Genomic DNA, 115343 nt, shown 5'->3' on the forward strand with positions numbered 1-115343 from the left:
CGCATCTCGATCCCGATGCGAAATTTCTCGAGACGATTGCCGATATCACACCCGAAATCGAAGCCATGGCGGGTGGCGCGGCATCCGAGCTTTCACGCGGCGGCATGCGCACCAAGATCGACGCGGGCAAGATCGCGACAGCTGCCGGGTGCGGCATGATCATCGCTTCGGGCAAGACGCTCAATCCGCTGAAGGCCATTGAAAATGGCGCGCGCTCCTCATGGTTTGCGCCTTCGGGCACGCCGGTGACGGCGCGCAAGACCTGGATTGCCGGGCAATTGCAGCCGGCCGGTGAAATCCATGTGGATGCCGGCGCGGAAAAGGCGCTTTATGCCGGTAAAAGCCTGCTTCCTGCCGGCGTGCGGCAGGTGAAGGGTAATTTCGGACGCGGCGATGCCATTGCCATCATGGGCGCGGAAGGCCGTGAAGTCGCTCGTGGTCTTGCGGGTTACGATGCAGAGGAAGCGCGCCTCATCATCGGCCACAAGTCCAACGAAATCGAGGCGATCCTCGGTTATGTCGGGCGAGCGGCCATGATTCATCGTGACGATCTGGTCATGACGGGTGCTGCCGTCAAAGTTAAAAATGCAGAGAAGGATGAGGTCCATGCCTGAACAGGCCGTGAAGCAAAGCCATGATGTTGACGCGCTGATGATTACCATCGGCGCTCAGGCGAAAGCTGCTTCGCGACCGTTGTCCATTGCCGGCGCAGACCAGAAGAACCGCGCGCTGCTTGCCATGGCCTCCGCCATCGAGGCATCCAGAGATGCGATCCTTGCCGCCAACAGGAAAGATTTGGCTGCGGCGGAAAGCGCAGGCCTTGCCGCTTCCTTCGTGGACAGGTTGACCCTCAACGATGCAAGGATCGCCGGTATTGCCGAAGGCATCCGTTCGGTTGCGGCGCTGCCCGATCCAGTCGGTGAAGTCATCGCCGCCTGGGATCGTCCCAATGGGCTGAAGATCGAGCGCGTGCGCACGCCGCTCGGCGTCATCGGCGTGATCTACGAAAGCCGTCCGAATGTGACGGCGGATGCCGGCGCATTGTGCCTTAAGGCGGGTAATGCTGTCATCCTGCGCGGCGGCTCGGATTCGCAGCATTCATCGCGTGCTATCCATGCCTGCCTCGTGGAAGGGCTGAAGATCGCCGGTCTTCCCGAGCATGCCATTCAGCTGGTGCCGGTGACCGACCGCGCCGCTGTCGGCGCGCTTCTTAGCGGATTGAACGGCACGGTTGACGTTATCGTGCCGCGCGGCGGCAAAAGTCTCGTGGCGCGGGTACAGTCGGAAGCCCGTGTGCCGGTCTTTGCCCATCTGGAAGGTATTTGTCATGTCTACATCGACAAATCCGCCGATCTCGACATGGCAAAACGTATCGTCGTCAATGCCAAGATGCGCCGCACCGGCATTTGCGGCGCGGCAGAGACATTGCTGGTGGACGCCGCTGCCATTTCCACGCATCTTACGCCGCTCGTCAAAGCCCTCATCGAAGCTGGCTGCGAAGTGCGCGGTTCGCAGGCCGTTCGCGATGTGGTGGCGGGTCTCACACCGGCAACGGAAGAGGACTGGCGCACCGAATATCTCGATGCGATCATTTCGGTCGCCGTGGTGGAGGGTATTTCGGGCGCGATCGAGCATATAGGCACCTATTCGTCCAACCACACCGAGGCTGTGATCGCCGAGGACCCTGAGGTGGTCGCGCGGTTCTTCAACGAACTCGATTCGGCCATTCTGCTGCATAATGCCTCCACGCAGTTTGCCGATGGCGGCGAATTCGGCATGGGTGCGGAAATTGGTATCGCCACCGGCAAGATGCATGCACGCGGTCCTGTCGGCGTCGAGCAGCTCACCTCGTTCAAATACCGTGTGCATGGCACCGGCCAGACACGGACGTGATATTTGCCGGCCGATAAGCGCCTCGACAGACGTTATCTCACCATGCCGTATGTGGAGCGCGGCATGGTCGTTGGGCTTTTCGGCGGTTCCTTCAATCCGCCGCATGCCGGTCATGCGCTGGTGGCGGAAATTGCATTGCGCAGGCTGGGTCTTGATCAGCTCTGGTGGATCGTCACTCCGGGTAATCCTCTGAAAAGCCGCTCCGAACTGGCATCCCTCCAAGACCGCATTGCCGCCTGTGAAAAGCTGGTCCATGATCCACGCATCAAGGTGACGGCTTTCGAAAAATCACTGGGCATGAGCTATACGGCCAATACGCTTGCCAAGGTGAAGGCGAAAAATCCGCATGTCCGTTTTGTCTGGATCATGGGAGCAGACAATCTGAAAAGCTTCCATCGCTGGCAGAAATGGCGGCGGATCGCCGAGACATTTCCGATTGCCGTGATCGATCGGCCGGGTTCCACGCTCTCTTATCTCTCCTCCACCATGGCGCAGGCCTTCAGCCATGCACGGGTGGATGAGGACGATGCCGGCGTTTTGTGGAAAAAAGCGGCGCCTGCCTGGGTTTTCATTCATGGGCCGCGCTCCACGCTCAGCTCCACGGCGTTGCGTAACGGTCGTAAATGACGACTTCGATCACAAATGATGTATGTGCCGGGTGTGGATGGGTCCATATCTTGAAAAGTTAATGCTTTGATGCCACCTTTATTGTGTGACGCAGAGAATCGCGTCGCCAGTACCTGTTTTGTCATTCTTGGAAAGGAAAACCTCTGACAACAGTACACGCCAAGGGAAGAGCATTTGTTGCTATCCCGAAGGGCCAGGACAGTGGCGCCGATGCCGCCGGCCATGCCCTCGAAACCGTCCTCGCGAGCCTCGAGGACTCCAAGGCTGAAGATATCGTCTCTCTCAACATTGCCGGAAAATCGGCGCTTGCGGACTACATGGTCGTGGTCTCCGGGCGGTCGAACAGGCATGTTTCGGCGATTTGCGAGCATCTTCTCAAGGACATGAAGGATGAAGGGTTCGGAAACGCCCGCGTCGAAGGTCTCGAGACTGGAGACTGGGTGCTGATCGATACCGGCGACATCATCGTTCACGTGTTCCGCCCGGAAATCCGCGCCTTCTACAACATTGAAAAAATGTGGGCGACGCCGGACATGCCGGAAGAGACGCTGCATTGATGCGGTGAGCCTTTGAGCGAGTGCATCGCTTTTGCCGAAGATCATATCTGACTTCGGAAACGGCGCCTCTGGCCGGAAATCAGACCGGCCACATAGGAATCCGCAGGCTATGCTGTTAAGAGCGTGACCCTGTTGGGTCACGACGAATGCAGGTTTGCGATGCGGATTTCAATTTTTGCGGTGGGACGGCTGAAATCCGGCCCCGAAAAGGATCTTGCGGCCCGTTATATCGAGCGTCTGGCAAAGACCGGCCCGGCGATCGGGCTGGAGTTTTCGCGGGTGATCGAGGTTGCGGAAAGCAGGGCATCGAATGCGGAGACCCGCAAGCGCGAAGAAGCCGCGATGCTGGAAAAACATCTGGCCGACGGTGCCGCCCTCGTCTTGCTAGACGAGCGCGGAAAGGCGCTGGACAGTCCCGCCTTTGCTTCGTTTTTTGGCGATTTGCGCGATAGCGGCAAGCGTGACCTCGTGATCGCCATCGGCGGGGCAGACGGGCTCGATCCTGCGCTTTACGACAAGGCGACGGTCGTTCTCAATCTCGGCAAGCTGACATGGCCGCATCAGATCGTTCGTATCCTGATTGCCGAACAGCTTTACCGCGCCGTCACGATTCTCTCCGGTCATCCTTATCATCGCGTTTGATCGGATTTCGATTCGGATAAATGTCTCAATTTCAACATGAAGCTCCCCGACACCGCTGATAGCGCACGGCTTTGCCGGCGGCCTTTCCAGGGCCTCTTGGAAGATCGCGGCAAAATCCCTAATATCGGCGCTTCTGCTTCGGCATCAAAGAAAGTTCACATGGACAACAGGCCTCAACGAAAACGGCACGCTGCCCTTGCGGGCGCGGTTATTGCTGCTTTCGTGATGGGGATCGGTCCGACCTATTCGCGGGACGATGCGGGCGCGGTTCCGGCCGCAGGCGACGATACGTCGCCGGATGCGCTACAGACGTTGGAGAAGCGCCGCGACCAGAACCGGCAGGATCTGGAGGAACTGGTCGACAGCATCGGTCTTTCGGAAGACAAGACAAGGAAGCTTGAGGAAAGTATCGCTTCCCTCAATCAGGACAGCGCACGCATCCGGGAAGAGTTGATCGCATCGGCCGCCCGGCGCAAGACGCTGGAAGCCAAGATCAGCGACGGCGAAGATCGTCTGGCCAAGCTTTCGGTGCGCGAGGACGGCGTCAAGGCGTCGCTTCGGGAAAGACGCGGCGTGCTGGCGGAGGTTCTGGCGGCCCTGCAGCGCATGGGCCGAAACCCGCCCCCCGCCCTTCTTGTCTCGCCGGAGGATGCGTTGGCGTCCGTGCGAAGCGCCATTCTTCTTGGCGCCGTCGTGCCCGGCATTCGCGGTGAAACCGACAAGCTGGTCGCCGCTCTCAAAGAATTGACCGATGTCCGGCAGGCAATCGCTCGCGAAAAGGACGATCTTACGGGTATGATGACGGCAAGTCTGGAAGAGGAAAAACGCCTCGACCTGCTGATTGCCGAAAACGATCGCAAGAACACCCAGACGGCGGCGGAGCTGGAGGCGGAACGCAAGCGATCTGAGGAGCTTGCAAGCAAGGCGACGAGTCTTGAGGGGCTGGTCAGTTCGCTTGAAGGCGAGATTACCTCGGTGCGTGAGGCGATGGAAAAGGCGCGGGCGGAAGAGCAGCGCCTGGCCCGTCTTTCGGAGGCGGAACGCGAAAAGGAACGGGCCGCGGCCGAGGCTGGAATGCCCGATAAAAACCGTATTGCGCCCGCATATCCCTTCGCGAGTTTGAAGGGAAAGCTGGAGCTGCCGGTTACCGGCGATGTGCTGCGGCGCTTCGGCGATGCGGATGGAACGGGCCACTTTTCCAAGGGAATTGTTGTCGCGAGCGGACCGGAAGCGATCGTGACGGCGCCTGCAGACGGCTTCGTGGTGTTTGCCGGAGATTTTCGCAGTTATGGCCGGATGATCATCCTCAATACGGGTGACGGATATCATGTGGTGATGACGGGCATGGACAATGTGAGGACGCGGCAGGGAATGTTCGTGTTCTCCGGAGAGCCCATCGCTTCCATGGGTGCAAAAAGAGTAGCAAGTGCAGCAGCATTGGCGCTGGAAACCGACAGGCCAACGCTCTACATTGAGTTCAGGAAAGATGGTGTGCCGGTTGATTCTCAGCCGTGGTGGACCTCAAAAAAGACCGGAAGGGCGCACAATGATTCGTAAGGTTTCGCTTCTCCTTATCGGTGGGCTTATGGGCGCCACGGCGATGAGCGTGATTTATTCGGCGAGCATGCCGGCACAGGCGGCCGGGCCTTCGACCTATAAGGAACTGTCGATTTTTGGCGACGTGTTCGAGCGCGTCCGCGCACAATATGTGACGCCGCCGGATGACGAGAAGCTGGTTGAAAACGCAATCAACGGCATGTTGAGCTCGCTCGATCCGCATTCTAGCTTCATGAATGCCAAGGATGCCAACGACATGCGCACCCAGACCAAGGGTGAATTCGGCGGCCTCGGCATCGAAGTGACCATGGAGAACGAGCTCGTCAAGGTCATCACGCCGATCGACGATACGCCGGCTTCCCGCGCAGGCATCCTGGCCGGCGACTTCATTTCGGAAATCGACGGTACGCCGGTTCGTGGCCTGAAGCTGGAACAGGCGGTCGAAAAGATGCGCGGCGCGGTCAAGACGCCAATCAAGCTGACGATCATCCGTCAAGGCGCCGACAAGCCGCTCGAATTCACCGTCATGCGCGATGTCATTGCCGTTCGGGCCGTCAAGTCCCGTGTAGAGGGCGACAATGTCGGTTATCTGCGCGTCATCTCCTTTACCGAGAAGACCTATGACGACCTCGAAAAGGCGATCAAGAAGATCAAGGCTGAAGTGCCGGCCGACAAGCTGAAGGGCTATGTTCTCGACCTGCGCCTCAACCCGGGTGGTCTGCTCGATCAGGCGATCAATGTTTCCGATGCGTTCCTCGAGCGCGGCGAAGTCGTTTCGACCCGTGGCCGTAATCCCGATGAGACGCGTCGCTTCAATGCGACAGCAGGCGATCTGACCGATGGCAAGCCGGTAATCGTGCTCGTCAACGGCGGTTCGGCTTCGGCTTCGGAAATCGTCGCGGGTGCGCTGCAGGATTTGCGTCGCGCAACCGTGGTCGGTACGCGCTCCTTCGGTAAGGGCTCGGTTCAGACGATCATTCCGCTCGGCGAGGCAGGTGCGCTGCGCCTGACCACGGCGCTTTATTACACGCCGTCGGGTAAATCGATCCAGGGTACGGGCATTGAGCCTGACATCAAGGTGGAGCAGCCATTGCCGCCTGAGCTGCAGGGCAAGGTGACCACCGAAGGTGAATCCGGTCTTTCAGGCCACATCAAGGGACAGAGCGAAACCGATGAAGGTTCGGGTTCCTCCGCTTACGTGCCGCCGGAAGCCAAGGACGACATCCAGCTCAACTATGCTCTGGACCTGTTGCGCGGCACGAAGACGGATCCGTCTTTCCCGCCAAATCCGGAAAAGGCTGTGGTCAACAAGCAGTAAGATAGTTCGCCGGTCAGCCGGCGCATTGTCTTGCCCAACCGTTTGGACGGATCGTTCATTGCCTTCGGACCTGCGAAAACCGCTTCTGGGCCGTCAGAAAAAAAGCGTCGGTATCAACCGGCGCTTTTCCGTCATTGTGGCTTTGTCGGTGCTTGCGGTTTCCTCAGTCGGCGGCTTGTCCGTCTATACGGCGCTTTCGCCCGGCAATTTGCAGAAGACGGCGAGCGGCCCGGAGGCACAGCGTCAGCTTGCCGAAAAAAAACCTGAAATCGCACCGGCCGATGTAATGGCTCCCGGCGATGCCGCCGGTCTCCAGCCGCAAGGCGGTCGCTCGGGCGCCAAGATCAGTCGCGAGACGATGCCTGATGGCAATGTCGTATCGGTTTACTCTCCCCGCTCGCGTGAGGGGGAAGGGCCGGTGCTGATGAGCGGCCAAACCTATGGCCAGGATCCGCGCATGGCGATGCGACCCAATGAGGAACTGCTGGAAGAAACCGCATTCGGAAAATTACCGGTCATCGGCGCGGACGGTTTGCGGCCGATGGAGCAATATGCACGGCCTTGGTCTGGCGCACGCGGCACCCGGGTGGCGATTGTGGTCGGCGGGCTCGGTCTCAGCCAGACGGGGTCGCAAAAAGCGATCCGCGAGCTGCCGCCGGAGGTGACGCTCGGCTTTGCCGCCAGCGGCAACAGCTTGCAGCGTTGGATGCAGGAAGCGCGCCGACAGGGGCATGAAATCCTTCTGCAGATACCGCTTGAGCCTTTCGGTTATCCAGGCACCAATCCCGGCCCTGACACGCTGCTGGCGGGTGATCCCGCCAAGGTCAACATCGACCGGCTGCATCGCTCCATGGCGAAGATCACCAATTACACCGGCGTCATGAATTATCTCGGCGGGCGTTTCCTTGCCGAGCAGGCGGCGCTGGAGCCTGTCATGCGCGACATTGGCAAGCGTGGCCTGCTGTTTCTGGATGATGGCTCTTCAGCGCAATCGCTGAGTGGCGGTATTGCCAAGGCGATTTCCGCCCCACAGGGTTTTGCCGATATTCTGCTTGATGGCGAAGTCACCGAAGCTGCCATTCTACGCAAGCTGGATGAACTGGAGCGAATTGCACGGCGTAACGGCCAGGCGATCGGCGTAGCTTCGGCTTTTGATGAAAGCGTTGCGGCGATCTCCAAATGGTCGCGTGAGGCTGGCGGGCGCGGCATCGAGATTGTCGGTGTTTCTGCGCTTGTTTCCGGGCAGGCAGGACAGTAAACCTTGCGTGCGGCCATTTCTGGCGCTCAGACAGTGCGGGTTTCCCATGACAATCAAAGCAGAAGATTTGCCTTACCGTCCCTGTGCGGGAATTATGGTTCTGAACGCCGAGGGCCTTGTCTGGGCCGGCAGGCGCATCAAGGAAGGCAATTCTGAATATGACGGCTCACCGCATCTGTGGCAAATGCCGCAGGGCGGCATCGATGATGGTGAGCGGCCGTTGACGGCCGCGATTCGTGAACTCTACGAAGAAACAGGCATGAAAACGGTGAGCCTGCTTGCGGAGGCGAGCGACTGGATTCACTATGACCTGCCACCCGAACTGATCGGTATCGGTCTCAGGGGCAAATATCGCGGGCAAGCGCAGCGCTGGTTTGCGTTCCGTTTCGAAGGCGACGAAAGCGAGATCCAGATCGATCCGCCGCCGACCGGACATACGGCTGAATTCGACGCATGGGCCTGGAAGCCGATGGAAAGCCTGCCGGAACTCATCGTACCGTTCAAGCGTGCGGTATACGAACAGGTTGTGGCGGAGTTCCAGCACCTTTCGGGCAAATAAAAAAGGCGGCCTTGGCCGCCTTTTCTGTTTTGTCGCCAGTGCTTATTCTGCTTCGTTGGCGGAATCGGCGTTGAGCTGGCCGTATTTTTCCTCGCCGATCTTGCCGAGCAGTTCGAGCTGGGTTTCGAGAAAGTCGATATGGCCTTCCTCGTCGATCAGCAGGGCCTCAAACAGCTTCATGGAGACATAGTCTCCGGCCTCGGAACAGATGTCACGCGATTTCTTGTAGGAGGTCCGGGCGTCGTATTCGCCAGCCAGATCGGCTTCAAGCACTTCCTTCACATTCTGGCCAATCCGCAGCGGCGCCAGCGTCTGAAGGTTGGGATGACCTTCGAGGAAGATGATACGATCAATGATCTTGTCAGCGTGCTGCATCTCTTCGATGGATTCGGCACGCTCCTTCTTTGCGAGCTTGGTGTAGCCCCAGTCGTTCAGCAGCCGGTAGTGCAGCCAATATTGGTTCACCGCACCGAGTTCGAGGAAAAGGGCCTCGTTAAGCCGCTCGATGACTTTTTTGTCGCCTTTCAATGTCCGCTCTCCTGTTGTCTTCATGGAATCTCTTCAGGCGGGACATAAAATCAAAAACATCGGCCTCAGTCGAGTGGCGGCGGGCGTGATATTCTTCAGTGGTCTTGATGATCAGGTCAACAACGGTTGGAAAACAGCCGCAGCAGCGACCGCGTTTTTCCATGGCGTGATACACTTTTGCAGGAACGATCAATTGCCAACAGTCCTCATCGAGGAGCTCGTTGATGACGTCCCGGATATCGTGATCGGTAATGTAATTGCAGCTGCAAACCAGCATGATGGACTGCCTGTATGACGCAACACGTTGTTTTCGTTCTTAAACCAAAACAGGAAACCCACTGTCAAGAAAAACCTATTTTTGAATCGATGCTACATTTCTAGACTCATTCTAAACTAAACGAAAACTATCGTATTTTCATTAGTTTAGCGATTTATACTTTCCAGTATTTCCTGGTCAAGTTTTTGTGCGTGGCAGATCGAGCAGCATTATTATCACGAAAAGTTTACTGACTGAACTGCCATTAGAGGGAAGGGCAGCTGATCTCAGGCGAAATATTGCCCGCCATTGGCGGTCATGGTGGAGCCGGTGATGAAGCCCGCTTCGTCCGACACCAGAAACAGAACGCAGCGCGCGATTTCTTCCGGTTCACCCAACCGTCCAACGGGAATTTGCGGCACGATCCGCTCAGCCAGAACCTTTTCCGGTATCGCTCTTACCATCTCCGTGCCGATATAGCCGGGGCAGATGGCGTTGACGGTGATGTTACGGCTGGCGCCTTCCTGGGCGAGCGCCTTGGTGAAGCCGATGTCGCCCGCTTTGGAGGCGGAATAATTGGCCTGTCCCGCCTGACCTTTCTGGCCATTGATGGAGGAGATGTTGACGATGCGGCCGAAGCCGCGGTCGCGCATGCCCGGCCATACGGGGTGGGTCATGTTGAACACACCGGTGAGGTTGGTGTCGATCACCTCGCGCCATTGCTGCGGCGACATTTTATGGAACATCGCATCGCGGGTGATGCCGGCATTGTTGACGAGCACCTCGACGGGACCGAAGGTTTCCTCCACCTTCGTTATGCCATCGACGCAAGCGTCGTAATCGCGAACGTCCCACTGAAATGCAGGAATGCCGGTTTCTTTCTGGAATGCTTCGGCCCTGTCCGTTGTGAAGGCATAGTTGACCGCCACGCGGTAACCGGCTGCCTGCAGGGCGCGGGCGATTGCAGCACCTATGCCGCTCGTCCCGCCGGAAATCAAAGCAACCCGGCTCATATCGGCCTCCATGACCTGTCACTGAAGCGCCTGCATATGCGAGGATGCTTCCATATCTTGCAGAACTTGTCGTCGTGCTCACCGGCCACAGAAATGCGGCCAATGGGAGGCCGCTTCTACCCTATTGCGCGCTGAACCGGAATTGCTTTTTGGCAAGCCGTGCAAGGGTTTTCAGAGTGCCTCGATGCACATGGCGACACCCATGCCGCCGCCGATGCAGAGCGTTGCGAGACCCTTCGACACGTTGCGGCGGCGCATTTCGAAAATCAGGGTGTTCAGGACGCGCGCGCCCGAAGCGCCGATCGGATGGCCGATGGCAATCGCTCCGCCATTGACGTTGACGATGTCAGGGTTAAGGCCCAGTTCGCGCACGACCGCGCAGGATTGGGCGGCAAAGGCCTCGTTGGCTTCGACAAGGCCGATATCGTTGATCGACCAACCGGCCTTGGCCAGCGCTTTGCGCGACGCAGGGATGGGGCCGGTGCCCATGATCTGCGGATCGACACCGGCCGTCGCCCAGGAGGCAATACGCGCCAGCGGCTTGATGCCACGCTTTGCCGCTTCCTGTTCCGACATCAGAAGTGTAGCGGCTGCGCCATCGTTCAGACCGGAGGCGTTGCCGGCCGTGACCGTACCTTCCTTGTCGAAGGCGGGGCGCAGCTTGGCCATGGTTTCCAGCGAAGCTCCAGCGCGGATATGCTCATCCGTATCGATGACGATATCGGCTTTACGGCCCTTCACCGTGAAAGCCACGATCTCCTCTGCAAAACGGCCGGCGCTTTGCGCGGCTTCGGCCTTGTTTTGCGATGCGACTGCGAACTGGTCCTGCTCATCACGGGAAAGCTGCCATTGGCGGGCGATGTTTTCGGCGGTGATGCCCATGTGATAACCGTAAAAGGCGTCGGTGAGGCCATCTTTCAGCATGGTGTCGATCATCTTGAAATCGCCCATCTTCACGCCGCCGCGCAAGTGCGCGCAATGGGGCGCCATGGACATGGATTCCTGGCCGCCGGCAATGACGATGTTCGCGTCGCCGGTGACGATCTGCTGCATGCCGAGGGCCACGGCGCGCAGACCGGAGCCGCAAAGCTGATTGAGGCCGAAGGCGGTCGCTTCCTGTGGTATGCCGGCCTTCATGGCAGCCTGCCGCGCCGGGTTCTGCCCCTCGCCCGCCGTCAGGACCTGACCGAGAATGACTTCATCGATTTCGTTTGCCGCGACACCGGCGCGCTCCAGCACGGCGCTGATGACGGACGCCCCGAGCTCATGGGCTGGCGTATTGGCGAAGTGGCCATTGAAGGAGCCGACGGCTGTGCGCGCGGCGCTGGCAATCACGATTGAAGGCAGGGTCATCAGTTTTCTCCTCACTTGCGGGCGGAGACTGGCAAAGCTTTCAATACAAGTCAAATGGCGAAAGTTGCTTTAAAAGATGTTGCTAAATCACGCCGAAATCTTGCGGAAAATTGCTGCGCAAAAAACAAACTGTTGCGATGCACAAAACATTTGTCAGAGGGCTCGTTTTGCGCATACACTTTGCGCTGGGAAGAGCAATAACACCAAAAAACAAGAAAATACCATCATCGCGAGGAGGCGGGCATGGCGAAACACGACGGCGAAACAATCATTAAAAAATACGCCAACCGGCGGCTCTACAATACCGGCACCAGCACCTATGTGACGCTCGATGATCTGGCGCAGATGGTCAAGCGCGGCGAGGACTTCAAGGTTCAGGATGCCAAGTCGTCCGAAGACATCACGCATGCGGTGCTGACGCAGATCATCGTCGAACAGGAAGCCAAAACCGGCAATACCTTGCTGCCGACGGCGTTTCTGCGGCAATTGATCTCCTATTACGGCGACCAGATGCAGATGGTCGTGCCGACATTTCTCGAACATTCTATGAAGACCTTCTCCGATCAGCAGAGCCAGATGCAGGAGCATATGGCCAAGGCTTTCGGCGATGGTTCGCTTGCCCGCAATTTTCAGGCGCCGCTGCAAATGATGGAAGAGCAGATCCGCCGCAATACGGAACTGTTCCGGCAGGCGATGCAGGGTTTCACACCTTTCGCAATGCCGCAGGCGCCCAAGGAAACCCGCAAGCCGAATGCATCCGAAATCGATGAGTTGAAGGCGCAGTTGCGCGCATTGCAGCAAAAGCTCGATCAGCTTTGATCCTGTCGGGCCGATGACCGGTTTCAGCAAACCGCATCGGCTTTTGCTTCTGGCTCTTAGCCTGCCGTTCTTTCCGGTACGCGCAACAGGAGCAGGAAACCTGCCCCCAGAAATACGATGAGCGTGGCCATGCCGATATGGGCGGAGCCGCTTATGTAGGTTGCTATGGAAAATGACAGTGTCGCCATGAAACTGGTGGCGCGTCCGGAAAGCGCGTAGATGCCGAAATAACGGCCCGCTTCTGCCACGGTGATATTTCGGGCGAGATAAGAGCGGGACGATGCCTGGACGGGGCCGAAGGCGAGGCCGATCAAAACGCCATAGAGCAGATAGGCCTTTTCCGCGCCTGTCGCGAAGATGCCGCCATTGTCCGCCGAGGATAATTGTATCCAGCCAAACAGCGTCGAGCCCTTTTCCGTCGAGACGATTCCGAGCGTGGCCAGCAACAGGAGCACGAGGCTGATGAGGATGGTGATGCGCGACCCGAGTTTCTGGTCGACACGTCCGGCGGCAAAGCAGCCGGCGATGGCGACGACATTGAGCAGGATGCCGAAGAGGCCGATTTCCATCGTCGCCCAGCCGAACATGCCGGCGGCGAAGGCCCCGCCCAGAATAAGAACGCCATTTACGCCATCCTGATAGAGCATGCGCGCAATCAAAAACCGCAACAGCATCGGGCGGTATCGCAGTTCGCGCAGCGTGATCTTCAGTTCCCCCAATCCCGAGCGGATTGCGGCGGCAAAGGGCAGACCTTTTTCAGCATCGGGAGTGAGAAGAAACATCGGTAGAATGAAAATGAGATACCAGAGTGCGGCGAGCGGGCCGGTTATTCTGGCGTCCTCGCCGGTTGCAGGATCGAGGCCGAAAAGGGGCTTGATACCGGCGATTGTCACGCCGGTCTGTGGATTGGCGGCGAGAAGCGTCACCACGGCAATCAGCACCACCATACCGCCGAGATAACCAAGTCCCCAGGCGAGATTGGAAATGCGCCCGACATTTTGCGGGTTGGTCAGGCGCGGCATCATGGAATCGTTGAAGACGATGGAAAATTCCGCTGCGATGGAAGCGAGGATCATGCAGACGATTGGAAGGATGAGCGGCGAACCGGGCGCGGCAAACCAGAGGAAAAAGAGACTGACAATCTTGATGACGGCAAAAAAGGCGATCCAGGGCTTGCGTGCGCCGGACTGGTCGGCGATGGAGCCGAGAATGGGGGAGAAGAGGGCGATGATGATCGACGACACCGTCGCCATGTTGCTCCATGTCGCCTGCGCCGAAATCGGATCGTCGGTGAGCCGCGCGACGAAATAAGGCCCGAAAACGAAGGTCGTGACGACCGTGAAAAACGGCTGCGCCGCCCAGTCAAACATCACCCAGCCCCAGATGCCGCGTTTGGCAACCGCTGTTTCCGCATTTGGGGAAGGGACAGTCATTCATCGTCCTATCGGAAAATCAGGAATAAAATGTGTGATGCAGGCGCATCCGCCTTGTCTGGGGCCACCCGGGGGGACCCGGATGGCGTTTTTGAGGCTGCCGATCAGCGTGCCTGAACGATATCGCCAAGCAGCCCGGCCGCGACCGTCAGACGGGCAAGGTTGGTATCACCGCTGTCGCTGAGTGCGCCGAGTTCGGAGACGATGCGGTTGACCCGCACGCGGTCCGCCGCATACCAGGCCTGGACCGGATCCTTCTCCTTGGCATATTCTGTTAGTGCGGAGATAACAATCCGGCGTCGCGACGAGGAAATCTGGTCCTGGCTGCGCAGGAGAGCCAGGCTCTCATAATGATCCGCCGGGGTGATGCGCTGACTTGCATCCAAGAGGCGCGCGACACGGAAGGTCGAGGAGACGGTGGCATAGCTTTCGGCAGCGCGGGCGAGCGTTGTGCCAGCGCTTTCGGCGATGCGCATGATCTCTGGCACATAGACGAGCAGGGAAAGCGTATCGAGTTCCTCCAGAAGACCGGAAGGAACGCCATCGATTTCCGTCACGCCAAGTTCGCGGCGATACTTCGCCGCTGCCGGCGACAACGTCTTGATTGCGGTTTTCAGTCGCTCGATTTCGGTCGCCATGTCACCCGCGGCCGCACCTGCGCTCCCGGTTTGCAGGTAAAGCCTGCTTGCGTCGGAGAAAATGCGCGTGATCATGGCATAAAGCCCGTTCTGGACTTCCCCTCCGACCTTGCCGTCCAGCGCGTCCACTTCGCTCCACAGGCGTTTGAGACCGAAACCATCCTCGACGATCACTGCCGCCTTGACGACGTCGGCCGCCAGAAGGCCGCTCGCATCGGCAAGTTTCTGCACAAAGCCCGGGCCGCCGCGATTGACGACGGCATTGGCGAGCGCGGTCGCAACGATTTCGCGGTGCAGACGATGCGCCTTGATGTCGTCCGCATAATTCTTCTGCATCTTGGCCGGGAAATAATCGACCAGCAGATGCTGGAGATAGGGTTCGTCCGGAAGCGGGCTTGCCACCAATGCATCGAACAAAGTGAGCTTGGCATAGGAGAGGAGCACGCCAATTTCCGGCCGGGTCAGCGGTTTGCCGGTGGCGTATCTTTCGCTGAATTCGGCATTGTCCGGCAGGGTCTCGACCTTGCGGTTCAGTTGTCCGGTCGCCTCCAGCGCGCTCATCAGGCGGCCGAGTTCTTCGCGGTTGGCGAGCCCCAGCCGCTCCGTCAGCGAAATCGCGAGCGATTGCAGGTAGTTGTTGCGCAGCACCAGCTGCGCCACCTCCGGCGTCATGGAAGCGAGAAGCTGGTTGCGTTTCGGCATCGTCAGGCGACCGCTGTTAACGGCGGAGGCAAGCGCGATCTTGATGTTGACCTCGACGTCTGAGGAGTTCACGCCGGCCGAATTGTCGATCGCGTCGGAATTGCATCGCCCGCCCGAAAGCGCATAGGCGATGCGCCCCTTCTGGGTGATGCCGAGATTGGCGCCTTCTCCTATGACCTTGGCGCGCAGCTCAGTTGCGTTGACGCGGATGGGGTCGTTCGCCCTGTCACCCACCTCGGCATTGGTTTCCACCGCCGCCTTGATGTAGGTGCCGATGCCGCCAAACCACAGAAGATCGGTTGGCGCTTTCAGAATGGCGGTCATGATCTCGAAGGGTGTGGCGACTGATTTGTCGAGGCCGATGGCGGCCACGGCTTCCGGCGTCAGTGTCACCGATTTTTCGGCTCGCGAGATGATCATCGCGCCGGCCGAGAGGGCCGAACGGTCATAATCCTGCCAGCTGGAACGCGGCAGTTCGAAAAGCCGCTTGCGCTCAGTAAAGGATCTGTCGGTATCCGGGTCGGGATCGATGAAGATATCGCGGTGATCGAAGGCCGCGATCAGCCTGATCTTTTCCGACAGAAGCATGCCGTTGCCGAAAACGTCGCCGGACATGTCGCCCACACCGGCCACGGTGAATGGTGTGGTCTGGATATCGGTATCCATTTCACGGAAATGGCGTTTTACCGTTTCCCATGCGCCGCGGGCGGTGATGCCCATCTTCTTGTGGTCATAACCGGCGGAACCACCCGATGCGAAGGCATCGTCCAGCCAGAAACCGGCTTCATGGGCAAGACCGTTCGCCGTATCGGAGAAGGTCGCCGTTCCCTTGTCGGCGGCAACGACGAAATAGGGGTCGTCACCGTCGAGCCGCAACGTGTCGGCTGGCGGCACGATGGCGTCGTCGACGATATTGTCGGTGATGGACAGCAGGGTGCGGATATAGGTCTTGTAGGCCTCGCGGCCGGCATTGAAGACTTCGTCGCGGGAGCCGCCGGCCGGCAGGTTCTTCGGGAAGAAGCCGCCCTTGGCGCCGACCGGAACGATCACCGCATTCTTGACCTGTTGCGCCTTGACGAGGCCGAGCACTTCCGTGCGGTAATCCTGACCGCGATCCGACCAGCGCAGACCGCCGCGCGCGACCTTGCCGAAACGCAGATGCACGCCTTCGACTTCTGTTCCGTAGACGAAGATTTCGCGGAAAGGCCGTGGGTCGGGCAGGCCGTCCAGATGCTTGGGATCGAACTTGAATGCCAACAGGTCACGCGGCGTGCCATCGGCATTTTTCTGGAAGTAATTGGTGCGCAGCGTCGCATCGATGGCGTTGACGTAACGCCTGAGCGTGCGGTCCTCATCGAGATTGGGAACGCCGCTCAACGCCGCTTCGATTGCCTTGTGTATTTCGGCGAGTTTCTTCAGCCGCTTCTTTTCGTCGACGGACGGATCGAAGCCGGCCTTGAACAGCGCGAAAATATTGCGGGAAATCGCCGGATACTTATAGAGCGTTTCGGAAATATGCTCCTGTGAATAGACGATGCCGGTCTGGCGGAGATAGCGCGCATAGGCGCGCAGCACGGAGACTTCGCGCACGGTCAGGCCGCAGGCGAGGATCAGGCGGTTGAAGTTGTCATTGTCGACCTTGCCGGAGAAGGCGGCTAGGAACGCTTCTTCGAGTTTCTCTCCATAATGCACCAGATCGAGCGTCGTCCCCTTGGCGACGGACAGTTCCATGTCGTGCAGCACGATGTCACGCTTTTTGCCGTCCGAAACAACGCCGATATCGAAGGTGCGCTCACTGATGACGTTGAAACCGAGATTTTCGAGCAAAGGCACGCGGCGCGAAAGCGGCAGATGGCCGTCGCGGTGGAAAATCTTCAGCGACAGCGTTTCCGCCGATTGACCTTCTTGCTGGTAAAATTCGATGCGGACCGGTTCGCCCTTTGCGGCGCCCAGAATATCCGGCATGTCACCGATCGCTTCTTCCGGCGTGTAGGCTTCCTGATAGGCCTGATCGACCTCCAGCACCGGTGCGCCCGGCTCGGAGAGGGCGACGAAATGGTCTATCCAGCGCGCCGCAATGTCGCTGACGGCGTCTTCGAGCTTGTCCTGGGCGATGCGCGGCGTCTTGCCTTCCGTGCGGCCTACGATGAAGTGGACGCGGGCGACGGCGCCTTCAGGGAAGGCGGGGTAATAGGCGGAAATATGCCCGTCATAGACCCTGCTCAGATAGTCCCCGATCTTCTCGCGTACATAGGAATTATACTCCTCGCGCGGAACGAAGATGATGGCGGAAACGAAACGGTCGAAACGGTCGATACGCGCAAGCACGCGCACGCGCGGCCGGTCGCTCAGTTCCATGATCTGCTCGACGAAGCGGATCAGAAGATCGGTCTCGATCTGGAAGAGATCGTCACGCGGATAGGCCTCGAGCGTATTCTGCAGGATGCGGCCGGAGTGGCTGTTCGGGTCGAAGCCGAAATGCCGCTCGACTTCCGCGACCTTGGCGCGCAGCAGCGGTATCTGCTTGACCGAGCGCGTATAGGCGGTGGCGGTGAAGAGGCCGACGATGCGCAGTTCGCCGATGACATTGCCGTCCTCGTCGAAGCGCTTGATGCCGATATAGTCCATATAGGCGCGACGATGCACGATGGACTTCACGTTGGCCTTGGTGACGATGAGGAAATCCGGGCCGTCGAGGAAGGCGAGGATTTCTGGCGTCGTCGTCACGGCGTTCTTGCCGAGGCGCAGCACGCGTACATCCGGATCGCTGAGGCTGCCGAGACCGATGCCGTCACCGCGCTCGATCTTCGCGTTCTTTCCCTTGCCGGAATAAGTGTAGTCACGCATGCCGAGAAAGGTGAAATTGTCGTTGCGAAGCCAGTTGAGGAACTCGACGGCTTCCGCACGCTCGGTCTTGCGCCGTGACGAACCGCGCTTGGACAATTCATCCAGCGCCTCATCGAGTTTCGCCAGCATCGGCCGCCAGTCGCGATAGGCAAACTGGACTTGCGTCAGCACGAAACGCAGCCTTTCTTCCAGCGCCGCTACGGCCTGCGGTGTGAGTGGGGCGATATGCAGCTGGATGAGGCTGACGTTTTCAGCGGGATCATCCTCGGGTTCCGCAAGACGATAGCCGGCCTGCGCGCTTTCGTCGCGCACCAGGATCGGGTGCACCGCGAGGTAAAGACCGCGATAGGTGCTGGTGACCTCGCCCATGACAGAATCGTACAGGAAAGGCATATTGCGGCCGATAATGGTCAGGACCGTTACCGGAATATCCCGCGGTGAAACGCCCTCCACCTGGGAAATGCTGATATGAGGAGCGTCTCCGGTCCAGTGTGAAAGCGCCTCGAAACTGTGAGCGGCGCTCGCAGCCAGCATCTCTGCGGAATAATATTCTATATCGTCGGTACTTGCCCTTCCATAAAGAATACCCGGATCAAGAAATTGGACATTTTCGGCAATTGCCTGCTGGCGCGCTTTTTCGATCTGTTTTTCGCGTTTTGGATTGTTTCTGTAGCCCATTTGACGTGGATTCCTCCAAAAATCACACTTTAATATAAAAAAGCATCGCCAATTTGCGGATTTTGCCTTTTCAGTCGAATCGGATATTGGCGTGGAATTACGAAGAGTTTAAGAGGCTATCGTGTTTCTTCACCCGGTAAGTGAAATTTTTTTGCTTCTTTTGTCGTAAGGCTCGGTTTAGAAGCAGACGACAGTATTTTGCGGCTAATTTTTAGGCGGTTCTCGGGCCGCCATGTGATGTTGCGGCCACGGTTGAAGCAAATTATTGATTTGCACCTATTTTTGTGGTACACCAACGACACTGATCCACAGCGTGGCATTTGTGTGCCCAAAAACACCACGAAAGCAACACCTCTTTTGCACGCGGTTTCCGTGACATATCGAGCGTTTACGTTATCGAACCCCGCAAGACGGGAAGGTGTGTTTTTGCGTGCACGGCTGGACCAGTGCGGAGTCACCTGACGGTTCCCCCGTCTCATCAGGGCCTGACCGACCCAACCCCGGCATCCCCGGGTATGTAACAGGGAGTTTTTAGAACGAATGACGACCCAGCAGAAGAAATCTCCAGCACATCACGGTTTCAAGACCGGTGAAGCGATTGTGTATCCCGCTCATGGTGTCGGTACCATTTCTGCCATCGAGGAACAAGAAGTCGCCGGCATGAAGCTTGAGCTTTTTGTCATTGATTTCGAAAAAGACAAGATGCGTCTTAAAGTTCCTGTCGCCAAAGCCGTCAGCATCGGCATGCGCAAGCTTTCCGAAGGCGATTTTGTCGAGCGGGCGCTGAAAGTGGTGCAGGGCAAGGCGCGTGTGAAGCGTACCATGTGGTCGCGCCGCGCGCAGGAATATGATGCAAAGATCAATTCCGGCGATCTCATCGCGATTGCGGAAGTCGTGCGCGATCTCTACCGTGCGGAAAACCAGCCGGAGCAGTCCTATTCCGAGCGTCAGCTTTATGAAGCTGCTCTCGACCGCATGGCGCGCGAAATCGCCGCCGTCAACAAGATGTCTGAAACCGAGGCTGTTCGCCTGGTGGAAGTCAACCTTGCCAAGGGCCCCAAGCGCGGCAAGACCGTAGAAGAGGACGATTCTCAGGACGAAGCCGCTTAATAACCGGCTTTTTCCCTCTAAAAAAACCCGCCTTGATGGCGGGTTTTTTGTTGCCCGGTTGTGGTCTGAAATTCACAGGATACGGATTTTCGTGCCTTTGCGCAGATGCGGCAGGATGCGCCGCATATCACGGGGATGGAGGGCGACACAGCCCGCGGTCGGCTCATATCCCGGTCTGATAAGATGCATGAAGATTGCCGAGCCGCGGTTGCGGCTTCTCGAGGTGATGTTCCAGTCGAGTACCAGGCAGACGTCGTAGAGGCTGTCGTTTCGCATCATCTCTTCATGGCTCGGGGCGAAGGGCGCCTTAACCAGCCGGTTGTAATTCGGGCTGCGGGGCTCGTCGCACCACAGCATGGACTTGCGTGTTCGCTGCATCGGCAATGCCGTGGCGATGCCGGGAAGGCGGTCGCCGCGGTAAAACCCGTGCATCAGGCCGATGGTGGCGATGGGAGACTTTCCATCTCCTTCACGTTTCAATGCGGTGCGGCCGTTGCGGCCGATCGCTGCGGGAAAGTTGAGGTGCCCGAGTTGGACTATGGCGCGACTGATTTTCGAGGGAGCTGGCCGAACCATGAGCGTCGATGCGCGTTTACGTTGTCTTACGGGCTGTGTGCTCATGTTTTTCACGAGATTTTGCTTTGCAGGTTATTTAACGTGAAGTCATAGCACTTCGTTATATCATGGCAATGGGTTGACCTTTCATCGGCAAACCGCTGAATTGGCTGATAATTAGAGTGCCGGGCCTCTTTTGGGATGCGTAAGCGACGCTCTAACTCTTTTAAACTACGTATCGTGCTTCTCGAAAATCGAGCCTGATTTTTGGGCCGATGCGCTAAAGTAAGAAAGGCTGAGAATCCGAATGACGGCTCGCACTATCCTTCTGGTGGACGATGACGACGATCTTCGGGAGACGCTGACCGAGCAATTGTCTCCCTATGAGGAATTCTCGCTGCTCAACGGCGCCAATGCCGCACAGGCCATTCAGACCGCCAAGACCGCCCAGGTCGATCTTTTGATCATGGATGTCGGCCTTCCGGACATGGACGGCCGCGAGGCGGTAAAGCTGTTGCGCAAGGGCGGCTTCAAGGCACCGATCATCATGCTCACCGGGCATGATACAGATTCCGATACTATTCTTGGATTGGAAGCCGGGGCGAATGACTATGTGACGAAACCCTTCCGCTTCGCCGTGCTGCTTGCGCGCATCCGGGCCCAACTGCGCCAGTATGAACAGAGCGAGGACGCGGTTTTCACCGTCGGTCCCTATCAGTTCAAGCCTAGCCAGAAGCTGCTGACGACTGAAGACGGCAAGAAAATCCGCCTGACGGAAAAGGAAGCGGCCATCATCCGTTATCTCTACCGCGCCGGCAGCACGGTGGTAACGCGCGATGTGCTGCTGGAAGAAGTCTGGGGTTACAATTCCGGTGTGACGACGCATACACTCGAAACGCATGTCTATCGTCTGCGCCAGAAGATCGAACGGGATCCCTCCAACGCCGAAATCCTGGTGACCGAGAACGGTGGTTACAAGATCGTTCCCTGAGACGAGGCTCTGTCACCGCTGCAAAACTCGCGCCGCGCCTCCTGAAAAGATGCGCGGCGTTTCAACGTCTTGTATTTTGAGGACCGATATTGGAAAACCGCTATAGTGATGCAGGCGGCTTTCCGGAGTAGTGATCGACATGGCCTTGACGGACGATATTATTCTGCTGGGGCAAGTGCCGTTATTTGCTGGGTTCAGTGACGATCAGTTGCGGCTCATCGCCTTCGGTGCGGAACGCCGCCGGGTGTCGGCAGGGCAGACATTGTTCCGGGAACATTCGCCGGCAGAATGCGCCTTTGCCGTGACATCGGGTCATTTCGAACTTTTCACGGCTGGAAGAGATGGCAAACCCCTGTTGCAGGCGACGCCTGGCAAGGGTGCGCTGCTTTCGGAGTTGGCGCTTTTCACGCTCTGCGAACGGAAGTTCACTGCCGTGGCAGTGCAAGATTCGGAAGTCATCCGGATAACGCGCATCCTCTTTCACCGGCTGGTGGAGGAGTTTCCGGAGGTTGCCGATATCGTGTCGGCGCGCATTCGCGACAATATCGCGGCGCTGGCGGCGGGTGCGGCCCGTTTGCAGAACCGCTTCGTGTGACGCAAACTCTATCGTTCAGAAGCGGAAATGGGCCGTGACGGGGACGTGGTCCGATGGTCGGTTCCAGCCACGGGCTTCGCGCAATATCTCGATTTTTTCAAGCGAGGAACCGAGATCCTGTGAGGACCAGATATGGTCGAGACGGCGACCGCGGTCGGCAGCTTCCCAATCCTTGGCGCGGTAGCTCCACCACGTATAGATCTTTTCCGTCTCCGGCACATTCAGGCGCATCAGATCGAGCCAGTTGCCCTTCCTCATGATATCCAGCATGCCTTCGGTTTCGACGGGTGTATGGCTGACGATCTTCAAAAGCTGCTTGTGCGACCAGACGTCATTTTCGAGCGGCGCGATGTTGAGGTCGCCGACGAGAATGGAGGAGGTGCCGGGCACGCCATCGGCGCGCAGTGCCTTCATTTCCTCGATGAAATCGAGCTTGTGGCCGAATTTCGGGTTGATCGACCGATCCGGCTCGTCGCCGCCAGCCGGAACGTAGAAATTATGCAGCCGCACGCGACGCGATCCGACCTCAAAAATTGCGGAAATGTGGCGTGCGTCGCCGATACCGCAATAGTCCTGTCGGTGATCTTCGGTCAGCGGGATCCTCGAGGCGATGGCGACACCGTGATAGCCCTTCTGGCCATGGATGATGACATGCTCATAACCGAGCGCCTTCAGCGGCTTCATCGGAAACTCGCCATTCGGGCATTTCGTTTCCTGCAGGCAGAGAATGTCCGGTTTGTAGCGTACCAGAAACTGCTCAACGATCGGCATTCTGAGCCTGACCGAGTTGATGTTCCAGGTGGTTATCGAAAACGACATGCATCCGCTCCGCTTTTATTGCCGCAAACCGTACGGTTCGGGACAAGTTTCCGGGGCGCAGGCTTATAACATCGCGACGAAAACGGGAATGTATTTTAGCGGTAAAATGAAAAAGGCGACCGCAGGGCCGCCTCTCGAAAAATTTCCACCGGCTTTTATGTGTCAGCCGCCTCTGCGGACTTCCTCGTAATTGATGCTGAAGACACGCTCATCAAGGTTCACGCCGGTCTGGACGTTGAAGATCATGACGGTCGTGTCCTTGTTCTGGGCATCGGTCGTGGTCCATTGCCTCAGATCGAAGGTCTTCGGATCGAACATCAGGGTAATAGTGGAATCGCCGAAGACGCTCCTGTCGCCCAGTACGATGGTGGTCAGGTCGGATTCTTCCTTCACGTTCCGGACCTTCTGGTTGCTGAGATCGATCTTGTCGGAAAGAAGCAGGCTGAGGGGCGTTTTGGAAAGCGGATAAAGGTCCCACGTCTTCAGCTTCATATTGCCGATGACGACATTCTTGCCGTCGGAGATGACACGCATGGGCGAGGGGTCTTCATAATTGAAGCGGAGTTTGCCGGGGCGTTCGATGTAGAATTTTCCGCCGGTCTGTTCCCCGCGCGGGCCGAACTGGACGAATTCCCCCATCATGGTTTTGACCGACGAGAAGTGATTGGCGATTTTCTGCGCTGTCGCGGTATTGCCGGCCGCCTGGGCGAAAGCGTCAAGCGGAGAAAGGCTGGCCATGATTGCGGCCATGGAAAATGCCGTCAGCACGCCACGACGCGTCACGCCGTTTTGCGGTGTGTTTGCGTTGGCCGTTTCGCCGGTGGTGAGGTCGTTCATTCTATTCTCCTTCATCGCAGCGATTGTCCCCATAAAAGGCGGCGGCTTCATGACGTTGAAAGCGTGTAATAACGCTTCTTCGCCCCGCTTGGTTGCGGACGTTACCGCTCGATGATGTCTGCTTCCGTCGGCACGAGGATCTCGCGTTTTCCGGCGTGGTTGGCGGGGCCGATGATGCCTTCCTGCTCCATGCGCTCAATCAGCGAGGCGGCGCGGTTGTAACCGATGCCGAGGCGCCGCTGCACGTAGGAGGTGGAGGCTTTGCCATCTCGAAGCACGACGGCCACGGCCTGATCGTATGGGTCTTCGGAATCGGAGAAATTGCCGGCACCGGCCGGGCCGCCGCCATTGCCTTCCTCGTCATCCTCCTCGGTAATCGCTTCCAGATATTCCGGTGCGCCTTGCGTCTTCAGATAGGCGACGATCTCTTCCACCTCGTTGTCGGAAACGAAGGGACCGTGTACGCGCTGGATGCGCCCGCCGCCTGCCATATAGAGCATGTCGCCCATGCCGAGCAGCTGTTCGGCGCCCTGCTCTCCAAGGATTGTGCGGCTGTCGATCTTCGACGTGACCTGGAAGGAGATTCGGGTCGGGAAGTTGGCCTTGATCGTGCCGGTGATGACGTCGACGGAGGGGCGCTGGGTTGCCATAATGACATGAATGCCGGCGGCGCGCGCCATTTGCGCCAGGCGCTGCACCGCGCCTTCGATGTCCTTGCCGGCGACCATCATAAGGTCGGCCATTTCGTCGATGATGACGACGATGTAAGGCAGGGGCTTCAGATCGAATTCTTCCGTCTCGTATATCGCCTCGCCGGTCTGGCGGTCGAAGCCGGTCTGCACCGTGCGAGTGAGGATTTCGCCCTTGTCGAGCGCCTGCTGCACGCGGCTGTTGAAGCCGTCGATATTGCGCACGCCGATCTTCGACATCTTCTTGTAGCGCTCTTCCATCTCGCGCACTGTCCATTTCAGCGCCACGACGGCCTTTTTCGGATCGGTAACGACGGGAGAGAGCAGATGCGGAATGCCGTCATAGATCGACAGTTCGAGCATTTTCGGGTCGATCATGATCAGGCGGCACTGTTCCGGCGACATGCGGTAAAGCAGCGACAGGATCATGGTGTTGATGGCGACCGACTTGCCCGAGCCGGTGGTGCCGGCGACGAGCAGATGCGGCATCTTGGCAAGATCGGCGATGACGGGTTCACCGCCGATGGTCTTGCCGAGCGCCATGGCGAGTTTGGCCTTGCTGTTTTCGAAATCGCGGCTGCCGATCAGTTCCCGCAGGAAGACGGTTTCGCGTGTCTGGTTCGGCAGTTCGATGCCGATGGCGTTGCGGCCGGGAACGACGGCGACACGGGCGGCAATCGCGCTCATGGAGCGGGCGATGTCATCGGCAAGGCCGATGACGCGCGAGGACTTGATGCCGGGTGCCGGTTCCAGTTCGTAGAGCGTGACGACCGGACCGGGGCGGACATGAATGATTTCTCCCTTGACGCCGAAATCCTCGAGAACGCCTTCCAGAAGGCGGGCGTTCTGTTCCAGCACTTCCTCGCTCAACATATTGTCGCGAACGACGTTCTTAGGCTCTGCCAGAAGATGGACGGTGGGGAGCTGGAAGCCGTCGGCGGCGATGAAGGAGGCTTGGGCTTCGCGCGCCACGCGTTCGCTGGGTTTCGGGCGTGCGGAAGGGGCGGTTATTCTGGTCTGCCCGCGACCAGGCGCCTGTCTGGCGGTGAATTTCTGGTCGGTTTCGTCGTCGGAGAGAATGCCGTCCGGCAGCCGGCGTCCATCCGCGTCGAAGCGTGATTCGTCATCCATGTCCTCGTCATGATCGAGCGCGATGGAGGGAGGTGACATCTGGCGACGCGATGCGGCGCGTTCTTCGAAAGACGGTTCCGCGCGCTGGTCGAGGCGGTTGATCGCGGTCTTGAGGCGTGAGGGTTCGTTCAGCGTGCCGAATTCATATTCGTTGAAGTCATAAGGATGTTCGAATTCATCGTGCAGGGATTTAGACTTCAAACCGAACAGGCGGCGGAAGCGCGCCTGGGTGATATACCAGTAATGTGCCAGCGCGCCGAAGGCGAGCATATTGGCAAAGAACCCCTCGCCGTCGTCTTCATCCTCCTCCTCGGCCTCACGGGCTGCGCGGGCCTTGCTGGTGGCGACGGGAGCCGCTTCTTCGCGTTCCAGCTCGTCATCCAGACCGCCAACGACACCGGCGGCAAAAAGCATCAGCCATGCGGCAGGCGCCGCAAATATGACACCCAGTACCGTGGCGATCGTGCCGGTGGGGTAAGCACCGATGAAAAGGGCGGGAAAACGCAGGATCATGTCTCCGATGACGCCGCCGATGCCGTTCGGCAGCGGCCATGTCACGGGGGCCGGAAAACAGCCGAGCGAGGCGGCGCAGACGATGGCGCCTGCGACCCAGGCTACGAGGCGAGCGGGTATGCGGTGGAATTTGTGGCCGGCGATCAGCGCGATCGCCCAGGCGATGACGGGCAGGAGGGAGATGATTGCAGAAAGCCCGAGGAACTGCATCACGATATCGGCGAAAATCGCACCGCCATAGCCCAGAAGATTGGTGGGCTGGTTTCCTGTCGCATAGGAAAGGCTCGGATCCGCGACATTCCATGTCGCGAGCGCTGCGATGCCCAGTGCAATCGTGGCCAGCAGAGCGAAACCGGTGAGAGCCATGATCTGACGTACGAAAAACGCCGTCAACACGAAGCGCGTGTGACGACCATCGAATGTCGGAGAATGCATTCTGCCCATGTCCCTGAACCCGTTGTTTTGTGGTTTCGGCAAGATCCGGCAAGAGACCTGATCCCGGATTGACAGGGAAAACTAACCGCTTGCTGGTTAATGTCGTGTTAACCATGCGGTTTTTTGAAGCGCTTCGGATTTATGGCAAAGAAAAAGGCCCGCCGGAGCGGGCCTTCTTTTGGGAGAGGGGATGGAGAACCCCTTTTCCCGGATATCAGGAATGATAGGCGGCTTCGCCGTGGGTTGCGAGGTCGAGACCTTCGCGTTCGGCTTCGACCGGAACCCGCAGACCGACGATCACGTCGACGATTTTGTAGAGGATCGCGGAGACGATGGCGCACCAGACGATGGTGATGGCGACGGCGACGAACTGCGTCCAGACCTGCGAGGCGATGGAGAAATCTTCCTTGCCCGTGCCGCCAAGCAGCGGTGAGGTGAAGATGCCGGTGCCGAGAGCGCCGATGATGCCGCCAATGCCGTGGACGCCGAAGACGTCGGCGGTGTCGTCATAACCGAACTTGTTCTTCACCACGGAGACGAAGAAGTAGCAGATCGGTGAGACGATGAGGCCGAGAACGATGGCGCCCATCGGGCCGACGGAGCCGGCGGCGGGGGTGACGGCGACGAGGCCGGCGATCATGCCCGAGGCGGCGCCAAGCATGGAGGCCTTGCCGCGGGTGAAGCTTTCAACCAGCGACCAGGAAACGATGGCGGCCGCAGTTGCGAGGAAGGTGTTCATGGTTGCGAGAACCGCACCGCCCGATGCTTCGAGGTTGGAACCGGCGTTGAAGCCGAACCAGCCGAACCACAGCATGGCTGCACCGACGAGAGTGAGCGTCATGGAGTGAGGGGCCATCATGTCCTTGCCGAAGCCGGTGCGCTTGCCGACCATGATCGCGCCGATCAGGCCTGCGATACCGGCATTGATGTGAACGACGGTGCCGCCGGCGAAGTCGAGAGCACCCATGCCGAAGATCAGGCCGTTTGCGTCCCAGACCATGTGAGCGATCGGGAAATAAACGAAGGTGGCCCACAGGATGGTGAACAGAATGACGGCGGAGAACTTCACGCGCTCTGCAAAGGCGCCGACGATCAGCGCTGGCGTGATGGCCGCAAAGGTCATCTGGAAGGCGATGAAGGTGTATTCGTAGATCACCACGCCTTCGGAAAAGGTCGCAGACGTGCTGTCAAGCGAAACGCCCGACAGGAACAGCTTGCCGAAGCCGCCGAAATAGGGGCCGGTGCCGCCGCCAAAGGCGAAGGAGTAACCGTAGATGACCCAGACGAGCATCATGACTGCGCCGACAACCGTGCACTGCATGAGAACGGAGAGCATGTTCTTGGTGCGGACGAGACCGCCGTAAAACAGGGCCAGACCCGGAATGATCATGAAAAGCACGAGGATCGTCGCGACATACATGAATGCGGTGTCGGCTTTTTCCGGAACGGGCGCTGCGGCTGCTGCCGGCGCGGCGTCCTGGGCGAAGGCGATGGCCGGAGCCATCAGGGCCGCCGCTGCGGCGCCCAGCTTGCCGAGCGTTGAAAACTTGTTGAGTTGCATAGCTAGAAAACTCCCCTGTCAGCCGTGCTTCAAAGCGCTTCTGTGTTGGTTTCGCCGGTACGGATGCGCACGGCCTGTTCGATAGAGTAAACGAAGATCTTGCCGTCACCGATCTGCCCGGTCTTTGCCGCAGATGCGATCGCCTCAACGGCCTTGTCGACGACGTCGGATGGAACTGCGATCTCGATCTTCAGCTTGGGAAGGAAGCTCACCGCATATTCCGTGCCGCGATAAATCTCGGTATGCCCCTTCTGGCGTCCGTAACCCTTTACCTCGGTCACGGTCAGGCCCTGGATGCCGACGCCGGTGAGCGCTTCGCGCACTTCATCCAGCTTGAACGGCTTGATAATGGCCATCACAATTTTCATCTGGTTTCCCATCCTTTGTTTTGTCCTCGGCACGGAGCCGACTCTCCTGCCGCTGGCAGATCAGTAACAGCGACTGCGGACATACATTCAAAGGGCGTGCCAGTTTTGAGTGTGTATCTAACCTATTGAAATATAAAACTTATATGAAAGACGTCTGAAAAAGGAGCATTTGTCGCCAAAATTTGCGTCTATTAAATGTGCGATTTTAGAAAAAAGCACATTATTTAATCATTTGCCCTTTTGCGGATCAAACCCTCCTGCGCCACCGAGGCGACCAGTTCACCCTGTCTGGTGAAAATATTGCCACGGGTCAAACCGCGTGCGCCGGAAGCGCTGGGGCTATCCTGTGTGTAGAGCAGCCAGTCGTCCAGACGGCAGGGGCGATGGAACCACATGGCGTGATCGAGGCTAGCCACCTGAATGGAGGGGTCGAAGATCGTTGTTCCATGGGCGTAGAGCGAGGTGTCGAGTAGGGTCATATCTGAGAGATAGGCGAGAATGGCCGACTGCAGACGCGGATCGTCGGGCACATCACCGACGGCGCGAACCCAGATATCCTGTTGCGGCTCGAGTTTTTCCTTGGAAATATAGTGGGTCAGGGAAACCGGCCGTATCTCTATCGGCCGCTTGTTGCTCCAGTATTTGCGGATAGAAGCGGGTGCCTTGGCAAGAAAGGCCGCCTGCATCTGCTCTTCGCTCATCAGTTTTTCGGGCGGCGTCACGTCAGGCATTTTGATCTGATGGTCGAAACCATCCTCGAAAATCTGAAACGAGGCTGACATGGAAAAAATGGCTTTACCATGCTGAATGGCGACCACGCGGCGTGTGCAGAAGCTCGCGCCGTCGCGGATGCGTTCCACTTGGTAGACGATAGGCACCAGCGGATCGCCGGGACGCATGAAATAGGCATGCAGCGAATGCACGAAACGGTCGTCATCCACGGTCCTTTGCGCGGCAATCAGTGCCTGCGCGATGACCTGGCCGCCGAAAACCCGCTGCCAGCCGATCTGCGGGCTTTCGCCCCGGAACAGGTTCTCTTCCAGCTTCTCAAGATCGAGTGTGGCGATGAGATTGGCCATCGGATCTGACGTTTGCGAGGGATGCGACATTTTTTCGGCCTGCTCCGGCTGTAGGAATACGTCACATGGTCTATAGTGCCCGGATGATGCGTGCACAAGATTTGAGGAGAAGCGCGATGCTGGACGTAGTGGTGGCAGGCGGCGGATATGTCGGTCTTTCCGTTGCTGTCGCAATCAAGCAGGCGGCCCGGCATCTCGATGTGCAGGTGGTTGAGGCCGCTCCCGAGGATGTCTGGGCAAAGGACGTTCGTGCATCCGCCATCATCGCAGCGGCCACCCGGATGCTCGATGTTTTCGGCATATGGAACGAGATCGAGCCGGAAGCCCAGCCAATACACAAGATGATCGTCACCGATTCGAAGACCGCCGATCCGGTGCGTCCCGTGTTCCTGACTTTCGACGGCGCCGTGGAAGAAGGCAGGCCGTTTGCCCATATGGTTCCGAACGTTGCTCTTGTGGGCGCATTGCGAGGCCTGTGCGAGCGTCTTGACATAAAAATCCGTCACAGTGTCAGTGTTTCCGATTTTACCGCGGGTCCGCAATCGACGGCCATTCGCCTCTCCGACGGATCGACGCTCGAAGCGCGATTGCTGATTGCCTGTGACGGCGTTCGCTCCGCGCTCAGGGACATGGCCGGAATCAAGACCGTGCACTGGGCTTACGATCAGTCCGGTATCGTGACGACCGTTGAGCATGAGCGGCCGCATGAGGGCTGCGCCGAGGAGCATTTCCTGCCATCGGGCCCCTTCGCCATCCTGCCGCTGAAGGGAAACCGCTCTTCGCTCGTCTGGACCGAACGCACGGCCGATGCCGACAGGCTGGTGGCTTCCGACGACCTGGTGTTCGAGGAAGAGCTGGAACGCCGGTTCGGTCACAAGCTCGGTCCTCTTCGTCCGGTCGGCCCCCGCCGCGCTTTCCCATTGGGGCTGACGCTGGCGCGTTCTTTCGTTGCGCCGCGTTTCGCGCTTGCGGGCGATGCGGCGCACGGCATTCACCCGATTTCCGGGCAGGGCCTCAATCTCGGCTTCAAGGACGTGGCGGCTCTCGCCGAAACCGTGGTCGAGGCCGACCGGCTCGGCCTCGATATCGGCTCACTCAACGTTTTGGAGCGCTATCAGTCCTGGCGGCGCTTCGACACGTTGCGGATGGGCGTGACGACGGATGTGCTGAACCGGCTTTTCTCCAACGATATTGGCCCTATCCGTATCATGCGCGATTTCGGTCTCGGGGTCGTGGATCGTTTGCCGGGTCTCAAATCCTATTTCATCGGTCAGGCGGCCGGCACGACGGATGCGAATGCGCCGCGTCTGCTTGCCGGCGAGGCGCTCTGATCCAGTCCCTCATGCATGTTTCGGACCGGTTTTTCCAGGATTGCCGCTTGACAGCCGATTCCGGGATTTTCTGCCCGGTGGCTTTGCCGTAAAGCCGAATCCGGCCAAGGACTTATCCGGATTCACAATCTGGTATGGTCTGCGCCCTGACCAACCAGATATTGCGGAGAACAAAAGCTGAATCCCATCGAGTCAGCGATTCGTATTCGATTCGTTCGCAGACTGTTCCGCAGCCGAATCGATTTCATTTTTGCCGGATTCTTTTTGTTTGTTCAACTGGCTGAATCTGAAAGGAAAATTCCGTCGACTGGTCGCCCCGCGCCACTTTGCGGGTGAGGCCTATTGCCTTTGGCTGCGGGCGTTGCCATGTGTGAGGCCTGCGGCCCATTAGCAATGTCGGGCGGCAAAGCAAGCAGATGAAGTCGATTCGCGGATAGTACGTTGAATTTTCGCCCCATGATCCTGAGCGGCCGCGGTGTCACGGCCGTTCTCGGCCCCACCAATACCGGCAAGACCCATTACGCGATCGAGCGGATGGTCGCGCATGGAAGCGGTGTCATTGGCCTGCCGCTGCGTCTTCTGGCGCGGGAGGTCTATACCCGCCTAGTTGAAAAAGTGGGTGCGCCGAATGTGGCGCTGATTACCGGCGAAGAAAAAATCGCGCCTCCCAAAGCCAAATACTCCGTCTGCACGGTGGAAGCCATGCCGCGTGAGACGACGGCCGCCTTCGTTGCGATAGACGAGGTGCAGTTGGCGGGCGATCTCGAACGCGGGCATATCTTCACCGACCGGGTGCTGCATCTGCGCGGGCGGGAGGAAACGCTGCTGCTCGGCGCGGGCACGATGCGCCCTATCCTTGAAAAACTGCTACCGGGAATAACCGTGGTCGAGCGGCCGCGCCTGTCTCAACTCTTTTATGCGGGTCAGAAGAAGATCACCCGCCTGCCGCAACGCACGGCGATCGTCGCCTTTTCCGCCGATGAGGTTTATGCCATCGCTGAACTGGTGCGCCGCCAGCGCGGCGGCGCGGCTGTGGTGCTGGGCGCGCTTTCGCCGCGCACGCGCAATGCGCAGGTAGGCCTCTACCAGTCGGGCGACGTCGAATATCTTGTCGCTACGGACGCCATCGGTATGGGACTCAACCTCGATGTCGACCATGTCGCCTTTGCGCAGGACCGCAAATTCGACGGTTATCAGTTCCGTAATCTCAATCCCGGCGAGATCGGTCAGATCGCCGGCCGCGCTGGCCGCCATCTTCGCGACGGTACGTTTGGCGTGACGGGGCGTGTCGATCCGTTCGATGACGAATTGGTCGAGCGGATCGAAACCCATCAGTTCGATGCGGTGAAGGTGCTGCAGTGGCGGACGAAAAATTTCGATTTTTCCTCCATCGCCAATCTGCGCGCGAGCCTTGACGCCGCGCCGACGATCCAGGGGCTTTCGCGCGCCCTGCCGGCCATCGACCAGCAGGCGCTGGAATATCTGTCGCGTTACCCTGAAATCATCGACGTGACCACGACGGATGTGCGGGTGGAAAAACTCTGGGAGGCCTGCGCGCTGCCCGATTATCGCCGCATCGCCCCCGCACAGCATGCCGACCTCATCTCCACGCTCTATTTCGATCTCGTCAAGCGCGGGGCGGTGAACGAGGATTTCATGGCCGAGCAGGTGCGTCGCGCCGATCGCACGGATGGGGAGATCGATACCTTGTCTGCGAGGATTGCGCAGATCAGAACATGGACTTATGTATCGAACCGCCCAGGATGGCTTGCCGATCCGACACACTGGCAAGAAAAGACTCGGGAAATCGAGGATCGATTGTCCGATGCGCTACATGAAAGGTTGACGAAACGCTTTGTTGATCGCAGGACATCTGTGCTCATGAGGCGCCTGAGAGAGAATGCGATGCTTGAAGCTGAAATCAGTGTAAATGGTGATGTCTTCGTAGAAGGACATCACGTCGGCCAATTGGCCGGGTTCCGGTTCACCCCGGTGCCGGGAATGGAAGGGCCGGATCAGAAGGCCGTGCAGGCTGCGGCGCAAAAAGCGCTCGCGCTCGAATACGAGGCGCGCGCCGCGCGTCTGCATGCCAGTGGAAACGGCGATCTCGCTTTGAGCTCCGATGGTCTGGTTCGCTGGTTGGGCGAGCCGGTTGCCCGGCTTTCGGCCGGCGACAACATCATGAAGCCGCGGGTGATCCTGCTTGCCGACGAACAGCTGAACGGCAATGCCCGTGATCACGCGCTGGCGCGCGTCGAGCGTTTCGTCAATCACCAGATTGCGACCGTGCTGAAGCCGCTGGACGATATTTCCCGCGCAGAAGATCTTCAGGGCCTGGCGAAGGGTCTGGCGTTCCAGCTCGTGGAAAATCTGGGCGTGCTGTTCCGCCGCGACGTCGCCGAGGACGTGAAGTCGCTCGATCAGGACGCGCGCGCCTCCATGCGCCGTTATGGCGTGCGTTTCGGCGCCTATCACGTTTTCCTGCCCGCACTTCTCAAGCCCGCTCCGGCGGAGCTTGTGACGCTGCTTTGGGCTTTGAAAAATGATGGCCTTGGAAAGCCGGGTTACGGCGATCTCATTCCGGTGCTGGCCGCAGGCCGTACCTCGGTCGTCACCGATGCCAGCTTCGAGCGTATGTTCTACAAGCTCGCCGGTTTCCGCTTCCTCGGAAAGCGTGCCGTGCGTATCGACATTCTCGAGCGTCTGGCCGATCTCATCCGCCCGCTGCTGCAGTGGAAACCCGGTCAGCAGCCGCGCCCGGAAGGCGCTTATGACGGTCGCCGTTTCACGACGACGACCGCCATGCTTTCCATTCTCGGCGCGACGCTTGATGACATGGAAGAAATTCTCAAGGGCCTCGGTTACCGCGCCGATCAGGTGACGGCGGAAGAGGCGCAGGCCTTCCTCGCCAGCCACGCCGGTGCCTCTGCTCCGGCTGCCGCGGAAGCGGCGACGGCTGAAGAGGAAAGCGTCGAGACCGAGGAACACGAGCCGGCTTCCGAAGAACAGGTGTCCGAGACGGCGGCTGCTGTCGAAGGCGAAGCTGTCGAGGCGCCGGTGGCTGCCAGCGAAGAGGTTGTCGCAGCCGAGGCTGCGCCGGAAAGCGCTGAGGCCGCCGAGCCCAAGCCCGTTCTTCTGTGGCGTCCGGGTGGCCGCAACGAAAATCAGCGTGGCGAAAACCGTCGTCCCGGCAATCGCGGTCAGGGCCGTGGTGATGGAGCGCGCGAACAGGGCGAGCGTCGCGGTGAAGGCCGTCGCGACAATCGTGACGGTGCAAGTGCCAATCGCAGCGGCGACGGCGAGCGCAAGCGCGATGGTGGCCGTCCGGACCGTGGCAACAACCGCAATAACGATCGTCACGATCGCGGGGAGCGCAAGGACCGGCCGGAACGCAATGACCGTGGTGGTAAGCCGCAGGGTCAGCAGCGGTTCGAAGCCAAGCCGCCGCGCAAGGAAAAGCCGCTCGATCCGGATTCGCCTTTCGCAAAGCTCGCTGCTCTCAAGGAGCAGCTGAAGAAGTAAGCCCATGGGAAGCAGCGAACAGCCACTCGAAAGCACGCGTCAGCGTCTGGACAAGTGGCTGTTCTTTGCCCGCATGGCCAAATCCCGTTCGCTGGCCCAGAGCTACATTCAGTCGGGCCACGTAAGGGTCAATGGCGTTGCCATCCGCCAGCCCAGCCACATGCTGAAGGCGGGGGACAGGCTGGAGATCGGCTTTGAGCGGATGGACAAGGTACTCGTCGTCAAGTCCAGCGGAACACGGCGCGGACCCTATGAGGAAGCCAGACTTCTCTATGAGGACGAGACGCCGCCACGGGAACCTTCCGACAGTATGACGCGTCTTGAGCAGGCGTTGCGCCAGCCGGGCAGCGGGCGTCCCACCAAAAAAGAGCGCAGGGCGCTCGACAGGTTTCTGTCTGACAGCGACGGAAGCAAAGATTAGAATAAACCTCCGGGTCACACCCCTTTTTCAGAATTGTTTATCCTTGCTATCTGTAAGCAAAGGCATTACGTCACTTGCGAAATTGCCCTGTCTGAATTCCGGGCGACGGCTTGTGTTCCGAAGCCCAAAGACCCGGCCTGCATATTCTGGAGTTCATCATGACATATGTCGTGACCGACAATTGCATCCGCTGCAAATATACCGATTGCGTTGAGGTCTGCCCCGTCGACTGCTTTTACGAGGGTGAAAATTTCCTCGCGATCAATCCCGATGAATGCATCGATTGCGGTGTGTGCGAACCGGAATGTCCCGCCGAAGCCATCAAGCCCGATACGGAGCCGGGCCTCGACAAATGGCTGAAGCTCAATGCCGAATATGCGGCGATCTGGCCTAATATCACCATCAAGCGTGACCCGATGCCGGAAGCCAAGGAGATGGACGGCGTCGAAGGTAAGCTCGATCTCTATTTCTCCGCCGAACCCGGCCAGGGCGACTGATTTTTACGGCCCGACAGCGAAACCATGATTTAAAAAGCCCTCGAGTTGTTGCTGCGAGGGCTTTTTGCTGAGCGTCATCCGCTGCGGCCGGATTGCAGCGTGGTCGACAGCAATGTCAGAAGGGCCACGCTTTCCTCCAGGCTTTGCCGCTGACGGCTTTGCAGGATAGCGGCCTGCAGACGGTTCATCTCGCGGGCGATCGCCGCTGGCTGCCATGTTCGCAGCGCTCTTTCGATGATGGGTTTTCTGCGGAAATGAATGTGGCGCCCAAGTGTCTGCATGACCTGACCGGCCTGCAGTTTTTTCTCATCCATTTCGGCCCTCATCTGGTCGAGCAACTGGAATTGCCTGAGGCATCCCTGGAGGACGAGGAAGATCGGGGTCTTCGAAGAGACGATCTTCTGCGTTGCGTGGAAGAAGGCGTTTCTGTCGCCTTTCAGAATGGCGTCGACAGCATCGTCGGCGGAAACCGTGCTGGCGTCTCCGATGATCGCCAGTACATCGTCCTCCTCGACCACGTCGGCTCCACGGCAATAGAGCGCCAGTTTGCGGATTTCGTTGCGCGAGGCGATACGGTCGCCGCCAAGGGATTCGATCAGCCTCTGCCGTGCGGCCGGCGCAATACGCAGATTATCGGCTGAGAGTTCCTGATCGATCAATGCGTTCAACGAGCGCGCATCGTCGGCATAGCAGGGGATGGCTGCGATGGAGCGCGCCGGTTCTGCGATCTTGCGCAGTCCCGTACCCTTCTTGATGTCGCCTGCTTCGATGATGAGGAAGCTCGCTTCCGGTGGCGTTTCCGCCAGAATCTGGAGGGCGTCCACCAGCGCCTTTTCGGACGAAGCACCTTTAACCCAGACGAGTTTTTCGCCGCCGAAAAGGCCGATGGCATTCACCTCGTCGAGTAGACGGCCGGGGTCGCCCTGCAGATCGGATGCGGTCAGTTTCAGCGATGCGAAAGCGTCATCGGGATCGATACCGGTCTTTTTGGCGATGACGCCTGCGCGTTCCGACACGAGACCGCGATCCGGGCCGTAAAGCACGAAAACACGAAAGCGCTCCGCCGGGTTTTCGGCGAAGCGCTCAAATTCATGGGACTTTATCTCCGTCACGGCCGCCGCTCTCAGCGGCCGAGGGTGGCGGCGATATCGGTGCGGATGATTTCGGCAAGTTCCCGGGCCGCACGGTTTTCGGCGTCGCGAGTTGCCCGGATCTTGGCGAATTCCTGCTGCGGCAGATCCACCTGCGCCGTTACGCTGCGGCGTGCGGAGCGCAGGATCTGACCGTCGGAAACCCGCGTCAGCACATATTGACCACTCATCACGACACGACCAGGGTAAGGACCATCGTAATTATTGTTCGAGCGGGTCGTCAGGTCATAATTCTGCACTTCCGTCGAGGTAGCGCTCGAGCTTACGGAAACCTTGACGTTATATTGAGCCGTGGCCGGTTGGCCTGCGCCGCCAGCCATTAGAAAGATCAGTTGATTGCGGACTTCCTGCCCGGCCCTGCCGCCGATATCGGAGACGCTGACGGCCGCCAGCCTTTCCTTGGTGCCGGAAGCTTCCCCATAAAGCGGGCGCACCTGGCAGCCCGCCAGAAGACCAGCCATCGTCACGACGGAAATCGCTGCCGCGGCGCGGCTCCATCTTGAAAAAACGTCAGACAACAATGTTTACAATCCTCTGCGGAACCACGATTACTTTCTTGGGCTCGCCACCGGCAAGAATGGATTTGACGGCATCCAGCGCAAGGGCGGCCGTGCGGACCGCATCTTGATCCGCATCGCGCGCGATTGTCAATTCGCCACGCTTCTTGCCGTTGACCTGCACGGGCATGACGACTTCGTTTTCCTCGACCAGCGAAGCGACGAAGGCAGGCCACGGCGTCTGGGCCACGAGGCCCGTGTTACCCAGTGCGGACCAGCATTCTTCCGCCAGATGTGGCGTCATCGGGGCGATGATGCGGATGAGGATTTCGACGGCGTCACGCGCTGCCGCCTTGACGTCATTAGACTTGCCGCCCGCAGCGACATCCGCAAGGGGACCGGCGAGTGCATTGACCAGTTCATAGATGCGGGCAATGGCCTTGTTGAAGGCGAGCTTGTCCAGATCCTCCTGCACAGCTTTCAGCGTTTTGTGGGCCGCCTTGGAGGCCGCCAGCCCTTCGCCTTCGGTCGCAGGCTTCGGCTGGACGGTTCTCAGCTCTTCCGCCGCTTCGCCGATGATGCGCCAGACGCGCTGGACGAACCGGTTTGCGCCTTCCACACCGGCTTCGGACCAGATGACGTCACGATCGGGCGGAGAGTCCGACAGGACGAAGAAGCGTGCGGTATCGGCGCCGTAGGATGCGATGATGTCATCCGGGTCAACCACGTTCTTCTTCGACTTCGACATCTTCTCGATGGAGCCGATCTTCACCTCTTCGCCGGACGAGAGCAGGAATGCGCGGCGAGCCCCGTCGCTTTCCTCGATCCGCAGTTCCGCAGGCGGCACCCATTCGCGCGCCGTGCCTTCGCCGCGGCTATAGGTCTCGTGCACCACCATGCCCTGCGTGAACAGGCCCTTGAAGGGTTCCTTGACGCCGACATGGCCGGTTTCGCGCATGGCGCGGGTGAAGAAGCGCGAATAGAGCAGATGGAGGATCGCATGCTCGATGCCGCCGATATATTGATCTACCGGCAGCCAGTGATTGGCGACCTTCGGGTCCGTCGGTGCGTCTTCCCAGGGCGCGGTGAAGCGCGTGTAATACCAGCTGGAATCGACGAATGTATCCATCGTGTCGGTCTCGCGGCGCGCGTCATGACCGCATTGCGGGCAGGAGACATGGCGCCAGATGGGGTGCCGGTCCAGCGGGTTGCCGGGCACGTCGAACGTCACGTCATCGGGCAGTTTGACCGGCAGGTCCTTTTTCGGAACCGGGACCACACCGCAGACTTCGCAATGGATGACCGGGATCGGGCAACCCCAATAACGCTGGCGGGAAATGCCCCAGTCGCGCAGGCGGAAATTGACCTTGCGCTCTGCCTGCGGCGTATTGCCGAGCGTCTGCGTGGAAAGCTTCTGCACGACGGCCTCGAAGGCGTCAGCCGTCTTCATGCCGTTCAGGAAGCCCGAATTGATCATCACGCCGTCATCGGTGAAGGCGGTATCATCGATGGTGAAGTTTGCGGCATCGGGGCCTTCAGGGGCGACGACGGCCACGACCGGCAGGCCGTATTTGCGGGCGAAATCCAGATCGCGCTGGTCACCCGATGGGCAACCGAAGATCGCACCGGTGCCGTAATCCATCAGCACGAAGTTGGCGACATAGACCGGCAGTTCCCAGCTGGGGTCCAGCGGGTGCACGACCTTAACACCGGTATCGATACCCTTCTTTTCAGCCGTCTCGAGCGCTGCGAGCGAGGTGCCATGGCGGCGGCATTCGTCGCAGAACTCGGCAATCGCCGGATTGTTCGCGGACAGTTCTCTGGCCAGCGGGTGGTCGGCGGCGATGGCCAGGAAGGATGCACCGAACAGCGTGTCAGGGCGCGTCGTGTAAACGGTGATGTCGGAAAAACCTTCCGGAGCCGTCTCAGTGACGGTCTGCCAGCGCAGCGACAGGCCCTCGGAACGGCCGATCCAGTTCTTCTGCATCAGGCGCACTTTTTCCGGCCACTGGTCCAGCGTGTCCAGCTCGTCCAGCAGATCCTGGCTAAAATCGGTGATGCGGAAGAACCATTGCGTCAGTTCGCGCTGTTCGACCAACGCACCGGAGCGCCAGCCGCGGCCATCGATGACCTGTTCATTGGCCAGAACCGTGTGATCGACTGGGTCCCAGTTGACCTTGGACTGCTTGCGATAGACCAGACCCTTTTCCATGAAGTCGACGAACAGCGCCTGCTGGCGATGGTAATATTCCACATCGCAGGTGGCGAACTCACGGGTCCAGTCTAGCGACAGGCCCATGGATTTCAGCTGGCCGCGCATGGTGGCGATGTTCTGGTAGGTCCAGTCCTTGGGATGAACCTTGTTCTGCATGGCCGCATTTTCGGCAGGCATCCCGAAGGCGTCCCAGCCCATCGGGTGCAGGACGTTGAAACCGCGGGCGCGCTTGTAACGGGCGACGACGTCGCCCATCGCGTAGTTGCGGACATGGCCCATATGGATGCGTCCCGACGGATAGGGAAACATCTCTAGAACGTAATATTTCTCGCGCGGATCGCTGTTGTCGGTGACGAAAACCTTGTCCTCGTTCCATTTTTGCTGCCAGCGCGGCTCGGCGTCGCGAGGATTGTAACGTTCGATGGCCATTGTCTAAAATTCCGGGTATCGAGGGGAAAAATGTGCGCTGACCTTCACCATGAAACGACCGGGCCGTCAAGTTTGGCGGGACGTTCGGACGTTCAATCTTGGCCAGCGTGCCTCAAATGGTGCTAAAGGCGCTTGGCATCAAGGCAATCGGTGGCTAGTTAGCGTTGCGAATGGTTCAAATGAAGGTCTTGTGATGGAAATCGAAGCACGTCTCGAGGATGTCAGGCAGCGCATTGCCGATGTTGCGGAAAAATCCGGACGCAAGGCGGCGGATGTTGCCCTCGTCACGGTCTCGAAGACCTTCGACGCGGAGGCGATCCAGCCGGTCATCGATGCCGGTGAGCGCGTGTTCGGCGAGAACCGCGTGCAGGAAGCGCAGGGCAAGTGGCCGGCGCTTAAGCAGAAGACGCCTGATATCGAGTTGCATCTGATTGGCCCGCTACAGTCCAACAAGGCGGCGGACGCCGTGGCGCTGTTTGATGTGGTGCAAAGTGTTGATCGGGAGAAGATCGCCCGCGCGCTTGCCGAAGAATGCAGTAAACAGGGTCGCAGCCTTCGTTTTTATGTGCAGGTCAATACTGGCCTTGAGCCGCAAAAGGCGGGTATCGACCCGCGTGAGACCGTAGCTTTCGTGGATTTTTGTCGGGATGAGCTGAAATTGCAGGTCGAAGGACTGATGTGCATTCCGCCGGCGGATGAAAATCCGGGCCCGCATTTTGCGCTTCTGGCGAAGCTTGCCAAACAATGTGGGCTTGAGAAGCTTTCCATGGGCATGTCGGGCGATTTCGAAACTGCCGTGGAATTCGGCGCGACGAGTGTTCGTGTGGGTTCGGCGATCTTCGGTGCGCGATAAGGCTGCAAATTAAAAACCCGGCGCTGAGGCCGGGTTTTTAAACTCTAAAAGACGTCCGATCAGTAGTGATCGTCCTCGTCTTCGTCCTTCTGCGTGGATTTCAGCGAGCTGAGCTTCTTGAAGACCGCATCGGCGTCGATCTGCTCGTCTTCCTCGCGCTGGAAGCTGTAGTCCAGACCTTCCGTCGCCGTTGCCGGCTGCAGCGTGTTATCCAGTTCTTCGGCAGTCGGCAGCGGACGGCCGCGCGAGGCGCGTTCGACCTCGAGGTCGAGATCGATCTGGCTGCAGAGGCCGAGCGTCACAGGATCCATCGGCGTCAGGTTGGCCGAGTTCCAGTGGGTGCGGTCGCGAATCTGTTCGATCGTCGATTTTGTGGTGCCGACGAGACGCGAAATCTGCGCATCCTTCAGTTCCGGGTGGTTGCGAACGAGCCAGAGAATAGCGTTCGGACGATCCTGACGCTTGGAAACCGGGGTGTAGCGCGGGCCGCGGCGCTTGGATTCCGGCACGCGAACCTTAGGCTCGGAAAGCTTGAGCTTGTGGTTCGGATTGCCTTCCGCGCGGGCGATTTCGTCACGGGAGAGCTGTCCGGTCGCGATCGGATCGAGACCCTTGATGCCCTGCGCGGCTTCACCGTCGGCAATGGCCTTGACTTCGAGCGGATGCAGTTTGCAGAACGTGGCGATCTGATCGAACGACAGCGCGGTGTTGTCAACCAGCCATACAGCCGTTGCCTTTGGCATGAGCAATTGTTGAGCCATAGATACAGTCCTTCTGTCCGTCCGCGCCGGTGTCGCGGGCGTGGTATCAACCACTGATTTCCGGGATATTGCCGCTCTATAACCGGATTGCATCATAATTGCAATTCTTTGCGAAACAAATGACCTTTGTCTAATTGCCGTGCGCAATTGACCTGCTATGAATTCAACACATGCCTGAGGTGGGAGTCTCGGGCCGCGTCAGAAGCCATACCCGGTTCCAGGAGGAGTTCATGTCTGCCAAAATCTACCCGGTGCTCAAGTCGGCGAAAGCCCGCACGCTCATCGATAATGAGCGTTACCAGAAATGGTACCAGGAGAGCGTCGAGGATCCTGAAAAGTTCTGGGACAAGCACGGCCGTCGGATCGACTGGTTCAAGCCTTATACCAAGGTCAAGAACACGTCGTTCAAGGGGCGCGTGCCGATCAAGTGGTTCGAGGATGGCCTGACCAACGTTTCCTATAACTGTATCGACCGGCATCTGAAGACGCATGGCGAGCGCACGGCGATCATCTGGGAAGGCGACAACCCCTATATCGACAAGAAGATCACCTATAATCAGCTCTACGACTATGTCTGCCGTCTGGCCAACGTGCTGAAGAAGCACGGCGTCAAGAAGGGTGACCGCGTCACGATCTATATGCCGATGATTCCGGAAGCGGCCTATGCGATGCTCGCCTGCGCGCGCATCGGTGCGGTGCACTCCGTCGTCTTTGGCGGCTTCTCGCCAGAAGCGCTGGCCGGCCGTATCGTCGACTGCGAATCGACCTTCGTCATCACTTGCGATGAAGGCGTGCGCGGCGGCAAGCCGATCCCGCTCAAGGAAAACACCGACAAGGCGATCGATATTGCCGCCAAGCAATATGTCATCGTTAACAAGGTTCTGGTGGTACGCCGCACCGGCGGCAAGACCGGCTGGGCGCCGGGCCGTGACATCTGGTACCATCAGGAAATCGCTACCGTGAAACCGGATTGCCCGCCGGTGAAGATGCGCGCGGAAGATCCGCTGTTCATCCTCTATACGTCCGGCTCCACCGGCAAGCCGAAGGGCGTGCTGCACACCACGGGCGGCTATCTCGTCTATACGTCGATGACGCATGAATATGTCTTCGACTACAAGGACGGCGAGGTGTACTGGTGCACGGCCGATGTCGGCTGGGTCACCGGCCATTCCTATATCGTCTACGGGCCGCTTGCGAATTGCGCGACGACGCTGATGTTCGAAGGCGTTCCGAACTTCCCGGATCAGGGCCGCTTCTGGGAAGTCATCGACAAGCACAAGGTCAATATCTTCTATACGGCGCCGACAGCGCTCAGATCGCTGATGGGGGCGGGCGACCAGTTCGTGAAGCGCTCCTCGCGCAGCAGCCTGCGGCTTCTCGGCACGGTCGGCGAGCCGATCAATCCGGAAGCCTGGGAGTGGTATTACCATGTGGTCGGCGAGGACAAGAGCCCGATCGTCGATACCTGGTGGCAGACGGAAACCGGCGGCATTCTCATTTCGCCGCTGCCGGGCGCGACCGATCTGAAACCCGGCTCGGCCACAAGGCCGTTCTTCGGCGTGCAGCCGCAGCTGGTCGATGCCGAAGGTAATGTGCTGGAAGGACCGGCGGACGGCAATCTGTGCATCATCGACAGCTGGCCGGGCCAGTCGCGCTCCGTCTATGGCGATCACCAGCGCTTTGTCGATACATACTTCTCCACCTACAAGGGCAAATATTTCACCGGTGACGGCTGCCGTCGTGACGAGGATGGATATTACTGGATCACTGGCCGCGTGGATGACGTTCTGAACGTGTCGGGCCACCGTCTCGGCACCGCTGAAGTGGAATCGGCGCTGGTGTCGCATCACCTTGTTTCGGAGGCAGCCGTTGTCGGTTATCCGCATCCCATCAAGGGGCAGGGCATTTATTGTTATGTCACGCTGATGGCGGGCCAGAACGGCGATTATTCATTGCGCGAGGAGCTGGTGAAGCACGTCCGCAACGAAATCGGACCGGTTGCGACACCGGATAAAATCCAGTTCGCGCCGGGCCTGCCGAAAACCCGTTCCGGCAAGATCATGCGGCGTATCCTGCGCAAGATCGCCGAGGATGACTTTGGTGCGCTGGGAGATACGTCGACGCTCGCCGATCCGGCCGTTGTCGACGACCTCATCGCCAACCGGCAGAACCGTACGGCGTGATCCGTTGAAAGGCTGCTCCGGCAGCCTTTTTTCTATTGGCGATTTTCACAAACAAAAACACCCGGAGGCGGAACCTCCGGGTGTTTTTAGTTGTATGCAGTCAGGATTACTGGCCGCGGATCTTCTTCAGGTCCGCCAGAACGGCGTCGACGATGTCGGCGCCGATTTCAGCCTTGTGCTTTTCGTAGACAACCATCGACTTTTCGCGAATGCGCGCCTGTTCTTCAGGAGACAGCGTGTTCACTTCGAGGCCAGCCGCCTTGATCTTTTCCAGCGACTTCTGGTTCAGCTCGCGGATGACCTTGCGCTCTTCGTCGCGGCCGACGACCGCGCATTCACGCAGGGCGGCCTGTTCTTCGGGCGTGTAGCTGTCGAAGATCGGCTTGGAGAAGAGGAAGAGGAACGGCGTATAGGCGTGGTTCGTCTCGGTGACGTATTTCTGCACCTCGTAGAACTTGGAGGTGTCGATCGTCACATAGGGGTTTTCCTGCGCGTCGATCGCGTTGGTTTCCAGCGCCGAGAAGACTTCGCCGAAGGCCATCGGCGTTGCATTGGCGCCGAGGTTCTGGAAGGTGTCGAGGAAGATGTTGTTCTGCATCACGCGGACCTTGAGGCCCGAGAAATCTTCCCACTTGTTCACGGCACGCTTGGAGTTCGACAGGTTGCGGAAACCGTTTTCCCAGTAGGCCAGGTTTACGAGGCCCTGTTCTTCCAGCTTCTTGTTCATCATGTCGCCGAAGGCGCCGTCCATGACGGCATCGGCTTCCTTGGCGTTGGAGAACAGGAACGGCAGGTCGAAGACGCCGAGCGACGGGATCAGGCCGACGAGCGGCGACGAGGACGTTACGACCGCTTCCTGAACGCCGGAGCGCAGGGCCTGGGTCGCCTGGAGGTCGCCGCCGAGCGCGCCGCCCCAGAATGCGGTCAGCTTCAGCTTGCCGCCCGACTTGTCGTCGAGGCAGGCCTGCATGGCCTTGATGCCGTTGCCGACCGGATGGTCCTGGTTGATGCCGTTGGAAACACGGATGTTGCGGCTGTTGAATTCGGCCATTGCCGGGGCAGCAGTGCCAACTGCGAAAGCGATTGCCGTGGTGGTCAGAAGAAGCTTTCTCATAATATCCTCCCTTGGATTGTTTGCGAGAAGCGGGTTGCGGGTTAACGGAGATACTGCAGTGGTACGAGGACGATGTCCGGGAAAATCACCAGAAGGAACAGCACGGCGACCTGTGTCAGCAGGAAAGGCAGTACGCCCGCCGTGACGCGGCCCAACGGAACCCTACCGACGCCGCTGACGACGTTCAGCACGACGCCAACAGGGGGCGTGATGAGACCGATACAGGTATTCATGATGAAGAGGACGCCGAAATAGACTGGGTCGATGCCCGCCTGCTTGATGATCGGCATCAGAACGGGCGTCAGGATCAGGATGGTGGGTGTCAGGTCGAGCGCAGTACCGACGACCAGGATCAGGACCATGATCGCAAACATCAAGAACATCGGACGGTCGATCAGCGGTTCGATGTAACCGACAACCTCGTTCGGAATGTTTGCAGCCGTGATAAGCCATGCGGAGACGAGTGCGGCGCAGACCAGGAACATGATGATCGAGGTGCTCTTGGCTGCGCGCAGGAGCACGTGCGGAAGCTCACTCGGCTTTAGTTCGCGGTAGACCACCATGCCGACAAACAGGGCGTAGGCAGCGGCCACGACAGCGGCTTCTGTCGGGGTCATGATGCCGGCCTTGATCCCTCCGAGAATGATAACCGGCATACCGAGCGCCCACCCGGCACGTGCTGTTGCCCGCATGCGTTGCTTGGCCGTGGTCTTCGGAAGCGGCGTTATGTTGTCCTTACGGACGACGAACAACCAGGTTGCGACCAATGAAAGGCCCATCAGCAGGCCCGGTACGATCCCCGCCATGAAGAGCTGGGTGATCGAGACGTTGGCGGCAACGCCGAAAACAATGAAGGCCATGGAGGGGGGGATGACCGGAGCGATGATACCGCCGGAAGCAATGAGACCTGCCGAGCGCGGCACGTTGTAACCGGCCTTCGCCATCATCGGGATGAGGATTGCGGCAAGCGCCGCGGTATCGGCTGCGGCCGAGCCGGAGATGCTGGCCATGATGATGGCCGCCATGATGGCGACGATCCCGAGACCGCCCCTGATATGACCGACGCAGGCGATCGCAAAATCGATGATGCGGCGGGAGAGGCCGCCAGAGTTCATCAGTTCACCGGCCAGAATGAAGAAAGGGATGGCGAGCAGCGTGAATGTATCCGCGCCGGCGATCATGTTCTGAGCGATGATCTGGGTATTGAACATGCCCATATACCACATGAGCACAACGCCGCAAAACATCAGCGAGAAAGCGACGGGAACGCCAATCGCCATAGCGCCGAGCAGAGAGCCGACAAAAACGAGGAGTGTCATGGTATCAGCGCTCCGAAAGCTGTTCGATCGTCATGTTTTCGCCCGCGAACTGGGCGATTTCGTCTTCCGTCACGCGGCCCGTAACGAGCCGGTACAGACGTTCCAGCGCAATGATGAACATCAGGGCGCCGGTGAACATGCCGATGCCGTAGACCCAGATCATCGATAGCTTGGTGACTGGCGCATGCATGCTGGCATTGATGCCAGACTGCTTCCACGTCCCCCAGAAGAAGATGGCGGAACAGGTGAGGATGACAATGTTTGATAAGATCATGCAGAGGATGCGGCCGCGGCGCGACAGGAACATCACCATGGTTTCGATACCCATGTGACCATGTTCCCTGAAGGCGACGACGGCGCCGGTGAAGGTGAGCCACACGAAAAAGAAGCGTGACAATTCTTCTGAGACGTTTATGCCCGAATTCATCGTGTAACGCATGACGACGTTGACGAAGACCATGATCGCCATGCCGGCAAGCAGCAGGACGAGAATGATTTCGAGAATCCGGTAAAAGAGATTGATGATCTTCTGCATTTTCCCCTCCCGAAGAAATATCTAGAGCAGCCCTCGTTTCGCCAGGTTGCGCATCAGGGCCACGGTGCCGAACGTCCATTCCGGGCATTCGTCCGTCGTCGTGACCCAGTTGATCAGCTTACCGAGCTTGGGCGTGGAGATTTCGACACGGTCACCCTTCGAATGGGTGAAGCCGAGGCCTGGGCCATGGCGGTCCTTGACCGGCGCAAACATCGTGCCGAGGAAGAAGACGGCGCCGTCAGGATATTGGTGGTTACGGTTCAAGAGCTGGGAGCTAAGGTTTTCCGGCGTGCGGCTGATCGCCTCCATCGGGCTGACGCCCGTCATGGTGAAACCGTCTTCGCCCTCGACCAAAAGCGAGATTTGCGACCTCTTCACATCTTCAATGGTGAAGTTTCCGTCGAACAGGCGGATGAAGGGACCGATCGCGCAGGATGCGTTATTGTCCTTCGCCTTGCTGAGCAGCAGGGCGGAACGACCTTCGAAGTCGCGCAGGTTGACGTCGTTGCCGAGCGTTGCGCCGACGATGCGGCCGTCTGAGGTGATGGCGAGCACCACTTCCGGCTCCGGGTTGTTCCACTGCGACTTCGGGTGAACGCCGATCAGCGCTCCGCAGCCGACAGAAGCCATGGCCTGCGCCTTGGAGAATATCTCCGCATCCGGGCCGATGCCCACTTCCAGATATTGCGACCAGAGGCCCATTTCCTGGAGCAGTTTCTTCACTTCGGCAGCTTTTTCGGAGCCGGCCTCAAGTCCCTTGAGATTGTCGCCGAGAACCGGCGCCAGTCGTCCGCGAATTTCCTGCGCGCGCAGCGGATCGCCCTTGGCCTGCTCCTCGATCACGCGTTCCAGCATGCTGTCGGCGAAAGTGACACCGGCGGCCTTGACAGCCTGAATATCGTTGGGGGCAAGGAGTTCGCCGGCGGAACCGTCCAGAAACGCTTCCAGCGCGCCGAGTGCGACAAGAGAGCCGGTGTCGGCGAGCCTCTGCACCAGATCCGTCTTTTCCAGAAGTTCGGACATGGTTGGGGAAATCGAAGTGAGGTCATAAAGCACGCCGCCCTTCAGCAGGACAGGGCAGGGGCCGTCTTCGCTTTTCGACCAGACGCGGCCGACGAGCAGCGCGTTTTCGAAATCTTCAGGCAAAATTGCGGCAGCGTCGATGGACCTTTTTCCGGTCATGTAGTTCTCCCCTTCAGCACCCCACAGGCCGCCTCCTGCGGTCTTATTGTCTGGATGTCTGACAACCTAATCCTATTCTTCTTAGTATGACTTTTGCTGCGAGTCTAGCGGCTACGCCGACAAAATTATCGTGTTCCGTGCCTCAATTACCGGAAAATCGTAAACCTGTCCTATAGCTTTTTCGGCCTGCTCATTTGCGGCTCAGAAGATGTCGAGTTCGAGATTGACCCGACTTGCAGCACCGATCAGATGCTTGCGCATGGCGTTCTTGGCGGCTGTGGCATCGGCCTTCTCGACGGCCTCGTAGATTGCCACATGCTCGGCGATCGTCACCTCGAGAATTTCACCAAAAACTGCACGCGAAAAAGCAATATTGATGGCGGAGCTGATGCGTTCCGCGATGAAGCCGAGGAACATCAGGAAATATTCGTTCTCAGTCGCTTCCGCCAGAATGCGGTGAAAGTCAAGATCGGCCGCGACGCCTTCCGTCGACCAATCGTCGGCGGTTTTCATCTTTTCCAAAGCTGCCGCTAGCCGCGTCAACTGCTGCGGGCTGCGGTGCAGTGCGGCCAGCCCGGCTGCTTCTATTTCCAGTGGCATGCGAAGCTGGAAAAGATCGCGGAAATTTTCCGGATCGTTCAGCCGCGATCGCTCGATTCGGATGGACAGTCTTTGCCGAGGATCGGTGACGAATGCGCCAACGCCCTGCCGGGTTTCAACAAAACCTTCGTTGCGCAATTGCGCGATCGCCTCGCGGATGACCGAGCGGCTGACCCCGAAAGTTTTTGCCAAAACATGTTCGGTTGGCAACCTGTCGCCCGGTCCGAGCTTCGAATCATTGATTTCGCGCGCAATCTCCGCAGCGATCCGGCCGGGCAGATGGTCGTTGCGATGAATCTGACTGAACTCCAGCGTCATGGTTGCTCCCGTTCCACAGAAACGATTGGTTCGTTTTCCCGCGGTAGGCGACTTCCTCCTTCGCCGTCCGCGGGGTTTTCAAAGGCCGCGCTTTCAGCCGCCTTCGCCGTCCTCGATTAGCTATCCGGTTGCAGGGTTATCTGGCAACCGGGATTCATCCGCAAATCAGGGTCGAAGGCGTTTTTCAGACCCGTGATCATCCGGCGCTGTACATCAGATAGCCGGCTTTCGAAATCAGAGCGTTTCAGGCGGCCGATGCCGTGTTCGGCGCTGATGCTGCCGATGTAGCGGTCGAGGACCTCGTTAACGAGTGTCTTGGACTTGTAGATAAATGCTTCGCGCTCTTCCGGCGTCGAACCGTTCGGCGGAAGCACGTTGAGGTGGACGTTGCCGTCTCCGACATGGCCGTAGGAAACCGCCAGGCACTCCGGCAGTTTTTCCGCCAGTTCCGCCTCGGCTTCTGCCACGAAAGCGGCGAGTTTCGACAAGGGCACGGAAATGTCGGTGCGCATATGGGCGCCGCGCAGCGCCTGCCCTTCGTTCATGCCTTCGCGGAACAGCCACAGCGATTGCGCCTGTGCCCGTGAAGAAGCGATCACGCCGTCCAGCACCAAGCCGTCTTCCATCACACCCTCAAGGAAGCGGCCCATCAGGTCGGCCGTGTCCACCAGACCGGAGCCTGAAATTTCCATCAGCACGTAAGCGGGGTAATCGCCGGCAATCGGCATTTTCAGGTCGGGTATAGCTTCGATCGCCAGCGTGAAGGCGACAGGCGGCATGAATTCGAAGGCGGACATCAGGTCGCAGCATTCGCGGCGGGCGCGGCGGTAAAGCTTGATGGCATCATCAAGCGAATTGAGGCCGAGAAGCGCCGTCTCGACATGTTCAGGATTAGGGTAAAGCTTGACGGCAACGGCTGTGACGATGCCGAGCGTTCCTTCCGCGCCGATGAAGAGTTGCTTCAGATCGATGCCGCGATTATCCTTGCGCAGCGTGGAAAGCCCGTTCCAGATGGTGCCATCTGGAAGGACCACTTCCAGACCCAGCACCAGTTCGCGGGTCATGCCGTAGCGCAGGACATTGATGCCGCCCGCATTGGTGGAGACGTTGCCGCCGATGCGGCAGCTGCCCTGTGCGCCGAGCGACAGCGGGAAGAACATACCCTTTTCCTCAACCGCATCCTTGAATTCCGAGAGAATGCAGCCGGCCTCCACGACGGCGGAAAAATCGTCGCTATCGATGGTGCGGATGGCGTTCATGCGCTCGAGGCTCAATACGACCTGACGCTTGGGGGCATCGGGAATGCCGCCGAGCACCAGACCAGTATTCCCGCCCTGGGGGATGATGGCGAGGCCGAGTTCGGCGCAGGCGCTGACCGTGTCGGAAACTTCCTTCGTCGAACGGGGGCGGATAACGGCCACGGCCGAGCTGGTGACGTCGCCATGCCAGTCGCGGCAATAGCGCAGCATGTCCTCTTGCGATGTCAGCAGCAAAGCTTCGCCCAGCCTGTTCTTCAGCGAGAACCGCAGTTCCTCGATGTCGTGTTCGCTCACGATCGTCATTTCACCCTCTCCGTCCAATCCGCCCTAAAGTGCCCTGGCAAGGGACGTGCCTTGATTTTGCCGGCGCCCTTGCTTTTTCCAGTTTGTAAAAAAATACTATTTTCAACTCGATCATATAAGGTTATCAGACAACCTTACAAGCTAATTTATCGGTCGGTTGGCCGATGATGTTTTTTCGGTCTCGGGAGAATGGTCGGGACAAAGAGGAGGAAGACATGCATATCGCAATCATCGGCGCCGCAGGCATGGTTGGCCGCAAGCTGACGCAGCGTCTCGTCAAGGATGGATCGCTGGGCGGCAGGCCGGTCGAGAAATTCACGCTTATCGACGTGTTCCAGCCTGAAGCGCCTACCGGTTTTTCTGGTGCTGTCGATGCACGCGCGGCCGACCTCTCCGCACCGGGTGAGGCTGAAAAGCTGGTCGAAGTCCGGCCGGACGTCATCTTCCACCTTGCCGCCATCGTCTCCGGCGAAGCTGAACTCGATTTCGACAAGGGCTACCGCATCAACCTCGACGGCACGCGTTATCTCTTCGACGCCATCCGCATCGCCAACGGCATGGATGGTTACAAGCCGCGCGTGGTTTTCACCTCGTCTATCGCCGTCTTCGGCGCGCCGCTGCCCTATCCGATCCCGGACGAGTTCCACTCCACGCCATTGACCAGCTACGGCACGCAGAAAGCGATCTGCGAGCTGCTGCTTTCCGACTACAGCCGTCGCGGTTTCTTCGATGGTATCGGCATTCGCCTGCCGACCATCTGCATCCGCCCCGGCAAGCCGAATGCGGCCGCCTCCGGCTTCTTCTCCAATATTCTGCGCGAGCCGCTGGTCGGCCAGGAAGCGGTGCTGCCGGTGCCTGAGAGCATTCGCCACTGGCACGCTTCGCCGCGTTCCGCCGTCGGCTTCCTCATCCATGGCGCAACGATTGACGTGGAAAAGGTCGGCCCGCGTCGCAACCTGTCGATGCCAGGCCTCAGCGCCACCGTCGGCGAGCAGATCGAAGCGCTGCGCAAGGTCGCCGGCGAAAAGGCCGTTGCCCTCATCCGCCGCGAGCCGAATGAGATGATCATGCGCATGTGTGAAGGCTGGGCCCCCGGTTTCGAAGCCAAGCGCGCCCGCGAACTCGGCTTTACGGCTGAAAGCTCGTTCGAAGAAATCATTCAGGTTCATATCGAGGACGAACTGGGAGGTTCACTAAAATGAGTGCTGGCGGGGAGGAGAAGAAGCGGTCTGTCGCCTTTATCGGCACGGGCCTGATGGGCGGGCCGATGGCCCGGCGTCTGCTGGGCGCCGGCTTTTCGGTCACCGTCTGGAACCGTAGCGCCGATAAGGCCGAGGCGCTTGTTGCCGATGGCGCGGTCGTCGCTGCATCGCCGGCGGAGGCAGCCAGGGGCGCCGATATCGTCATCACCATGCTGAGCGACGGCAAGGCCGTGGGCGAGGTGCTTTTCGAGGCCGGCATGGCCGAAGCGCTGAAAAAGGGTGCTGTCGTGATCGACAGCAGCTCGATTGCGCCGCCGATTGCGCGAGAACATTCCTCCCGGCTTCAGTCGTTGGGCATCCATCACGTCGATGCGCCGGTTTCCGGCGGTGTGCCGGGCGCGACGGCCGGTACGCTCGCCATCATGGCCGGTGGGGACGAGACGCTGATCTCGGGTCTTGCCGATGTTTTCGCGCCGATGGGCCGGCTCACCTATGTCGGTCCCTCGGGTGCCGGCCAACTGTGCAAGCTCGCCAACCAGCAGATCGTCGCCATCACCATCGGCGCGGTTGCCGAGGCGATGATGCTGGTGGAAGCGGGCGGCGCATCGCGTGAAGGGTTCCGTAACGCCATTCGCGGCGGTTTTGCCGAAAGCCGGATCCTGGAACTGCATGGCGACCGCATGGTGAAGCGCAATTTTGTGCCGGGCGGTCCGTCCAAGTTCCAGCTCAAGGATCTGAACGGCGTGCTGGCGACGGCCAAGGATCTCGCTCTCACCCTGCCGCTCACCCAGCAGGTCACGCGGGAATTTGATGATTTCGTCGGTGACGGCGGGGCCGATATCGATCATAGCGGCATCCTGCTTTACCTCGAAAAACTGAACAACCGGGAACAGGGCTGAAGCGATCTCATGAGCGACGACAAGACACCGATGCGCCGTTTGCGGTCGCAAGACTGGTTCGATAATCCCGAACATCTCGACATGACGGCGCTCTATCTGGAGCGTTTCATGAATTACGGCGTGACGCCGGAAGAACTGCGCTCCGGCAAGCCGGTCATCGGCATCGCCCAGAGCGGCAGCGACCTGACGCCCTGTAACCGCGTCCACGTGGAGCTGGTCAAGCGGGTGCGGGACGGTATTCGTGACGCGGGCGGCATTCCCATCGAGTTTCCGACCCATCCGATGTTCGAAAACTGCAAGCGCCCGACAGCGGCGCTCGACCGCAATCTTGCCTATCTGAGCCTCGTGGAGGTGCTTTACGGTTATCCGCTCGACGGCGTCGTTTTGACCACGGGCTGCGACAAGACTACGCCTTCGGCGCTGATGGCGGCAAGCACGGTGGATATTCCAGCCATCGTTCTATCCGGCGGGCCGATGCTCGACGGTTATCATGACGGCGATCTGGTCGGTTCTGGCACCGTCATCTGGCGCATGCGCCGTAAATACGGTGCTGGCGAAATCACCCGCGAGGAATTCTTGCAGGCGGCGCTCGAATCCGCGCCTTCGGTCGGCCATTGCAACACCATGGGCACCGCGTCCACCATGAATGCCATGGCGGAGGCGCTCGGCATGTCGCTCACCGGCTGCGGCGCGATCCCTGCAGCTTACCGTGAACGCGGCCAGATGGCCTATCGCACCGGCCGCCGTGCCGTCGAGCTGGTTGTCGAGAACATCAAGCCCTCCGACATCATGACGCGCGAGGCGTTTTTGAACGCGATCCGCGTCAATTCGGCGATTGGCGGCTCTACCAATGCCCAGCCACATCTGGCGGCCATGGCGAAACATGCGGGCGTGGAGCTTCGCGAGGAGGACTGGCAGGTTCACGGCTACGACATTCCGCTCCTTGCCAATGTCCAGCCGGCCGGTAAATGGCTGGGGGAGAAATATCACCGCGCCGGCGGCACGCCCGCCATCATGTGGGAGCTTCTCAACGCGGGCAAGCTCGATGGAAGCTGTCCGACCGTAACCGGCAAAACCATGGCGGAAAATCTTGAAGGCCGGGAATCCACCGACCGTGACGTGATCCTGCCTTACGATAAGCCGCTCAAGGAAAGGGCCGGTTTCCTCGTTCTCAAGGGCAATCTGTTCGATTTCGCCATCATGAAGACGAGCGTTATCTCGGCGGAATTCCGCCAGCGCTATCTGAGCGAGCCGGGCCGCGAGGGAATTTTCGAGGGCAAATGTGTGGTGTTCGACGGTTCGGAAGACTATCACGCCCGTATCAACGATCCGTCCCTTGATATCGATGAGCGCACTATCCTCGTCATTCGCGGTGCGGGGCCGCTCGGCTGGCCGGGTTCGGCTGAGGTCGTCAACATGCAGCCGCCGGATGCGTTGTTGAAAAAGGGTATCACCAGCCTGCCGACGATCGGCGACGGCCGCCAGTCGGGAACGGCGGACAGCCCGTCCATCCTCAACGCCTCGCCGGAAAGCGCGGCGGGTGGCGGACTGGCATGGCTGCGCACCGGCGATGTGATCCGCATCGATTTCAATGAAGGCGAGTGCAATGCGCTGGTGGCGGAGGCGGAGCTGGAAGCGCGCAAGGCTGACGGCATTCCCGCTGTTCCCGCGGATGCGACACCATGGCAGCGCATCTATCGTAAATCCGTAACCCAGCTTTCGGATGGCGCGGTTCTGGAAGGTGCCGCAGATTTCCGCCGGATTGCCGAGAAGATGCCCCGGCACAATCATTGATCGCATAGGACAAAATCCCCGGCCATGCCCGGGGATTTTTCTTTTCCAGGCGGTTTCGCAATTGAGTGCGACCTCTTAATGTACCCGCAAATCCGCATCACAGGGGCATGACATGACAGATATTTCGATGATAGAAGCCGCGCGTGGGCGCATCGGCAACCATGCGGTTCGCACACCGCTTCTTTCATCCTCTTTTCTGGACGAAATTGCCGGGCGAAAGCTGTTCGTGAAGGCTGAATGCCTGCAACGAACCGGTTCTTTCAAGTTTCGCGGCGGCTGGTCGGCCGTCTCCGGCCTTCCGGCGGAGGTGCGCGCCAAGGGCGTGATCGCCTTTTCCTCCGGCAACCATGCGCAGGGTGTGGCGCTTGCCGCGAAGCTGCACAATGTTCCTGCCATTATCATCATGCCGTCGGATGCGCCGAAGATCAAAATCGAAAATACCCGCGCTTATGGCGCAGAGGTCGTGCTTTATGACCGGGCGAACGAAGATCGCGATGCCATTGGAGATCGCCTTTCGAACGAGCGTGGGCTGACGCTTATAAGGCCCTATGACGAACCGCTGGTCATTGCCGGGCAGGGAACAGTGGGACTGGAGATTGCTGAACAGGGCGCGGAACTGGGCATCGATGCGGCGGAGGTTCTGGTGCCTTGCGGTGGCGGTGGCCTCACATCCGGCGTCTCCCTTGCGCTTTCGGCGAAAGCGCCGAACTACAAGGTCAGAACTTCAGAACCGGAACGGTTCGACGATGTGGCCCGCTCCCTTACCTCGGGCAGGATCGAGCGTAACGCCACGACCTCGGGTTCGATCTGCGACGCGATCGTCACGCCGCAGCCCGGCAATATCACCTTCCCGATCATGGCGGGGCTTTGCGGAAAAGGCGTCGTCGTGACCGAAGATGAGGCGCTGCGTGCGACGGTTCTCGCTTTCAACCGGCTGAAGATTGTTGTTGAACCCGGCGGCGCGGTGGCCCTGGCGGCGGCGCTATTTCATGGCGATGAACTGGAAAGCGAAACGGTGATCGCAGTTGCTTCCGGCGGCAATATCGATCCGCAGATCATGGCCGGCGCGCTGTCCCGTTTCGGGTGAGGTTGAGATCAGGCCTCGAAGCGTGCTGCGACCTCCCCGGCAATTGCCAGCGAGGCGGTAAGTCCGGGGCTTTCTATGCCGAAAAGATTGACGAGGCCGGCAAGACCGTGTGTTTCCGCCCCATCGATGCGGAAGTCCATGGCCGGTTCGTCCGGACCGGAAATCTTTGGCCGGATACCGGAATAGGCCGGGATCAGCGCGTGATCGGGAAGACCTGGCCAATAGCGCCTTATAGCGTCTCCAAAACCCTCCATGCGGCGGGGATCGACGGCATAGTCGACTGTGTCCACCCACTCCACATCCGGCCCGAAACGGGTCTGGCCAGCGAGATCGAGCGTGAGATGCACGCCGAGACCATGGGTGTGCGGCGCGGGGTAGATCAGCCGTGAAAAGGGCGACTTGCCAGCCAGCGAAAAATAGCTGCCCTTGGCGAAACGCGCCTGCGGGATCACTTCGTCCGGCACTCCTTCGATCTTCCTCGCCACCATCGGTGCGACAAGGCCGGCAGAATTGACGAGCAGCCGGCATGTCAGGCTGGTGGGCTCTGCGCCTCCGACGTGAATCCGGAAACCATCGCGGATCACTTCTGCCTTTTCGAAGGGTGCGTTCAGGGCAAGGGCAGCGCCGTGATCCTGCGCGTCTCCAAGGAGCGCCAGCATATAACCATGGCTGTCGATGATACCGGTCGAGGGCGATATCAGGGCTGCGACGCAGGCGAGTGCGGGTTCGAGCAGGAGCGCCTGTCGCGCATCGACTAGCTCAAGGTCGTCGCAGCCGTTAGCTATGCCTTTTTCGCGCAGGGCGGCGAGCATGGCCACCTCTTCATCGCGCGTGGCGACGATGAGCTTGCCACAGCGGCGATGTGAAACGCCGTGGCTTTGGCAGAAGGCGTAAAGCCGCTCCTTGCCCTCCACGCAAAGTCGGGCCTTGAGGCTTCCGGTTGGATAATAGAGCCCGGCGTGAATGACTTCGCTGTTGCGGGAGGAGGTGGCCGAGCCGAATTCCTTCCCGCTTTCGAGGATAATGGCGGAAAGGCCACGTATCGCCAGTTCGCGCGCTGTCGCTAGCCCTATTACCCCGGCTCCGATGATGATGGCGTCGATATCCGTCATGGTGTTTTCCGTGCCCGCCAGTGGTTTTGAGAGGAGATGCCCTCCGCCGCGCTGATCCTGCGCCATGGGTAGATTGATGCTTGCAGGTGGGCAAGTCGCAATCGGTATTTTTCCCGATGCGCCAATCTTATGGAATTTTATCTCTACGGAAACAGTGGGGAATAAAGCTATTTTACAAGCGAGATAAGCAATGCCCGCTTTGAAGGGCCGAGCAGGCAAGGAGTATACAATGTCTTATTCCAAGGCAGGAAAAGTAAAAGACTTTGTCTCGCAGCCCCAGTCGCCGCGCAACTGGAAAGATTCGGTACATGCGGCTCTTGTCGGCGTCTGTGTGGCTTTTGTCGCCGCCGTCATCTTCGGTCTCGTTCCCTGATCCTCCCGATTTTCTCATCAGGTAATTTGAGAATAAAGGCCGGTCGCTCCTCCGACCGGCCTTTTTCATGCCCATTCACGCCTTCAGGTAATCTTCCGCCAGATCGACCCAGAATGCGGTTCCGATCGGCAGGATATCGTCGTTGAAATCGAATTTCGGATGATGCAGCGGCGGGTCGTTATCGGTGCGGGCGGTGCCGAGGAAGAAATAACAGCCGGGCCGTTTCTCCAGCATATAGGCGAAGTCTTCCGCACCCATCGACGGCCGCTGCATCTGCGCCACCTTGTCAGCCCCGGCAAAACGCCGGGCGAGATCGGCGACATAGTCCGTTTCCGTCTTGTGGTTGATCGTTGCGTTATATCCGCGCTCATAGTCGATGGTGACGCTCATGCCGTAGCTGGCGGCCTGGCCTTCGGCTATCGCCCGGATGCGTTTTTCCAGCTCGTCGCGCACGCCCGGATCGAAGGAGCGGATGGTCAGCAGCATTTCCGCCGTTTCGGGAATGACATTGCTGGCAGCACCGGCATGGAACGCGCCAACCGTGACGACCGCCGATAATTGTGGATGGATGTTGCGTGACACCACGGTTTGCAGCGCCATGATGATGCTTGCGCCGGCAACGATGGGGTCGGCTGCATCCTGGGGTTCGGCGCCGTGGCCGCCGTAGCCGTTGACGGTAATCTTGCACTCGTCGACGGCGGCAAGGATCGGCCCGTCACGCAGCACGAATTGCCCGAAGGGCACACCGGGATCGTTATGCAGGGCAAAAACCGCATCGCAGGGAAAACGTTCGAACAGCCCGTCCTCGATCATGATGCGGGCGCCGCCGAAATTCTCTTCCGCGGGCTGGAAAATCAGATGCAGGGTTCCGTTGAAATTTTTACGCTCCGCGATGATCTTCGCCGCGCCGAGCAGCATGGCGGTGTGGCCGTCATGGCCGCAGGCGTGCATTACGCCCTGATTGGCGCTCGCATAATCCACCCCGGTTTCCTCGTGGATCGGCAGGGCGTCGATATCGGCGCGGATGCCGAGCGTGCGGGTGCTGTCGCCATTGCGCAGGGTAGCAACGACACCCGTTCCGGCCAGCCCCCGCGTAACCTCATAGCCCAGCGCGGCCAACTGTTCGGCAATAAAATCCGACGTCTTGAACTCCGAAAGGCCGATTTCGGGATTGCAGTGCAGGTGGCGGCGAATGGCCACCACATCCGCCATATGGTTGGCAAAGGATGCGAGATTTGCGGTCTGTCTGGTCATTTTTTAAAGTCCCGGGTTCGGCCGTTTTTCCGGCGCCTTTTGCAAATGACATAGCAGCATATGCAGCCATGCGTAAGGGGCGTGGCCTGCCCTGAAACGCGCTGAAATTCAGCGCTTGCATCGTGCCGCGACAGGTGGCATGGAACTATTGACGTCCTGGGGCATTAGCTTCTTTCGGATGTGGCGCGGACCTTCTCGGTTCGTGTTGCCTTTCAGGTTGTCAACGGGGGATTATCGGACGTTGCGCGAACAATTTTCGCCATCGGGGAGGGTGCGAAATCCGGTCGGAACGGCAAAGCCGGGCCGAACGACGACGCTTTCTTCTCTTCATCGAAAGCGCCCCGTCCGCGTCGATCTCCAGCTTCGCACACATCCCGGAATAATGACGCTGCAGCATGATGTGCCTGCGGATGTTATGCGCTTGACGATCCGTTCCGCACAGCGTCTGGTCCGGTTCACCGAAGGTTCAGGATAAGTCATAAATATAGCGTGGCCCGATTTTCGTGTGTGTTCCCGCCACGGACGAATTGCAGGTCAAGTTGAACCAGTTTCCATAAAGTTCAGAATACGAGCCCGATGTCATTTCATATTACCCCGACCGCCGCCGCCCGTGATTCAGAGACGAAGCAGATCGATCACAACGATTCGATCCGCGCGTCCTATATGACGGTCGAGGAACTGCATGATGCGGGCGCCGCGCTTTCGCGCGATGGCGCCGACAGCCTTCCCGGCTTCATGGAGTTCGATTTCTTCGAGCGTCACCGCGAGAACGAGAAGGAAATCCTCAGGGTCTATCGTACGACTGCCGTCGATGCGGAAAATGGCGCGACGATAACGCCGGCGGCGGAATGGCTGCTCGACAACCATTACGTCATCGAAGAGGCGATCCAGGAAGTCCGTCGCGATTTTCCGCGCAAGTTCTATCGCCAGCTGCCGACGATGACGGTTGGCGGGGTGACTGTCCCGCGGGTTGTGGCACTCGGCTGGCTTTATGTCGCCCATACCCACAGCACGGTTTCGCGCGAGAACATGACGGCGCTGGTGGATGGCTACCAGACGTCAAAGACGCTGCAGATCGGCGAATTGTGGGCTCTGCCGTCGATCATCCGTTTTGTGCTCATCGAAAATCTTCGCCGCATCTCCATCCGTGTGGAACGTTCGCGTCGCATGCGCCAGAAGGCGAATGAAGTCGTCGATGAAATCATTCGCCTCAACGATGCGGAAGCCTCGGCAGCGCTTCTCAAGCAGGTCGATTCGCTGGTCGACGACCCGACTTTCGCGACGCAGTTCCTTTATCGTCTGAGGAACGGCTCGCAAACCTCAGGTTTTGCCGTTGCCTGGCTTGAAGAGCGTCTTCATGCTGCCGGTACCGACGCCGAAAACATCATGATGTCGGAACATAATCGCTTAGCATCCGGCAATGTGACGATGGGCAACATCGTTAAGAGCCTGCGTGAAATCGACGACACCGAATGGTCGGTGTGGTTCGAGGAAGTCAGCCACATCGACAAGGTCCTGCGCGAAGAGACCGACTACGAGGTTCTGGATTTCGGTTCACGCAACACCTACCGCAATACAATCGAGCTTCTGGCGCGCCGCTCACCCAAGACCGAAGTCGAGGTTGCGCGCGCCGCTGTCGAAATGGCGCGTTCGGAGACGCCGGCCGGTGCCGATGAAACCCATCGCGTCAATGTCGGCTCCGTGCTTGTGGGCCAGCGCCGCTTCGAACTCGAAAAGGCTTTGGGGTACCGGCCCCTGGTGTCGCAGCATATTGTCCGGGCCATGCGCAAGTTCAACTGGCTCGCGATTGCGGCGCCGGTGCTGCTGATCACCGCGCTCGCCATGCTCGCCGTCGGCTGGTTCCTGGCGCAAGCCGGTATGCCCTGGTATGTTGTGACCGCCTTCCTGCTGATGTTCGCATTGCCCGCATCCGAAGGCGCAACCGGCCTCTTCAACACGCTCGTCACTTTCTTCGTGAAACCGTTCCGGCTTGTCGGATACGAGTTCAAGAATGGCATCCCGCAGGATGCCCGCACATTGGTTGCCGTGCCCTGCATGCTGACCAGCCGCGATAGCGTCGACGAGATGATGCGCAATATCGAGGTGCATTATCTCGCCAATCCGCATGGCGAGATCTACTTCTCGCTGGTGGGCGACTGGCGTGATGCGCAATATGAACAGTCCGACGACGATCTCGAAATTCTCGATTATGCCAAGCGCGAGCTTGCGGCGCTGAACAGCCGTTATGCCTTTGACGGCAAGACGCGCTTCTACCTGCTGCACCGCCGCCGCCTCTACAATCCGGCCGAAGGCTGCTGGATGGGCTGGGAGCGAAAGCGCGGCAAGCTGCATGAGCTGAACATGCTGCTGCGCGGCGACAAGGATACGACTTTCCTTGGCGGTGCGAACATCGTGCCGACCGATGTCAAATATGTCATGACGCTGGATGCCGACACGCGCCTGATGCGCGATGCGGTGACCAAGCTCGTCGGCAAGATGCACCATCCGATCAACCGCCCGAGGATCGATCCGGAATCCGGACGAGTTGTCGAAGGCTACGGTCTGCTGCAGCCGCGTGTGACGCCCTCGCTGACGACGGGCAAGGACGCCTCCGTCTTCCAGCGCGTCTTCTCGATCAATCGCGGTATCGACCCTTATGTCTTCACCGTTTCCGACGTCTATCAAGACCTGACTTCCGAAGGCACTTTCACCGGCAAGGGTCTTTACGATGTGGATGCCTTCGAGGCGGCGCTGAAGGGCCGTATCGAGGAAAACTCCATCCTCAGCCACGACCTACTCGAAGGCTCGTTTGCGCGCTGCGCGCTCGTCACCGATGTGGAGCTGGTGGAAGACTTCCCGACCCGATATGAGGTGGAAGTGTCGCGCCAGCATCGCTGGGCGCGCGGCGACTGGCAGCTTCTGCCCTTTATCCTCGATCGTGCCCGCGGCGTTACCGCCATCGGCCGCTGGAAGATGGTCGACAATCTGCGTCGCTCGCTGACGCCGATCGCCTGGTTCTTCGCCTCGATCCTCGGCTGGTATTTCATGGATCCGCTCGGTGCGCTGATCTGGCAGATTCTGCTGATCTTCTCGCTGTTCGTCGCGCCCACGCTTTCCTTGCTGTCCGGACTCGTGCCGCGCTCCACCGATATCGTGCCACAGGCGCATTTCCACACCATCTGGTCCGAAATCCGCGCCACCAACGCACAGGTTGCGCTGCGCATCGTCTTCATCGCCGATGCCGCCTGCATGATGACGGATGCGATTGCACGTTCGCTGTACCGCCTGCTCGTCAGCCACAAGCTGATGCTGGAATGGCGCACCGCCGCCAGCATGCAGTCGAGCGCACAGGGCGGCATCGTCGATTATTACCGCCAGATGTGGCATGCGCCTGTCGTGGCCATGCTGGGGCTGTTGTTTGCGTCGCTGCCGGGCGACAACGCCTTCCTGATCGGTATCCCTTTTACGCTTCTTTGGGTTCTGTCCCCGGCCGTCGCCTGGTATGTCAGCCAGTCTGCTGAAACCGAAGACCGATTGTTCGTTTCGGAGCATGTCTCCTTCGAACTTCGCAAGATCGCGCGTCGCACCTGGCGTTATTACGAGACCTTCGTGACAGCGCAGGAAAATCACCTGCCGCCGGACAACTTCCAGGAAACGCCGGAGCCGATTGTCGCTTCGCGTACCTCTCCCACCAATATCGGCGTCTATCTGCTTTCCATCATTTCGGCGCGCCAGTTCGGCTGGATCAGCTTTGCCGATACGCTGGAGCGGATCGAGAACACGATCCAGACCGTCGAGAAGATGGAGAAGTATCGCGGTCATCTCTACAACTGGTATCATACCGACACCTTGCAGACGCTTGGGCCGCGTTATGTTTCGGCAGTGGATAGCGGCAACCTCGCCGGCCATCTGATTGCGGTTTCGTCCGCCTGCCGCGATTGGGCGGAGGCACCGTCCGCGCATCTTCAGGGTAATCTGGACGGTATTGGTGATCTTGCCGGCATTCTGCGCGAAACGCTGAAGGCATTGCCGGACGATCGCAAGAACCTGCGACCGCTGCATCGCCGGCTTGAAGAGCGCATCATCGGCTTCTCGAACGCCCTTGCGTCCGTCAAGCGCGAGCATGAATTCGCCTCGATCCGTGTCATCAATCTCGCGGTTCTTGCGCGCGATATCCAGAAACTCGCCACCAACGTCGATCACGAGGTGAAATCCGCGCAGAGCGCGGAAGTGACGCGCTGGGCGCAATTGCTCGTCGATTGCTGCGAGGCGCATATTTCAGACAGCGCCATCGACCTCACCAACATGGAGCCGCTGCGACAGCGTCTCGCATCGCTGCGCGACCGCAGCCGCAACCTCGCCTTCTCGATGGATTTCACGTTCCTTTACCGCAAGGATCGCCGTCTTCTGTCGATCGGTTACCGCGTCGAAAGCAAGGAGCTCGACGAGGCCTGCTACGACCTTCTGGCTTCCGAATGCCGCCTGACCAGCCTGTTTGCCATCGCCAAGGGCGATCTGCCGACCGAACACTGGTATCGTCTTGGCCGTCAGGTCGTGCCAATCGGTGCGCAGGGCGCGTTGGTGTCGTGGTCGGGTTCGATGTTCGAATATTTGATGCCTCCGCTCGTCATGCAGGAGCGTCAGGGCGGCATTCTCAACCAGACCAACAATCTGATCGTCAAGGAACAGATGAACCACGGCCGCCGTCTCGGCACGCCATGGGGCATTTCCGAAGCGGCGTTCAACGCCCGCGATCACAACATGAACTATCAGTACACCAACTTCGGTGTACCGACCCTTGGCCTCAAGCGTGGTCTCGGCCAGAATGCGGTGATCGCGCCTTATGCGTCGATCCTCGCCAGCCAGTACGATCCCGACGGTGCACTCGAAAACCTCGACAAGCTGCGCAAGCTGGGCGCGCTTGGACAATATGGTTTCCATGATGCGGTGGATTTCACGCCGACGCGCGTACCGGACGGCAAGGTCTGTGCGGTGGTCTATAACTATTATGCTCACCACCACGGCATGTCGATTGCGGCCGTCGCCAACGTCGCTTTCGACGGCGTGCTGCGCGAACTCTTCCATTCCGATCCGGTGATCGAGGCGGCCGAACTGCTGTTGCAGGAAAAGGCGCCACGCGAAGTGCCCGTCATGAGCGCCAAATACGAGCCGGAAACCCCCGGCAAGGAACAGGCCGACCTGTTGCGTGCGGAAGTGCGCTCCATTGCCGATCCGGCGGTGCGCGACCGCGAAGTGGTGTTCCTCTCGAACGGCCATTATTCGACGATGCTCACCTCGACGGGTGCGGGTTATTCGAAGTGGAACGGACAGGCGATTTCCCGCTGGAAAGCCGATCCGACAGACGATCGATGGGGCACCTTCATCTTCCTGCGCGATACCACCAATGGACAATGGTGGAGTGCGACGGCGGAGCCGCGTGTCATCGAGGGTGAAAAGACCAAGACGATCTTTACCGATGACAAGGCCGAGTTCCACAAGACAACAGGCGATCTGCAGAGTGTTGTCGAATGCATCGTCGCCACTGAGCATGATGCCGAAGGCCGCCGTATCACCCTGCTGAACGTCGGTTCCGAGGATCGCTACATCGAAGTGACCTCCTATATGGAGCCGGTCATCGCGTCTGAGGATGATGACAACGCCCATCCGCTCTTCTCGCGCATGTTTGTGCAGACGGAAATCGGCCGCCGCGGCGACGTCATCCGCGCCTGGCGCAACCGTCGCAGCCCGAACGAGCCTGGCACCGTCATCGCGCATCTGGCCGCCGACAATGCCGGCCCGTCGCGCCCGACGGAATTCGAAACGGATCGCGCCAAGTTCATCGGTCGCGGACGGTCGCTGCGCGAAGCCGCGGCTTTCGATGCCGGTGCAACGCTCTCCAGCACCGACGGTTTCACGCTCGATCCGATCCTCTCCCTTCGGCGCACCGTGCGCGTGCCGGCCGGCAAGAAGGTGAGCGTGATCTTCTGGACGATTGCCGCGCCAAGCCGCGAGGAAGTCGACAAGGCGATCGATCGCTATCGTCATCCGGACGCTTTCGCCCATGAACTCGTGCATGCCTGGACACGCACGCAGGTGCAGATGCGCCATGTGGGTGTCACCTCGCAGCAGGCGGCCGCCTTCCAGCATCTCGGCCGTTATCTGACCTATCCCGACATGCATCTGCGTGCGGATTCGGAAACGCTGAAAACAGGCCTCGCCTCGCAGCGCTCTCTGTGGCCGCTTGCCATTTCGGGCGATTTCCCGATCTTCAGCTTGCGCATCAATGACGACATGGACATGGATATCGCCCGTGAGGCGCTGAGCGCCCACGAATATCTGCGTTCACGCGGCGTGATCTTCGATCTCGTCATCGTCAACGAACGCGCTGCGTCCTATGCCCAGGACATGCAGCATGCGCTCGATCATATCTCCGAGGCGCAGCGCCGTATCAATCCTGCCGATGGCGGACGCCCACATGTCTTCTCGGTACGCCGCGACCTGATGGACGAGGAAACATGGAATGCGCTTCTCGCCGCGTCGCGTGTCGTGCTGCATGTTCGCAACGGCAAGATCGTTGACCAGATCAACCGCGCAGTCTCGCTGTTTGCGGCCCATCGCGGCCCGGATGGCACGAGTGACGCGGCACAGGCCCGTCTGCCGGTCCCGGCCTTCCCGGTTGCGGAACCGGTCGAGGACGCCGGCGATCTCGATTTCTGGAATGGTTTCGGCGGCTTTGCCAAGAACGGTCAGGAATATGTGGTGCGTCTGAATGGCGGGCAGTCCACGCCGCATCCATGGATCAACGTTATCTCGAACGAGAATTTCGGCTTCCATATTTCAGCCGAAGGCGCCGGTTTCAGCTGGAGCCGCAATTCGCGTGACTACCAGTTGACGCCCTGGACCAATGACCCTGTTATCAACCGGCCGGGCGAGGCCTTCTATGTCGCCGATGTGGAAACAGGAAAGCTCTATACGCCCTGTGCCGCCTTGTCGCGCGATCCTGAAGCCATGTTCGAAACTCGCCATGGTCTCGGTTATTCGATCCTGACCGGCGTGGCGGATACGCTCGAAGTCGAGCTGACGCAGACCGCTGACCGTGAAAAACCGGTCAAGTTCTCGCAGGTCATTGTGCGCAACAAGGGTTCGAAAAGCCGCCGTCTGAAGGTATATGCCTATGTGGAGTGGGTGCTTGGCAATAACGCCCAGAAATCCGCGCCGTTCATCCTGAGCAGGCATGATGCGGGCAGCAACGCGATCTTTGCATCGAACCCCTACAGCATCGACTATAGTGCCTGCACTTCGTTCCTGACACTCGATAGCGAGGCCAGCGGCTTTACCACCAGCCGCCGGGAATTCATCGGCCGCTTCGGTTCTGCACAGGCGCCGCAGGGCATCGTGTCCGGTGCGGCGCTGAGTGGCACCACCGAGGTAGATGGCGATCCCTGCGCGGCACTGATGCAGGAAATCCACCTGAAGCCCGGCGAAGAAAGGCACATGACCTTCATTCTCGGCGATGCCGACAATGCGGAAGAGGCCGAAGCACTGGTGAAGGATGCCCGCCAGGCGGACTTCCAGACGGTATTGGATGCGAGCAAGGCATTCTGGACGGGCTTTACCGGCCAGTTGCAGGTCTCTACGCCCGATGCCGGCTTCAACCACATGGTCAATAACTGGCTGCCTTATCAGGCGCTCGCCTGCCGCATTCTGGCGCGCACCGCCTTTTACCAGTCGAGCGGCGCCTTCGGCTTCCGTGACCAGTTGCAGGATACGCTGGCCTTCCTGCTCTACCAGCCGGATCTCGCCCGCACGCAGATCCTGCGCGCGGCAGGCCGCCAGTTCCCGGAAGGCGACGTGCAGCATTGGTGGCTGCCGCTGACGGGTGCCGGTGTCCGCACGACCATCTCGGACGATGTGGTCTGGCTCGCTTATGCCATCAACCAGTATGTCTCAGCCACGGACGATGTCGCCATCCTCGATGAGAGCATTCCCTTCCTTAAGGGCCCGGCATTGATGCCCGGCCAGCACGATGCTTTCTTCCAGCCGGAGACGAGCGACAGGTCCGTCACGCTTTACGAACATGCGGCGCTAGCGCTTGATCTCGCCATTCACCGTACCGGGGAGAACGGCCTGCCGCTGATCCTCGGCGGAGACTGGAACGACGGCATGAACCGTGTCGGCGTTGGCGGCAAGGGCACGAGCGTCTGGCTCGGCTGGTTCCTGTCAGGCGCATTGCGAGACTTCGTCGAGATCGCCGAGAAGCGCGGCGATACTGACCGCGTCGCCAAATGGTCGTCGCATCGGGAAAGGCTGCGCAATGCGCTGGAAACAGCGGGTTGGGATGGCAGCTATTACCGGCGCGGCTATTTCGATGACGGCACACCGCTAGGCTCGTCCGAAAGCGAGGAATGCCGGATCGATTCGCTCGGCCAGAGCTGGAGCGTTCTCTCCGGCGAAGGCGAAGAGGCTCGGTCGCAGCAGGCGATGGATGCGGTCATGTCGCATCTGGTCGATGAAAAGACCGGCATCATCCGGCTGTTCACGCCGCCCTTCTCGCGTGCGCCGCATGATCCGGGCTACATCAAGGGATATCCGCCGGGTGTGCGCGAAAACGGCGGACAATATACCCATGCGGCGACTTGGGTGGTTCTTGCGCTTGCCAAGCAAGGTCGTGCGCAGGAGGCATGGAACTGCTTCCAGCTGCTCAACCCCGTCAATCATGCGCTCGATGCGGCGGCGTCGGAAACCTATCGGGTCGAACCCTATGTGGTGACTGCGGATGTCTACGGTGAAGGCGCCTACGCCGGCCGTGGCGGGTGGAGCTGGTACACGGGTTCTGCCGGCTGGCTCTATCGTGCGGCCGTCGAGGGTATTCTCGGCATCACCCGCACCAACGGAAAGCTGCATATTTCGCCATCGCTGCCAGAGGACTGGAGCGGTTTCTCGGTGAAGATCACGCTCGACGGGAAGGCAAAGGACATTGTCGTCAGCCGCAAGGCAGATACGGCGGCAGTTTCCGTTTCCGTCGATGGCAAGGTCCTGTCGGCAGATGATCGGGTGATTCCCTTCGACTAAGACGATCAGGTCTCCGTTCGCCTATAAACTCAGGCTCCCGTGGTAACGCGGGGGCCTGAATCTTTATGGGGCTACCCTGACCTCCGACTCAGCCTATGGGTCGGATCATGGCATGGCACCGGGCTTCCTTCGCAGCACTGGCTGGAAGGTGCTGCAGCGCCGAGATAGGCTCATATTGGCGAAGGCTTCGATGGCGCGGTGCCGGATCGTCCGGTACGGACTGTCTCGTCAATCCTTTCGAGAAAGCAGCAGTCACAAATAGTCGGTCGATCGGAGGGGAATTATCCAGGAATTCAGCGCATCTTTCACAGAACTTGCGCTGTTGGCGTTGCTCACCATTCTTTCGTTAACGTTGTCGTGTTGGCTGGCGTGCTGCCCACGGAAGACGAGCGTCGGAATGACGCTTGGCGTGGTGCTTGGAGTTTTCCTGATCAAACTCGCAGCTATCGTTGCCTTTCTGGGAACTGTCCTCCCATGCGCGCAGCTTGATTTCTGGCTGGCAAGTTCCTTGACCGGAATTCTTTGATAGGCGACCTGTGATCTGGCGGGGTCGCCGGGAAGCGCACAAAGAAAAAGGGCGGACAACATGCTGTCCGCCCTGTCTTCATTCCGTCAGCCAGACCCTTAGGAGGCAATAGCCTTTGGCCGGGGTTGCTGGTTTTCGTCTTCCGTTAGCAGGCCGCTGGTGCGCAGTAGCGAGGTGAAGCGACCGCCGCGCTGGGTCAGTTCATCGAAGGTGCCCTTCTCGATGATCCGGCCCTGATCGAGGAAAAGAACGAGATCGGCATCGCGGACCGTGGAAAGGCGGTGCGCGATGATGAAGGTCGTGCGATTCTTTCGCAGCGCATCCACGGCGGCCTTCACACGGGCCTCGGTTTCCACGTCCAGCGCACTGGTTGCCTCATCGAGAACCAGAATGGGGGCGTTTTTCAGGATGGCGCGTGCAATGGCGATGCGCTGGCGCTCGCCGCCGGACAGGCGGTTGCCGCGTTCACCCACCTGGGTCAGATAGCCGTTGATGCGGCTGTCGATGAAATCCGTCGCCGCTGCTGCCGCCGCTGCTTCCACCACTTCCGCATCGGTGGCCGATTCACGGCCGAGGCGGATGTTTTCGCGAATGGAGCGGTTCAGCAGGCCCGCATCCTGAAACACCGTGGCGATGGAGTTGCGGAGCGAATTTTTCGTCACCGTCGAAATATCGGTTCCATCGATGAGTATCTGGCCGGAATCGGGGTCGTAGACCCGCTGCAGGAGATTGATGAGCGTGGTCTTGCCGGCGCCCGTCGGCCCGACGATCGCGACTGTCTCGCCGGCCTTGGCCGTGAACGAAACGTCGTGAACGCCCTGCTTGGTGTTGGCGAAACCGAAATTGATGTTGCGGAACTCCACGGTGCCGGAGACATTCGACAATTCGCGCGCATCGCCCGGTTCTTCCCGTTCCTTGACGGAATCTTCCAGCACGAAGAAATCCACGAGCTTGGCGCGGGCTTCGAAAATCTGCGTCACGAATTGGCGCATCTGGTCCAGACGGCCGATCAGGAGATTCGCGAAACCGATGAAGGCAATGACATCGCCAACGCGCAACTCACCGTTCTTCACCAGCATGGTACCGATGACGAGGATGATCATCATCGAAACGGTGGAGGCCGTGCGGTTAAGTGCACTGGCGAAGGCCCACCAGTCCAGCACCGGATATTGCGCGCTCAGCAGCTTTTCGGTGAAAGATTTCAGCGCTTTCGTTTCGGCCTCGATGCGGTTGTAGCTGTGCAGCACCGACACGTTGCTGATGGAGTCGCTGACATGGGCAAAAACGCTGTGATAATGCTCTTCGACCGAAGCCTGACCGTCTTTGGTGCGGCTCATCACCCACTTGCCGATGTACCAATAAACGATACCGAGGCCGATCAGCACGAAGCTGAGGCGCAGGTCCATGGACATGGCTGTCGGCACAAGCAGCACCAGTGCGACGAAGGTGGCCAGATGCGTGCGCATGAATTCGAGCCACAGGCCAAACAGCGTTTCGCTGGCGCGCAAAAGCGTGTGCAGGGCGTTGGAGGTGCCGCGCTGATGGTGCCAGGAGAGCGGCATTGAGATGATGCGCCCGAAGGCTTCCGTCAGAAGCGACGCGCGCCGGCCATGGGCCAGCCTGTCGGCCTCGCGGGCAACAGCCACATAAGCGACAGTGTTGAAGACACCGAAACCCGCCCACAAAATGAGGATGGGCGCGACATTTGTGCCGGAAGAGATGGCGTCGATGATCCGGCCGAACAGCACCGGTTCGGCGATGGTGATCGCTGCAAGAATGACGTTGGCGATGACGACCACCGTCACCCGCCATTTATGAACGGTCAGATAGCGCAGCGCGCGTGTGTAAACCTGAAACAAGGTCAAATTTTCAATCCAGTCCGAGCGTCTTTTTCGAGCGGTTGTTTGTTCGGCCTCAAGGCAAGTTATTTTAGCAAGGTTGCATGAGACGGCGAAATTTGTGTAATTATCGCTCTTTCTGTCTGAATGGCGGCTTAACAGATCGACCGCGCGTGCGAACCGAAAAAAACCGAACCTGATGTTTCCGGAGGCCTGCCGTCACAAGATTTCGCATCTTCGTTTCAGGGATTGCTAACGACGATATGTTCAATCTCAACCGACCGGCGCCCGAGTAACATGACGTCATCGCGGGACCATGTCCTTCGTGTCATTCCCTTCAAGCCAAGCTCCGGACCCCGTGTCTTTATGCATGATATTCTTCACTTCATCTCTGCGTGTTACCAAGCGGGAAGCGCCGACCGCGTTCGTTCTGAATTTGTAACGCTCATTCGCGAATACGGTTTCGAATATTTTCTCGTCAGCAGGCGGATGACCGGTGAGCTCGCCTCCACCGGACACATCCTCGCGCAACACCTGCCCGAAGGCTGGCTGGAGGTCTACAGGGCAAAAAAATACAATCTTGTCGATCCCGTCCGCAAGGTGATCGGCATGGTGCACAAGCCATTTCAGTGGAAGGAAGCGCTGGAGGGGCTGCCGCGTGCGATGCATCGCAAAAGGGCGAGCGTGTTTTTCCACGATGCCGGCCGGTACGGTCTGCAGGGTGGTTACGCCTTTCCCGTGCACGGCCGTGCAGGCTTCATCGGTGCGGTGTTCATTGGCGGCCAGGATCGGCAATTGCCCTCTTTGCAGGTGGAGTTACTGGATGCGGCCACGCGTGCCGTGTTCTGGCGCCTTCTCGATCTTTCCGGGCAGGCCCATGGTTTCAGCAATGCCCCTGACGTTTCCGCTCTCGAGCTTACGAGGCGCGAAATGGAGGTGTTGACGCTGATGGCGGATGGTATGACTTCCACCGAAATTGGACGCCAACTATCGATCTCCAACCACACGGTCGACTGGTACATCAACGGGATCCAGCGCCGTTTCAGCGCCAAGAACCGACAGCACACCGTAGCGCTTGCTTTTCGCCATGGTTTGCTGAGCTAGCGCAAACAGGACAGTTCTCGCCGGAATTGCTCTTTCCAAGACAGGGTTTTGCTGCTTAATTCCGCAGTGCAGCAGAAATTTTGTTTTGGCGTGTGGGGAGACCGTCTTGAAAATATCGAAAATACTTGTTGCCAACCGATCCGAAATTGCGATCCGCGTTTTCCGGGCAGCGAACGAGCTTGGGATTAAAACCGTTGCGATTTGGGCGGAAGAGGACAAGCTGTCTTTGCACCGCTTCAAGGCGGACGAATCCTATCAGGTCGGCAGGGGGCCGCATCTCGCCAAGGATATGGGGCCGATCGAGAGCTATCTTTCGATCGAGGAGGTTATTCGCGTTGCCAAGCTTTCCGGAGCGGACGCGATCCATCCCGGTTACGGTCTTCTGTCTGAAAGCCCCGAATTCGTGGAGGCCTGCAACAAGGCCGGCATCACCTTCATCGGGCCGACGGCGGATACGATGCGCCAGCTCGGCAACAAGGTGGCTGCCCGTAATCTGGCGATCTCGGTCAACGTCCCCGTTGTTCCCGCTACCGATCCACTGCCCGACGATATGGCGGAAGTGGAGCGCATGGCTGCGGAAATCGGCTATCCGGTCATGCTGAAAGCCTCCTGGGGCGGCGGCGGACGCGGTATGCGCGCCATCCGCAGACGAGAGGATCTTGCCCGAGAGGTGACGGAAGCCAAGCGCGAGGCGAAGGCCGCCTTCGGAAAGGACGAAGTCTATCTCGAAAAGCTGGTCGAGCGTGCGCGTCACGTCGAAAGCCAGATTCTCGGCGATACGCATGGCAATGTCGTGCATCTGTTCGAGCGCGATTGTTCGATCCAGCGCCGCAATCAAAAGGTGGTCGAGCGTGCGCCCGCGCCCTATCTCACCGAAGCGCAGCGTCAGGAACTTGCTGCCTACTCCCTGAAGATCGCCGCCGCGACCAGCTATATCGGCGCCGGCACGGTCGAATATCTGATGGATGCCGATACCGGCAAATTCTACTTCATTGAGGTCAATCCACGCATCCAGGTGGAGCATACCGTCACTGAAGTCGTGACCGGTATCGATATCGTCAAGGCGCAGATCCATATTCTCGAAGGCGCTGCCATCGGCACCGCGGAATCCGGCGTGCCGCGCCAGGAGGATATCCGTCTCAACGGCCATGCGCTGCAGTGCCGTATCACCACTGAAGACCCGGAACATAACTTCATTCCGGATTACGGCCGTATCACCGCCTACCGTTCCGCCTCTGGCTTCGGCATCCGTCTGGATGGCGGCACTTCCTATACCGGCGCTGTCATCACCCGCTATTACGATCCGCTGCTCGTCAAGGTAACGGCCTGGGCGCCGCAACCGGATGAAGCGATCAACCGCATGGACCGCGCGCTGCGCGAATTCCGTATTCGCGGCGTGGCAACGAACCTCACCTTCCTCGAAGCCATCATCGGTCACGATAGTTTCCGCAACAATACCTATACGACCCGCTTCATCGATTCGACGCCGGAACTGTTTGCGCAGGTCAAGCGTCAGGACCGCGCCACCAAGCTCCTGACCTATCTTGCCGACGTGACCGTCAACGGCCACCCGGAAACCAAGGGTCGCGCCAGGCCGTCCGAAAAGGCGGCAAAGCCCGTCGTGCCTTATATCGATGCGCCGACGCCCGATGGCACCAAGCAGTTGCTGGACAAGCTTGGCCCGAAGGGCTTTTCGGACTGGATGCGCAATGAAAAACGCGTTCTGGTTACCGATACGACCATGCGTGACGGGCACCAGTCGCTTTTGGCCACCCGCGTTCGTACCCATGATATCGCCCGTGTCGCCAGCGTTTATGCCAAGGCACTGCCGCAGCTTCTCTCGCTGGAATGCTGGGGTGGTGCGACGTTCGACGTTTCCATGCGCTTCCTGACGGAAGACCCATGGGAGCGTCTTGCGCTGATCCGCGAAGGCGCGCCAAACCTGCTGCTGCAGATGCTTCTGCGCGGCGCGAACGGCGTTGGATACAAGAACTATCCCGACAACGTCGTGAAATACTTCGTCCGTCAGGCCGCAAAGGGTGGGGTCGATCTCTTCCGCGTCTTCGACTGCCTGAACTGGGTGGAGAATATGCGCGTCTCGATGGATGCAATTGCCGAGGAGAACAAGCTCTGCGAGGCGACCATCTGCTACACCGGCGACCTGTTGAATTCGGCGCGTCCGAAATATGATCTCAAATATTATACCAACCTCGCCGTTGAGCTGGAAAAGGCCGGCGCCCATATCATCGCCGTCAAGGATATGGCGGGCCTGCTGAAACCGGCTGCCGCCAAGGTTCTGTTCAAGGCGCTGCGCGAAGCGACCGGTCTGCCGATTCATTTCCACACCCATGATACTTCGGGCATTTCTGCCGCGACCGTTCTCGCGGCCGTGGATGCCGGTGTCGACGCCGTGGATGCCGCAATGGACGCCTTCTCCGGCAATACGTCGCAGCCTTGCCTTGGCTCGATTGTGGAGGCGCTGGCGGGCTCGGAGCGCGACACGGGTCTCGATACCGAATGGATCCGCCGCATTTCCTTCTATTGGGAGGCCGTGCGCAACCAGTATGCCGCCTTCGAGAGCGATCTCAAGGGACCAGCCTCGGAAGTCTATCTGCATGAAATGCCGGGTGGACAGTTCACCAACCTCAAGGAACAGGCCCGTTCGCTGGGTCTTGAGAGCCGCTGGCACGAGGTGGCGCAGGCCTATGCCGACGCCAACCGGATGTTCGGCGATATCGTCAAGGTGACGCCGTCTTCCAAGGTCGTCGGTGATATGGCGTTGATGATGGTCAGTCAGGATCTGACGGTGGCCGATGTTGAAAACCCTGATCGTGAAGTGTCTTTCCCGGAATCGGTGGTGTCGATGCTGAAGGGCGATCTTGGGCAGTCGCCGGGCGGCTGGCCGGCAGCCCTGCAGAAAAAGGCGCTGAAGGGCGAAGCGCCCTATACCGTCCGTCCGGGTTCGCTGCTGGAAGATGCCGATCTCGATGCCGAACGGAAGGTGATCGAGACCAAGCTGGAGCGCAAGGTCGATGACTTCGAGTTCGCATCCTATTTGATGTATCCGAAGGTATTCACCGATTTCGCGCTGACTGCTGAGACATATGGTCCGGTCTCCGTGCTGCCGACCCATGCCTATTTCTACGGCATGGAGGATGGTGAAGAGCTGTTTGCCGATATCGAACGCGGCAAGACGCTCGTCATCGTCAATCAGGCTTCGTCCGGTACGGATGATAAGGGCATGGTGACGGTGTTCTTCGAGATCAACGGTCAGCCGCGCCGCATCAAGGTGCCGGATCGCGCCCATGGTGCCTCCGGCTCCGCGGTGCGCCGCAAGGCGGAACCCGGCAATGCGTCCCATATCGGCGCGCCGATGCCTGGCGTCATCAGTCGCGTCTTCGTCAACCAGGGTCAGGATGTCAAGGCCGGCGACGTGCTGCTTTCCATCGAGGCCATGAAGATGGAAACTGCGCTGCATGCCGAACGCGACGGCAAGATCGCCGAAGTTCTGGTGCGCCCCGGCGATCAGATCGATGCGAAGGATTTGTTGATCGCTTACGGGGAATAAAGCCGTATCTGATCATTGATGCAATGTCAGACGCCCGCCTCTTCGGCGGGCGTTTTTTATTGCGTAACCGAAAAAACTCAAATATGCATGTTATTGCACGTTTATTCTTGTTTATGCATGAGTTCCGATGAGCGATCATTTTGTTAGCGAGCGGCAGGCGCTCATCCTTGCGCAGTTGCGGCAAAGCGGTCGGGTGCTGGCGCAGGATCTCGCGCAGAATTTCGGCGTTTCCGAAGACACCGTGCGCCGCGACCTGCGTGAGATGGCGGCCCGTGGCGAATGTTTACGGGTTTATGGCGGGGCGTTGCTTTCCGACAGCAAGACGGTGCCGCTGAAAACGCGTATTGCCGAGGATGCGGACCGCAAGGCCCTGCTGGCGCGCGCCGTTGTCCGGCTTCTCGAGCCGGGCATGGTCGTCTTCATTGATGCCGGGTCCACCAATCTCGCCATTGCAAGGGCGCTTCCCGCCGGGCTCAGCCTGACGGTGGTGACGAATACGCCCGCCATCGCAGCTGAACTGACGGGGCGGGCCGATATCGATCTGGTGCTGATCGGCGGCAAAGTCGATCCGGCCGTAGGTGCTGCGATCGACGCCATGGCGCTTCGGCAGCTCGAACTGATGCGGCCCGATCTCTGCATTCTCGGTGTCTGCGGCGTTGCGGCCGAGACGGGTCTGTCGGCGGATGTTTTCGAAGATGCGGTATTCAAGCGACTTGCCTGCAGCGCCAGCCAGCGGATTGTCGCCGCCATCACCACGGAAAAGCTCGGCCACAGGGCAGCTTTCCATGTGCATGATTTTTCTCCACCTCTTTCCCTGGTGCTGGAACAGGATGCCGACCGCGCATTGGTCGAGGCCCTGTCGGCAAAGGGCGTACAGGTTCATTGCGGCGATGATGACGTCGCTCAGTTTTCTCATGGTCAAGTCTGAAGGATATTGCCGATGAATGGCCCCACGACGTTTTCGCCGACAGGCACACGCTCATCCTATCTGACGCGGCACAGGCTTGGCGTTTCGCTGCTGTTTTTGATGAACGGCTTCATGATGGGCTCATGGGCGCCGAAGATTCCGGAATTTGCCGCACGTCTGTCCCTCAGCGAAAGTGCGCTCGGCCTGATCATTCTGGTTTTCGGTATCGGTTCGCTGGTTTTCATGCCGATTGCAGGATCGCAGATCGCCCGTTTCGGCTCGCGTACGGTCAGCCTTGTCACCGCCGCCATCTTTCTGCCGACGCTGCTTTTCATCTCCTGGGCCGGCACCGTCTGGGCGGGGGTGATCGCGGTTTTCCTGTTCGGCGGGCTGACGGGGGCGATGGATGTCGCCATGAACGCCAATGCGGTAGCGGTGGAGCGCGATATGCGCCGCGCCATCATGTCGTCGTGCCACGCCTTCTGGAGCCTCGGCGGCCTGATCGGCGCCGGTCTTGGCGGGTATCTCATCACGGCCATCGGTGTGCAGGGACACGCCATTGCGCTAACCGTCATCGCGCTCGTGCTGCTGGTCATTGCGTGGCCGCGCGTCCTTGCGGATCGTCCGCATCCGGAGGAGGAGCGCCCGAAAGGTGGCCTGCCGCTCACGCCGCTGCCGTGGATCATCGGCCTGATGGCTCTGTTCTCGATGATTCCTGAAGGCGCTATCCTCGACTGGGGCGCGCTTTATCTGCGCAATGAACTCGGCGCTTCCGTATCGCAGTCCGGTTTTGCCTTTGCGGCCTTTTCCATGACCATGGCGGCGATGCGGTTTGCCGGCGATCTGGTGCGTGACCGCTTCGGCGCCGTGACGACCCTGCGCTTCTGTTCGGCCATGTCGATTATCGGTCTTATGATTGCCGGTCTTGCGGGAAATTCCACTATTGCGATCATCGGCTTCGCGATTGCCGGCATCGGCATTTCCAACATGGTGCCCATTGCCTTTTCCGCCGCCGGCAACATGCCGGGACTGGCGCCTGGCATTGGTCTCTCGGTGGTCACCACCATGGGCTATTCCGGCATTCTGGTGGCGCCATCGGCCATCGGCTTCATTGCCGAACATACCGGCCTTGCCAGCGTTTTCATCGCCTTGCCGCTCTTGCATGTGGTGGTTCTGCTGCTTTCGCGGCTCGCGCGCCATGCGGATGGCGCGGGCAAGGAATAGGCGTCTCGAATTTTGCCATGATTGCGGTAAAGTAGAAGCTCTCATGCGTTGGGTGTTGACAAGCCGGCCCCCTTGTTTCACCTCAATTGCCAGACCTTGCCGCAAGCTCCAGAGACCGCCATGACGTCACATGCCGATTACGATCCCAAGCCCCGCCGCGCATCCGTCGCCGTAGACGTGGGCGGTGTCATCGTCGGTGGCGGCGCGCCCGTCGTCGTGCAGTCGATGACCAATACCGATACGGCGGATATCGACGCCACGGTCAGCCAAGTGGCGGCGTTGTTCCGCGCCGGTTCGGAAATCGTGCGCATCACCGTCGACCGCGACGAGAGTGCGGCCGCGGTGCCGAAAATCCGCGAGCGGTTGCTGCGTCTTGGGCTTGATGTGCCGCTTGTTGGCGATTTCCATTATATCGGCCACAAGCTTCTCGCCGATCACCCTGCCTGTGCCGAGGCGCTGGCCAAATACCGCATCAATCCGGGCAATGTCGGCTTCAAGGACAAGAAGGACAAGCAGTTCGGCGAGATCGTGGAAATGGCGATCCGTTACGACAAGCCGGTGCGAATCGGCGTCAACTGGGGCTCGCTCGATCAGGAATTGCTGACGACCCTGATGGACAGGAACAAGGAGCAAGGCTTCCCTCTCTCCGCCCGTCAGGTAACGCGAGAAGCGATCGTTCAGTCGGCGCTGATTTCCGCCGAGCTTGCCGAAGAAATCGGCCTGCCGCGCAACCGCATCATCCTGTCGGCCAAGGTCAGCCAGGTGCAGGACCTGATCGCCGTTTATTCCATGCTGTCGGAACGCTCCGACCACGCCCTGCATCTCGGCCTGACCGAAGCGGGCATGGGTTCGAAAGGCATCGTCGCCTCGTCCGCCGCCATGGGTTACGTGCTTCAGCATGGCATCGGCGATACGATCCGCGTTTCGCTGACGCCGGAGCCGAATGGCGACCGCACCCGCGAGGTCCAGGTGGCGCAGGAACTGCTGCAGGTCATGGGCTTTCGCCAGTTCATTCCGGTCGTTGCGGCATGTCCCGGCTGCGGGCGCACCACGTCTACCGTGTTTCAGGAACTGGCCCAGAACATCCAGAACGACATTCGCAAGAACATGCCGATATGGCGGGAAAAATATCCCGGGGTCGAGGCGCTCAACGTTGCCGTCATGGGCTGCATCGTCAATGGGCCCGGCGAAAGCAAACATGCCGATATTGGCATTTCGCTGCCCGGAACCGGCGAAAGCCCGGCAGCGCCCGTCTTTATTGATGGCGAAAAGGCGCTGACCCTGCGTGGTCCCAACATCGCCGCCGATTTTGAAGCGCTTGTGATCGATTACATCGAAAAGCGTTTTGGCCGGAAAGATGCGGCGGAGTAAAGAGTAGCGTGAAAAGGCCGGAATTCCATTGTCATACCTCCTGAACCTCTCGGAGCATCAAAACACATGATCAAAAAAATCGCGATCGTCGCCCTTTGCGGGACCTATCTTTCCGCCTGCACCACCACCGATCCCTATACGGGTGAGCAGAAGATTTCGAACACGGCGGGCGGCGCCGGCATCGGCGCCGTGGTTGGTGCTCTGGGTGGTCTGGCTGTCGGCGGTTCGCCGACCGGTCGCCGCAATGCAGCGCTCATCGGTGCGGGCATCGGCGCGCTCGCCGGCGGTGCCATCGGCAATTACATGGATGGCCAGGAAGCAGAGCTTCGCGCCCAGCTTCAGGGAACCGGTGTTTCGGTTACCCGCCGTGGCGACAGCATCGTTCTCAACATGCCGTCGAACATCACCTTCGCGACGGACCAGGATCAGGTCATCCCGCCATTCTATCAGACGCTCGATTCTGTCGCCATCGTGCTGAACAAGTTCAACCGCACGCTCATCGACATCAACGGCCATACCGATTCTACCGGCAGCGCCGGTTACAATCAGGGCCTTTCGGAACGTCGTGCCGCGTCGGTCGCCAATTATCTCGGCGCGCGCGGCGTCGACCAGCGCCGTATTTCGACGCTCGGCTTCGGCCCGTCGCAGCCGATCGCCTCGAACGCAACGCCGGATGGCCGCGCCCAGAACCGTCGCGTCGAAGTGCTGATTTCGCCGCTCAAGGGCTGATTGGGTGATGAAAAGCTGAGCGGAAGCCGCTCAGCTTTTTCGTTCAGCGATGAATCTGGCGGCCGCGATGAGAATTGCGGCCTTTTCGCCATAAGGGGCCAAGAGTTCGCTGGCTTCCGCCACCTGCTCCTGCAGTTTGCGACGTGCCCAGTCTTCGCCGCGCAACGCCACAAGCGTTCCCTTGCCGCGAGCGGCATCCTTTCCGGTGGCCTTGCCCATGGTGGCGGCGTCGGCCGTCAAATCCAGAAGGTCGTCGGCAAGCTGGAAGGCGAGGCCGATCTTTTCGCCGAAGAGACGCAGCCTTTGCCTTTCGGAAATGTCGCTGCCAGCAACAATTGCGCCCGCTTCACAGGCAAAACGTAACAATGCGCCGGTTTTCATAGCCTGCAATGTAATGACGCCGGCTTCATCGGGTGCCTTCTTTTCCGCAGCGAGATCGAGCGCCTGGCCGCCAGCCATACCGCCTATGCCCGCTGCGCGGGCAAGCGAAAGCACGAGTGCGGTCTTGCGTTCCGCGGCTAGCGGATTTTCGTCCGAGGCGATGATATCGAAGGCAAGCGTCAGCAGGCTGTCACCCGCGAGAATAGCGGTTGCCTCATCGAATTTGCGATGCACCGTCGGCTGGCCGCGGCGCAGGTCGTCATCGTCCATGGCCGGCAGATCGTCATGAACCAACGAATAACAATGGAGGCATTCCAGTGCCGCGCCGACATAAAGGGCGGCTTCGGCATTCCCGCCCGCAAGGGCAGCACTTTCGATGACGAGGAAGGGCCGCAGGCGTTTGCCGCCGTTCAGCACGCCATGGCGCATGGCGTCGAGCAGGTTTTGCGGGCGCGTGATCTCATCCGCGCGGGCGTCGCCGGAAAGCAGGCGGCCAAGCAGGGCTTCGGTTTTTGCCGCGTTTTCGCGCAGTCTCGTTTCGAAATTCGTCATCTGAGCGTCCATGCGCGCTCTTTGGCATGCCGGACGAATGCAGGCAAACCTTTTCGTGATTCCGGGGTCGCAACGGTGTCACCGGACTCGCCTTCAAGGCGGCAATGGACTATGAAAGGCTTCAATTGGCGTGGGGCGCGGGGACGGATATTGAGCAGTACGCCTGAAAGCGACGCAGAATATGCCGTGCTGGCGGAAGACCGAAGCAGGCAGAAGGTGGATTTTCGCACGTTGGCAAAGCGTATCGTCATGACCATGCTGGTTTTGCTGATTCTGCCCTATCTGTTGATTCCGGTTTATGCGTTGCCATTCATCCGGCCTGTTTCGACGCTGATGCTGACCGATATGGTCACTCTGCAGGGTTATGATAGACGCTGGGTGCCGCTTGAGGATATTTCGCCGCGCCTCGTGCAATCCGTGATGATGTCCGAGGACGGGCAATTCTGTTTCCATGGCGGCGTGGACTGGAACCAGATGCAATCCGTGGTCAGCGATGCGCTTGAGGGGGCTTCCACCCGCGGCGCCAGCACTATTCCGATGCAGACGGCGAAGAATCTGTTCTTATGGAACGGCCGCTCGTTTTTGCGCAAGGGGCTGGAATTGCCGCTGGCGATTGCCGCCGATTTCGTGTGGTCGAAAAAGCGGATGATGGAGATTTATCTCAACGTTGCGGAATGGGGGCCGGGAATTTACGGTATCGAGGCTGCCGCCCAGCACCATTTCAAGGTGCCGGCCGCAAAACTCAGCTCCCGTCAGGCGGCGCTGCTGGCGGTTTCGCTGCCTAATCCCATAGACCGCGTCGCGAGCAAGCCGGGACGCGGGCTGCAACGGCTTGCTGGCCTTATCGAACGGCGCGCACGTGCCTCCGGCGGCTATGTCGGCTGCGTGCTGGATTGACACCGGCGCGCCGCGTCAGCCTTTCTTGAAAATATAATCGGTTTCCTGTCGCAGGGTTTCACCCGGCCGCAGGATGGCGTGCGGGAAATCCGCGTGGTTGACGGCGTCCGGCCATATCTGCGTTTCCAGGCAGAAACCGGCAAAGGGGCCATAGTGACGGCCATCGAGGCCGGGAACCGGAACATCCAGTTTAAAGGCCGAATAAAACTGCACACCGGGTTCGGTGGTGTGAACCTCAAGGGCGATATCGGAGGCCGACGAATAGGCGCGGGCGACCTTGCGCTTGGCGCGGCGCTCTGGCGAGAGGCAGAAATTATGGTCGTAGAGAACCTGCTCGCCATTCTCCTTGCGCCGCATCGGTGTCGGGTGGCGCAGGTCGAAGACGGTGCCTTCGACGGAGCGGATTTCGCCCGTCGGTATCTGCTTGTCATTGGTGGGCAGGTAAAAATCAGCCGCGATGCTGATCTCATGCCCAAGTGCGGTGTCTGCGCCATCGAGATTGAAGTAGGAATGCTGGCAGACATTGGCGATGGTCGGCTGGTCGGTCACCGTTTCATAGACCACCGAAAGCACGCCGCCGTCGAGGATCGTATAGGTGGCGGTGACGGTGCAATTGCCGGGATAACCGGCGCGGCCATCGGGGTCGATAATCTGCAGAACCACATGGCTTTCGCCATGTTCCATCAGCATCCAGTTGCGTTTGCCCATGCCGTCGCTACCGCCATGCAGGTGGCTTACGCCCTTTTCATTGAGCTCCAGCTGGTATTCGTGCCCGTCTATCGAGAACCGGCCGTCGCCAATACGGTTGGCGTTGCGGCCGGGGGTGGCGCCGAAATAGGAGGAATATTTATAGTCCTCGAACTTGTCGAAGCCGAGCACGAGGGGCGGCTGGTGGCCTTCAAGACGCAGATCCTGAATAACGGCGCCCCAGGTGATGATCTTGGCCGTCAGCCCGCCTTTCGAGATGGTGACGCGTTCGACTTTTTCGCCGGTCGCCGTGAAACCGAAATTCTCCCGCACCGCCGCGTCGCTCATAACGTCATTCTCCCGATTGCCATGAATTGCCGGCGGACGTTGCGTCATTTTCCGGCAATTCGCAATCCGCAATTTACGCAGCGAGTTTGCCGATGGATTCGAGATCGTAGGGCGTCGTCTGGTATATTTCGTTGATCCAGTTGCCGAAAAACAGATGGGCATGGCTGCGCCAACGGTTGAGCGGGGCGAGTTCTGGATCATTGTGCGGAAAATAATCATGCGGCAGCTTGATGGGAACGCCGGAATTCACGTCACGGAAATATTCGTCGGACAATGAGGTCGAATCATATTCGACATGATTGAACATATAGAGACGGTTGCCTGCCTTTTCATGCACCAGACACACGCCCATTTCCTCAGATTCCATCAGGATTTCGAGGTCGGGGTGTTTTTCGATATCGGCGCGCCTAACTTCCGTCCAGCGTGATACCGGAACCTGAAAATCGTCCGAAAAGCCGTTGAGGTAGATCGAGGAAGGGCAAAGGTTGCGGTGGCGATAGACCCCGAAAGCTTTTTCCTTCAGCTCGTATTTCGGCACCCCATGGAAATGATAGATGGCGGCCATCGCGCCCCAGCAGACGTTGAGGGTCGAATGAACATTGGTGCGGGTCCATTCGAATATCTTCTGCATTTCATTCCAATAGGTGACGTCCTCATATTCCAGCAGCTCAATCGGCGCGCCGGTGATGATGAAACCGTCGAACTTGCGGTGACGCACTTCTTCCCACGTCTCGTAGAAGGAGAGGAGATGTTCTTCCGGCGTGTTCTTGGCGCGATGGCCGCCGATGCGGATGAGCGACAATTCTACCTGCAGCGGCGAGGCGCCGACGAGGCGCGCCATCTGGATTTCGGTCTTGATCTTGTTCGGCATGAGGTTGAGAAGCCCGATCTGGAGCGGGCGGATATCCTGCCGGATGGCCGCCGTTTCGGTCATGACCCGCACGCCCTCATGAACGAGGGTCTCAAAGGCGGGAAGCGTATCGGGAATCTTGATCGGCATGTCGAACTCTCTTTTCCGGGGCGCGTAAAGAACGTTGCGAAAACAAAAAAACCGGCAGCGAAATCGCGACCGGTCCCAGGAAATTGCCCTTTTCCTCGACCCTTTAGCGACTTCTTTAAAGTGGCTGCAAGCCGGTCGGCAAATCACCACTGAGGGGTTTCATAATCCCGAAGCCGGCGAAAATCAATATAGGCTGATTTCATCGGGTTTCTGCTTTCCATTTTCGGCCGAGGTGCGGTAAGGCAGGGCATGGATAAAGAGCGCTTCACCATTCTGCTTGGCGGCGATGTCACGGTGACCGGTCGTCTGAAAGAGGCGGTCGCGGACAGCCGTGTGATTGCGGCCGATGGCGGCATGCGCCATGCCGGGCCGCTTGGCCTTGTGCCCGAGCTGTGGGTTGGGGATTTCGATTCCGCCAATGAAGAGCTGCTCAACGCCTGGCCCGATGTGACGCGGCAACCCTATCCGGCGGCAAAGGCAGTGACAGATGGTGAGATCGCGGTCTCCGAGGCACTGTCGCGCGGCGCGCATTCGCTGCTGCTGGTGGGCGCGCTTGGCGGCGCACGAAGCGACCATGCTCTGCAACACCTTCTTTATGCCGTAGCGCTTGCGGAGCGCGGTTTCGAGGTGACGCTGACCTCTGGTGAGGAAGAGGCGAGGCCGCTGCTTGCCGGTTCGCTCGCCATTGATCTGCCGCCCGCTTCGCTGTTTTCGGTTGCCGGATTTACCGCCCTTGAGGGGCTCGATATTGGCAATGTGCGTTATCCGTTGAAGGATTTCGCGCTTGCTTTTGGTTCCTCCCGCACTATTTCCAATGTCGCGAATGGCGGGCTCGTGCATTTCTCGCTGAAAAGCGGCAAAGCCATCGTGCTCGCCCGCCCTTATGACCTGACCGGAGCCTGACGCCTTGGCACCCCCAATTTTGAAACTCGATGACATCAAGCTGACCTTCGGCGTGACCCCGCTGCTCGACGGCGCCAATCTCCAGGTGGAACCGGGCGATCGTATCTGCCTTGTCGGGCGCAATGGTTCGGGCAAATCCACGCTGATGAAGATCGCCGCGGGTCTCGTCGAGGCGCAGTCGGGCGAGGTCTTCCGGCATCCGGCGGCCACCATCCGTTATCTGGAGCAGGCCCCGGATTTTGCCGGTTACGACACGGTTCAGGCCTATGCCGAAGCGGGGCTCGGCCCCGGTGACGATCACTATCGCGTCACCTATCTTCTCGAACATCTGGGCCTTACCGGACAGGAAAATCCGGAGAGCCTCTCAGGCGGCGAGGCGCGCCGCGCGGCACTTGCCCGCGTCATGGCGCCTGAGCCGGATATTTTGATGCTGGACGAGCCGACCAACCATCTCGATCTTCCCACCATCGAATGGCTTGAAAGCGAGCTGCAGCAGACGCGCAGTGCGCTGGTGCTGATCTCGCACGACCGGCGCTTTCTGGAGAAGGTCTCGACCTCGACCGTGTGGCTCGATCGTGGCCAGTCCCGCCGTCTCAATCGTGGCTTTGCCCATTTCGAGGAATGGCGCGACAAGGTTCTGGAAGAGGAAGAGCTGGAGCAGCACAAGCTCGGCAAGGCCATCGAGCGCGAAGAACACTGGATGCGTTATGGCGTGACCGCAAGGCGCAAGCGCAACATGCGCCGCGTCGGCGAGCTTCAGGCGATGCGTGCGGAATATCGCGGCCACAAGGGGCCGCAGGGCACGGTGCAGGCGACCGTTACCGAAGGGCGTGAATCCGGCAAACTGGTCATCGAGGCCGAGGCCATCACCAAGGCTTACGGCGAGCGCGTGATCGTCGCGCCCTTTTCGCTGCGCGTCCATCGCGGCGATTGCATCGGCTTCGTCGGCCCGAACGGCGCCGGTAAAACCACGCTTCTGAAGATGCTCACCGGCCAGCTGGAGCCCGATAGCGGCACGGTGAAGCTTGGCACCAATCTGGAGATTGCGACGCTCGACCAGAAGCGCGAGGATCTCAATCCCAACGATACGCTCGCGCATTATCTGACCGATGGCCGCGGCGAAAATCTGCTGGTTAACGGCGAATTGAAGCATGTGACGGGCTATATGAAGGACTTTCTGTTCCAGCCGGAACAGGCCCGCACGCCGATCCGCAACCTGTCCGGTGGCGAGCGCGCGCGCCTTATTCTGGCGCGCATTCTGGCACGGCCGACCAATCTTCTGATCCTCGACGAGCCGACCAACGATCTCGATATCGAAACACTCGATCTGCTGCAGGAAATCGTCGCCGGCTTCTCCGGCACGGTCATTCTCGTCAGCCACGACCGCGATTTTCTTGACCGTACCGTTACCTCCACCATCGCCCCTGTTAATCCCGACCAGCCTGACGGGCGCTGGATCGAATATGCCGGTGGCTATTCGGACATGATGGCGCAGCGCAAGGGGGCGTCGGACGAGAAGCGCAAGGCTGAGAAGCAGGAAAAGGCGAAAGCGGCATCTTCCGCCTCGGCTTCACAGGAGCCTGTAAAGGCGAAGGGCAAGCTTTCCTTCAAGCAGAAATTCGCGCTCGAAAATCTGCCTAAGGAGATGGAGAAGGCGCAAAGCGAAATCGCAAAACGCGAGCAGCGCATGGCCGATCCGGAACTTTTCACAAAAGATCCGGAGGCTTTCAACACGCTGGCGCAGGAAATGTCGAAGCTGCGCGACAAGCTGGAAGTCATGGAAGAAGAATGGCTGGAACTGGAGATGCTTCGCGAGGAACTGGAGGGCTGAAGGCATCAGTCCTTCCTTTGCCGGTCCTCCTTCGGCCTTTGACAGAAAAGCAGAATTGCCGTTCTATGCCGGCGTTCGCTTGGAGGAGTTGAAAAATGCGCATGATTTTTGTCAATCTGCCGGTCAAGAACATCGAGACGTCAAGAAACTTCTTTACTGCTCTCGGTTTCAGCTTCAACCCGGAATATTCAGATGACCACACACTCTGCATGATCGTGGAAGAGAATATCTTCGTGATGCTTCTGCAGGAGGGACGTTTCCGCGATTTCATCAACGGCGACATTGCTGATGCGACGCGAACCACCGAGGTTCTGACCTGTCTTTCCGCCGGAAGCAGGGAGGAAATCGACCGGATGATCGCCACGGCGCTCGCCTCCGGCGGTGGCAGCTGGAAGCCCGTGCAGGATCATGGCTTCATGTATGCCGGCAGCTTTCAGGACCCCGACGGACATGTCTGGGAACTGGTGCATATGACGGAACAGGGCTGACCTCGGCCATCTTGCCAATCAGGGACGGCGGGATTACACCATCATCTTGATCTAACGGGGTGTCTTTTGCGCTTTGGTGTAAAAGGCTGAGAGGCTTGCCAACCCGAAGAACCTGATCCGGTTCATACCGGCGGAGGGATTAGACGGCTTTAACGCAGACGGCTATTTCCCTATCGTTTTTTGAGGAGATACCCGTGCGCCGTCGTCTTTTCCTGAATTCCCTCGTTGCCGCCTCGCTGTTTCTGCCCGGTCTTGCCATTGCACAGGATAGACAGGAACTGACCGTCTACACCTATGAGAGTTTCGTTTCCGAATGGGGTCCCGGCCCCAAGGTGAAGGAGGCCTTCGAGAAGGTTTGTAATTGCACGGTCAATTTCGTCGGCGTGGCCGATGGCGTGGCGCTGCTCAATCGTCTGAAGCTTGAAGGGGCGGGGTCCAAGGCGGATGTCGTCGTCGGTCTCGACACCAATCTTGTCGCGGAAGCAAAACAGACCGGTCTGTTCGATGTCAGCGGCATCGATGCATCGGCGGCCAAAGTGCCGGGCGGTTATACGGACGATGTTTTCATTCCCTATGATTACGGTCATTTCGCTGTCATCTATGATACGCAGACGGTGAAAAGCCCGCCGACGAGCCTGAAAGACCTCGTGGAAGGCGACCCCTCGCAGAAAATCGTCATTCAGGATCCGCGCACCTCCACGCCGGGGCTCGGCCTGCTGCTATGGGTGAAATCGGTTTACGGCGACAAGGCCCCGGAGGCTTGGGAAAAGTTCAGGAAGCGCATTCTCACCGTCACGCCGGGCTGGTCGGAATCCTATGGCCTCTTCACCAAGGGTGAGGTGCCGATGGTGCTCTCCTACACCACCTCGCCCGCCTATCACATGGTCGCTGAAAAAACGGATCGTTATCAGGCCGCCGCCTTTTCCGAAGGACATTACATCCAGATCGAGGTTTCCGGTCTCCTCAAAAACGCGCCGCACAAGGAACTGGCAAAGCAGTTCCTCGCTTTCACGCTAACATCCGGTTTTCAGGATGCCATTCCGGAAAACAACTGGATGATGCCGGTCGCGGCGACCTCTAAGCCTTTGCAGGAGGCGTTTTCCAAACTCGTGGTGCCGCAGAAGACTTTCCTGATGGATCCGGAAGAGGTAGCGAGGAACCGCAAGGCATGGATCGATGAATGGCTTGCCGCCATGAGCATGAATTGAGGAAGGGGCACATCCGCGCATGATGCCGCGTCGCGATTACCGACGGTCGATCATTTTCGGAACGGCGGCTTTTGCTGCCGTTTTCCTGTTCATGGCGCTCGCGGTTGCGGCTCTCCTGTCTTTTGATGCCGGCGCGCCCGCTGCCGGCATCATGGATGCCTATACGCTGCGCATCCTGCGTTTCACGCTTTATCAGGCAACGCTCTCCACCCTTCTTTCCCTTTTTCTCGGCCTGCCGGTGGCACTGGCGCTTTGCCGTCGGCGCGAGTTTCCGGGAAGAATCTGGATCGTCAGACTGATGGCGGTGCCGATGGGTCTGCCTGTGATCGTCGGCGCTTTCGGTATCATCACCATCTGGGGCAGGCAGGGCGTTTTGAATTCGGCCCTTGTTTTTGCCGGGGCGGATGAGCCGTTCAGCATCTACGGTCTTTCCGGCATTCTTATTGCCCATGTGTTTTTCAATCTGCCGCTTTCGGTGCGGCTGATGCTGGCCGGGCTGGAGCGTATTCCGGGCGAATATTGGCGCATGGCGGCGAGCCTCGGTATGGGTCCGGTTTCGATTTTCCGTTTTATCGAATGGCCGGCGGTCGCGCGTCTCGTCCCCGGTATTGCCGGGCTTGTCTTCATGCTGTGCGCCACCAGCTTCACGCTCGTTCTTCTTTTGGGCGGCGGGCCGGCGGCAACGACGCTGGAGGTGGCGATCTATCAGGCGCTGCGGTTCGATTTCGATCCGCAGCGGGCGATTGCGCTTTCGGTTTTGCAGATTGCCCTCACCGCAATTCTGCTCGGCCTTCTTGCCTTTTTGCCGTCGCCCGAAGCGGAGATTCCCTCGCTTGGCCGTTCCCTTCGCCGTTTCGATGGAAAAGGCGTCGGCGCTCGCCTTTGGGATGGCGTGGCAATCGTGTTCGCTGTTCTGCTGATCGGCCTGCCGCTTGCCGCCATCGCTGTTTCGGGTTTGAGGGCCGATCTGCCGCGCCTTTTGTCCGCGCCGATTTTCCTGCGCGCGGCGGTGGCCAGTCTTGCAATTGCCGCACTGTCTGCAGCCCTTGTTGTGCTCTGCTGCATGGCGATCATCGGCGCGCGACAGGCGATAGGCTCCAGACGGCAGGCGGGGCAACCCCTGCGCTTCCTCTCCGCCATGCTGGGGGCGGGGTCTTCGCTGGTGCTTTTGGTGCCGCCTGTCGTATTGGGAAGCGGGTGGTTCCTGTTATTGCGGGTTTTCGGCGATGTCAGCTTCTATGCGCCGGTCCTCGTGGCGCTCATCAATATGCTGATGGCTTTGCCGCTTGCCATGCGGGTGCTGGAACCGGCTTTCACCAGTCATTTTTTGCGCACCGGCCGGCTTTCCGCCAGTCTCGGGCTTCAGGGCTTGACGCGGCTGCGGTTTGCCGATCTTCCGGTTCTGTGGCGGCCGCTGGCCATGGCGTTTTCCTTCGCCATGGCCCTGTCTCTCGGCGATTTAGGTGCGGTTGCCCTGTTCGGGTCGGAAAGTTTCGTCACCCTGCCATGGCTGGTTTACAGCAGCATGGGCAGCTATCGTACCAATGACGCCGCCGGTTATGCCTTCCTTCTCGGTATCGTCTGCCTGCTGCTTGCCGCAGGCGGTGTTGCGCGGCAATCCCCATCAGCAAGGGCGAGCATATGACCGGCGAAGATTTTGCCGTTGAACTCAACAAGGTCAGGCTGCGGCTTGGAACGCAGGATTTCGACCTCGATTGCACATTCCCGCAGAGCCGGATAACCGCTGTCGTTGGCGCGTCCGGTTCGGGCAAGTCGACGCTTCTCAACCTCGTCGCAGGCTTCGAGGTGCCGGATTCCGGCCGCGTGATGATCGGCGGGCAGGACATGGCGGCGCTCGATCCTTCGGAGAGACCGGTCTCATCGATCTTCCAGGATAATAATCTTTTCGCCCATCTCGATATCTTCACCAATGTCGCTCTCGGTGTCAGCCCCGGGCTGAAATTACGTGTGGAAGACCGGGAACGGATTGAGATGGCCCTCGTCCGCGTCGGTCTTGCGGGTTTCGACAAACGTTTGCCGGGCACGCTTTCCGGCGGAGAAAGGCAGAGGGCGGCGCTGGCGCGCGCGCTGGTCAGAAAAAAACCGGTCATGCTGCTCGACGAGCCCTTTGCCGCGCTCGATCCGGGACTGCGGGCGGGTATGGCCTCCCTCCTTCTCGACTTGCATGGAGAAACAAAAAACACGGTGATTATTGTCACCCACCATCCTGACGACATAAAGAAGCTGGCGCAGCAGGTGGTTTTTCTTGATCGCGGTCGGGTTGTCTATGTCGGCTCTACCGCAGATTTCTTCGCCACACAAAATGTGAAGGCGGTGGACAGTTTTCTGAACGGGTGATCGCCTTATTTTCGACGTGTGCCGCTGGCAATCGATTTAGATGACTTCAATGGCGCTAATTTGCACTTGCCAGTTTCAAGTTGTTGCCCGAGAAAAGATGGGAATTATTGCGTTCTTCAGGAATAATCCGGACTTGATGGATCGTTTTTACCGTTTCGGCATTCATCGCCCGTTGGGGCGAATCTGTTATTCTGGTCTGCAATTAACGGATGATCAGGAACGTTAGGGGCAGGCATAGAGAATGAGAAATAGCATGACCGCAGAGGGGAGGCTCTTCTCCTGTTCAGGCCTTCGCCGTTCGGGCAGGATGGTTGCCGTCTGTTCCGTGCTGACGGCGTCTGCCGTGTTCCTGTCGTCGTGTCAGTCTCTCTTCAGCCCGGCATACCAGTCCACCCTGCGGCCGTCGGATAATCCGCAAACGGTCGAACAAGTGCAGAAGAATGATCCGCGCGCCCAGATGGGTGCGCGCGAGCATCCGCGCATCGTGGCAAGTTATGGCGGCGAATATCGTGACGCCAAGACGGAGCGGCTTGTCGCCCGCATCGCCGGTGCTCTGACGGCTGTTTCGGAAAACCCGCAACAGTCCTACCGCATCACTATCCTTAACTCGCCGGCCATCAACGCCTTTGCGCTGCCGGGCGGATATCTTTACGTGACGCGCGGACTGCTAGCGCTTGCCAACGATGCTTCGGAAGTGGCCGCCGTGCTTTCGCATGAAATGGGCCATGTCACCGCCAATCACGGCATCGAACGCCAGCGCCGCGAAGAGGCGGAGGTGATTGCCAGCCGCGTGGTTGCCGAAGTGCTGTCGAGCGATCTTGCTGGCAAGCAGGCGCTTGCGCGCGGCAAGCTGCGGCTCGCGGCCTTTTCGCGCCAGCAGGAATTGCAGGCGGATGTGATCGGCGTGCGCATGCTGGGCGAGGCCGGTTACGACCCCTTTGCCTCGCCGCGTTTTCTGGATTCCATGGCGGCCTATGCGCGCTTCTCCTCGGCCGACCCTGAAAACGACCAGAGCCTCGACTTTCTTTCCAGCCACCCCAACACGCCGCAGCGCATCGAGCTTGCGCGGCGTCATGCACGCGCCTTCGGCCAGGACGGCCAGGTCGGGGATCGTGGTCGCGACTGGTTTCTGGATGGCATAGACGGCCTGCTTTATGGCGACAGCCCGCAGGAGGGTTATGTCCGCGGCCAGACATTCCTGCACGGAACGCTTGGCATTCGTTTCGATGTGCCGGAAGGTTTCGTCATCGACAACAAGGTCGAGGCCGTTCTGGCGACGGGACCGGGCGATATGGCGATCCGTTTCGACGGCGTCGCCGATCCGAAACAGACGAGCCTTGCCAATTATCTGACCAGCGGCTGGGTTGCCGGCCTGTTGCCGGAAACCGTCAAGGAAACGAAGATCAACGGTCTGGAGGCTGCGACAGCCCGGGCAAGTGCGGATAAATGGGACTTTGACGTGACCGTCATTCGTGTCGGCCAGCAGATATTCCGTTTCCTGACGGCCGTGCCGAAGGGCAATACCCAGCTCGATTCTATCGCCAACATATTGCGCACCAGCTTCCGCAAGATGACGCCGCAGGAAATTGCCTCGCTGAAGCCGCTGAGGGTGCGGGTGGTGACTGTGAAGCCCGGTGAAACCGTGGCGACGATGGCGGCGCGGATGATGGGAACCGACCGGAAGCTCGACATGTTCCGCATGATCAATGCCATGAGCGCCACGGCGACGCTGCAGCCCGGCCAGCGTGTGAAGATTATTTCCGAATAAACAAAAACCCCGGATCGCTCCGGGGTTTGCTGTTCAAGCCATCATGCGGCAATCATTGCCACTCACGCACGTCGACGAAATGACCGGCGATTGCGGCCGCTGCCGCCATAGCTGGCGAGACAAGGTGAGTGCGGCTCTTATAGCCCTGACGGCCCTCGAAATTGCGGTTCGAGGTGGAGGCGCAGCGTTCGCCGGGTTTCAGGCGGTCATCATTCATGGCAAGGCACATGGAGCAGCCCGGTTCGCGCCATTCGAAACCGGCTTCGAGGAAAATCTTGTCCAGACCTTCCTGTTCCGCCTGTTCCTTCACGAGACCGGAGCCCGGCACGATCATGGCCGAAACGGTGGGAGCGACTTTACGGCCGTCAACGATCTTCGCCGCCGCGCGCAAATCCTCGATGCGGCCATTGGTGCAGGAGCCGATGAAGACGCGGTCGATGGCGATATCGGTGATGCGCGTGCCGGGCTTCAGGCCCATATACTCAAGCGCACGCCACTTGGAGGCGCGCTTGTTTTCTTCCTCGATGTCGTCGGGATTGGGAACAATACCTTCAACGGAGGTCACATCTTCCGGGGACGAACCCCAGGAGACGATGGGCGGCAGGTTGGCCGCATCCAGTACCACGACCTTGTCGTAATGAGCGCCTTCGTCGGATTTCAGCGTTTTCCAATAGGCGATGGCCTGTTCCAGCGTTTCACCCTTCGGCGAGCGCGGCCTGTCCTTGATGTAATCGAAGGTGGTTTCATCCGGTGCGATAAGACCCGCACGCGCGCCGCCCTCAATGGTCATGTTACAGACCGTCATGCGGCCTTCCATGGAGAGCGAGCGGATCGCCTCGCCGGCAAATTCGATCACGTGGCCGGTGCCACCCGCCGTGCCGATCTCCCCGATAATGGCGAGGATGATGTCCTTGGCGGTAACGCCATCAGGAACTTTACCGTCGACACGCACCAGCATGTTCTTGGCTTTCTTCTGGATCAGCGTCTGCGTCGCCAGAACATGCTCCACTTCCGAGGTGCCGATGCCATGCGCCAGTGCGCCAAAGGCGCCGTGGGTCGAGGTGTGGCTGTCGCCGCAGACGATCGTCATGCCGGGCAGGGTGAAACCTTGTTCGGGGCCGACGATATGGACAATGCCCTGGCGCTTGTCGCGCTCGGAATAATATTCGACGCCGAAATCCTTGGCGTTCTGCGCAAGCGCTTCCACCTGAATGCGGCTTTCCTCGTTCTTGATGCCTTCCAGCCTGTCGGCCGTGGTCGGAACGTTGTGGTCCACAACGGCCAGCGTGCGGGTAGGCGAATGCACGGGGCGACCGGCCATGCGCAGGCCTTCGAAGGCCTGCGGGCTCGTCACCTCATGGACGAGGTGACGGTCGATGTAGAGAAGACAGGTTCCGTCTGGGTCGCGATTGACGACGTGGTCGTCCCAGATCTTGTCATATAAGGTGCGGGGTGCGCTCATGGCTCTATGCCTTGTCATGGAAAAGTGTAACCAGGGTTCAGAATGGCGTGGACAGCGGTGCTGTCAGGCGAGCCTAAGTCGGCTGGTGAGCGCCCCGGAAACACGCGCAAAGAACCGTGCCGGCAGACGCTTGTGGTCCTGCAGCACATAAACATTCTGCGCGAGACATCCGAATTTAGATCCCATGGCAGCCTTCATAGCAGATCGCCGGTTTAACGGCAACATGAATGCGCAGAGCACGGGACGCGACGGCTTGGCATTTTCCATGTGCGCTGCATCATTGCTGAATGGCCTCAACAGTCTTGTCTTGCAGGGGATCTTCAATGGTTATGATGCAATGCAACTTGCCTATTTTGCGGCGCACATATAGATGGGTTCCCTTATCATTTGCGTTTCGACGAGAAATCGAAGGGAGGGAAAGCATATGGTATCCGAAAAAGCCCTTATCTCGAAGATCACCTGGCGGCTGATGCCGTTTCTTGGCCTTCTCTATCTCATTGCCTATATCGACCGCCAGAATGTCAGCTTCGCAAAGCTGCAGATGGTCGATGCGCTGAGCCTTAGCGAATATGCCTACGGCCTTGGCGCATCGCTGTTCTTCATCGGTTACTTCATCTTCGAAGTGCCGAGCAACTTGTTCCTCAACCGTTTCGGCGCCAGCAAATGGTTTGCCCGCATTCTGGTTTCCTGGGGCGCCGTCACCATCGCCCTTGCCTACACGCAGAACGCCACGATGTTCTACATCCTGCGCTTCCTGCTCGGACTCTGCGAGGCGGGCTTCTTCCCGGGTGTATTGTTCCTGATGACGCTCTGGTTCCCGCGCGATTATCGCGGCCGTATGATCGGCCTGTTCATGATTTTCAGCGCGCTTGCCAATGCCATCGGCGCGCCGCTCGGCGGCATGCTGCTCGATCTGGATGGTTTCCTCGGCTATGCCGGATGGGAATGGGTGTTTCTCGCGACCGGTATTCCGGCGGTGATCGCGGGTATCGTCACCTTCTTTTATCTGGACGATACACCCGAAAAGGCGAAGTTCCTGAGCCGGGATGAAAAGGACTGGTTGAAGAACCGGCTGGCCCAAGAGAACAAGGGCATGGAGGAGCATGCAGAGGATGGCTTCAAGGCGCTGGTCAATCCGCGCGTTCTGTTCATGGCGCTTTGCTATGTCGGATTCCCGCTGGCCGCTTATGGTCTCAGCTACTGGCTTCCGACCATCGTGAAGAGCTTCGGCGTTTCCAACACCGCCAATGGCTTCATCAACATCATCCCTTGGGTGATCGTTGCCGTTGCCCTGTTCGTCGTGCCTTTGGCAGCCGACAAGGCAAAGAACAAGACGCCCTATATCGTCGCCCCCGCCTTCATTGGCGCCTTTTGCCTGTTGATGTCGGCCTTGCTCAGTGACCCGGTGCTGCAGTTCGCCTTCCTCTGCATCGCCGCTGCCGGCATCTTTGCCGGCCAGCCGGTGTTCTGGAGCCTGCCCGGCCGCTTCCTCAAGGGAGCAGGTGCGGCCGCCGGCATCGCCGCGATCAATTCCGTCGGCAATCTGGGTGGCTTCGTGGCGCAGAACGTGGTGCCCTGGATCAAGGATGAGACCGGCAGCACCATTGCGCCGATGTTCTTCCTTGCCTTTTGCCTGGCGCTAGCAGGCGTGCTGGTCATCATCGCAACGCGCAGAATGGGCAATCAGGTCAAAGCGGCCTGATTTTGGAATATTGCGACATCTGAAGCAGTTGCCGATCGCCGCATATGCAAAAAATCGTGGCCCGGATGTCTCCGGGCCACGATCATTTTAAGCGGCAAATAATGAATTCTCTTCGAGAGAATTACGCGGTGAACCAGTCGCTACCGGTCAGGTGGACACCGGCGACAACGATCTTTTCGCCCTTGTGCTCGCCAGTGACGTTGTAGGTGAGGATGGTGTCATTATCGATCGTCGACACCGCCCAGTTGTCGAGTACCGTACCGACCAGCTTGAGCTTGTCCATGGCCGTGTTGAAGCCTTCGATAGTGTCGGTCGCAAAGCTCTTGGCCATGTCGCCGAGATTGAAGACGAAGGTATCGGCGCCACCGCTTGCCTTTATGTGGTCGATGCCCTTACCGCCGGCTACCAGCGAGGAGGCGAGGTTTACGCCACTCAGGTCGATAGAGTCGTTGCCTGCGCCGGCGTCGATCTTGACGGAGGTGAAGCTGCCGTCGGTGACGCCAGCGCCACCGTTCACGACATTGGTACCGGCAGCAACGCCGCCATCGAATGCCGTGCCCGCCTTGACCACGATGGTGTCGTTGCCCGCGCCCGTGTCGATGTTGAAGGCGTTTACCCAAGCCTTGTCGTTCGAAATGACAGAGACGGTGACAGTGTCATTGCCTTCGCCGGTCGAGATGTTGCCACGCTTGGCATTGAGAACTTCAACGTTGGACGAACCGGTGCCGCCGAGATGAACATCGACCTGAACGAAATCCTTGAAGATAAGGTTTTCAGAAGTGTCGGACTGGGCGAGAGCGTTTTTTACCGAATTCCATGCCGAAGACACGTCAAATTTGAAGCTGTTAGAGCTGGGATCATAGCCGACATCGACCGTGCCGCCCGCGCCGGTGCCGGGAACGGACACCGCGCCGACATTGACCACGCCGGAGTCGAGCGAAGAACCGTTTTTGACCTGTGCTGTGGATTCGGTTAGGAGCTTATAAGCTTCCTGATCGACCAGATTGGTGAGCGAAGAGACCGAAGCAGCGCCACCATTACCAAAAGTTACTTTTAACGCCATTTTACACTCCCATAAATTTTTGAGAAATCGATGAATTGAAATTAAATTTGTAATAAATATTGCGGGTAATATTTAATACGTAAAAAATGATAATACAATATAAGAAATTGTTTTTTTGAATAAAGTGCGTCTTTAGCGTGTTGCGAAAATTCCTTTCGAAAAATTATGCAATGGAAACTGTTTATTCCTGTACGAAGGTCTTTTTGAGCCTGTCCTGGAACGGTTTTACAAAATAAGAAAGAACACTCCTTTCGCTGGTTTGTATGAATACTTCGGCCGGCATGCCGGGATATAGTTTCCCGCCGGGCAGATGACCCATTCCGGCCTTGTCGGGTTTGATACGCAGCGCGTAATAAGATGTGCCGGTCCGGGAATCCATCTGCAGGTCGGGGGCGACGACAGCAACTTGCGCGCTGAAATCCGGCGTCGTGCTTTGATTGAACGCCGTGAAACGAATGGTAACCGGCTGTCCGACGTAAATCTGATCGATGTCCCGTGGGGTTATATTGGCCTCGATGGCAAGCTCATCCTGCTCAGGCACCACCAGCATCAGCACTTCGCCCGGTTGAATGACACCGTTTATATTATGCACTGAAAGCTGGTAGACGCGGCCGGCGATCGGTGAGCGGATGTCAAGGCGATCCAGCTGATCGCGCGTTGCCGCCAGCCTCTCTTCATATTCCGCGACGGTCGCTTCGATCGATGTCAGATCTTTCGTGACTTCCGATTTCCGGTCTTCATCGAGCTGAAGCAATTGCAGGTCCAATTCGCTCAGCTTGCCCACCGTCTGTGCCCGGGCGGCGATGTATTGGCCCTGCTGGCCTTCGAGATTGGAAAGCTGGCGCTTGAGGAGATTGAGGCGCTGAAGCGTGACAAGCCCTTTTTTGAAGAGCTCGTCCGTCTTGGAAACATCTTCTTTGACGATGGTAAGCTCATTGTCCGTTGCCTGCACCTGCACCTCGAGGCCGCGAGCCTCGTCGGCGAGCTGATCCTTGCGAGTTGCCAGCTGCTTCTTCATGCCGATCAAGGCGTTGCGACGGCTGTTGAAGAGGTTCTGTTCGCTGTCGATAAAGGTTTTGGCCGCCTTGGAACTCGTCAGGGCCGCCAGATCTTCCTGCACGGTGAAAGACGTCGCCTCGGCAATTTCCGCACGCAGACGAGCCCGTCGCGCGTAGAGTTGCGCAAGCGTATTTTCAACGATCGAGAGGTTCGCCTGCACGACGGTCGCGCTCAGCCGCAACAGGATCTGACCGGCTTCAACCCTGTCACCTTCGGCGACATTTATCTCGCTGACGATGCCACCGGAAAGATGCTGGATCTTTTTGGAATTGCCTTCAACGACGACCCGGCCAGTGGCGACCACCGCACCGGCAAGCTTTGCAAAAGCAGCCCACCCGCCCAATCCGACCAACAGGCCGAGCGCCAGAACGACCACCGCGGTCGAGTGTTTGAGAATGGAGGCATTTGTCCTGCCGGTTTTTTCCGTCTCAACCATTTTCGCTCACCCGGTTTTCAATCTTGCGCGTCTCTTCCTCCTCAGGCACCTGGCGGATATTCTGCCGCAGTATTTGCGCGAGCACCTCCTCCTTCGTGCCAAAACGCAGCATCCGACCGTTGCTCATCACCATCACCAGATTGACGCTTTCAATGGCGCTGGGGCGATGGGCAATCACGACGACGATGCCGCCGCGCGCCCTGATGTCGCCAATGGCGTTGCGCAGGGCCGCTTCGCCTTCGCTGTCCAGATTGGAGTTCGGCTCATCGAGAAGAACGAAAAAAGGCTCGCCAAACAGGGCGCGGGCAAGGCCGATGCGCTGTTTTTGTCCGCCCGATAAAGCCTCGCCACGGTCGCCAATATAGGTATCGTAACCGTTGGGCAGGTTCAGGATCAGCTCATGCACCTGTGCGGCCTTGGCCGCGGCGACAACCGCTTCCGCTGTCGCATCGCGGTCGAAGCGCGCAATATTCTGCGCCACAGTCCCGGGCATCAGCTCCACCTGCTGGGGCATGTAGCCGACGGATTTGCCGAGAAACTCGAAATCCCACTGGTTGAGCGCGGCCCCATCGAAGCGGACGGAACCGCGTTCATAGGGCCAGATGCCGGTCATCAAGCGTGCCAACGTGGATTTGCCGGAGGCGCTTGGGCCGATGATGCCGAGACCATCGCCCGCGTTCAGCGTGAAGGAAATATCGGCAACCGTATCGCGCGCGCCGTTTGGCGGTCCACCGGTTACACGGTCAACCGCTACGGTATATTGCGGGCGGGGCAGGGAGAGCGGCGGCGAGGGTTCGGGCACCAATTCCAGGAACTCGTTGACGCGTTTCCAGCCCTGTCTTGCGGTCATGAAGCTGCGCCAGTTCGCAATCGCATGTTCGACAGGGCCGAGCGCCTTTGCGGAGAGGATCGACCCTGCGATGATACTGCCCGCCGATGCATTGCCGTCGATGACAAGAACGGCGCCGATCGCCATGACGCCGGATTGCAGCAGCAGCCGGAATGTTCGCGACATGGCGCCGAGCATGCCGGCCGTATCGGATGTCGACAGGGTGACGGCGCGATATCTGGAATGTAGCTCGTCCCACATGGATGTCACCGCCCCCATCATGCCCATGGTCTTGATGGATTCAATGTTGCGCTGGCTGCTGCCGACGAGGACGTTTCTTTGGCCTCGTGCAGTATAAGCCTGTTTTGTCGCCCTTTCGGTCAACCAATTAGTCAGAAGCGTCAGTACGATAAGAACCAAGGCGCCACCGAGCACAGCAAACCCGATCCATGGATGCAGGGCGAAACAGATCAGCAGATAGATGGGCAGCCAGGGAATATCGAAAAAAGCCGCCGGACCTGGCCCGGAGAGAAACTGGCGGATCTGATCGAGATCGCCGACGATCTGCAGCCCATCGATCTTCCCCGAGGCAAGGAGCGGGGCAGTGATTGACGCCCTGAAAAGCTTCTGATTGAGCGCGTCGTCCATATTGTCCGAGATGCGCGACAATATGCGTCCTCGCAGCGCGTCGAACCCCATCAGAAACGCGTAGAGAACGATCAGGAGAACGACCAGCGCCACAAGGGATGGAATGCTCTTGCTTGGCAAAATGCGGTCGTAAACTTCCAGCATGAAAAGCGAGCCGGAAAGATTAAGAACATTCATCAACGCGCTGGCGAGACCAACGGCGAAAAAAGCGGACTTATTTTTTGTTAAAAAAGAATTAAATAAAAACATAATAACACCTGAAACGGCTAGAAAATTGCACAATAAATGCAATTAGGCAATGCTGTTCGAAGATTGGCTAAAACAGTTTTGCGGGAAATCAGGTCAGCATTTGTTGCCGGTCGAAATCTGCCGGATCTTTCGGCGAAGCAAATGACTGAAAGAACGTCGGTATTCTCTCTGGCCAGCCAATGCTTGCCAAACGCGGCTTTCAAGCGGCATTTTCCTCGCATGGCTTGTTGCGCTACATCAGCGCAACAAAAAAGGCGGCCCGAAGGCCGCCTTTTGATCAATCCATCGAAATGGAAATCTTATTCCGCTGCGGTTTCAGCAGCCTTTGCTGCTTCTTCCGCTGCCTTGGCTTCTGCGGCTTCGGCTGCTGCCTTTTCTGCGGCGAGAGCCTGAGCTGCTGCTACCTTTTCGGCTTCCAGACGCGCCTTCTCGTCGGCAAGCGCCTGACGCTCGGACTCGTTCAGCTTGCGGGCGCGCGTACCGGTGTTTTCAACGATACGGGCAGCTTTACCGCGACGGTCGCGCAGGTAGTAGAGTTTCGCGCGGCGAACCTTACCGCGGCGAACGACTTCAACGCCTTCGACCAGCGGGGAGTAGATCGGGAATACGCGCTCGACGCCTTCGCCGTAGGAAATCTTGCGAACGGTGAAGCTTTCGGAAAGACCGCCGCCGGAACGGGCGATGCAAACGCCTTCGTAAGCCTGTACGCGGGTACGGTTACCTTCGGTAACGCGCACGTTGACGCGCAGGGTGTCGCCCGGAGAAAACTCGGGCAGGGTGCGCTTTGCTTCGATCTTGGCGGCCTGTTCGGCTTCCAGCTGCTGAATGATATTGGTCATGTTAACCTCTGATTTCTTCTGAAACAGCCAGAGCGCTCAACGGTTCGTCTGTCGGTCAATGCCTTCAGACCATGCCTTGCGGCAGGAGCGGGTTCGCCATTCTTTGCTTTCGGTTGGGATATTTCCCATTTCCACGCGGGCACATACACGAGGCAGCGCCGTTTGTCATCCCTTTCATGACAATATTTTATCAATTACGCGCCGCGTTCCGGCAGTTGCGAAGCAGCGCGCTGGCGGATATGGCATGGGAACCTTGGGAGGGGCTATGTCCGTATTCGTTATTCTCATGCTGTTCGCCACCGGCTTTCTGTCGGGTGTCGTTAATGCCATTGCCGGTGGCGGCACTTTTTTGACCTTCGGCGCGATGACGCTGGCCGGCCTGCCGCCGATCGTCGCCAACGCCACGTCAGCCATCGTGCAGTTTCCGGGCTACGTCACCTCTGTCATCGCCTATGGGCCTGAAATTCGCGCCCATTGGCGCGAGGCAATCCTTCTGTCTGCCGTTTCAGTCGTTGGCGGGTTGGCCGGATCGCTTCTGCTTTTGTCGCTCGACAATCCTTCCTTCCGCCAGCTTGTGCCATGGCTACTTCTCGCTGCAACCGCCGTTTTCGCTGCCGGCCCGTGGCTGAGGCCAAAAGCGAGCGTCGAACGTTCGCCCGGCAATCTGCCGAGCCTCATTTTCCAGGGACTCGCTTCCGTCTATGGCGGTTTTTTTGGCGCTGGCATGGGCATCATGATGCTGGCCATTCTCGGAATAACCTCGGGAGGCAGCTATCATCATCTGAATGCGCTGAAAAACCTCTTGTCAGTCGTGATCGCCGTTATCGCAATCGCGATCTTCGTCAGCGGCGGCGTCGTTTCCTGGTGGGCGGCGCTCATCATGTTCCCCGCGGCCGCACTTGGCGGCTATGCGGGCGTGCATACGGCACGGCGGGTGCCGCAATGGATCATCCGCTGGCTGGTGATCGCCGTCGGGCTGGTGCTGACGGCCTATTATTTCGTTTCGGCCTGAGCCTTTACCAGAAGGTCCGGACGTCTTTCCTGCGTCAGCTTCAGCGCCTGTTCATGACGCCACCTGTCGATGACGGCGTGGTTGCCGGAAGTGAGAATGGCGGGGATGTCACGGCCTTCCCAGACCTGCGGGCGGGTATAATGCGGATGTTCCAGCAGTCCGCCCTCGAAGCTCTCATGAACACCGGAAAGATCGTTGCCCATAACGCCGGGCAGGATACGGACGACGGCGTCAAGAAGCGTCAACGCCGCCGGCTCACCGCCGGAGAGGATGTAATCGCCGATCGACACTTCCTCCAGCCCGCGCGCCTCTATCACCCGCTGGTCGACACCCTCGAAACGACCGCAGACGATAATCGCGCCCTCTCCGGCCGCCAGTTCACGCACACGGTTTTGCGACAGAGGCTTGCCGCGCGGGCTCATCAGTAGCCGCGGGCGTGTATCGCCATTGGAAACATGGTCGATGGCCGCCGCCAGAACGTCGGGTTTCAGCACCATGCCGGCGCCGCCGCCTGCCGGCGTGTCATCGACGCTTCTGTGTTTGTCGGTGGCAAATTCGCGGATCTGCACGGTGTCCAGTGACCATTGCCCCCGCTCCAGCGCCTTGCCCGCCAGCGAATATCCGAGATGTCCCGGAAACATTTCCGGGTAGAGCGTCAGAACGGTAGCCTTGAAGGTCATGGTTTATTTCTTGCCGAAAGGCGATACGCCGGTTTCGTCCTTGTCATCGGGATTGTCGATCAGTCCGGCGGCCATCGGATCGATGAGAATGCGACCGGCTTCGAGGTCGATTTCCAGCACGGCTGCTTCCGAAAAGGGAATGAGGGCAGGGCGTCGGCCTGCACCTTTCAGCTCCAGCAGGTCACCTGCGCCGAAATCATAGACGGCGCTGACGGCGCCATAACTTCTGCCCTCCGCATCGACGGCTTCCAGCCCTTCGAGATCGGCATAATAAAACTCGTCATCGTCAAGCTCGTCGTCAGGCAGATTGTCGCGGTCGATGAAGAGTTCCAGACCGTTCAAGCTCTCCGCCGCATTGCGGTCGTTGATGCCTCTGAAGCGGACGACGACGACATTCTTGCCCTCGCGCAATTCCAGAATCTCGAAGACGCGACCATCGGCGGTAACCAGATTGCCATAATCGCCCAGCGCCATGGGGTCGTCCGTATAGGTACTGACACGGACTTCGCCGCGCAGGCCCTGTGCGCCGCCGATTTTTGCCATGAGTATCGGGTTTTCCAGCTTTGCCATCGGGCCGTCCGTCTTCTGGTGTTGGTTGCGTCAGCTTTAAGGTTTGTTGACGCCAAAATAAACAAAAAACGGGCGGCATGGAAAACCACACCACCCGTTCTTCAAAAGTTTCCGTGCAGATTATTCTGCAGCAGAGGCTTCCGCAGCAGCAGCGGCTGCATCTTCAGCCTTCTGCTTCTTTTCAGCGATACGCTCGAGAGCGCGCTTGCCCGGCTTTGCCTTTTCCGGGTTGCTGCGAGCGGCGCGCTCGGCAAGGCCGGCTTCAGCGAGGAAGCGCAGAACGCGGTCGGTCGGCTGTGCGCCCTTGGCGATCCATTCCTTGATGAGGTCAGCCTTCAGCTCAACGCGCTGCGGGTTGTCCTTGCCGAGCATCGGGTTCCAGGAACCGACCTTCTCGAGGAAACGGCCGTCGCGGGGCGAACGGGCGTCAGCAACGACGATCTGGTAGTACGGGCGCTTCTTGGAGCCACCGCGTGCGAGACGAATTTTAAGTGCCATGTTATATACTCCTTAGGATGGCTTGTCCGCCGTTCAGGCGGTCTTGTCGAGGCCGCCATGTTCGGCGGCGATTGCTTCATGATGCCGGATGACTTCCTTGATGATGAAGTTCAGGAACTTCTCGGCGAAATCCGGATCCAGATTGGCGTCCTTCGCAAGACGGCGAAGGCGTTCGATCTGGTATTCCTCGCGCGCCGGATCAGCCGGCGGCAAACTGTATTTTGCCTTCAATACGCCCACCGCCTTGGTGCAGCGAAACCGTTCGGCAAGAATGTGAACCAGCGCGGCATCGATATTGTCGATCGACTGGCGGTATTCGGAAAGCTGGGCTTTCACCTCTACATCGTTCACCGGTGTGCCTCACTTCTTCTTCGGAAAACCGGGAAGCCCCGGCATGCCGCCGAGACCTGGAAGCTTTGCGCCGCCAAGACCTGGCAATCCCCCAGGTAGCCCGCCAAGACCGGGCATCGCGCCCGGCTTGCCGAGACCGGCGGCTTCCGCCTGCTTCTGGAGCGCTTCAAGCTGCTTCGGATCGATGTTGGACAAATCAGGCATGCCGCCGCCCATCATGCCACCGAGGCCCATCTTGCCGGCAAGGCCGCCCATCATCTGCTTCATGATGCCGCCTTTGCCCTTGCCGCCCATGGCCTTCATCATGTCGGCCATGCCGCGATGCATTTTCAGGAGCTTGTTGATTTCGGCGGCATCGGTGCCGGAACCGGCGGCGATGCGCTTCTTGCGGCTGTGTTTCAGAATATCCGGATTGGCGCGCTCGGCCTTGGTCATGGACGAGATGATGGCGATCTGGCGGTCGAACATCTTGTCGTTCATGCCGGCCGAAGCCATCTTGTCCTTCATGCCGGCCATGCCGGGCATAAGACCCATGATGCCGCCCATGCCGCCCATCTTCTTCATCTGGGCAAGCTGGTCGGCGAGATCGTTGAGGTCGAATTTGCCCTTGGCCATCTTCTCGGCCATGGCGCGGGCTTTTTCCGCATCGATGTTTTCGGCGGCCTTCTCGACCAGCGAGACGATGTCGCCCATGCCGAGAATACGGTCGGCGATACGGCGCGGATGGAACTCATCGAGTTCGTTCATGCGCTCGCCGATACCGATGAGCTTGATCGGCTTGCCGGTGACGGCGCGCATGGAGAGGGCAGCACCACCGCGACCGTCACCATCCATACGGGTAAGAACGAGGCCGGTTATGCCGACGCGCTCATCGAAGTTGCGCGCCAGATTGACGGCGTCCTGACCGGTCAGCGAATCCGCGACCAGCAGGATTTCGTGCGGGTTGGACTTCTTCTTGATGTCGGCCATTTCCAGCATCAAGGGTTCGTCGATATGGGTGCGGCCGGCGGTGTCGAGAATGACAACGTCGTGGCCGCCAAGCTTTGCGGCCTGCACGGCGCGCGCGGCAATATCCGTCGGCGACTGGCCGGCGATGATAGGCAGCGTGTCGACACCGGTCTGGACGCCCAGCTGGCGCAGCTGTTCCTGTGCGGCCGGACGACGCGTGTCGAGAGATGCCATCAGCACCTTCTTCTTGTCGCGGTCGGTCAGGCGCTTGGCGATCTTGCCGGTGGTCGTGGTTTTACCCGAACCCTGCAGACCCACCATCATGATGACAACGGGGGCGGGGGCGTGAAGGTCGATGGAAACGCCTTCGGTGCCCAGCATCTCGACCAGCTCGTCATGCACGATCTTGACGACCATCTGGCCGGGCTTGATGGATTTCAGGACGGCGGCGCCAACAGCCTTTTCACGCACCCTGTCGGTGAAGGAGCGCACGACTTCCAGCGCCACGTCCGCTTCCAGAAGCGCACGGCGAACCTCGCGCAGGGCGGCGGCAACATCGGCTTCCGTCAGCGCGCCACGGCCGGTCAGTCCATTCAGAATGGAGCCAAGGCGGTCCTGGAGGTTTTCAAACATCGTTTCTTCCTTCTTCGTTCCGGGGTTTCCGAAACGTCGGTGCTTTCGCTGGCAAAAACAAGACGCAAAGCCAAAAAGCACCCGAGGGCGCATCGCGCTGTCGGGTGTTGACCTCCGGGATCTCTTTATACCTTTTCGGGTCCCGGTCGGCGGCTTGGAGTCGTGAAACTGCCAGCTGATGGGCGGGATAAACAGGAAAGTGCGGGAAAAGTCAAGGCGGCGGCGGGATTCAGCCGCGAAAGCGCTGATTTCATCTTTGCGTGATCTTCAGCAGGCCATGATGGGTCCTCCTTGAAGGCTGCTTCTTCGCCACCTATACATTTCTCATGAACCGTCGAAAATTTTTCCGTTTTTCCGCTGTTGGTCTGCTCGCTCTGGCAGGCGGCGGCCTTTATGCCCGCCGTTCGAGCGCCAGCGCCTATTACAGCGGCCCTATCTCCGATCATTTCGACGGGATACGCTTTTTCAATCCTGGCGGCACGCCGCCCGGCAACTTCATGGGCCTTTTGAAGTGGCGCTTCAATGGCGAGCGCTCCACATGGCCGGAAAGCTACCCCAGCCCCTTTCCCTTCGCGAAGCCGGAAGCACGGATCGAAGGCAAAGACATGCGCGTCACTTTTGTCGGCCATGCCTCGTTTCTCATCCAGACGGCGGGTTTGAATATTCTCATCGATCCGGTGTGGTCGCAGCGCACGAGCCCATTCAGCTTTGCCGGTCCCAAGCGGGTCAACCCGCCCGGCATCCGTTTCGAGGATCTGCCGCCCATCGATCTGGTGCTGGTGACGCATAATCACTACGACCATCTGGATATGGAAACGCTGAAGCGCCTGCATGTGGCGCACAAGCCGCTTTTCATCACGCCGCTTGGCAATGACGCCATCATCCGCACCGGTGTCGAGGCGGCCCGTATAGAGGTGGGGGACTGGGGCGATGTGATCGATGCCAGTGCGGTGAAAATTCACTTTGAGCCCTGCCACCACTGGTCGGCGCGCGGCCTGAATGACCGGCGGATGGCGCTCTGGGCGGCTTTCGTCATCGAAACGCCTGGCGGCAAGATTTACCATATCGGCGATACCGGCTTCCATGAGGGACTCAACTATCACGCCGCGCGAAAGAAGCATGGCGAGTTCCGCCTCGCCAACCTGCCCTTCGGCGCTTACGAGCCGCGCTGGTTCATGAAGGGCCAGCACCAGAACCCGGCGGAAGCTGTGGAAGGCATGAAGCTTTGCGGTGCGGCGCATGTCTGCGGCCACCATTGGGGTACGGTACAACTCACCGATGAGGCGGTGGATGCGCCGCTTGTGGCCCTCAAGGCAGCGCTGACGGAGCAGGGAGTGGAGGAAAGCCGTTTCCGGCCGATGCGCCCGGGTGAGGTTTTCGACGTGCCTTCCGACTGACGGGCGCCCCGTTTGCGCCGCAACAGTCTGGTAATTTGCCGTCCTTTCCGCCATATAGGGCGAAAGCGCGGGGAAATCCCGCATGCAACCCGGTTTTCAGGCAGTTTTCAGGTTTTAAGGCGATGGCGGACACGGTCGAATTTGCGAAGATGAACGGGCTTGGCAACAAGATCCTCGTTGTCGACATGCGCGGCCGCAAAGATATGGTGACGCCTGATGCGGCAATCGCCCTGAATTCCGATCCCGCCACGCAGTTCGACCAGATCATGGCGATCCATGATCCGCGTGTCGGCGGCACGGATGCTTATATCGATATCCTCAATTGCGATGGCACCAAGGCGCAGGCTTGCGGCAACGGCACGCGCTGCGTGGTGCAGGCGCTGTCTTCCGAAACCGGCAGGACCAGCTTCACCTTCCAGACTGTCGCCGGCATCCTGAATGCCGTCGAGCATGAAGATGGCATGATTTCGGTCGATATGGGTCAGCCCAGATTCCGCTGGAGCGACATTCCGCTGTCTGAGGAATTCCACGATACCAGTCGCATCGAATTGCAGATCGGGCCGATCGATGCGCCGGTCCTGCATTCGCCGGCCGTCATGTCCATGGGCAATCCGCATGCGATTTTTTGGGTGGATCGCGATCCCATGACGTTTGATCTCGAACGTTTCGGGCCGCTTCTCGAAAATCACCCGATGTTTCCGGAAAAGGCCAATATCACGCTGGCGCAGGTCATTTCCGACAGCGCGCTTCGCACCCGCACCTGGGAGCGCGGCGCCGGGCTGACGCTTGCCTGCGGTTCGGCCGCCTGCGCGTCGGCCGTTTCCGCTGCCCGTACCGGCCGCACCGGCCGAAAGGTTACCATCGATGTCGCCTCCAGCCCCATCCGCGTGCCGCTGACCATCGACTGGCGTGAGGATAACCACGTCATCATGACCGGCCCTGCCGAATGGGAATGGTCCGGTTCCGTCGATCCCGTCACGGGCGTCTGGGCGCGGGATGCGGTCGAGCGGGGGGCTGTATGAGCGGCGTCGAGGTCATAACCTTCGGCTGTCGTCTCAACACCTATGAATCGGAAGTGATGCGGGCGGAGGCCGAAAAGGCCGGGCTTAACAATGCCGTGCTGGTCAATACCTGCGCCGTGACGGGCGAGGCGGTGCGCCAGGCGCGCCAGGCCATCCGGCGTGCACGGCGCGACAATCCGCACGCGCGCATCATCGTTACCGGCTGCGCTGCCCAGACTGAAAAACAGACCTTTGCCGACATGCCCGAGGTGGATGCGGTGCTGGGCAATGAGGAAAAGCTGAAAAGCGCCTCCTATCGTGCGCTGCCCGATTTTGGCGTCTCAGCGGAAGAAAAGCTGCGCGTCAACGATATCATGAGCATCAAGGCGACCGCGCCGCAGATGGTGAAGCACATAGACGGGCACGTGCGCGCCTTCATTCAGGTGCAGAATGGCTGCGACCATCGCTGTACTTTTTGCATCATCCCCTATGGGCGCGGCAATTCGCGCTCCGTGCCGATGGGTGCGGTGGTGGATCAGGCCCGTCGGCTGACGGAGAGCGGTTATCGCGAAATCGTGCTGACCGGGGTGGATGCCACGAGCTATGGCGCGGACTTGCCGGGCGAGCCTTCCCTCGGCTATCTCGCCAAGACATTGCTGAAGCAGGTGCCGGACATCCTGCGGCTGCGGCTTTCCTCCATCGACAGTATCGAGGCCGACCGCCATCTGATGGATCTGATTGCCGACGAGCCGCGTTTCATGCCGCATCTGCACCTGTCACTCCAGCATGGCGACGACATGATCCTGAAACGCATGAAACGCCGCCATTTGCGGGCAGACGCCATTCGTTTCTGTCACGAGGTGCGGTCGCTTCGGCCGGATATCGCTTTCGGTGCGGATATGATCGCCGGTTTTCCGACAGAGACGGAAGACATGTTCGAAAACGCCGCGACGCTTGCGGAAGAATGCGGCATTTCCAGCCTGCATGTGTTTCCCTATAGCCCGCGCGAAGGTACGCCCGCTGCGCGTATGCCGCAGCTCGACCGGGCGCTGGTGAAGGACCGGGCGGGGCGGCTTCGGGCGCGCGGCGAGGCGCTGAGACAGGCGCATCTGCAAAACATGGTCGGTTCGGTGCAGACGGTCCTCGTCGAAAACAACGGTTTTGCCCATACCGACAATTTCACGCTGGTGGCCGCGCCTGATCTTGCCCCGCGCACTCTTGCGCAGGTTGCGATTACCGGCCACAACGGCAAACATCTGAAGATGAAGCTTCTGGCGGCGGATGCGGCCTGAGGCGACACAAGAGAAAAGACACGGGAACGACCATGGCCCTCGGCTTCATCAAAAAAGTCTTTTCGTTCGGCAAGGACAAGGCCGAAACGGAAGAGCGGCCGCAAGAGGACGCCGCGCCTAAGCGCGACAATGAAAACGCTTCTTTCGAAGCGGCGCTAAGCGACGCCGAAGCGCATGGCCCTGTTGACAAGGACCCGGTTTCCGAACTGGAGATGGAGACGGCCGGCGGACCTGCCCCGGACGAGGCGACGGACGTGGTCCTTTCCGACGATGATGAGGAAGAGGACGCACCGCTTCTGCCCGGTGCCGAGCTTTCCGGCGATATGGGTGTAGTGCCGCTGTCGTTGCTACAGGCGGAAGCCGCCGCCGAAGAGCAGGTCGAATCTGCCCCGGAAGTAGCGGATGTCGTGTTGGATGCGGATGCGATGGATGCGCTGCTTGACGAGGCCGAAGCTGCGACCACCGCCCAGCCCGCCGCTATACCGCCAGCTCTACCGAAGGGTTTTTCGTCCGCCAGTGAGCGGGAGGAGCCTGCCCCTGCGGCACCGCAGGTAAAACTGACATGGTTTCAGCGCCTGCGGGCAGGGCTTGCCCGCACGTCGTCGCAGCTGACCACACAGATTTCGGCACTCTTCACCAAACGCAAGCTGGATGAGGATACGCTCGACGAGCTGGAAGATCTTCTCATCCAGTCCGATCTCGGGGTCGAGACCGCCATGCGCATCACCGGCGCCCTGTCTTCGGAACGCTACGGCAAGGATGTCAGCGGCGAGGATGTGGCCCGCATCATGGCGGGCGAGATCACCAAGGTCCTTAAGCCTGTCGCCAAGCCGCTGGAGCTCGATCTGTCGCACAAGCCGCATGTCATCCTCGTCGTCGGTGTGAACGGTACGGGCAAGACGACGACCATCGGCAAGCTTGCCGCCAAGCTTTCCGGCTCGGGCCTCAAGGTGATGCTGGCGGCCGGCGATACGTTCCGCGCGGCGGCGATCGAGCAGCTCAAGATTTGGGCGGACCGCACCGGCTCGCAGTTCATCGGCACCAAGCTCGGTGCGGATGCGGCCGGTCTTGCCTACGACGCTTATGAGCAGGCGCGGGCGCAGAAAAGCGATGTGCTCATCATCGATACGGCCGGCCGCCTGCACAACAAGACGGAACTCATGGCGGAGCTGGAAAAGATCGTGCGCGTGCTCGGCAAGCTCGATCCGGATGCGCCGCATACCGTGTTGCAGACGCTGGATGCGACGACCGGCCAGAACGCCATGAACCAGGTGGAAATATTCCGTAATGTCGCGGGCGTTTCGGGCCTGATTATGACAAAATTGGATGGCACGGCGCGGGGCGGTATCCTCGTCGCCATCGCCGCCAAACACAAGCTGCCGGTCTATTTCATCGGTGTGGGTGAAGGTGTTGATGATCTGGAGCCCTTCGAGGCGGAAGATTTCGCCAAGGCCATTGCGGGAGTTTGAGTATGGATATTGAAAGCAATTCCAAGGAAAGCGAAAAGATGGTGGCGGAAATCAGTCCGCTGCTGAAATTTGTGCTCGAGCTTGGCCCGCTTGTCGTTTTCTTTTTCGCCAATTCGCGTGGCGAATGGCTTGCAACCACTTTTCCGGTCCTGACAGAGTTCGGTGGCCCGATTTTCATTGCCACCGGCCTGTTTATGATCGCGACGGCGATTGCGCTCTCCGTTTCCTGGGTCCTGACGCGCAAGCTGCCGATTATGCCGCTGATATCAGGCATCGTGGTGTTCGTTTTCGGTGCGCTGACATTGTGGTTGCAGAACGATACTTTCATCAAGATGAAGCCGACCATCGTCAACACGCTGTTTGGTGTCATTCTGCTGGGTGGCCTGTTCTTCGGGCAGTCTTTGCTGGGTTACGTCTTCAATTCCGCCTTCAAGCTGACGGATGAGGGTTGGCGCAAGCTGACGCTGCGCTGGGGCATCTTTTTCCTTTTTCTGGCGGTGCTGAACGAAGTTGTATGGCGAATGTTCTCTACAGACACCTGGGTGGCCTTTAAGGTCTGGGGCACCATGCCAATCACCATCATCTTCACCATGGCGCAGATGCCGCTCGTCATGCGCCATTCGGTCGAGCCGCTGAACAAGGACGAAAAATGACAGTTGCGGAGATGCCGGCTTCCCGTTCGCGTTCGCTCAAATGGTTCGGCGTGGCCGCCGGCCTGCTTCTCCTGCAAATCGTCATTCTCTACGCCATGGGCCGCATTCCGATCTGCGAATGCGGTTATGTGAAGCTGTTCGAGCCGGGCGTGAACACACCGGGCAATTCCCAGCATCTGGCCGACTGGTATACGCCCTCGCATATCATTCACGGGTTCCTGTTTTACTGGTTCGCGTGGCTGTTGTTCCGCAACAAACCGTTTTCCATGCGGCTTTCTTTTGCGGTTCTGGTGGAGGCGGCGTGGGAAATTCTCGAAAATTCGCCCGTCATCATTGATCGCTACCGCACGGCGACCATGGCACTGGGTTATACCGGCGACAGCATCCTGAATTCGGCGATGGATACGGTTTTCATGGCGCTGGGTTTCCTCTTTGCCGCCCGCGTACCGGTATGGCTGACGGTCGTGATCGCCATCTTCTTCGAAATCTTCACCGGCTGGCTGATCCGCGATAATCTGACGCTGAATGTGGTGATGCTGGTCTGGCCCGTCGACATGATTAAGGAATGGCAGAACGCACTCCCGCAAATGTGAAGCGGCCCATTGGAATTCCAGCCGGAAAGCCGCAAAAGCATCTCTTTATTGGGAGGTTTTCTTAATGGCGTTCCGCTAACCTTCGCGTACAAAGCTCGTCCCTTTCCCGGCAGACCCCGTTGCAAGATAATTTCGCCTATCTTCTTCCCTTCATCATGCTGACATTCGGCGTGGTGTTCCTGTTCCTGCAAAGGATCGGCCACGCTTCGGCTCGCTATTGGGGTATCGGATATCTTGCGGCGGCTTTTGGTTTCGCCACACCTCTGGTGCTTGGCACCCTGCCTTTCGAAGTCCAGGCGATCCTCTCCAATCTGCTGTTCTTCTCCGCCTTCTTCTTTTATGGCCACGCTCTGCTCACCCATTTCGAACGGCCGCTTTATACCAAGGCGCGGCTGTCGGTCGTGGCAGTGGCGGTATTGCTGGTCTCGTTCCATGTTTTCGTCACGCCGGATCTGAAACGCGAACTCGTCATAGGCGATCTCGTCTGCGCCCTGCTGCTCGCCTTTCCGGTCTGGCTCGTGCGCAAGCGGCCGGCTGCGCTTGCCGATAGGCTGATGGTGGCCATCGCTTTGCTTGTGGTGCTGGAGACGCTGGTACGCATCGGCATGCTGCTGGTGATGACGCCGGGTGGCTCGATGGTCGAGCTCAGCGAATTCTTCGAGTCGGACTATGCTTTTTACATGCAGCTCGCCGCCAGCATCTTCGGCTTTCTGCTGGCGTTGTCGGTGCTTGCGAGCCAGATTTCCGTCACCGTCGACCGTCACCAGCATGCGGCGGAACATGATCCGCTGACGGACGTGTTAAATCGCCGCGGTTTCGACCGGCGCGTTCCCGATTTTCGCAACGATACGCCAGAAGGCGCGATCATCGCCTGTGACATAGACCACTTCAAGCGCATCAACGATGTTTACGGTCATGCGGCCGGTGATATCGTGCTTATCGGCCTTGCCGATCTGCTCGGGCGAAACGCGCCCGAGGATGCGCTGGTGGCGCGTTTCGGTGGCGAGGAATTCGTGGTCTTCCTGCCCGGGCAGACGGCTGCTGCGGCCGGCCAGCTTGCCAATGGCATGCGCACGGTTCTTTCATCTCTCGACTGGCGCAACCGCGGCGTTACCAGCCAGATCACCGCAAGTTTCGGTGTCTCGGCTGTCGCGAGGGGAGATCATTCCATTCACGATGCCATCAAGCGGGCCGATGACAGTCTTTATGCCGCAAAGCGCGGCGGTCGCGATCAGGTCGTGCTGGAAGGCATACGTTTGCCTGCGGAGGGGCCTGCGCTCAGGGTCATTGCCAAGGCGTAACATCCTTCTGGCGCGGCGGCTATTTTCCTGTCGCCGCTGCGATGGCCGGCAGCAGGTCTCGCTCTATGCTACGGGCGTCGAAGGGACCGACCTTTTTATAAAGGATCGTGCCATCGGCGCCGACCAGGTAACTTTCGGGAATGCCATAAACACCCCAGTCAATTGCCGCCTTGCCGTTCGGATCGACGCCTATTGCGGCAAATGGATTACCGAGTTCGCCGAGGAAGCGCAGCGCATTGTCCGATTTGTCCTTGTAGTTGATGCCGACGACGGTGATGCGGTTATCCTTTGACAATTCCTGAAGCAGCGGGTGCTCTTGCCGGCAGGGAATGCACCAGGAAGCGAAGACGTTGACCAGTGTCAGCTTGCCCTTGATAGCGGCATCGGTGAGCGCCGGAAGGTTCGAGCCCTCCAGTGGCGGCAGCGACAGGGCGGGGGCCTTGGTGCCGATGAGTGCGGAAGGAATCGCGCTGATATCCAGCCCGTTCACATCCTGATCGTAGAGCATCTTGCCGGCGACAAGGGCAAAACCACCAAACAGCAGAAGCGGCAGCAGCGCTAGCGCATAACGGGTGCGGCCCGTCGATTTGGCCTTGGTGTCGTGGTCCGCCTGCGTCATTACGCGTCACCTGCGGAAGCGCTTCTTGCCCTGCGGCGAACGCCGGATGTTTCGAGTTGCTTCAGCTCCCGTTTGCGCGCCTGGCCGTCCACAACGACCCAGGCGATGAGACAGAGAACGACAAGGCCGGTCGCTGCATAGGACATGCCGATATAAAAGGCGTGTGTCATCACCTCAGCCCTCCCGGTTGGCCATGCGCGCGGCAAGTCGCCGCTGCGCGGCCACGCGCCGACGCCAGATTTCGTTACGCATGGCGGCGATGTGCAAGGTGAAGAACAGCAGCGTGAAACCGATCGCCATGGTCAGAAGCGGCCATAGAAATTCCGCATCGATGGCGGAACCACCCATGCGGATGACGCTTGCCGGCTGGTGCAGCGTATTCCACCACTCGACCGAAAATTTGATGATGGGGATATTCACGAAACCGACGAGGATCAGCACGGCGCTTACGCGGGCGGCCCTGGACGGATCGTCCATGGCGCGGTTGAGCGCGATCAGCCCCAGATACATCAGGAAAAGCACGAAGACGGAAGTCAGCCGCGCGTCCCACACCCACCAGGTTCCCCACATGGGTTTGCCCCAGAGCGAGCCGGTGACGAGCGCAATCAGCGTGAAGGCCGCGCCGATGGGGGCGGCGGCCTTGTGGCTGACATCCGCCAGCGGGTGACGCCAGACGAGGGTACCGATTGCGGAGACCGCCATGACCGAATAACACATCATTGCGAGCCAGGCGGAGGGAACATGCACATACATGATGCGCACGGTGTAACCCTGCTGATAGTCACCTTCTGACGTGAAGGAGAGATAGAGGCCGGCGGCCAGCACCAGCGCCGTGAGCACAGCGAGCCAGGGCAGAATGCGCGCCGCCAGCGCCAGAAACCGGGTAGGGTTGGCGAGATCGCTGAATTTGGTGATGGTGAAGGTCTGCTCGTTCATGCCGTTTGTGTAACCCGAGAATGGCCGCCCCGCAATTGATCCCTGTCAACAGGGGATCGTGCATTGCAGTTTCGTCAATCCATACCATTGCGCAGTGCCAAAGCGGCAAAGAAAGGGCCGGTCACGGCTGAAAATAACGTGATCGCACACAGAATGAGAAATGGCGGCATGAAGGGCGCGGGATCCTGCACCGCCGCATAGGAGGCGCTGACGCCGAAGATCAGCACGGGAATGGCGAGCGGCAGCACGAGGATGGAAACCAGAAGCCCCCCGCGCGGCAGGGCAACGGCAACTGCCGCGCCGACCGCACCGATGAAAGTGATTGCGGGTGAGCCGACCAGAAGCGTCAGCATCACGGCGCCGATAGCCACTTCGTCCATGTTCATAAAGAGGCCGAGCAATGGCGACGCCAGCACCAGCGGCAGGCCGGTCGTGACCCAATGCGCCAAGCATTTGACGAAAACCGTCAGCACAAGCGGAGTTTCCTGCATCAAGATCAAATCGAGGGAGCCGTCATCCCGCTCGGCCTGGAACAGCCGGTCGAGGCCGAGAAGGGCGGACAGAAGCGCACCGATCCAGACGATGGCCGGGCCGATGCGCGCGAGCAGGTTGAGATCAGGACCGACGCCGAAGGGGATGACGGCAACCACTGTCATGAAGAACAGCACGCCGATCAGCGCGCCGCCGCCGGCGCGGATGGAGAGTTTGATATCGCGGAGGAAGAGGGCGGTCAATGGGTAGGCCTCTGCGGGTGTGGTTTACCCCCCTCTGCCCTGCCGGGCATCTCCCCCTCAAGGGGGGAGATCGGCAAGACGCGATTTCGCCGCTCCATTCTCAAGCTTTCGGATGGACGAGAGCTCACCACGAGTCGATCTCCCCCCTTGAGGGGGAGATGCCCGGCAGGGCAGAGGGGGGTATGCCCCGTGCGCAAACCGTTCATGCCCAAGCCTCCACACCCGCAAAACCCGTCATCTGCAATTCACGCGCCTTCTCTAGCCCCAAAGACTGATGGGTCGCAGCCAGGACAATCCCGCCTTTCCCCAAATGGCTTTTGACGAGATCGGTAAACATCCCGTCCGCAGCTTTGTCGAGCGCCGCCGTCGGCTCATCGAGTATCCACACCGGTCGCCATGCAATCAAAAGCTTCGCCATGGCAAAACGACGCTGCTGGCCGGCGGAGAGATAACCGAAGGGCAGGTGGGTAATGCCGGCAAGGCCAACGATCTCCGCTGCCTCATCAATCATCATGCCCGTGCCGCCGGCAAAGTCGCTGAGGAATTCCTTCCAGAAGCGCAGGTTTTCCGAAACGGTCAGTTCGGTTTTCATGGCATTGCGATGGCCGAGATAATGGCAAGCCTCTGACGGCTGCATCTCCTCATCAACCCCTTCGCCGGCTATCTTTACGCTGCCTTGTTCGGGGCGCAGTAGGCCGGCGACTGTCCGCAGGAGAGTGGATTTTCCCGAGCCGTTGCGGCCGGTCAGCACCAGAGCCTCTCCGTCGCTTAACTTGAAGGAAATGTTCATGAATATGAAATCTTCGCCACGTCGCACGCCAAGATTTTCCGCCGTCAAATCCATGCTGCGATTCCGTTTCAGATTTCGTCGTCTCGATAAAAAAATCGATTAGCTTCGTGGAATGGTCTGGCACGTTTCTCCGAAATTATCTATATGGGTGTCAACCACGCCAGCGGCCGGCGTGAACATCATCTTGCGCCGGACTTGACGATTGCGAGGAGCAATTTTCACGTGCGGACAGCGGAAATGGTCGTACCCGCATCCTGATGTGCATGAGTGCATAGGTGTCCGCACGAACGTGTTGGCTATCAGTGTAAGCGGGGTTTTAATCCATGCCCAAGTCACTCGACAGTTTTCAATGTCGTTCCGTCCTTACCGTTGATGGTAAGGACTATGTCTATTTCAGCCTTCCCAAGGCTGAAGCCAATGGCCTGAAGGGCGTTTCCAAGCTGCCCTATTCCATGAAGGTTCTGCTGGAAAATCTGCTGCGTTTCGAGGACGGCCAGTCCGTCACCAAGGAGCATATCCTTGCGGTTTCCGAATGGCTTGGTAACAAGGGCCTGACCGAAACCGAAATTGCCTACCGCCCCGCCCGCGTTCTCATGCAGGACTTTACCGGCGTTCCCGCCGTGGTTGACCTCGCCGCCATGCGCGACGGTATCAAGGCTCTCGGTGGCGATCCGGAAAAGATCAATCCGCTGGTGCCCGTCGATCTCGTCATCGACCACTCTGTTATCGTTGATGAATTCGGCACGCCGAATGCTTTTGCCCGCAACGTCGAACTCGAATATGAGCGCAACGGCGAGCGTTATCGCTTCCTCAAGTGGGGCCAGCAGGCGTTCAAGAACTTCCGCGTTGTCCCGCCCGGCACCGGCATCTGTCACCAGGTTAACCTCGAATATCTCGGCCAGACCGTCTGGACCAAGGAAGAGGATGGCGAGACGATCGCTTATCCGGATACCTGCGTCGGCACCGACAGCCACACGACCATGATCAATGGTCTTGGTGTTCTCGGCTGGGGTGTCGGCGGTATCGAGGCTGAAGCTGCCATGCTCGGCCAGCCGGTTTCGATGCTTCTGCCTGAGGTCATCGGCTTCAAGCTGACCGGCAAGGTGAAGGAAGGCGTCACCGCGACCGACCTCGTTCTGACCGTTGTGCAGATGCTGCGCAAAAAGGGCGTGGTTTCGAAGTTCGTCGAATTCTTCGGCCCCGGCCTCGATTCGATGTCTTTGGCCGACCGTGCAACCATCGGCAAT

Annotated in this window: 94 protein-coding genes and 2 riboswitches (2 of these 96 running past the window's edge); of the genes, 50 read left to right on the forward strand and 44 right to left on the reverse strand. The window is 59.2% G+C overall.

What is annotated here, in order from left to right:
- The 9 genes from proB to ACQZ48_RS13610 all read left to right on the forward strand — a co-directional run.
- Positions 1 to 614: the 3' portion of a glutamate 5-kinase gene (gene proB / locus ACQZ48_RS13570; RefSeq protein WP_191217182.1), read on the forward strand. Its footprint begins 556 nt before the window's first position; 614 of the gene's 1170 nt are visible here — the last part of the coding sequence; its start codon lies beyond the left edge, outside the window; the stop codon is at positions 612 to 614.
- Positions 607 to 1893 (forward strand): glutamate-5-semialdehyde dehydrogenase, encoded by a 1287-nt coding sequence (locus tag ACQZ48_RS13575; protein WP_191217183.1) that lies wholly within the window; start codon positions 607 to 609, stop codon positions 1891 to 1893. The genes proB and ACQZ48_RS13575 overlap by 8 nt, the downstream gene beginning before the upstream one ends.
- A 42-nt stretch (positions 1894 to 1935) precedes the next feature.
- A complete protein-coding gene (locus ACQZ48_RS13580) occupies positions 1936 to 2520 on the forward strand; it encodes a nicotinate-nucleotide adenylyltransferase (protein ID WP_448728919.1) in 585 nt (194 codons plus the stop codon).
- A gap of 113 nt (positions 2521 to 2633) precedes the next feature.
- Complete coding sequence (gene rsfS / locus ACQZ48_RS13585) at positions 2634 to 3077, forward strand: ribosome silencing factor (protein ID WP_035236703.1); 444 nt, start codon at positions 2634 to 2636, stop codon at positions 3075 to 3077.
- A gap of 159 nt (positions 3078 to 3236) precedes the next feature.
- Positions 3237 to 3719: a 23S rRNA (pseudouridine(1915)-N(3))-methyltransferase RlmH gene (gene rlmH, locus ACQZ48_RS13590; RefSeq protein ID WP_077983632.1), complete on the forward strand. Its 483-nt coding sequence runs from the start codon at positions 3237 to 3239 to the stop codon at positions 3717 to 3719.
- Positions 3720 to 3878: 159 nt separating this feature from the next.
- Entirely contained in the window at positions 3879 to 5276 is a 1398-nt protein-coding gene (locus ACQZ48_RS13595) for a murein hydrolase activator EnvC family protein (RefSeq protein WP_191217184.1), read from the forward strand.
- Positions 5266 to 6594: a S41 family peptidase gene (locus ACQZ48_RS13600; protein ID WP_077983630.1), complete on the forward strand. Its 1329-nt coding sequence runs from the start codon at positions 5266 to 5268 to the stop codon at positions 6592 to 6594. The genes ACQZ48_RS13595 and ACQZ48_RS13600 overlap by 11 nt, the downstream gene beginning before the upstream one ends.
- A 58-nt stretch (positions 6595 to 6652) precedes the next feature.
- On the forward strand, positions 6653 to 7852 hold the full coding sequence (locus ACQZ48_RS13605) for a divergent polysaccharide deacetylase family protein (RefSeq protein WP_448728898.1): 1200 nt from the start codon (positions 6653 to 6655) through the stop codon (positions 7850 to 7852).
- A gap of 46 nt (positions 7853 to 7898) precedes the next feature.
- Positions 7899 to 8411, forward strand: coding sequence for an RNA pyrophosphohydrolase (locus ACQZ48_RS13610; protein WP_077983628.1), 513 nt, complete (start codon positions 7899 to 7901; stop codon positions 8409 to 8411).
- A 42-nt stretch (positions 8412 to 8453) separates the two neighbouring features.
- Here the strand turns inward: ACQZ48_RS13610 and bfr are convergent, their stop codons facing one another.
- The 4 genes from bfr to ACQZ48_RS13630 all read right to left on the reverse strand — a co-directional run bounded on the left by bfr (position 8454) and on the right by ACQZ48_RS13630 (position 11561).
- On the reverse strand, positions 8454 to 8939 hold the full coding sequence (gene bfr, locus ACQZ48_RS13615) for a bacterioferritin (RefSeq protein ID WP_131829419.1): 486 nt from the start codon (positions 8937 to 8939) through the stop codon (positions 8454 to 8456).
- Entirely contained in the window at positions 8905 to 9216 is a 312-nt protein-coding gene (locus ACQZ48_RS13620) for a (2Fe-2S)-binding protein (RefSeq protein WP_077983626.1), read from the reverse strand. Before ACQZ48_RS13620 ends, bfr begins: the two co-directional genes overlap by 35 nt.
- Before the next feature lie 266 nt (positions 9217 to 9482).
- Positions 9483 to 10208 carry an acetoacetyl-CoA reductase gene (phbB, locus tag ACQZ48_RS13625; protein WP_077983709.1) on the reverse strand — a complete coding sequence of 242 codons (726 nt, stop codon included), beginning with the start codon at positions 10206 to 10208 and terminating at the stop codon, positions 9483 to 9485.
- 171 nt (positions 10209 to 10379) lie between these two features.
- A complete protein-coding gene (locus ACQZ48_RS13630) occupies positions 10380 to 11561 on the reverse strand; it encodes an acetyl-CoA C-acetyltransferase (protein ID WP_137412333.1) in 1182 nt (393 codons plus the stop codon).
- Positions 11562 to 11804: 243 nt separating this feature from the next.
- Here ACQZ48_RS13630 and phaR point away from each other — a divergent pair, with 243 nt between their 5' ends.
- Positions 11805 to 12380, forward strand: a complete 576-nt coding sequence (gene phaR, locus ACQZ48_RS13635; RefSeq protein WP_003520279.1) for a polyhydroxyalkanoate synthesis repressor PhaR — start codon at positions 11805 to 11807, stop codon at positions 12378 to 12380.
- Positions 12381 to 12436: 56 nt separating this feature from the next.
- Here phaR and ACQZ48_RS13640 read toward each other — a convergent pair whose 3' ends face one another.
- Together ACQZ48_RS13640 and ACQZ48_RS13645 are read right to left on the reverse strand one after the other, a co-directional pair.
- The gene (locus tag ACQZ48_RS13640) at positions 12437 to 13813 is read right to left on the reverse strand and encodes an MFS transporter (protein WP_142912918.1); all 1377 of its coding nucleotides are present in this window, start codon (positions 13811 to 13813) and stop codon (positions 12437 to 12439) included.
- Between the two features lie 104 nt (positions 13814 to 13917).
- Positions 13918 to 18678 carry an NAD-glutamate dehydrogenase gene (locus tag ACQZ48_RS13645; RefSeq protein ID WP_448728899.1) on the reverse strand — a complete coding sequence of 1587 codons (4761 nt, stop codon included), beginning with the start codon at positions 18676 to 18678 and terminating at the stop codon, positions 13918 to 13920.
- Between the two features lie 540 nt (positions 18679 to 19218).
- On the opposite strand from ACQZ48_RS13645, the gene ACQZ48_RS13650 reads away from it, so the two are divergent.
- Positions 19219 to 19788, forward strand: coding sequence for a CarD family transcriptional regulator (locus ACQZ48_RS13650; RefSeq protein ID WP_003505223.1), 570 nt, complete (start codon positions 19219 to 19221; stop codon positions 19786 to 19788).
- Positions 19789 to 19860: 72 nt separating this feature from the next.
- Here ACQZ48_RS13650 and ACQZ48_RS13655 read toward each other — a convergent pair whose 3' ends face one another.
- The gene (locus tag ACQZ48_RS13655) at positions 19861 to 20364 is read right to left on the reverse strand and encodes a L,D-transpeptidase family protein (RefSeq protein WP_191217188.1); all 504 of its coding nucleotides are present in this window, start codon (positions 20362 to 20364) and stop codon (positions 19861 to 19863) included.
- Positions 20365 to 20650: 286 nt separating this feature from the next.
- On the opposite strand from ACQZ48_RS13655, the gene ACQZ48_RS13660 reads away from it, so the two are divergent.
- Together ACQZ48_RS13660 and ACQZ48_RS13665 are read left to right on the forward strand one after the other, a co-directional pair.
- Positions 20651 to 21334 (forward strand): response regulator transcription factor, encoded by a 684-nt coding sequence (locus ACQZ48_RS13660; RefSeq protein ID WP_077981300.1) that lies wholly within the window; start codon positions 20651 to 20653, stop codon positions 21332 to 21334.
- 139 nt (positions 21335 to 21473) lie between these two features.
- Positions 21474 to 21929: a cyclic nucleotide-binding domain-containing protein gene (locus ACQZ48_RS13665; protein WP_137412328.1), complete on the forward strand. Its 456-nt coding sequence runs from the start codon at positions 21474 to 21476 to the stop codon at positions 21927 to 21929.
- Positions 21930 to 21944: 15 nt separating this feature from the next.
- On the opposite strand, the gene ACQZ48_RS13670 is transcribed toward ACQZ48_RS13665, so the two are convergent.
- The 6 genes from ACQZ48_RS13670 to tesB form a co-directional block, all read right to left on the reverse strand.
- Positions 21945 to 22748: an exodeoxyribonuclease III gene (locus ACQZ48_RS13670; protein WP_137412327.1), complete on the reverse strand. Its 804-nt coding sequence runs from the start codon at positions 22746 to 22748 to the stop codon at positions 21945 to 21947.
- Between the two features lie 162 nt (positions 22749 to 22910).
- Positions 22911 to 23636: a LolA family protein gene (locus tag ACQZ48_RS13675; protein WP_191217189.1), complete on the reverse strand. Its 726-nt coding sequence runs from the start codon at positions 23634 to 23636 to the stop codon at positions 22911 to 22913.
- Positions 23637 to 23686: 50 nt separating this feature from the next.
- Positions 23687 to 26353, reverse strand: a complete 2667-nt coding sequence (locus ACQZ48_RS13680; protein ID WP_191217190.1) for a DNA translocase FtsK — start codon at positions 26351 to 26353, stop codon at positions 23687 to 23689.
- A gap of 214 nt (positions 26354 to 26567) precedes the next feature.
- Positions 26568 to 27914, reverse strand: coding sequence for an ammonium transporter (locus ACQZ48_RS13685; RefSeq protein WP_089153197.1), 1347 nt, complete (start codon positions 27912 to 27914; stop codon positions 26568 to 26570).
- A gap of 29 nt (positions 27915 to 27943) precedes the next feature.
- Positions 27944 to 28294: a P-II family nitrogen regulator gene (locus ACQZ48_RS13690; RefSeq protein WP_004444057.1), complete on the reverse strand. Its 351-nt coding sequence runs from the start codon at positions 28292 to 28294 to the stop codon at positions 27944 to 27946.
- Positions 28295 to 28506: 212 nt separating this feature from the next.
- On the reverse strand, positions 28507 to 29391 hold the full coding sequence (tesB, locus tag ACQZ48_RS13695) for an acyl-CoA thioesterase II (RefSeq protein WP_003505201.1): 885 nt from the start codon (positions 29389 to 29391) through the stop codon (positions 28507 to 28509).
- A 26-nt stretch (positions 29392 to 29417) separates the two neighbouring features.
- Here tesB and ACQZ48_RS13700 point away from each other — a divergent pair, with 26 nt between their 5' ends.
- The 4 genes from ACQZ48_RS13700 to fdxA all read left to right on the forward strand — a co-directional run bounded on the left by ACQZ48_RS13700 (position 29418) and on the right by fdxA (position 35132).
- A complete protein-coding gene (locus ACQZ48_RS13700) occupies positions 29418 to 30692 on the forward strand; it encodes a ubiquinone biosynthesis hydroxylase (protein ID WP_416172504.1) in 1275 nt (424 codons plus the stop codon).
- A 456-nt stretch (positions 30693 to 31148) separates the two neighbouring features.
- Positions 31149 to 34214: a helicase-related protein gene (locus ACQZ48_RS13705; RefSeq protein ID WP_191217191.1), complete on the forward strand. Its 3066-nt coding sequence runs from the start codon at positions 31149 to 31151 to the stop codon at positions 34212 to 34214.
- Positions 34215 to 34218: 4 nt separating this feature from the next.
- A complete protein-coding gene (locus ACQZ48_RS13710; protein WP_191217192.1) occupies positions 34219 to 34635 on the forward strand; it encodes an RNA-binding S4 domain-containing protein in 417 nt (138 codons plus the stop codon).
- A gap of 158 nt (positions 34636 to 34793) precedes the next feature.
- Positions 34794 to 35132, forward strand: a complete 339-nt coding sequence (gene fdxA, locus ACQZ48_RS13715; RefSeq protein ID WP_035222116.1) for a ferredoxin FdxA — start codon at positions 34794 to 34796, stop codon at positions 35130 to 35132.
- Positions 35133 to 35206: 74 nt separating this feature from the next.
- On the opposite strand, the gene holA is transcribed toward fdxA, so the two are convergent.
- From holA to leuS, 3 genes are read right to left on the reverse strand one after another with little or no spacing between them, the layout of a single operon-like run.
- Positions 35207 to 36244: a DNA polymerase III subunit delta gene (gene holA / locus ACQZ48_RS13720; protein WP_142912925.1), complete on the reverse strand. Its 1038-nt coding sequence runs from the start codon at positions 36242 to 36244 to the stop codon at positions 35207 to 35209.
- Positions 36245 to 36255: 11 nt separating this feature from the next.
- Positions 36256 to 36801 carry an LPS assembly lipoprotein LptE gene (gene lptE, locus ACQZ48_RS13725; RefSeq protein WP_162520500.1) on the reverse strand — a complete coding sequence of 182 codons (546 nt, stop codon included), beginning with the start codon at positions 36799 to 36801 and terminating at the stop codon, positions 36256 to 36258.
- Positions 36794 to 39424, reverse strand: coding sequence for a leucine--tRNA ligase (gene leuS / locus ACQZ48_RS13730; protein ID WP_448728900.1), 2631 nt, complete (start codon positions 39422 to 39424; stop codon positions 36794 to 36796). Before leuS ends, lptE begins: the two co-directional genes overlap by 8 nt.
- 193 nt (positions 39425 to 39617) lie before the next feature.
- Between leuS and ACQZ48_RS13735 the strand changes: the two genes are divergently transcribed.
- Positions 39618 to 40277, forward strand: coding sequence for a YggS family pyridoxal phosphate-dependent enzyme (locus ACQZ48_RS13735; RefSeq protein WP_448728901.1), 660 nt, complete (start codon positions 39618 to 39620; stop codon positions 40275 to 40277).
- A 59-nt stretch (positions 40278 to 40336) separates the two neighbouring features.
- Here ACQZ48_RS13735 and ACQZ48_RS13740 read toward each other — a convergent pair whose 3' ends face one another.
- Positions 40337 to 41038, reverse strand: coding sequence for a DUF1013 domain-containing protein (locus tag ACQZ48_RS13740; RefSeq protein WP_162520501.1), 702 nt, complete (start codon positions 41036 to 41038; stop codon positions 40337 to 40339).
- A gap of 230 nt (positions 41039 to 41268) precedes the next feature.
- Between ACQZ48_RS13740 and acs the strand changes: the two genes are divergently transcribed.
- Positions 41269 to 43221: an acetate--CoA ligase gene (acs, locus tag ACQZ48_RS13745; protein ID WP_077981324.1), complete on the forward strand. Its 1953-nt coding sequence runs from the start codon at positions 41269 to 41271 to the stop codon at positions 43219 to 43221.
- A 106-nt stretch (positions 43222 to 43327) separates the two neighbouring features.
- Here acs and ACQZ48_RS13750 read toward each other — a convergent pair whose 3' ends face one another.
- The 6 genes from ACQZ48_RS13750 to ACQZ48_RS13775 all read right to left on the reverse strand — a co-directional run bounded on the left by ACQZ48_RS13750 (position 43328) and on the right by ACQZ48_RS13775 (position 49851).
- Positions 43328 to 44335 carry a TRAP transporter substrate-binding protein gene (locus ACQZ48_RS13750; protein WP_137412319.1) on the reverse strand — a complete coding sequence of 336 codons (1008 nt, stop codon included), beginning with the start codon at positions 44333 to 44335 and terminating at the stop codon, positions 43328 to 43330.
- A 41-nt stretch (positions 44336 to 44376) separates the two neighbouring features.
- The gene (locus tag ACQZ48_RS13755; protein ID WP_077981313.1) at positions 44377 to 45654 is read right to left on the reverse strand and encodes a TRAP transporter large permease; all 1278 of its coding nucleotides are present in this window, start codon (positions 45652 to 45654) and stop codon (positions 44377 to 44379) included.
- A gap of 4 nt (positions 45655 to 45658) precedes the next feature.
- Positions 45659 to 46189, reverse strand: a complete 531-nt coding sequence (locus ACQZ48_RS13760; RefSeq protein ID WP_077981314.1) for a TRAP transporter small permease — start codon at positions 46187 to 46189, stop codon at positions 45659 to 45661.
- A gap of 21 nt (positions 46190 to 46210) precedes the next feature.
- Positions 46211 to 47371 (reverse strand): fumarylacetoacetate hydrolase family protein, encoded by a 1161-nt coding sequence (locus ACQZ48_RS13765; protein ID WP_448728902.1) that lies wholly within the window; start codon positions 47369 to 47371, stop codon positions 46211 to 46213.
- Positions 47372 to 47572: 201 nt separating this feature from the next.
- A complete protein-coding gene (locus ACQZ48_RS13770) occupies positions 47573 to 48289 on the reverse strand; it encodes a FadR/GntR family transcriptional regulator (protein WP_077981316.1) in 717 nt (238 codons plus the stop codon).
- Positions 48290 to 48405: 116 nt separating this feature from the next.
- Positions 48406 to 49851 carry an FAD-binding oxidoreductase gene (locus tag ACQZ48_RS13775; RefSeq protein ID WP_191217195.1) on the reverse strand — a complete coding sequence of 482 codons (1446 nt, stop codon included), beginning with the start codon at positions 49849 to 49851 and terminating at the stop codon, positions 48406 to 48408.
- A gap of 215 nt (positions 49852 to 50066) precedes the next feature.
- Between ACQZ48_RS13775 and denD the strand changes: the two genes are divergently transcribed.
- From denD to ACQZ48_RS13795, 4 genes are all read left to right on the forward strand, one after another.
- On the forward strand, positions 50067 to 51053 hold the full coding sequence (denD, locus tag ACQZ48_RS13780) for a D-erythronate dehydrogenase (protein WP_191217196.1): 987 nt from the start codon (positions 50067 to 50069) through the stop codon (positions 51051 to 51053).
- Positions 51050 to 51952, forward strand: coding sequence for an NAD(P)-dependent oxidoreductase (locus ACQZ48_RS13785; protein WP_077981318.1), 903 nt, complete (start codon positions 51050 to 51052; stop codon positions 51950 to 51952). Before denD ends, ACQZ48_RS13785 begins: the two co-directional genes overlap by 4 nt.
- Before the next feature lie 9 nt (positions 51953 to 51961).
- The gene (locus ACQZ48_RS13790; RefSeq protein ID WP_173990330.1) at positions 51962 to 53746 is read left to right on the forward strand and encodes an IlvD/Edd family dehydratase; all 1785 of its coding nucleotides are present in this window, start codon (positions 51962 to 51964) and stop codon (positions 53744 to 53746) included.
- Between the two features lie 112 nt (positions 53747 to 53858).
- On the forward strand, positions 53859 to 54833 hold the full coding sequence (locus tag ACQZ48_RS13795; RefSeq protein ID WP_191217197.1) for a threonine ammonia-lyase: 975 nt from the start codon (positions 53859 to 53861) through the stop codon (positions 54831 to 54833).
- Between the two features lie 8 nt (positions 54834 to 54841).
- Here the strand turns inward: ACQZ48_RS13795 and ACQZ48_RS13800 are convergent, their stop codons facing one another.
- On the reverse strand, positions 54842 to 55945 hold the full coding sequence (locus ACQZ48_RS13800) for an NAD(P)/FAD-dependent oxidoreductase (protein WP_077985577.1): 1104 nt from the start codon (positions 55943 to 55945) through the stop codon (positions 54842 to 54844).
- A 229-nt stretch (positions 55946 to 56174) separates the two neighbouring features.
- On the opposite strand from ACQZ48_RS13800, the gene ACQZ48_RS13805 reads away from it, so the two are divergent.
- A complete protein-coding gene (locus ACQZ48_RS13805) occupies positions 56175 to 56318 on the forward strand; it encodes a hypothetical protein (protein ID WP_003505150.1) in 144 nt (47 codons plus the stop codon).
- Between the two features lie 75 nt (positions 56319 to 56393).
- Here the strand turns inward: ACQZ48_RS13805 and ACQZ48_RS13810 are convergent, their stop codons facing one another.
- Positions 56394 to 57572, reverse strand: a complete 1179-nt coding sequence (locus ACQZ48_RS13810; RefSeq protein WP_170985690.1) for a M20 aminoacylase family protein — start codon at positions 57570 to 57572, stop codon at positions 56394 to 56396.
- A 576-nt stretch (positions 57573 to 58148) separates the two neighbouring features.
- Between ACQZ48_RS13810 and ACQZ48_RS13815 the strand changes: the two genes are divergently transcribed.
- Positions 58149 to 66644 (forward strand): GH36-type glycosyl hydrolase domain-containing protein, encoded by an 8496-nt coding sequence (locus ACQZ48_RS13815; protein WP_191217198.1) that lies wholly within the window; start codon positions 58149 to 58151, stop codon positions 66642 to 66644.
- Between the two features lie 624 nt (positions 66645 to 67268).
- Here ACQZ48_RS13815 and ACQZ48_RS13820 read toward each other — a convergent pair.
- Positions 67269 to 69035 (reverse strand): glucan ABC transporter ATP-binding protein/ permease, encoded by a 1767-nt coding sequence (locus ACQZ48_RS13820; protein WP_077985439.1) that lies wholly within the window; start codon positions 69033 to 69035, stop codon positions 67269 to 67271.
- 339 nt (positions 69036 to 69374) lie between these two features.
- Between ACQZ48_RS13820 and ACQZ48_RS13825 the strand changes: the two genes are divergently transcribed.
- The 6 genes from ACQZ48_RS13825 to ACQZ48_RS13850 all read left to right on the forward strand — a co-directional run bounded on the left by ACQZ48_RS13825 (position 69375) and on the right by ACQZ48_RS13850 (position 77911).
- Positions 69375 to 70112 carry a helix-turn-helix transcriptional regulator gene (locus ACQZ48_RS13825; protein WP_077985440.1) on the forward strand — a complete coding sequence of 246 codons (738 nt, stop codon included), beginning with the start codon at positions 69375 to 69377 and terminating at the stop codon, positions 70110 to 70112.
- 106 nt (positions 70113 to 70218) lie between these two features.
- A complete protein-coding gene (gene pyc, locus ACQZ48_RS13830) occupies positions 70219 to 73680 on the forward strand; it encodes a pyruvate carboxylase (protein WP_448728903.1) in 3462 nt (1153 codons plus the stop codon).
- A gap of 127 nt (positions 73681 to 73807) precedes the next feature.
- Positions 73808 to 74608, forward strand: coding sequence for a DeoR/GlpR family DNA-binding transcription regulator (locus ACQZ48_RS13835; RefSeq protein ID WP_191217200.1), 801 nt, complete (start codon positions 73808 to 73810; stop codon positions 74606 to 74608).
- 12 nt (positions 74609 to 74620) lie between these two features.
- Positions 74621 to 75811 (forward strand): MFS transporter, encoded by a 1191-nt coding sequence (locus ACQZ48_RS13840; protein WP_077985443.1) that lies wholly within the window; start codon positions 74621 to 74623, stop codon positions 75809 to 75811.
- Between the two features lie 120 nt (positions 75812 to 75931).
- Positions 75932 to 77182, forward strand: coding sequence for a flavodoxin-dependent (E)-4-hydroxy-3-methylbut-2-enyl-diphosphate synthase (gene ispG, locus ACQZ48_RS13845; RefSeq protein ID WP_077985444.1), 1251 nt, complete (start codon positions 75932 to 75934; stop codon positions 77180 to 77182).
- A 66-nt stretch (positions 77183 to 77248) separates the two neighbouring features.
- Positions 77249 to 77911 (forward strand): OmpA family protein, encoded by a 663-nt coding sequence (locus ACQZ48_RS13850; protein WP_077985445.1) that lies wholly within the window; start codon positions 77249 to 77251, stop codon positions 77909 to 77911.
- Positions 77912 to 77941: 30 nt separating this feature from the next.
- Here ACQZ48_RS13850 and ACQZ48_RS13855 read toward each other — a convergent pair whose 3' ends face one another.
- Positions 77942 to 78856, reverse strand: coding sequence for a polyprenyl synthetase family protein (locus tag ACQZ48_RS13855; protein WP_191217201.1), 915 nt, complete (start codon positions 78854 to 78856; stop codon positions 77942 to 77944).
- A gap of 237 nt (positions 78857 to 79093) precedes the next feature.
- Here ACQZ48_RS13855 and mtgA point away from each other — a divergent pair, with 237 nt between their 5' ends.
- Entirely contained in the window at positions 79094 to 79741 is a 648-nt protein-coding gene (gene mtgA, locus ACQZ48_RS13860; RefSeq protein WP_244634966.1) for a monofunctional biosynthetic peptidoglycan transglycosylase, read from the forward strand.
- Positions 79742 to 79756: 15 nt separating this feature from the next.
- Here mtgA and ACQZ48_RS13865 read toward each other — a convergent pair whose 3' ends face one another.
- Together ACQZ48_RS13865 and metA are read right to left on the reverse strand one after the other, a co-directional pair.
- Positions 79757 to 80776: an aldose epimerase family protein gene (locus ACQZ48_RS13865; protein ID WP_191217202.1), complete on the reverse strand. Its 1020-nt coding sequence runs from the start codon at positions 80774 to 80776 to the stop codon at positions 79757 to 79759.
- A 73-nt stretch (positions 80777 to 80849) separates the two neighbouring features.
- Positions 80850 to 81776 carry a homoserine O-acetyltransferase MetA gene (gene metA / locus ACQZ48_RS13870; RefSeq protein ID WP_137412307.1) on the reverse strand — a complete coding sequence of 309 codons (927 nt, stop codon included), beginning with the start codon at positions 81774 to 81776 and terminating at the stop codon, positions 80850 to 80852.
- Positions 81777 to 81859: 83 nt separating this feature from the next.
- A riboswitch (SAM riboswitch) is annotated at positions 81860 to 81936 on the reverse strand.
- Between the two features lie 89 nt (positions 81937 to 82025).
- Between metA and ACQZ48_RS13875 the strand changes: the two genes are divergently transcribed.
- The 7 genes from ACQZ48_RS13875 to ACQZ48_RS13905 all read left to right on the forward strand — a co-directional run bounded on the left by ACQZ48_RS13875 (position 82026) and on the right by ACQZ48_RS13905 (position 90332).
- Entirely contained in the window at positions 82026 to 82679 is a 654-nt protein-coding gene (locus tag ACQZ48_RS13875; RefSeq protein ID WP_374636414.1) for a thiamine diphosphokinase, read from the forward strand.
- Between the two features lie 4 nt (positions 82680 to 82683).
- The gene (locus tag ACQZ48_RS13880; RefSeq protein WP_448728904.1) at positions 82684 to 84510 is read left to right on the forward strand and encodes an ABC-F family ATP-binding cassette domain-containing protein; all 1827 of its coding nucleotides are present in this window, start codon (positions 82684 to 82686) and stop codon (positions 84508 to 84510) included.
- A gap of 95 nt (positions 84511 to 84605) precedes the next feature.
- The gene (locus ACQZ48_RS13885) at positions 84606 to 84998 is read left to right on the forward strand and encodes a VOC family protein (RefSeq protein ID WP_077985451.1); all 393 of its coding nucleotides are present in this window, start codon (positions 84606 to 84608) and stop codon (positions 84996 to 84998) included.
- Between the two features lie 45 nt (positions 84999 to 85043).
- Positions 85044 to 85154: riboswitch (TPP riboswitch) on the forward strand.
- Positions 85155 to 85192: 38 nt separating this feature from the next.
- The gene (gene thiB, locus ACQZ48_RS13890) at positions 85193 to 86206 is read left to right on the forward strand and encodes a thiamine ABC transporter substrate binding subunit (protein ID WP_077985452.1); all 1014 of its coding nucleotides are present in this window, start codon (positions 85193 to 85195) and stop codon (positions 86204 to 86206) included.
- Positions 86207 to 86225: 19 nt separating this feature from the next.
- Positions 86226 to 87851, forward strand: coding sequence for a thiamine/thiamine pyrophosphate ABC transporter permease ThiP (gene thiP, locus ACQZ48_RS13895; RefSeq protein ID WP_077985453.1), 1626 nt, complete (start codon positions 86226 to 86228; stop codon positions 87849 to 87851).
- Entirely contained in the window at positions 87848 to 88564 is a 717-nt protein-coding gene (locus tag ACQZ48_RS13900) for a thiamine ABC transporter ATP-binding protein (protein ID WP_137412304.1), read from the forward strand. Before thiP ends, ACQZ48_RS13900 begins: the two co-directional genes overlap by 4 nt.
- A 253-nt stretch (positions 88565 to 88817) precedes the next feature.
- Entirely contained in the window at positions 88818 to 90332 is a 1515-nt protein-coding gene (locus ACQZ48_RS13905; RefSeq protein ID WP_173990308.1) for a M48 family metalloprotease, read from the forward strand.
- A 52-nt stretch (positions 90333 to 90384) separates the two neighbouring features.
- Here ACQZ48_RS13905 and leuC read toward each other — a convergent pair whose 3' ends face one another.
- Entirely contained in the window at positions 90385 to 91794 is a 1410-nt protein-coding gene (gene leuC, locus ACQZ48_RS13910) for a 3-isopropylmalate dehydratase large subunit (protein WP_191217209.1), read from the reverse strand.
- Positions 91795 to 91978: 184 nt separating this feature from the next.
- Between leuC and ACQZ48_RS13915 the strand changes: the two genes are divergently transcribed.
- A complete protein-coding gene (locus ACQZ48_RS13915; protein ID WP_191217267.1) occupies positions 91979 to 92164 on the forward strand; it encodes a hypothetical protein in 186 nt (61 codons plus the stop codon).
- Between the two features lie 54 nt (positions 92165 to 92218).
- Positions 92219 to 93496 carry an MFS transporter gene (locus tag ACQZ48_RS13920; protein WP_077985458.1) on the forward strand — a complete coding sequence of 426 codons (1278 nt, stop codon included), beginning with the start codon at positions 92219 to 92221 and terminating at the stop codon, positions 93494 to 93496.
- Positions 93497 to 93617: 121 nt separating this feature from the next.
- On the opposite strand, the gene ACQZ48_RS13925 is transcribed toward ACQZ48_RS13920, so the two are convergent.
- From ACQZ48_RS13925 to rplS, 4 genes are all read right to left on the reverse strand, one after another.
- On the reverse strand, positions 93618 to 94559 hold the full coding sequence (locus tag ACQZ48_RS13925) for a calcium-binding protein (protein ID WP_173990303.1): 942 nt from the start codon (positions 94557 to 94559) through the stop codon (positions 93618 to 93620).
- A 181-nt stretch (positions 94560 to 94740) separates the two neighbouring features.
- Positions 94741 to 96054 carry an HlyD family type I secretion periplasmic adaptor subunit gene (locus tag ACQZ48_RS13930; protein ID WP_142912945.1) on the reverse strand — a complete coding sequence of 438 codons (1314 nt, stop codon included), beginning with the start codon at positions 96052 to 96054 and terminating at the stop codon, positions 94741 to 94743.
- Positions 96047 to 97780: a type I secretion system permease/ATPase gene (locus ACQZ48_RS13935; protein ID WP_173990301.1), complete on the reverse strand. Its 1734-nt coding sequence runs from the start codon at positions 97778 to 97780 to the stop codon at positions 96047 to 96049. Before ACQZ48_RS13935 ends, ACQZ48_RS13930 begins: the two co-directional genes overlap by 8 nt.
- Positions 97781 to 98079: 299 nt before the next feature.
- A complete protein-coding gene (gene rplS / locus ACQZ48_RS13940) occupies positions 98080 to 98619 on the reverse strand; it encodes a 50S ribosomal protein L19 (RefSeq protein WP_003520506.1) in 540 nt (179 codons plus the stop codon).
- A 265-nt stretch (positions 98620 to 98884) separates the two neighbouring features.
- On the opposite strand from rplS, the gene ACQZ48_RS13945 reads away from it, so the two are divergent.
- Positions 98885 to 99631 carry a sulfite exporter TauE/SafE family protein gene (locus ACQZ48_RS13945; protein ID WP_077985462.1) on the forward strand — a complete coding sequence of 249 codons (747 nt, stop codon included), beginning with the start codon at positions 98885 to 98887 and terminating at the stop codon, positions 99629 to 99631.
- Here the strand turns inward: ACQZ48_RS13945 and trmD are convergent.
- From trmD to ffh, 5 genes are all read right to left on the reverse strand, one after another.
- Positions 99613 to 100311: a tRNA (guanosine(37)-N1)-methyltransferase TrmD gene (gene trmD / locus ACQZ48_RS13950; protein WP_443388630.1), complete on the reverse strand. Its 699-nt coding sequence runs from the start codon at positions 100309 to 100311 to the stop codon at positions 99613 to 99615. The genes ACQZ48_RS13945 and trmD overlap by 19 nt on opposite strands.
- A 3-nt stretch (positions 100312 to 100314) precedes the next feature.
- Positions 100315 to 100881 (reverse strand): ribosome maturation factor RimM, encoded by a 567-nt coding sequence (gene rimM, locus ACQZ48_RS13955; RefSeq protein ID WP_173990296.1) that lies wholly within the window; start codon positions 100879 to 100881, stop codon positions 100315 to 100317.
- Between the two features lie 120 nt (positions 100882 to 101001).
- Complete coding sequence (gene rpsP / locus ACQZ48_RS13960; protein WP_003520510.1) at positions 101002 to 101379, reverse strand: 30S ribosomal protein S16; 378 nt, start codon at positions 101377 to 101379, stop codon at positions 101002 to 101004.
- A gap of 33 nt (positions 101380 to 101412) precedes the next feature.
- On the reverse strand, positions 101413 to 101730 hold the full coding sequence (locus ACQZ48_RS13965; protein WP_077985465.1) for a chorismate mutase: 318 nt from the start codon (positions 101728 to 101730) through the stop codon (positions 101413 to 101415).
- Positions 101731 to 101739: 9 nt separating this feature from the next.
- Entirely contained in the window at positions 101740 to 103311 is a 1572-nt protein-coding gene (ffh, locus tag ACQZ48_RS13970; protein WP_137412297.1) for a signal recognition particle protein, read from the reverse strand.
- A gap of 326 nt (positions 103312 to 103637) precedes the next feature.
- Between ffh and ACQZ48_RS13975 the strand changes: the two genes are divergently transcribed.
- From ACQZ48_RS13975 to ACQZ48_RS14005, 7 genes are all read left to right on the forward strand, one after another.
- Entirely contained in the window at positions 103638 to 104708 is a 1071-nt protein-coding gene (locus tag ACQZ48_RS13975; protein WP_077985467.1) for an MBL fold metallo-hydrolase, read from the forward strand.
- A 122-nt stretch (positions 104709 to 104830) separates the two neighbouring features.
- Entirely contained in the window at positions 104831 to 105730 is a 900-nt protein-coding gene (gene dapF / locus ACQZ48_RS13980; protein ID WP_173990291.1) for a diaminopimelate epimerase, read from the forward strand.
- Complete coding sequence (gene mtaB, locus ACQZ48_RS13985) at positions 105727 to 107001, forward strand: tRNA (N(6)-L-threonylcarbamoyladenosine(37)-C(2))-methylthiotransferase MtaB (RefSeq protein WP_191217213.1); 1275 nt, start codon at positions 105727 to 105729, stop codon at positions 106999 to 107001. The genes dapF and mtaB overlap by 4 nt, the downstream gene beginning before the upstream one ends.
- A 32-nt stretch (positions 107002 to 107033) precedes the next feature.
- On the forward strand, positions 107034 to 108470 hold the full coding sequence (ftsY, locus tag ACQZ48_RS13990) for a signal recognition particle-docking protein FtsY (RefSeq protein WP_191217214.1): 1437 nt from the start codon (positions 107034 to 107036) through the stop codon (positions 108468 to 108470).
- Between the two features lie 2 nt (positions 108471 to 108472).
- Positions 108473 to 109123, forward strand: a complete 651-nt coding sequence (locus ACQZ48_RS13995; protein ID WP_063951440.1) for a septation protein A — start codon at positions 108473 to 108475, stop codon at positions 109121 to 109123.
- Positions 109120 to 109716, forward strand: coding sequence for a DUF2585 domain-containing protein (locus tag ACQZ48_RS14000; protein ID WP_173990284.1), 597 nt, complete (start codon positions 109120 to 109122; stop codon positions 109714 to 109716). The genes ACQZ48_RS13995 and ACQZ48_RS14000 overlap by 4 nt, the downstream gene beginning before the upstream one ends.
- A 119-nt stretch (positions 109717 to 109835) precedes the next feature.
- A complete protein-coding gene (locus tag ACQZ48_RS14005) occupies positions 109836 to 111017 on the forward strand; it encodes a diguanylate cyclase (protein ID WP_448728905.1) in 1182 nt (393 codons plus the stop codon).
- A 19-nt stretch (positions 111018 to 111036) separates the two neighbouring features.
- Here the strand turns inward: ACQZ48_RS14005 and ACQZ48_RS14010 are convergent, their stop codons facing one another.
- The 5 genes from ACQZ48_RS14010 to ccmA all read right to left on the reverse strand — a co-directional run bounded on the left by ACQZ48_RS14010 (position 111037) and on the right by ccmA (position 114150).
- Positions 111037 to 111636 (reverse strand): DsbE family thiol:disulfide interchange protein, encoded by a 600-nt coding sequence (locus ACQZ48_RS14010; protein ID WP_448728906.1) that lies wholly within the window; start codon positions 111634 to 111636, stop codon positions 111037 to 111039.
- A complete protein-coding gene (ccmD, locus tag ACQZ48_RS14015; protein ID WP_142912953.1) occupies positions 111636 to 111806 on the reverse strand; it encodes a heme exporter protein CcmD in 171 nt (56 codons plus the stop codon). Before ccmD ends, ACQZ48_RS14010 begins: the two co-directional genes overlap by 1 nt.
- Positions 111807 to 111810: 4 nt before the next feature.
- A complete protein-coding gene (locus ACQZ48_RS14020) occupies positions 111811 to 112572 on the reverse strand; it encodes a heme ABC transporter permease (RefSeq protein WP_448728907.1) in 762 nt (253 codons plus the stop codon).
- A 74-nt stretch (positions 112573 to 112646) separates the two neighbouring features.
- A complete protein-coding gene (ccmB, locus tag ACQZ48_RS14025) occupies positions 112647 to 113306 on the reverse strand; it encodes a heme exporter protein CcmB (RefSeq protein WP_269826546.1) in 660 nt (219 codons plus the stop codon).
- Between the two features lie 202 nt (positions 113307 to 113508).
- The gene (gene ccmA / locus ACQZ48_RS14030; protein ID WP_448728908.1) at positions 113509 to 114150 is read right to left on the reverse strand and encodes a heme ABC exporter ATP-binding protein CcmA; all 642 of its coding nucleotides are present in this window, start codon (positions 114148 to 114150) and stop codon (positions 113509 to 113511) included.
- Positions 114151 to 114419: 269 nt separating this feature from the next.
- On the opposite strand from ccmA, the gene acnA reads away from it, so the two are divergent.
- Positions 114420 to 115343 carry the start of an aconitate hydratase AcnA gene (gene acnA / locus ACQZ48_RS14035; RefSeq protein ID WP_448728909.1) on the forward strand. It continues 1770 nt past the right edge of the window, so the window shows 924 of its 2694 coding nt (coding positions 1-924); it begins with the start codon at positions 114420 to 114422; the stop codon falls past the right edge of the window.

The sequence above is a fragment of the Agrobacterium sp. 22-209-1 genome, assembly GCF_053522485.1.

What these genes read in the sequence shown, in the direction of transcription:
- ACQZ48_RS13575 (WP_191217183.1), top strand. Translation starts at nt 607, where the DNA reads ATGCCTGAACAGGCCGTGAAGCAAAGCCATGATGTTGACGCGCTGATG.
- ACQZ48_RS13580 (WP_448728919.1), top strand. Translation starts at nt 1,936, where the DNA reads ATGCCGTATGTGGAGCGCGGCATGGTCGTTGGGCTTTTCGGCGGTTCC.
- rlmH (WP_077983632.1), top strand. Translation starts at nt 3,237, where the DNA reads ATGCGGATTTCAATTTTTGCGGTGGGACGGCTGAAATCCGGCCCCGAA.
- ACQZ48_RS13595 (WP_191217184.1), top strand. Translation starts at nt 3,879, where the DNA reads ATGGACAACAGGCCTCAACGAAAACGGCACGCTGCCCTTGCGGGCGCG.
- ACQZ48_RS13600 (WP_077983630.1), top strand. Translation starts at nt 5,266, where the DNA reads ATGATTCGTAAGGTTTCGCTTCTCCTTATCGGTGGGCTTATGGGCGCC.
- ACQZ48_RS13610 (WP_077983628.1), top strand. Translation starts at nt 7,899, where the DNA reads ATGACAATCAAAGCAGAAGATTTGCCTTACCGTCCCTGTGCGGGAATT.
- ACQZ48_RS13620 (WP_077983626.1), bottom strand. Translation starts at nt 9,216, where the DNA reads ATGCTGGTTTGCAGCTGCAATTACATTACCGATCACGATATCCGGGAC.
- phbB (WP_077983709.1), bottom strand. Translation starts at nt 10,208, where the DNA reads ATGAGCCGGGTTGCTTTGATTTCCGGCGGGACGAGCGGCATAGGTGCT.
- ACQZ48_RS13630 (WP_137412333.1), bottom strand. Translation starts at nt 11,561, where the DNA reads ATGACCCTGCCTTCAATCGTGATTGCCAGCGCCGCGCGCACAGCCGTC.
- phaR (WP_003520279.1), top strand. Translation starts at nt 11,805, where the DNA reads ATGGCGAAACACGACGGCGAAACAATCATTAAAAAATACGCCAACCGG.
- ACQZ48_RS13640 (WP_142912918.1), bottom strand. Translation starts at nt 13,813, where the DNA reads ATGACTGTCCCTTCCCCAAATGCGGAAACAGCGGTTGCCAAACGCGGC.
- ACQZ48_RS13645 (WP_448728899.1), bottom strand. Translation starts at nt 18,678, where the DNA reads ATGGGCTACAGAAACAATCCAAAACGCGAAAAACAGATCGAAAAAGCG.
- ACQZ48_RS13650 (WP_003505223.1), top strand. Translation starts at nt 19,219, where the DNA reads ATGACGACCCAGCAGAAGAAATCTCCAGCACATCACGGTTTCAAGACC.
- ACQZ48_RS13655 (WP_191217188.1), bottom strand. Translation starts at nt 20,364, where the DNA reads ATGGTTCGGCCAGCTCCCTCGAAAATCAGTCGCGCCATAGTCCAACTC.
- ACQZ48_RS13660 (WP_077981300.1), top strand. Translation starts at nt 20,651, where the DNA reads ATGACGGCTCGCACTATCCTTCTGGTGGACGATGACGACGATCTTCGG.
- ACQZ48_RS13665 (WP_137412328.1), top strand. Translation starts at nt 21,474, where the DNA reads ATGGCCTTGACGGACGATATTATTCTGCTGGGGCAAGTGCCGTTATTT.
- ACQZ48_RS13670 (WP_137412327.1), bottom strand. Translation starts at nt 22,748, where the DNA reads ATGTCGTTTTCGATAACCACCTGGAACATCAACTCGGTCAGGCTCAGA.
- ACQZ48_RS13675 (WP_191217189.1), bottom strand. Translation starts at nt 23,636, where the DNA reads ATGAAGCCGCCGCCTTTTATGGGGACAATCGCTGCGATGAAGGAGAAT.
- ACQZ48_RS13680 (WP_191217190.1), bottom strand. Translation starts at nt 26,353, where the DNA reads ATGCATTCTCCGACATTCGATGGTCGTCACACGCGCTTCGTGTTGACG.
- ACQZ48_RS13685 (WP_089153197.1), bottom strand. Translation starts at nt 27,914, where the DNA reads ATGCAACTCAACAAGTTTTCAACGCTCGGCAAGCTGGGCGCCGCAGCG.
- ACQZ48_RS13690 (WP_004444057.1), bottom strand. Translation starts at nt 28,294, where the DNA reads ATGGGAAACCAGATGAAAATTGTGATGGCCATTATCAAGCCGTTCAAG.
- tesB (WP_003505201.1), bottom strand. Translation starts at nt 29,391, where the DNA reads ATGTCGCATCCCTCGCAAACGTCAGATCCGATGGCCAATCTCATCGCC.
- ACQZ48_RS13705 (WP_191217191.1), top strand. Translation starts at nt 31,149, where the DNA reads ATGATCCTGAGCGGCCGCGGTGTCACGGCCGTTCTCGGCCCCACCAAT.
- ACQZ48_RS13710 (WP_191217192.1), top strand. Translation starts at nt 34,219, where the DNA reads ATGGGAAGCAGCGAACAGCCACTCGAAAGCACGCGTCAGCGTCTGGAC.
- fdxA (WP_035222116.1), top strand. Translation starts at nt 34,794, where the DNA reads ATGACATATGTCGTGACCGACAATTGCATCCGCTGCAAATATACCGAT.
- leuS (WP_448728900.1), bottom strand. Translation starts at nt 39,424, where the DNA reads ATGGCCATCGAACGTTACAATCCTCGCGACGCCGAGCCGCGCTGGCAG.
- ACQZ48_RS13735 (WP_448728901.1), top strand. Translation starts at nt 39,618, where the DNA reads ATGGAAATCGAAGCACGTCTCGAGGATGTCAGGCAGCGCATTGCCGAT.
- ACQZ48_RS13740 (WP_162520501.1), bottom strand. Translation starts at nt 41,038, where the DNA reads ATGGCTCAACAATTGCTCATGCCAAAGGCAACGGCTGTATGGCTGGTT.
- acs (WP_077981324.1), top strand. Translation starts at nt 41,269, where the DNA reads ATGTCTGCCAAAATCTACCCGGTGCTCAAGTCGGCGAAAGCCCGCACG.
- ACQZ48_RS13750 (WP_137412319.1), bottom strand. Translation starts at nt 44,335, where the DNA reads ATGAGAAAGCTTCTTCTGACCACCACGGCAATCGCTTTCGCAGTTGGC.
- ACQZ48_RS13755 (WP_077981313.1), bottom strand. Translation starts at nt 45,654, where the DNA reads ATGACACTCCTCGTTTTTGTCGGCTCTCTGCTCGGCGCTATGGCGATT.
- ACQZ48_RS13760 (WP_077981314.1), bottom strand. Translation starts at nt 46,189, where the DNA reads ATGCAGAAGATCATCAATCTCTTTTACCGGATTCTCGAAATCATTCTC.
- ACQZ48_RS13765 (WP_448728902.1), bottom strand. Translation starts at nt 47,371, where the DNA reads ATGACCGGAAAAAGGTCCATCGACGCTGCCGCAATTTTGCCTGAAGAT.
- ACQZ48_RS13770 (WP_077981316.1), bottom strand. Translation starts at nt 48,289, where the DNA reads ATGACGCTGGAGTTCAGTCAGATTCATCGCAACGACCATCTGCCCGGC.
- ACQZ48_RS13775 (WP_191217195.1), bottom strand. Translation starts at nt 49,851, where the DNA reads ATGACGATCGTGAGCGAACACGACATCGAGGAACTGCGGTTCTCGCTG.
- denD (WP_191217196.1), top strand. Translation starts at nt 50,067, where the DNA reads ATGCATATCGCAATCATCGGCGCCGCAGGCATGGTTGGCCGCAAGCTG.
- ACQZ48_RS13785 (WP_077981318.1), top strand. Translation starts at nt 51,050, where the DNA reads ATGAGTGCTGGCGGGGAGGAGAAGAAGCGGTCTGTCGCCTTTATCGGC.
- ACQZ48_RS13790 (WP_173990330.1), top strand. Translation starts at nt 51,962, where the DNA reads ATGAGCGACGACAAGACACCGATGCGCCGTTTGCGGTCGCAAGACTGG.
- ACQZ48_RS13795 (WP_191217197.1), top strand. Translation starts at nt 53,859, where the DNA reads ATGACAGATATTTCGATGATAGAAGCCGCGCGTGGGCGCATCGGCAAC.
- ACQZ48_RS13800 (WP_077985577.1), bottom strand. Translation starts at nt 55,945, where the DNA reads ATGACGGATATCGACGCCATCATCATCGGAGCCGGGGTAATAGGGCTA.
- ACQZ48_RS13805 (WP_003505150.1), top strand. Translation starts at nt 56,175, where the DNA reads ATGTCTTATTCCAAGGCAGGAAAAGTAAAAGACTTTGTCTCGCAGCCC.
- ACQZ48_RS13810 (WP_170985690.1), bottom strand. Translation starts at nt 57,572, where the DNA reads ATGACCAGACAGACCGCAAATCTCGCATCCTTTGCCAACCATATGGCG.
- ACQZ48_RS13815 (WP_191217198.1), top strand. Translation starts at nt 58,149, where the DNA reads ATGTCATTTCATATTACCCCGACCGCCGCCGCCCGTGATTCAGAGACG.
- ACQZ48_RS13825 (WP_077985440.1), top strand. Translation starts at nt 69,375, where the DNA reads ATGCATGATATTCTTCACTTCATCTCTGCGTGTTACCAAGCGGGAAGC.
- ACQZ48_RS13835 (WP_191217200.1), top strand. Translation starts at nt 73,808, where the DNA reads ATGAGCGATCATTTTGTTAGCGAGCGGCAGGCGCTCATCCTTGCGCAG.
- ACQZ48_RS13840 (WP_077985443.1), top strand. Translation starts at nt 74,621, where the DNA reads ATGAATGGCCCCACGACGTTTTCGCCGACAGGCACACGCTCATCCTAT.
- ispG (WP_077985444.1), top strand. Translation starts at nt 75,932, where the DNA reads ATGACGTCACATGCCGATTACGATCCCAAGCCCCGCCGCGCATCCGTC.
- ACQZ48_RS13850 (WP_077985445.1), top strand. Translation starts at nt 77,249, where the DNA reads ATGATCAAAAAAATCGCGATCGTCGCCCTTTGCGGGACCTATCTTTCC.
- ACQZ48_RS13855 (WP_191217201.1), bottom strand. Translation starts at nt 78,856, where the DNA reads ATGGACGCTCAGATGACGAATTTCGAAACGAGACTGCGCGAAAACGCG.
- mtgA (WP_244634966.1), top strand. Translation starts at nt 79,094, where the DNA reads ATGACCATGCTGGTTTTGCTGATTCTGCCCTATCTGTTGATTCCGGTT.
- ACQZ48_RS13865 (WP_191217202.1), bottom strand. Translation starts at nt 80,776, where the DNA reads ATGAGCGACGCGGCGGTGCGGGAGAATTTCGGTTTCACGGCGACCGGC.
- metA (WP_137412307.1), bottom strand. Translation starts at nt 81,776, where the DNA reads ATGCCGATCAAGATTCCCGATACGCTTCCCGCCTTTGAGACCCTCGTT.
- ACQZ48_RS13875 (WP_374636414.1), top strand. Translation starts at nt 82,026, where the DNA reads ATGGATAAAGAGCGCTTCACCATTCTGCTTGGCGGCGATGTCACGGTG.
- ACQZ48_RS13885 (WP_077985451.1), top strand. Translation starts at nt 84,606, where the DNA reads ATGCGCATGATTTTTGTCAATCTGCCGGTCAAGAACATCGAGACGTCA.
- thiP (WP_077985453.1), top strand. Translation starts at nt 86,226, where the DNA reads ATGATGCCGCGTCGCGATTACCGACGGTCGATCATTTTCGGAACGGCG.
- ACQZ48_RS13900 (WP_137412304.1), top strand. Translation starts at nt 87,848, where the DNA reads ATGACCGGCGAAGATTTTGCCGTTGAACTCAACAAGGTCAGGCTGCGG.
- ACQZ48_RS13905 (WP_173990308.1), top strand. Translation starts at nt 88,818, where the DNA reads ATGACCGCAGAGGGGAGGCTCTTCTCCTGTTCAGGCCTTCGCCGTTCG.
- leuC (WP_191217209.1), bottom strand. Translation starts at nt 91,794, where the DNA reads ATGAGCGCACCCCGCACCTTATATGACAAGATCTGGGACGACCACGTC.
- ACQZ48_RS13915 (WP_191217267.1), top strand. Translation starts at nt 91,979, where the DNA reads ATGGCAGCCTTCATAGCAGATCGCCGGTTTAACGGCAACATGAATGCG.
- ACQZ48_RS13920 (WP_077985458.1), top strand. Translation starts at nt 92,219, where the DNA reads ATGGTATCCGAAAAAGCCCTTATCTCGAAGATCACCTGGCGGCTGATG.
- ACQZ48_RS13925 (WP_173990303.1), bottom strand. Translation starts at nt 94,559, where the DNA reads ATGGCGTTAAAAGTAACTTTTGGTAATGGTGGCGCTGCTTCGGTCTCT.
- ACQZ48_RS13930 (WP_142912945.1), bottom strand. Translation starts at nt 96,054, where the DNA reads ATGGTTGAGACGGAAAAAACCGGCAGGACAAATGCCTCCATTCTCAAA.
- ACQZ48_RS13935 (WP_173990301.1), bottom strand. Translation starts at nt 97,780, where the DNA reads ATGTTTTTATTTAATTCTTTTTTAACAAAAAATAAGTCCGCTTTTTTC.
- rplS (WP_003520506.1), bottom strand. Translation starts at nt 98,619, where the DNA reads ATGACCAATATCATTCAGCAGCTGGAAGCCGAACAGGCCGCCAAGATC.
- ACQZ48_RS13945 (WP_077985462.1), top strand. Translation starts at nt 98,885, where the DNA reads ATGTCCGTATTCGTTATTCTCATGCTGTTCGCCACCGGCTTTCTGTCG.
- trmD (WP_443388630.1), bottom strand. Translation starts at nt 100,311, where the DNA reads ATGACCTTCAAGGCTACCGTTCTGACGCTCTACCCGGAAATGTTTCCG.
- rimM (WP_173990296.1), bottom strand. Translation starts at nt 100,881, where the DNA reads ATGGCAAAGCTGGAAAACCCGATACTCATGGCAAAAATCGGCGGCGCA.
- rpsP (WP_003520510.1), bottom strand. Translation starts at nt 101,379, where the DNA reads ATGGCACTTAAAATTCGTCTCGCACGCGGTGGCTCCAAGAAGCGCCCG.
- ffh (WP_137412297.1), bottom strand. Translation starts at nt 103,311, where the DNA reads ATGTTTGAAAACCTCCAGGACCGCCTTGGCTCCATTCTGAATGGACTG.
- ACQZ48_RS13975 (WP_077985467.1), top strand. Translation starts at nt 103,638, where the DNA reads ATGAACCGTCGAAAATTTTTCCGTTTTTCCGCTGTTGGTCTGCTCGCT.
- dapF (WP_173990291.1), top strand. Translation starts at nt 104,831, where the DNA reads ATGGCGGACACGGTCGAATTTGCGAAGATGAACGGGCTTGGCAACAAG.
- mtaB (WP_191217213.1), top strand. Translation starts at nt 105,727, where the DNA reads ATGAGCGGCGTCGAGGTCATAACCTTCGGCTGTCGTCTCAACACCTAT.
- ftsY (WP_191217214.1), top strand. Translation starts at nt 107,034, where the DNA reads ATGGCCCTCGGCTTCATCAAAAAAGTCTTTTCGTTCGGCAAGGACAAG.
- ACQZ48_RS13995 (WP_063951440.1), top strand. Translation starts at nt 108,473, where the DNA reads ATGGATATTGAAAGCAATTCCAAGGAAAGCGAAAAGATGGTGGCGGAA.
- ACQZ48_RS14000 (WP_173990284.1), top strand. Translation starts at nt 109,120, where the DNA reads ATGACAGTTGCGGAGATGCCGGCTTCCCGTTCGCGTTCGCTCAAATGG.
- ACQZ48_RS14010 (WP_448728906.1), bottom strand. Translation starts at nt 111,636, where the DNA reads ATGACGCAGGCGGACCACGACACCAAGGCCAAATCGACGGGCCGCACC.
- ccmD (WP_142912953.1), bottom strand. Translation starts at nt 111,806, where the DNA reads ATGACACACGCCTTTTATATCGGCATGTCCTATGCAGCGACCGGCCTT.
- ACQZ48_RS14020 (WP_448728907.1), bottom strand. Translation starts at nt 112,572, where the DNA reads ATGAACGAGCAGACCTTCACCATCACCAAATTCAGCGATCTCGCCAAC.
- ccmA (WP_448728908.1), bottom strand. Translation starts at nt 114,150, where the DNA reads ATGGATTTGACGGCGGAAAATCTTGGCGTGCGACGTGGCGAAGATTTC.